At 61.2% G+C, this 115,343-nt stretch carries 104 protein-coding genes, 1 tRNA gene and 1 pseudogene (1 of these 106 running past the window's edge); 59 read left to right on the top strand and 47 right to left on the bottom strand.

Annotated features, from left to right (window positions below):
• Positions 1 to 119 precede the first annotated feature (119 nt).
• The 5 genes from B7H23_RS12330 (at position 120) to B7H23_RS12350 (ending at position 6,556) form a co-directional block, all read left to right on the top strand.
• The gene (locus B7H23_RS12330; RefSeq protein ID WP_094077785.1) at positions 120 to 2,309 is read left to right on the top strand and encodes a thiamine pyrophosphate-dependent enzyme; all 2,190 of its coding nucleotides are present in this window, start codon (positions 120 to 122) and stop codon (positions 2,307 to 2,309) included.
• Positions 2,306 to 3,352: an acyl carrier protein gene (locus tag B7H23_RS12335; RefSeq protein ID WP_094077786.1), complete on the top strand. Its 1,047-nt coding sequence runs from the start codon at positions 2,306 to 2,308 to the stop codon at positions 3,350 to 3,352. Before B7H23_RS12330 ends, B7H23_RS12335 begins: the two co-directional genes overlap by 4 nt.
• Positions 3,349 to 4,851, top strand: coding sequence for an L-piperidine-6-carboxylate dehydrogenase (amaB, locus tag B7H23_RS12340; protein WP_094077787.1), 1,503 nt, complete (start codon positions 3,349 to 3,351; stop codon positions 4,849 to 4,851). Before B7H23_RS12335 ends, amaB begins: the two co-directional genes overlap by 4 nt.
• Positions 4,852 to 4,955: 104 nt before the next feature.
• The gene (locus B7H23_RS12345; protein ID WP_173861912.1) at positions 4,956 to 5,327 is read left to right on the top strand and encodes a transcriptional regulator; all 372 of its coding nucleotides are present in this window, start codon (positions 4,956 to 4,958) and stop codon (positions 5,325 to 5,327) included.
• Between the two features lie 119 nt (positions 5,328 to 5,446).
• The gene (locus tag B7H23_RS12350) at positions 5,447 to 6,556 is read left to right on the top strand and encodes a YeeE/YedE family protein (protein WP_094077789.1); all 1,110 of its coding nucleotides are present in this window, start codon (positions 5,447 to 5,449) and stop codon (positions 6,554 to 6,556) included.
• Between the two features lie 74 nt (positions 6,557 to 6,630).
• Here B7H23_RS12350 and B7H23_RS12355 read toward each other — a convergent pair whose 3' ends face one another.
• The 11 genes from B7H23_RS12355 to B7H23_RS12405 all read right to left on the bottom strand — a co-directional run bounded on the left by B7H23_RS12355 (position 6,631) and on the right by B7H23_RS12405 (position 16,432).
• Entirely contained in the window at positions 6,631 to 7,914 is a 1,284-nt protein-coding gene (locus B7H23_RS12355) for an NAD(P)/FAD-dependent oxidoreductase (protein WP_094077790.1), read from the bottom strand.
• A gap of 57 nt (positions 7,915 to 7,971) precedes the next feature.
• On the bottom strand, positions 7,972 to 8,346 hold the full coding sequence (locus B7H23_RS12360; RefSeq protein ID WP_094077791.1) for a c-type cytochrome: 375 nt from the start codon (positions 8,344 to 8,346) through the stop codon (positions 7,972 to 7,974).
• Positions 8,339 to 9,598, bottom strand: coding sequence for a c-type cytochrome (locus tag B7H23_RS12365; protein WP_094077792.1), 1,260 nt, complete (start codon positions 9,596 to 9,598; stop codon positions 8,339 to 8,341). Before B7H23_RS12365 ends, B7H23_RS12360 begins: the two co-directional genes overlap by 8 nt.
• On the bottom strand, positions 9,582 to 10,862 hold the full coding sequence (gene soxC / locus B7H23_RS12370) for a sulfite dehydrogenase (protein WP_094077793.1): 1,281 nt from the start codon (positions 10,860 to 10,862) through the stop codon (positions 9,582 to 9,584). Before soxC ends, B7H23_RS12365 begins: the two co-directional genes overlap by 17 nt.
• An 85-nt stretch (positions 10,863 to 10,947) precedes the next feature.
• Positions 10,948 to 12,639 (bottom strand): thiosulfohydrolase SoxB, encoded by a 1,692-nt coding sequence (gene soxB, locus B7H23_RS12375; RefSeq protein WP_094077794.1) that lies wholly within the window; start codon positions 12,637 to 12,639, stop codon positions 10,948 to 10,950.
• 98 nt (positions 12,640 to 12,737) lie between these two features.
• On the bottom strand, positions 12,738 to 13,541 hold the full coding sequence (gene soxA / locus B7H23_RS12380) for a sulfur oxidation c-type cytochrome SoxA (protein ID WP_094078363.1): 804 nt from the start codon (positions 13,539 to 13,541) through the stop codon (positions 12,738 to 12,740).
• A 128-nt stretch (positions 13,542 to 13,669) separates the two neighbouring features.
• Positions 13,670 to 13,993, bottom strand: coding sequence for a thiosulfate oxidation carrier complex protein SoxZ (gene soxZ, locus B7H23_RS12385; RefSeq protein WP_094077795.1), 324 nt, complete (start codon positions 13,991 to 13,993; stop codon positions 13,670 to 13,672).
• 39 nt (positions 13,994 to 14,032) lie between these two features.
• On the bottom strand, positions 14,033 to 14,491 hold the full coding sequence (gene soxY, locus B7H23_RS12390) for a thiosulfate oxidation carrier protein SoxY (RefSeq protein ID WP_094077796.1): 459 nt from the start codon (positions 14,489 to 14,491) through the stop codon (positions 14,033 to 14,035).
• A gap of 22 nt (positions 14,492 to 14,513) precedes the next feature.
• Positions 14,514 to 14,984 (bottom strand): sulfur oxidation c-type cytochrome SoxX, encoded by a 471-nt coding sequence (soxX, locus tag B7H23_RS12395; protein ID WP_094077797.1) that lies wholly within the window; start codon positions 14,982 to 14,984, stop codon positions 14,514 to 14,516.
• A 105-nt stretch (positions 14,985 to 15,089) separates the two neighbouring features.
• Entirely contained in the window at positions 15,090 to 15,683 is a 594-nt protein-coding gene (locus B7H23_RS12400; RefSeq protein WP_094077798.1) for a thioredoxin family protein, read from the bottom strand.
• 11 nt (positions 15,684 to 15,694) lie between these two features.
• Positions 15,695 to 16,432: a cytochrome c biogenesis CcdA family protein gene (locus B7H23_RS12405; protein ID WP_094077799.1), complete on the bottom strand. Its 738-nt coding sequence runs from the start codon at positions 16,430 to 16,432 to the stop codon at positions 15,695 to 15,697.
• Between the two features lie 160 nt (positions 16,433 to 16,592).
• On the opposite strand from B7H23_RS12405, the gene B7H23_RS12410 reads away from it, so the two are divergent.
• Positions 16,593 to 16,943, top strand: coding sequence for an ArsR/SmtB family transcription factor (locus B7H23_RS12410; protein ID WP_094077800.1), 351 nt, complete (start codon positions 16,593 to 16,595; stop codon positions 16,941 to 16,943).
• Between the two features lie 90 nt (positions 16,944 to 17,033).
• The gene (locus tag B7H23_RS12415; protein WP_094077801.1) at positions 17,034 to 18,116 is read left to right on the top strand and encodes a YeeE/YedE family protein; all 1,083 of its coding nucleotides are present in this window, start codon (positions 17,034 to 17,036) and stop codon (positions 18,114 to 18,116) included.
• Between the two features lie 17 nt (positions 18,117 to 18,133).
• Here the strand turns inward: B7H23_RS12415 and B7H23_RS12420 are convergent, their stop codons facing one another.
• On the bottom strand, positions 18,134 to 19,063 hold the full coding sequence (locus tag B7H23_RS12420; RefSeq protein WP_094077802.1) for an MBL fold metallo-hydrolase: 930 nt from the start codon (positions 19,061 to 19,063) through the stop codon (positions 18,134 to 18,136).
• A gap of 183 nt (positions 19,064 to 19,246) precedes the next feature.
• On the opposite strand from B7H23_RS12420, the gene B7H23_RS12425 reads away from it, so the two are divergent.
• Genes B7H23_RS12425 through B7H23_RS12445 form a run of 5 tightly spaced genes read left to right on the top strand, consistent with a single transcriptional unit; the run spans position 19,247 to position 25,812 of the window.
• A complete protein-coding gene (locus tag B7H23_RS12425) occupies positions 19,247 to 20,500 on the top strand; it encodes a sarcosine oxidase subunit beta family protein (RefSeq protein WP_094077803.1) in 1,254 nt (417 codons plus the stop codon).
• A gap of 9 nt (positions 20,501 to 20,509) precedes the next feature.
• On the top strand, positions 20,510 to 20,812 hold the full coding sequence (locus B7H23_RS12430; protein WP_094077804.1) for a sarcosine oxidase subunit delta: 303 nt from the start codon (positions 20,510 to 20,512) through the stop codon (positions 20,810 to 20,812).
• The gene (locus B7H23_RS12435) at positions 20,809 to 23,802 is read left to right on the top strand and encodes a sarcosine oxidase subunit alpha (RefSeq protein WP_094077805.1); all 2,994 of its coding nucleotides are present in this window, start codon (positions 20,809 to 20,811) and stop codon (positions 23,800 to 23,802) included. The genes B7H23_RS12430 and B7H23_RS12435 overlap by 4 nt, the downstream gene beginning before the upstream one ends.
• Before the next feature lie 25 nt (positions 23,803 to 23,827).
• A complete protein-coding gene (locus B7H23_RS12440) occupies positions 23,828 to 24,379 on the top strand; it encodes a sarcosine oxidase subunit gamma (RefSeq protein ID WP_094077806.1) in 552 nt (183 codons plus the stop codon).
• Between the two features lie 14 nt (positions 24,380 to 24,393).
• Positions 24,394 to 25,812 (top strand): L-serine ammonia-lyase, encoded by a 1,419-nt coding sequence (locus B7H23_RS12445; RefSeq protein WP_094077807.1) that lies wholly within the window; start codon positions 24,394 to 24,396, stop codon positions 25,810 to 25,812.
• 30 nt (positions 25,813 to 25,842) lie between these two features.
• Here the strand turns inward: B7H23_RS12445 and ade are convergent, their stop codons facing one another.
• Both ade and B7H23_RS12455 read right to left on the bottom strand, forming a co-directional pair.
• Entirely contained in the window at positions 25,843 to 27,540 is a 1,698-nt protein-coding gene (gene ade, locus B7H23_RS12450) for an adenine deaminase (RefSeq protein ID WP_094077808.1), read from the bottom strand.
• A 45-nt stretch (positions 27,541 to 27,585) separates the two neighbouring features.
• Complete coding sequence (locus B7H23_RS12455; RefSeq protein WP_094077809.1) at positions 27,586 to 28,077, bottom strand: Lrp/AsnC family transcriptional regulator; 492 nt, start codon at positions 28,075 to 28,077, stop codon at positions 27,586 to 27,588.
• Positions 28,078 to 28,180: 103 nt separating this feature from the next.
• On the opposite strand from B7H23_RS12455, the gene B7H23_RS12460 reads away from it, so the two are divergent.
• Genes B7H23_RS12460 through lpdA (B7H23_RS12475) form a run of 4 tightly spaced genes read left to right on the top strand, consistent with a single transcriptional unit; the run spans position 28,181 to position 33,206 of the window.
• Positions 28,181 to 29,410 (top strand): thiamine pyrophosphate-dependent enzyme, encoded by a 1,230-nt coding sequence (locus B7H23_RS12460; protein ID WP_094077810.1) that lies wholly within the window; start codon positions 28,181 to 28,183, stop codon positions 29,408 to 29,410.
• 1 nt (position 29,411) lies between these two features.
• Complete coding sequence (locus B7H23_RS12465; protein WP_094077811.1) at positions 29,412 to 30,425, top strand: alpha-ketoacid dehydrogenase subunit beta; 1,014 nt, start codon at positions 29,412 to 29,414, stop codon at positions 30,423 to 30,425.
• A 1-nt stretch (position 30,426) separates the two neighbouring features.
• Positions 30,427 to 31,812: a dihydrolipoamide acetyltransferase family protein gene (locus B7H23_RS12470; RefSeq protein ID WP_094077812.1), complete on the top strand. Its 1,386-nt coding sequence runs from the start codon at positions 30,427 to 30,429 to the stop codon at positions 31,810 to 31,812.
• A complete protein-coding gene (gene lpdA / locus B7H23_RS12475; protein ID WP_173861913.1) occupies positions 31,812 to 33,206 on the top strand; it encodes a dihydrolipoyl dehydrogenase in 1,395 nt (464 codons plus the stop codon). The genes B7H23_RS12470 and lpdA (B7H23_RS12475) overlap by 1 nt, the downstream gene beginning before the upstream one ends.
• A gap of 15 nt (positions 33,207 to 33,221) precedes the next feature.
• Here lpdA (B7H23_RS12475) and betA read toward each other — a convergent pair whose 3' ends face one another.
• Genes betA through betI form a run of 4 tightly spaced genes read right to left on the bottom strand, consistent with a single transcriptional unit; the run spans position 33,222 to position 38,477 of the window.
• Entirely contained in the window at positions 33,222 to 34,886 is a 1,665-nt protein-coding gene (betA, locus tag B7H23_RS12480; protein ID WP_240535099.1) for a choline dehydrogenase, read from the bottom strand.
• A 26-nt stretch (positions 34,887 to 34,912) separates the two neighbouring features.
• Positions 34,913 to 36,370, bottom strand: coding sequence for a betaine-aldehyde dehydrogenase (betB, locus tag B7H23_RS12485; RefSeq protein WP_094078365.1), 1,458 nt, complete (start codon positions 36,368 to 36,370; stop codon positions 34,913 to 34,915).
• Between the two features lie 2 nt (positions 36,371 to 36,372).
• Positions 36,373 to 37,890 (bottom strand): choline-sulfatase, encoded by a 1,518-nt coding sequence (gene betC, locus B7H23_RS12490; protein ID WP_094077814.1) that lies wholly within the window; start codon positions 37,888 to 37,890, stop codon positions 36,373 to 36,375.
• The gene (betI, locus tag B7H23_RS12495; RefSeq protein ID WP_094078366.1) at positions 37,887 to 38,477 is read right to left on the bottom strand and encodes a transcriptional regulator BetI; all 591 of its coding nucleotides are present in this window, start codon (positions 38,475 to 38,477) and stop codon (positions 37,887 to 37,889) included. The genes betC and betI overlap by 4 nt, the downstream gene beginning before the upstream one ends.
• A gap of 104 nt (positions 38,478 to 38,581) precedes the next feature.
• Here betI and choX point away from each other — a divergent pair, with 104 nt between their 5' ends.
• The 4 genes from choX to B7H23_RS12515 are packed head-to-tail and all read left to right on the top strand — an operon-like array spanning position 38,582 to position 42,468.
• Entirely contained in the window at positions 38,582 to 39,505 is a 924-nt protein-coding gene (gene choX, locus B7H23_RS12500; protein ID WP_094077815.1) for a choline ABC transporter substrate-binding protein, read from the top strand.
• Positions 39,506 to 39,556: 51 nt separating this feature from the next.
• Positions 39,557 to 40,390 (top strand): choline ABC transporter permease subunit, encoded by an 834-nt coding sequence (gene choW, locus B7H23_RS12505; protein ID WP_094077816.1) that lies wholly within the window; start codon positions 39,557 to 39,559, stop codon positions 40,388 to 40,390.
• A gap of 6 nt (positions 40,391 to 40,396) precedes the next feature.
• A complete protein-coding gene (gene choV, locus B7H23_RS12510; RefSeq protein WP_094077817.1) occupies positions 40,397 to 41,440 on the top strand; it encodes a choline ABC transporter ATP-binding protein in 1,044 nt (347 codons plus the stop codon).
• 14 nt (positions 41,441 to 41,454) lie between these two features.
• The gene (locus B7H23_RS12515; RefSeq protein WP_094077818.1) at positions 41,455 to 42,468 is read left to right on the top strand and encodes a GlxA family transcriptional regulator; all 1,014 of its coding nucleotides are present in this window, start codon (positions 41,455 to 41,457) and stop codon (positions 42,466 to 42,468) included.
• 90 nt (positions 42,469 to 42,558) lie between these two features.
• Here the strand turns inward: B7H23_RS12515 and B7H23_RS15945 are convergent, their stop codons facing one another.
• Positions 42,559 to 42,771, bottom strand: coding sequence for a hypothetical protein (locus tag B7H23_RS15945; RefSeq protein WP_143534771.1), 213 nt, complete (start codon positions 42,769 to 42,771; stop codon positions 42,559 to 42,561).
• Positions 42,772 to 42,914: 143 nt separating this feature from the next.
• On the opposite strand from B7H23_RS15945, the gene B7H23_RS12520 reads away from it, so the two are divergent.
• The 23 genes from B7H23_RS12520 to B7H23_RS12630 all read left to right on the top strand — a co-directional run bounded on the left by B7H23_RS12520 (position 42,915) and on the right by B7H23_RS12630 (position 69,103).
• Positions 42,915 to 44,174, top strand: coding sequence for an aromatic ring-hydroxylating oxygenase subunit alpha (locus B7H23_RS12520; protein ID WP_094077819.1), 1,260 nt, complete (start codon positions 42,915 to 42,917; stop codon positions 44,172 to 44,174).
• 20 nt (positions 44,175 to 44,194) lie between these two features.
• Positions 44,195 to 45,307, top strand: coding sequence for an FAD-binding oxidoreductase (locus tag B7H23_RS12525; protein ID WP_206608908.1), 1,113 nt, complete (start codon positions 44,195 to 44,197; stop codon positions 45,305 to 45,307).
• Between the two features lie 9 nt (positions 45,308 to 45,316).
• Positions 45,317 to 47,353 (top strand): NADH:flavin oxidoreductase, encoded by a 2,037-nt coding sequence (locus B7H23_RS12530; RefSeq protein ID WP_094077820.1) that lies wholly within the window; start codon positions 45,317 to 45,319, stop codon positions 47,351 to 47,353.
• A gap of 5 nt (positions 47,354 to 47,358) precedes the next feature.
• Positions 47,359 to 49,299 (top strand): DUF3483 domain-containing protein, encoded by a 1,941-nt coding sequence (locus B7H23_RS12535; RefSeq protein WP_094077821.1) that lies wholly within the window; start codon positions 47,359 to 47,361, stop codon positions 49,297 to 49,299.
• On the top strand, positions 49,296 to 50,501 hold the full coding sequence (locus B7H23_RS12540) for an electron transfer flavoprotein subunit alpha/FixB family protein (RefSeq protein WP_094077822.1): 1,206 nt from the start codon (positions 49,296 to 49,298) through the stop codon (positions 50,499 to 50,501). Before B7H23_RS12535 ends, B7H23_RS12540 begins: the two co-directional genes overlap by 4 nt.
• The gene (locus B7H23_RS12545) at positions 50,498 to 51,256 is read left to right on the top strand and encodes an adenine nucleotide alpha hydrolase family protein (RefSeq protein WP_094077823.1); all 759 of its coding nucleotides are present in this window, start codon (positions 50,498 to 50,500) and stop codon (positions 51,254 to 51,256) included. The genes B7H23_RS12540 and B7H23_RS12545 overlap by 4 nt, the downstream gene beginning before the upstream one ends.
• Before the next feature lie 148 nt (positions 51,257 to 51,404).
• Positions 51,405 to 52,109, top strand: coding sequence for a CoA transferase subunit A (locus B7H23_RS12550; RefSeq protein ID WP_094078368.1), 705 nt, complete (start codon positions 51,405 to 51,407; stop codon positions 52,107 to 52,109).
• A gap of 3 nt (positions 52,110 to 52,112) precedes the next feature.
• Positions 52,113 to 52,742 carry a 3-oxoacid CoA-transferase subunit B gene (locus B7H23_RS12555; RefSeq protein ID WP_094077824.1) on the top strand — a complete coding sequence of 210 codons (630 nt, stop codon included), beginning with the start codon at positions 52,113 to 52,115 and terminating at the stop codon, positions 52,740 to 52,742.
• 98 nt (positions 52,743 to 52,840) lie between these two features.
• Entirely contained in the window at positions 52,841 to 54,295 is a 1,455-nt protein-coding gene (locus B7H23_RS12560; RefSeq protein ID WP_158215835.1) for an ArnT family glycosyltransferase, read from the top strand.
• 5 nt (positions 54,296 to 54,300) lie between these two features.
• Positions 54,301 to 55,071 carry a glycosyltransferase family 2 protein gene (locus tag B7H23_RS12565; protein ID WP_276294714.1) on the top strand — a complete coding sequence of 257 codons (771 nt, stop codon included), beginning with the start codon at positions 54,301 to 54,303 and terminating at the stop codon, positions 55,069 to 55,071.
• Complete coding sequence (locus tag B7H23_RS12570; RefSeq protein WP_240535100.1) at positions 55,068 to 55,379, top strand: lipid-A-disaccharide synthase N-terminal domain-containing protein; 312 nt, start codon at positions 55,068 to 55,070, stop codon at positions 55,377 to 55,379. Before B7H23_RS12565 ends, B7H23_RS12570 begins: the two co-directional genes overlap by 4 nt.
• 69 nt (positions 55,380 to 55,448) lie before the next feature.
• Positions 55,449 to 57,284: a dihydroxy-acid dehydratase gene (ilvD, locus tag B7H23_RS12575; protein ID WP_094077826.1), complete on the top strand. Its 1,836-nt coding sequence runs from the start codon at positions 55,449 to 55,451 to the stop codon at positions 57,282 to 57,284.
• Between the two features lie 118 nt (positions 57,285 to 57,402).
• On the top strand, positions 57,403 to 59,034 hold the full coding sequence (locus B7H23_RS12580) for an alpha-D-glucose phosphate-specific phosphoglucomutase (protein ID WP_173861914.1): 1,632 nt from the start codon (positions 57,403 to 57,405) through the stop codon (positions 59,032 to 59,034).
• 127 nt (positions 59,035 to 59,161) lie between these two features.
• On the top strand, positions 59,162 to 60,436 hold the full coding sequence (gene eno / locus B7H23_RS12585) for a phosphopyruvate hydratase (RefSeq protein ID WP_094077828.1): 1,275 nt from the start codon (positions 59,162 to 59,164) through the stop codon (positions 60,434 to 60,436).
• 164 nt (positions 60,437 to 60,600) lie between these two features.
• A complete protein-coding gene (locus B7H23_RS12590) occupies positions 60,601 to 60,864 on the top strand; it encodes an FtsB family cell division protein (protein WP_158215836.1) in 264 nt (87 codons plus the stop codon).
• A gap of 130 nt (positions 60,865 to 60,994) precedes the next feature.
• Positions 60,995 to 62,119: a pyruvate dehydrogenase (acetyl-transferring) E1 component subunit alpha gene (gene pdhA, locus B7H23_RS12595; protein ID WP_094077830.1), complete on the top strand. Its 1,125-nt coding sequence runs from the start codon at positions 60,995 to 60,997 to the stop codon at positions 62,117 to 62,119.
• 99 nt (positions 62,120 to 62,218) lie between these two features.
• The gene (locus tag B7H23_RS12600; RefSeq protein WP_094077831.1) at positions 62,219 to 63,634 is read left to right on the top strand and encodes a pyruvate dehydrogenase complex E1 component subunit beta; all 1,416 of its coding nucleotides are present in this window, start codon (positions 62,219 to 62,221) and stop codon (positions 63,632 to 63,634) included.
• A gap of 4 nt (positions 63,635 to 63,638) precedes the next feature.
• Complete coding sequence (locus B7H23_RS12605; RefSeq protein ID WP_094077832.1) at positions 63,639 to 65,063, top strand: pyruvate dehydrogenase complex dihydrolipoamide acetyltransferase; 1,425 nt, start codon at positions 63,639 to 63,641, stop codon at positions 65,061 to 65,063.
• Positions 65,064 to 65,074: 11 nt separating this feature from the next.
• Complete coding sequence (locus B7H23_RS12610) at positions 65,075 to 65,737, top strand: SGNH/GDSL hydrolase family protein (protein WP_094077833.1); 663 nt, start codon at positions 65,075 to 65,077, stop codon at positions 65,735 to 65,737.
• 11 nt (positions 65,738 to 65,748) lie between these two features.
• Positions 65,749 to 67,191: a dihydrolipoyl dehydrogenase gene (gene lpdA, locus B7H23_RS12615; protein WP_094077834.1), complete on the top strand. Its 1,443-nt coding sequence runs from the start codon at positions 65,749 to 65,751 to the stop codon at positions 67,189 to 67,191.
• A 93-nt stretch (positions 67,192 to 67,284) separates the two neighbouring features.
• The gene (locus B7H23_RS12620) at positions 67,285 to 67,533 is read left to right on the top strand and encodes a GlsB/YeaQ/YmgE family stress response membrane protein (RefSeq protein ID WP_094077835.1); all 249 of its coding nucleotides are present in this window, start codon (positions 67,285 to 67,287) and stop codon (positions 67,531 to 67,533) included.
• A 118-nt stretch (positions 67,534 to 67,651) separates the two neighbouring features.
• Complete coding sequence (gene lipA, locus B7H23_RS12625) at positions 67,652 to 68,623, top strand: lipoyl synthase (RefSeq protein WP_094077836.1); 972 nt, start codon at positions 67,652 to 67,654, stop codon at positions 68,621 to 68,623.
• A 12-nt stretch (positions 68,624 to 68,635) separates the two neighbouring features.
• Entirely contained in the window at positions 68,636 to 69,103 is a 468-nt protein-coding gene (locus tag B7H23_RS12630; RefSeq protein ID WP_094077837.1) for a type II toxin-antitoxin system RatA family toxin, read from the top strand.
• 13 nt (positions 69,104 to 69,116) lie between these two features.
• On the opposite strand, the gene B7H23_RS12635 is transcribed toward B7H23_RS12630, so the two are convergent.
• Both B7H23_RS12635 and B7H23_RS12640 read right to left on the bottom strand, forming a co-directional pair.
• Positions 69,117 to 69,611, bottom strand: coding sequence for a CinA family protein (locus B7H23_RS12635; RefSeq protein ID WP_094077838.1), 495 nt, complete (start codon positions 69,609 to 69,611; stop codon positions 69,117 to 69,119).
• On the bottom strand, positions 69,601 to 70,830 hold the full coding sequence (locus tag B7H23_RS12640; protein WP_094077839.1) for a bifunctional 2-C-methyl-D-erythritol 4-phosphate cytidylyltransferase/2-C-methyl-D-erythritol 2,4-cyclodiphosphate synthase: 1,230 nt from the start codon (positions 70,828 to 70,830) through the stop codon (positions 69,601 to 69,603). The genes B7H23_RS12635 and B7H23_RS12640 overlap by 11 nt, the downstream gene beginning before the upstream one ends.
• A 119-nt stretch (positions 70,831 to 70,949) precedes the next feature.
• Here B7H23_RS12640 and B7H23_RS12645 point away from each other — a divergent pair, with 119 nt between their 5' ends.
• The 8 genes from B7H23_RS12645 to hflX all read left to right on the top strand — a co-directional run bounded on the left by B7H23_RS12645 (position 70,950) and on the right by hflX (position 81,444).
• Positions 70,950 to 71,966 (top strand): tRNA dihydrouridine synthase, encoded by a 1,017-nt coding sequence (locus tag B7H23_RS12645; protein ID WP_094077840.1) that lies wholly within the window; start codon positions 70,950 to 70,952, stop codon positions 71,964 to 71,966.
• A complete protein-coding gene (locus tag B7H23_RS12650) occupies positions 71,963 to 73,108 on the top strand; it encodes a two-component system sensor histidine kinase NtrB (RefSeq protein WP_094077841.1) in 1,146 nt (381 codons plus the stop codon). Before B7H23_RS12645 ends, B7H23_RS12650 begins: the two co-directional genes overlap by 4 nt.
• Entirely contained in the window at positions 73,105 to 74,556 is a 1,452-nt protein-coding gene (gene ntrC, locus B7H23_RS12655; protein WP_094077842.1) for a nitrogen regulation protein NR(I), read from the top strand. The genes B7H23_RS12650 and ntrC overlap by 4 nt, the downstream gene beginning before the upstream one ends.
• A 105-nt stretch (positions 74,557 to 74,661) precedes the next feature.
• Positions 74,662 to 76,917: a sensor histidine kinase NtrY-like gene (locus B7H23_RS12660; protein ID WP_094077843.1), complete on the top strand. Its 2,256-nt coding sequence runs from the start codon at positions 74,662 to 74,664 to the stop codon at positions 76,915 to 76,917.
• A complete protein-coding gene (ntrX, locus tag B7H23_RS12665; RefSeq protein WP_094077844.1) occupies positions 76,907 to 78,268 on the top strand; it encodes a nitrogen assimilation response regulator NtrX in 1,362 nt (453 codons plus the stop codon). Before B7H23_RS12660 ends, ntrX begins: the two co-directional genes overlap by 11 nt.
• 15 nt (positions 78,269 to 78,283) lie before the next feature.
• Positions 78,284 to 79,660, top strand: coding sequence for a Trk system potassium transporter TrkA (gene trkA / locus B7H23_RS12670; RefSeq protein ID WP_094077845.1), 1,377 nt, complete (start codon positions 78,284 to 78,286; stop codon positions 79,658 to 79,660).
• Positions 79,661 to 79,815: 155 nt separating this feature from the next.
• Positions 79,816 to 80,058: an RNA chaperone Hfq gene (hfq, locus tag B7H23_RS12675; RefSeq protein WP_094077846.1), complete on the top strand. Its 243-nt coding sequence runs from the start codon at positions 79,816 to 79,818 to the stop codon at positions 80,056 to 80,058.
• A 63-nt stretch (positions 80,059 to 80,121) separates the two neighbouring features.
• Positions 80,122 to 81,444 carry a GTPase HflX gene (gene hflX / locus B7H23_RS12680; protein WP_094078371.1) on the top strand — a complete coding sequence of 441 codons (1,323 nt, stop codon included), beginning with the start codon at positions 80,122 to 80,124 and terminating at the stop codon, positions 81,442 to 81,444.
• 25 nt (positions 81,445 to 81,469) lie between these two features.
• Here hflX and mazG read toward each other — a convergent pair whose 3' ends face one another.
• Entirely contained in the window at positions 81,470 to 82,303 is an 834-nt protein-coding gene (gene mazG / locus B7H23_RS12685) for a nucleoside triphosphate pyrophosphohydrolase (protein WP_094077847.1), read from the bottom strand.
• 106 nt (positions 82,304 to 82,409) lie between these two features.
• Between mazG and B7H23_RS12690 the strand changes: the two genes are divergently transcribed.
• Both B7H23_RS12690 and B7H23_RS12695 read left to right on the top strand, forming a co-directional pair.
• Positions 82,410 to 82,760 carry a DUF423 domain-containing protein gene (locus B7H23_RS12690; RefSeq protein WP_240535101.1) on the top strand — a complete coding sequence of 117 codons (351 nt, stop codon included), beginning with the start codon at positions 82,410 to 82,412 and terminating at the stop codon, positions 82,758 to 82,760.
• Between the two features lie 44 nt (positions 82,761 to 82,804).
• A complete protein-coding gene (locus B7H23_RS12695; protein ID WP_094077849.1) occupies positions 82,805 to 83,974 on the top strand; it encodes a M20 aminoacylase family protein in 1,170 nt (389 codons plus the stop codon).
• A gap of 336 nt (positions 83,975 to 84,310) precedes the next feature.
• Here the strand turns inward: B7H23_RS12695 and B7H23_RS12700 are convergent, their stop codons facing one another.
• The 7 genes from B7H23_RS12700 to B7H23_RS12730 all read right to left on the bottom strand — a co-directional run bounded on the left by B7H23_RS12700 (position 84,311) and on the right by B7H23_RS12730 (position 91,568).
• Positions 84,311 to 85,123, bottom strand: a complete 813-nt coding sequence (locus B7H23_RS12700; RefSeq protein ID WP_094077850.1) for an MBL fold metallo-hydrolase — start codon at positions 85,121 to 85,123, stop codon at positions 84,311 to 84,313.
• A 4-nt stretch (positions 85,124 to 85,127) separates the two neighbouring features.
• Positions 85,128 to 85,931 carry a TatD family hydrolase gene (locus B7H23_RS12705; protein WP_240535102.1) on the bottom strand — a complete coding sequence of 268 codons (804 nt, stop codon included), beginning with the start codon at positions 85,929 to 85,931 and terminating at the stop codon, positions 85,128 to 85,130.
• Entirely contained in the window at positions 85,928 to 87,490 is a 1,563-nt protein-coding gene (gene metG / locus B7H23_RS12710; RefSeq protein WP_094077851.1) for a methionine--tRNA ligase, read from the bottom strand. Before metG ends, B7H23_RS12705 begins: the two co-directional genes overlap by 4 nt.
• 93 nt (positions 87,491 to 87,583) lie before the next feature.
• The gene (locus B7H23_RS12715) at positions 87,584 to 88,645 is read right to left on the bottom strand and encodes a DNA polymerase III subunit delta' (protein WP_094077852.1); all 1,062 of its coding nucleotides are present in this window, start codon (positions 88,643 to 88,645) and stop codon (positions 87,584 to 87,586) included.
• Positions 88,645 to 89,310, bottom strand: a complete 666-nt coding sequence (gene tmk, locus B7H23_RS12720; RefSeq protein WP_094077853.1) for a dTMP kinase — start codon at positions 89,308 to 89,310, stop codon at positions 88,645 to 88,647. Before tmk ends, B7H23_RS12715 begins: the two co-directional genes overlap by 1 nt.
• A gap of 69 nt (positions 89,311 to 89,379) precedes the next feature.
• Positions 89,380 to 90,564 carry a D-alanyl-D-alanine carboxypeptidase family protein gene (locus B7H23_RS12725; protein WP_094077854.1) on the bottom strand — a complete coding sequence of 395 codons (1,185 nt, stop codon included), beginning with the start codon at positions 90,562 to 90,564 and terminating at the stop codon, positions 89,380 to 89,382.
• Positions 90,564 to 91,568, bottom strand: a complete 1,005-nt coding sequence (locus tag B7H23_RS12730; protein WP_240535103.1) for a septal ring lytic transglycosylase RlpA family protein — start codon at positions 91,566 to 91,568, stop codon at positions 90,564 to 90,566. The genes B7H23_RS12725 and B7H23_RS12730 overlap by 1 nt, the downstream gene beginning before the upstream one ends.
• Before the next feature lie 160 nt (positions 91,569 to 91,728).
• On the opposite strand from B7H23_RS12730, the gene B7H23_RS12735 reads away from it, so the two are divergent.
• Positions 91,729 to 91,818, top strand: a tRNA-Ser gene (locus B7H23_RS12735).
• Here B7H23_RS12735 and B7H23_RS12740 read toward each other — a convergent pair.
• The 6 genes and pseudogenes from B7H23_RS12740 to traA all read right to left on the bottom strand — a co-directional run.
• Positions 91,789 to 93,417, bottom strand: a pseudogene (locus tag B7H23_RS12740) (recombinase family protein); the annotation flags it as partial. The gene B7H23_RS12735 and the pseudogene B7H23_RS12740 sit on opposite strands and share 30 nt — an antisense overlap.
• A gap of 58 nt (positions 93,418 to 93,475) precedes the next feature.
• Positions 93,476 to 93,784, bottom strand: coding sequence for a HigA family addiction module antitoxin (locus tag B7H23_RS12745; RefSeq protein ID WP_094077855.1), 309 nt, complete (start codon positions 93,782 to 93,784; stop codon positions 93,476 to 93,478).
• 13 nt (positions 93,785 to 93,797) lie between these two features.
• A complete protein-coding gene (locus tag B7H23_RS12750) occupies positions 93,798 to 94,094 on the bottom strand; it encodes a type II toxin-antitoxin system RelE/ParE family toxin (RefSeq protein WP_094077856.1) in 297 nt (98 codons plus the stop codon).
• Between the two features lie 64 nt (positions 94,095 to 94,158).
• Complete coding sequence (locus tag B7H23_RS16105) at positions 94,159 to 94,443, bottom strand: hypothetical protein (protein WP_094077857.1); 285 nt, start codon at positions 94,441 to 94,443, stop codon at positions 94,159 to 94,161.
• The gene (locus B7H23_RS12760; protein ID WP_094077858.1) at positions 94,430 to 94,645 is read right to left on the bottom strand and encodes a helix-turn-helix transcriptional regulator; all 216 of its coding nucleotides are present in this window, start codon (positions 94,643 to 94,645) and stop codon (positions 94,430 to 94,432) included. Before B7H23_RS12760 ends, B7H23_RS16105 begins: the two co-directional genes overlap by 14 nt.
• Positions 94,646 to 94,775: 130 nt before the next feature.
• On the bottom strand, positions 94,776 to 97,760 hold the full coding sequence (traA, locus tag B7H23_RS12765) for a Ti-type conjugative transfer relaxase TraA (protein ID WP_094077859.1): 2,985 nt from the start codon (positions 97,758 to 97,760) through the stop codon (positions 94,776 to 94,778).
• 159 nt (positions 97,761 to 97,919) lie between these two features.
• On the opposite strand from traA, the gene B7H23_RS12770 reads away from it, so the two are divergent.
• Together B7H23_RS12770 and B7H23_RS12775 are read left to right on the top strand one after the other, a co-directional pair.
• The gene (locus B7H23_RS12770; protein ID WP_094077860.1) at positions 97,920 to 98,258 is read left to right on the top strand and encodes a conjugal transfer protein TraD; all 339 of its coding nucleotides are present in this window, start codon (positions 97,920 to 97,922) and stop codon (positions 98,256 to 98,258) included.
• A gap of 1 nt (position 98,259) precedes the next feature.
• The gene (locus tag B7H23_RS12775) at positions 98,260 to 98,526 is read left to right on the top strand and encodes a conjugal transfer protein TraD (protein ID WP_094077861.1); all 267 of its coding nucleotides are present in this window, start codon (positions 98,260 to 98,262) and stop codon (positions 98,524 to 98,526) included.
• Between the two features lie 307 nt (positions 98,527 to 98,833).
• Here B7H23_RS12775 and B7H23_RS12780 read toward each other — a convergent pair whose 3' ends face one another.
• The 9 genes from B7H23_RS12780 to putA all read right to left on the bottom strand — a co-directional run bounded on the left by B7H23_RS12780 (position 98,834) and on the right by putA (position 110,281).
• Positions 98,834 to 99,379: a GNAT family N-acetyltransferase gene (locus tag B7H23_RS12780; protein WP_094077862.1), complete on the bottom strand. Its 546-nt coding sequence runs from the start codon at positions 99,377 to 99,379 to the stop codon at positions 98,834 to 98,836.
• 4 nt (positions 99,380 to 99,383) lie between these two features.
• Positions 99,384 to 100,448 carry an arginase family protein gene (locus B7H23_RS12785; protein ID WP_158215837.1) on the bottom strand — a complete coding sequence of 355 codons (1,065 nt, stop codon included), beginning with the start codon at positions 100,446 to 100,448 and terminating at the stop codon, positions 99,384 to 99,386.
• 2 nt (positions 100,449 to 100,450) lie between these two features.
• Complete coding sequence (locus B7H23_RS12790; protein ID WP_094077864.1) at positions 100,451 to 102,238, bottom strand: ATP-binding cassette domain-containing protein; 1,788 nt, start codon at positions 102,236 to 102,238, stop codon at positions 100,451 to 100,453.
• Positions 102,239 to 102,916, bottom strand: a complete 678-nt coding sequence (locus B7H23_RS12795) for a 2OG-Fe(II) oxygenase (RefSeq protein ID WP_094077865.1) — start codon at positions 102,914 to 102,916, stop codon at positions 102,239 to 102,241.
• Complete coding sequence (locus B7H23_RS12800; protein WP_094077866.1) at positions 102,906 to 103,652, bottom strand: cupin domain-containing protein; 747 nt, start codon at positions 103,650 to 103,652, stop codon at positions 102,906 to 102,908. Before B7H23_RS12800 ends, B7H23_RS12795 begins: the two co-directional genes overlap by 11 nt.
• A gap of 1 nt (position 103,653) precedes the next feature.
• A complete protein-coding gene (locus tag B7H23_RS12805) occupies positions 103,654 to 104,859 on the bottom strand; it encodes a hypothetical protein (protein WP_094077867.1) in 1,206 nt (401 codons plus the stop codon).
• Positions 104,856 to 106,013: a hypothetical protein gene (locus tag B7H23_RS12810; protein ID WP_094077868.1), complete on the bottom strand. Its 1,158-nt coding sequence runs from the start codon at positions 106,011 to 106,013 to the stop codon at positions 104,856 to 104,858. Before B7H23_RS12810 ends, B7H23_RS12805 begins: the two co-directional genes overlap by 4 nt.
• Before the next feature lie 17 nt (positions 106,014 to 106,030).
• Positions 106,031 to 106,198, bottom strand: a complete 168-nt coding sequence (locus tag B7H23_RS16065; protein WP_158215838.1) for a hypothetical protein — start codon at positions 106,196 to 106,198, stop codon at positions 106,031 to 106,033.
• Between the two features lie 633 nt (positions 106,199 to 106,831).
• Positions 106,832 to 110,281 carry a bifunctional proline dehydrogenase/L-glutamate gamma-semialdehyde dehydrogenase PutA gene (putA, locus tag B7H23_RS12815; protein ID WP_094077869.1) on the bottom strand — a complete coding sequence of 1,150 codons (3,450 nt, stop codon included), beginning with the start codon at positions 110,279 to 110,281 and terminating at the stop codon, positions 106,832 to 106,834.
• A 97-nt stretch (positions 110,282 to 110,378) separates the two neighbouring features.
• Here putA and B7H23_RS12820 point away from each other — a divergent pair, with 97 nt between their 5' ends.
• A complete protein-coding gene (locus B7H23_RS12820) occupies positions 110,379 to 110,852 on the top strand; it encodes an Lrp/AsnC family transcriptional regulator (RefSeq protein ID WP_094077870.1) in 474 nt (157 codons plus the stop codon).
• Positions 110,853 to 110,864: 12 nt separating this feature from the next.
• On the opposite strand, the gene B7H23_RS12825 is transcribed toward B7H23_RS12820, so the two are convergent.
• Positions 110,865 to 111,839 carry a quinone oxidoreductase family protein gene (locus B7H23_RS12825; RefSeq protein ID WP_240535104.1) on the bottom strand — a complete coding sequence of 325 codons (975 nt, stop codon included), beginning with the start codon at positions 111,837 to 111,839 and terminating at the stop codon, positions 110,865 to 110,867.
• Between the two features lie 119 nt (positions 111,840 to 111,958).
• Between B7H23_RS12825 and B7H23_RS12830 the strand changes: the two genes are divergently transcribed.
• Entirely contained in the window at positions 111,959 to 113,227 is a 1,269-nt protein-coding gene (locus B7H23_RS12830; RefSeq protein ID WP_094078374.1) for a UbiH/UbiF family hydroxylase, read from the top strand.
• Here the strand turns inward: B7H23_RS12830 and B7H23_RS12835 are convergent.
• Positions 113,156 to 114,115 carry an AEC family transporter gene (locus tag B7H23_RS12835; RefSeq protein ID WP_094077872.1) on the bottom strand — a complete coding sequence of 320 codons (960 nt, stop codon included), beginning with the start codon at positions 114,113 to 114,115 and terminating at the stop codon, positions 113,156 to 113,158. The genes B7H23_RS12830 and B7H23_RS12835 overlap by 72 nt on opposite strands.
• A 219-nt stretch (positions 114,116 to 114,334) precedes the next feature.
• Between B7H23_RS12835 and hspQ the strand changes: the two genes are divergently transcribed.
• Positions 114,335 to 114,661 carry a heat shock protein HspQ gene (gene hspQ / locus B7H23_RS12840; protein WP_094077873.1) on the top strand — a complete coding sequence of 109 codons (327 nt, stop codon included), beginning with the start codon at positions 114,335 to 114,337 and terminating at the stop codon, positions 114,659 to 114,661.
• Positions 114,662 to 114,747: 86 nt separating this feature from the next.
• On the opposite strand, the gene B7H23_RS12845 is transcribed toward hspQ, so the two are convergent.
• Positions 114,748 to 115,343, bottom strand: the 3' portion of a protein-coding gene (locus tag B7H23_RS12845; protein WP_094077874.1) for an invasion associated locus B family protein. The gene runs 40 nt beyond the window's last position; only the last 596 of its 636 coding nucleotides appear in the window; the start codon falls outside the window, past its right edge; its stop codon occupies positions 114,748 to 114,750.

Below are 115,343 nucleotides of genomic sequence, written 5' to 3' on the forward strand. Positions count from 1 at the left end.
ATGCGCCACGCGCAGAACCTGGAGACGGTCAACACCTATGAGGGCACGCACGACGTCCACGCCCTCATCCTCGGCCGCGCACAAACCGACATCCAGGCGTTTTTCTGAAGGCTCAATCGATGGACCGCTCGGCAATCGTTCATGACAATTTCTTGAGGCGGGTAGCCGAGGGCGACCTGCCGGAAGGTCGTGCGCCAGAGGGGCCGTTGCCGGCGTCAGAGGCTGTCTCGATCTACCGTTCCGGCTGCCTTTGCCGCGCACTGGACCGCCAAAGCCGAGCCATGCAGGCGGCAGGGCAGGGCTATTACACGATCGGTTCGTCCGGCCATGAGGGCATGGCGGCCGTCGCCTCAGCTCTGCAGCCGACCGACATGGCGTTTCTGCATTACCGTGATGCCGCGTTCCAGATTCATAGGTCGACCCAGGTGCCGGGCCAGTCGATTACATGGGACATGCTGCTGTCATTTGCCTGCTCAACGGACGATCCGATTTCGGGCGGACGACACAAGGTGCTCGGATCGAAGGCCCTGAACATCCCACCTCAGACATCGACCATCGCCAGCCATCTGCCGAAGGCGGTTGGCGCGGCCTATTCGATCGGCTTGGCTCGGCGTCACAAGCCGGAACACCAGGCGCTGCCATCCGACGCCATCATTATGTGCTCGTTTGGAGATGCGTCGGCGAACCATTCCACCGCCCAGGGAGCGTTCAACACGGCCCAATGGACGGCTTATCAAGGCATTCCGATGCCGCTCCTCTTTGTCTGTGAGGACAATGGCATCGGAATCTCGACCAAGACACCACAGGGCTGGATTGCCGCGACCTTTGCCAACCGGCCCGGCATGAAATATTTCGCCTGTGATGGGCTCGATATGTTCGAGACCTATCGTGTTGCGCAGCAGGCTGCCGACTATGTGCGCAAGCGTCGTCGTCCGGCTTTTCTGCATATGCGGACGATCCGCCTTTATGGCCATGCGGGCGCAGACGTGCCGACCACCTATATGAAAAAGCACGAAGTCGAGGCAGAAGAAGCGAACGATCCGCTTTTGCATTCGGTCCGTCTGCTCGCCGAGTCCGGGGCGCTTGAGCGATCGGAGGCGCTCGACATCTACACTGAAACCAATGCGCGGGTGGAGCGCGTGGCCGAACAGGTGATCGAACGTCCCCGTCTGAAGACCGCTGGCGATGTCATGGCGAGTCTCATCCCGCCACCGCGCATTTGCCAACCAACCAATGGACCATCACCGGAGGCGCGTGCGGCCGCCTTCGGCAACGATCTGAAGGCGATGGATGAGCCGCAGATCATGTCGCGGCTCATCAACTGGGCGTTGACCGATCTCATGCTTCAATATGGCGAAATCGCAATGATGGGCGAGGATGTCGGCCGGAAGGGCGGCGTTTACGGGGTCAGCCAGAAGCTGATCGGGCGGTTTGGCCCTTCGCGGGTGATCGATACGCTCCTCGACGAGCAATCCATTCTCGGTCTTGGGATCGGCATGGCGCATAACGGGTTCCTGCCGATGCCGGAAATCCAGTTCCTCGCCTATCTGCACAATGCGGAAGATCAGTTGCGCGGCGAAGCGGCGACGTTGCCCTTCTTCTCCAACGGCCAGTATACGAATCCAATGGTCGTCCGTATCGCCGGTCTCGGCTACCAGAAGGGGTTTGGCGGCCATTTCCACAATGACAATTCCGTCGCGGTGATGCGCGATATTCCCGGGCTCATTCTGGCCTGCCCGTCGAACGGCGCAGATGCCGCCATGATGCTTCGCGAATGCGTGCGGCTGGCGCGCGAGGAGCAGCGGGTCGTTGTCTTCCTCGAGCCGATCGCCCTCTATTCCATGCGTGATCTCCATCAGACCGGCGATGGCGGCTGGTTGACGCGCTATCCCGATCCGTCGCGGCGGATCGCCTTCGGTGAGGTCGGCGTTCATGGGGACGGTGAGGACATTGCGATCCTGACCTTCGGCAATGGGACTTATCTGTCCCATCAGGCCCAGAAGCGGCTGGAAACGGATGGCACCCGAAGCCGCGTGATCGACCTGCGCTGGCTGTCCCCGCTTCCCGAAACGGCGATCCTGAAAGCGATCGAAGGCTGCCAGCGCGTTCTGGTGGTCGATGAAACCCGCCGTACGGGCGGCGTTGCCGAGGCGCTGATGACGCTGCTGACCGAACGCACCGTCCTTCCGCATACACGATTGAGCGCCGAAGACAGTTTCATTGCCACCGGGCCGGCCTATGCGGCGACGATGCCGTCCGCCGACTCCATTTTCGAAGCAGCACTATCGCTGATGAAGGTGCCGGCATGAAGAAGACCGCCATCGTCATCTGTCCGGGCCGAGGCACCTACAACAAAGCCGAACTCGGCTATCTTGGGCGTCATTTTCCCGACGGCGCGCTTCTGGATGCGTTCGACGCCCAGCGTCAAACGGGAGAACAGAAGACGCTTACCGATCTGGACGGCGCAGAACGGTTTTCGGTTGCCGATCACACGCGCGGCGACAATGCGTCGGCCCTTATCTATGCCGCGACATTGGGCGATTTTCTTGCCATCGATCGCGATGATGTGGAGATCGTCGCCGTCACCGGCAACTCGATGGGTTGGTATTCGGCGCTTGCCTGTGGCGGCGCGCTTTCGCCCGAAAACGGCTTCCGTGTCGCCAATACGATGGGCACATTGATGCAGCAGGCGCTGATCGGCGGCCAGATCGTCTATCCTTTCGTGGACGATGACTGGCAGGATCAACCAGCGCGCCGCGCCGCCCTGTTGTCCAAGGTCGGCGAGATCGCCTGTCGCCCCGATCATCGACTCGGCCTTTCCATCGATCTCGGCGGCATGTTGGTGCTGGCCGGCAACGAGGCAGGGCTGAAAGCCTTCGAAAGCGAAGTCGAACCCGTCCAGCAACGTTTTCCCATGCGGCTCGGCAATCACGCGGCCTTCCATACGACCCTGCAGGCGCCGGTCGCGGAAAAGGGCCGCGCGCGACTATCCCCTGACCTCTTCCATCAGCCGGATCTGCCATTGATCGACGGGCGCGGTGCGATCTGGTGGCCACATGCGACCGACACGCAAGCGCTGTGGGACTACACGCTCGGCGCGCAGGTGACCGAGACATATGATTTCACCCGCGCGATCGCCATCGCGGCGCGTGAGTTCGCACCCGACCTCTTTATCGTCACCGGCCCTGGCACGACTTTGGGCGGCGCGGTGGCCCAATCGCTGATACTTGCGCAATGGCGCGGCATGGCTACCAAGGCTGATTTTCAACGACAACAGACCGAAGCGCCGCTTCTGGCCGCTATGGGCATGGCCGAGCAGCGCGCAACCATATCCAAGGGAGCAACACGATGAGCCATAAAGACGTTCTGACCGCCGCGGGACTGAGCGAATCCGAACTGACGGGCGGCACTCTTTCCGTTCACTCGCCGATCGACGGCGCCGAAGTGGCGCGGGTTCAGGAAACCGATCCTGCCGACATGCCGGTCATCATCGCCCGCGCGCAGGATGCCTTTCGCGCCTGGCGCAAGGTTCCAGCGCCACGACGCGGCGAATTGGTCCGACTGCTCGGTGAGGAGCTTCGTGCGTCCAAACACGAACTCGGCGCGGTCGTCACGCTCGAGGCCGGCAAGATCGTTTCCGAAGGGCTCGGCGAAGTGCAGGAGATGATCGACATCTGCGATTTCGCCGTCGGTCAGTCGCGCCAGCTCTACGGTCTCACCATCGCATCGGAACGCCCGGGCCATCATATGAGGGAGACCTGGCATCCGATCGGGCCGTGCGGCATCATCACCGCCTTCAACTTTCCCGTCGCCGTCTGGTCCTGGAATACAGCGCTTGCGCTGATCTGCGGCGATCCGGTGATCTGGAAACCATCGGAAAAAACGCCGCTGACCGCCATGGCCACAATGAAGGTCATGGAGCGCGCCCTGAAACGCTTCGGCGACGACGCTCCGGATGGCCTGGCCCAACTGGTCATTGGCGGCGCGGAGATCGGCGAAGCACTCGTCGCTTCGGAAGATGTGCCGATCCTGTCCGCTACGGGCTCGACCCGTATGGGCTCCGTCGTCGGGCCGAAAGTGATGGAGCGGTGGGGCCGACCAATCCTCGAACTCGGTGGCAACAATGCGATGATCGTTGCGCCGTCCGCCGATCTCGACATGGCGGTGCGCGCCATCGTCTTTTCGGCCGTGGGCACTGCCGGGCAGCGCTGCACGAGCCTTCGCCGCGTGATCGCCCACAATTCCATCAAGGACGACCTGGTGACCAAGCTGACCAAGGCCTATCAAAGCCTCCCGGTCGGCGACCCGCGCAAGGACGGCACGCTGGTCGGCCCGCTGATCGATGCGCAGTCGCGCGAGCGGATGCAGGCGGCGCTTGAAACCGCCAGAGGGGATGGCGCCATTGTGCATGGCGGCGAGGCCGTCACTTCTGATGTTCCCGATGGCGGTGCCTATGTCGCCCCGGCTGTCGTTGAAATGCCTTCCCAGACCGAAATCGTCCGGACCGAAACCTTCGCGCCGATCCTTTATGTGATGGGCTACGATGCAATGGACGAGGCGATCGCCATGCAGAACGACGTGCCGCAGGGCCTGTCCTCCTGCATCTTCACCCTTAATATGCGTGAGGCCGAAACCTTCCTTTCCGATGTCGGCTCCGACTGCGGTATCGCCAATGTCAATATCGGCCCTTCCGGCGCCGAGATCGGCGGCGCATTCGGTGGCGAGAAGGAAACGGGCGGCGGACGCGAAAGCGGCTCGGACGCCTGGAAAGGCTATATGCGCCGACAGACAAATACGGTGAACTATTCCGACGAATTGCCGCTGGCGCAGGGCGTCAAGTTCGATATCTAAGCGACCAGCACCGCTTCCATCGCGTTCGGTTCGGTCATCCGGTGATTGTGGTATGGTGGCGGGGTAAGCGGACCGCATCGATCTGATTGGAGAAAGGAGAAAGCATGACTAAACGTTTGCTGGCTCTCCTTTTCCTCGCCAGTTTTGTAGCACCGGTTCCTACCGGTTTTGCAGCGCAGATGCTGATGCTCGAACAGCCAGGCTGCGTGTGGTGCGCGCGCTTCAACGAGGAGATCGCACCGGCCTGGCCGCAGACGCCGGAAGGACAGCGCGCGCCGCTGCGACGTATCGACATCACCGAGCCCTGGCCGGATGATCTTGAAGGTGTTTCGCGTGATATCATGACGCCGACCTTTATTCTGGTCGAAGATGGTGTGGAGGTCGCGCGGCTGCGCGGTTATCCCGGCGATGAATTCTTCTGGTTTCGGATCGGCGAACTGATGGACGGTTTGCCGAAAGACGACAAAACAGACTGAGCGTCTACGGATCCGCGTCGGACGCGAAAGCTATTGCGCGGAAGGGTTGGACTTCGCAATCGTCGTTCCTGACGCGAGGTGATGCTGGCAATAAACTCTCCTGCAGTTTGCAGGAGAATATGATGGATTTCGTTCCGCTTATCGATTCGGTTGGAGAACCGGCCACCGCCGCGATCATCGGCCTCGGCCTCGGCGCCGTTTTCGGCATTGCGCTGGAGCGCAGCGGGTTTTGCACCCGCTCGGCGGCGATCGAACTCTTTCGCAACACCAAAGGTCGCGCATTGCCGGTCTGGCTGATCGGCTTTGCCGTCTGCGTCGCTGCCGTTCAGGCGATGCTCTGGTTCGGCGTCATCAATGTCGGGGAATCTCGCTTTTTCGCCACGCCACAGACCGTGTCCGGCGCGGTTCTCGGCGGCGCGCTGTTCGGTATCGGCATGGCGTTGGCGCGCGGTTGCGTATCGCGCCTCGTGGTGCTCGGCGCGAGCGGCAATCTCCGCGCGGTTTTCAGCGTGGCGGTGATTGCGGTGACGGCATGGGCGACGTTTCAGGGGCCGTTGGTGCCATTGCGCGACGCACTCGGTGGTCTGATGAGTTCGGCGGCGCTCGGCGGCAATGATCTGGCTGCGGTGAGCGGCATCGGTCAATTCTTCGGTCCGCTTTTTGCGTTTGTTCTTGTCGTCGCAGCGCTCGCTGTAGCGCTTCGCCGTGGTCTCTCGCCGGCTTACGCGCTGGGTGGCGCAGTCGCAGGCGGCACCGTCGCGCTCGGCTGGTATGCGACGTACCAGTTTTCCGGACAGGTGTTCGATCCGGTTCAGCCGGAAAGCCTGTCCTATATGCGGCCGTTGGCCAACACGCTGAATTTCATCGGCAGCGGCGGTGCAACCGATGCCCTGTCGACGGATGTCGGCATTATCGCCGGGACCGTGATCGGCGCGCTAGTCAGCGCGGTGGTTTTCGGCCAGTTCCGCATCCGAACCTTCGGCGAGGCCGGCGTGCCATCGATCTGGCGCTACGGCGCCGGCAGCATCCTGATGGGTTTTGGCGGGATCACCGCCGTCGGCTGCACGATCGGGGCTGGCTTTACCGGCGGTGCGGTTCTTGCTGTGACGGCTCTGATCGGGCTGGTCGCCATGATGGTGTTCGCCGGCCTGACCGATTTCGTCTTGCGGCGGTTGGAAGACCGTCCGCTTGTTGGCAATTCGACAAGCGATCTCCAGCCGGCGGAATAGTTCGGACCACTTCCAATAATGAAAACGGGCGGCGCATGCGTCGCCCGTTCCCACATTCATAGACGTCTTTCTGATCAGGCGGAGCCGAAGATGTCTTTGGTAATCGCTTCGTACCAGGCGACCGACTCGTCATAATTGGCCGCCCGGATGGCGGGATCTTCGCCGGTCTGGCTGATGAAGCTGGCCGTCGACGTGATCTTGCCGTCGGCTGGCGCATATTGCGCACCGACCTTGACGTCATTGTCCGTCGCGATGAGGCTCCAGCACGTGTTGGCGTAGCGGGCCGGGAATTTCCGCGCATCCGTCAAATCTGCACGGATCGCATTGGCTGCGACCTTGGCCTGGCTGTTGGCAGAAAAAGCACTTTTCGGCATATCGCCTGCGATACAAGCATCGCCGATCACGAAGATGTTTTCGTCCATCGTGGAACGCATGCTTTCGGCATCGATCGGACAAAAGCCGCTATCGTCGGTCAGTCCTGCGGCAGTAGCGATCTCGCCGGCCTTCTGTGCGGGCACAATGTTGAGAAGCGCGCCTTCGAATGTGTCGAAATCGGTTTCGACCGTGCCGGCTTTTGCATCGACATTCTTGATGCCGCCGTGAATATCTGGGCCGATCCACTCAACCATGCCGGGATATTCCTTCTCCCAACCTTCCGAGAACAAACCCTGCTTGGAGAATTTCGGTTTGGGATCGAGGATGACGATCCGGGCCTCTCTGAACCCTTTCTCTTTGAGCACATGCGCCATCATGGACACACGCTCATAGGGGCCGGGCGGGCACCGATAGGGGTTGGGCGGCGGCACCATGACGATCTGGTCGCCATCCTCCAACGCGTCCAGCTTCTCCTTCAGCAGCTTGGTCTGCGGTCCGGCCTGCCAGGCATGCGGCGCAATCTCGCTATCGGCTTCGGAGTAGCCCGGAACGGAATCGTAGATCAGGTCGATCCCCGGCGCGACGACAAGCCGATCATAGGCATGGGTCGAGCCGTCATCCAGCTGCACCGTCTTTGCCGATGTGTCGATGCCCGTCGCCTTGCCTGTCACCTTCTTCACGCCCATCGCGGTCAGCGCATCCCAATTGTGGGTGATGCTGTCGAATGTCCGGAAATTACCGAGATAGAGGTTGGAGAAGAAACAGGTCGTGTACTCTTCATTCTGTTCGATCAGGGTGATGTCCAGCGCATCGCCAGCGTCACTGGCCAGCTGATGGGCGACCGTGCCGCCGCCGGCGCCGCCGCCAATGACAACGACTTTCGGTTTCCCGCCGTTCTGCGCAAATGAAAATACGGGCAACGCCGCGCTTGCCAGCGCCGTCGCACCCAGCAATGTGAATTGCCGTCTCGTCAGCTTTGTCATCTGTCGTCCTCCCGTTTTGAACCAATCCAAAAGGCCCGGCCAGGAGACTGGAAGGACCTACCGTTCTTTGGCCGCGTACCAGGCGGCGAGGGCGGCGATCTCCTCATTGCCCTTCGTCGTCATCACGGTCTGCATCACCTTATTCTTTCGAAAGCCGGTGCGGTACTCAACCATCGCGCGGATGAGCGCCTCCCTGTTCCGACCGGCAATGGCCGGGATCTGGGCCTGTTTCGGCCCATCGACAGCATGGCACGACACACATTCGCCGGCGAGATATTCGCCATAATCCAGATCCGCCGTCACCTCGCCGACCGCCGCGATAGCGATCTCGACCTGACCGTAATCGATCTCGTCGCTTGCGAAAGCCCTGTCCGACACGGCGAAAAGAACGATGGCCCATGCCAGCGCCTTTCGTGCCAACAGATCAATCAATAGCGCCGGCTCCCAAATTCTCATCGCCGTCATCATCTGCCGTATCGGGCGTAACGTCCAGAACTCTTGCGCGCATGGTGATCTCCGCCGGGCTCTCCTTGCAGTCCGTCATGCAGACTTCAGCGGCTGCATCCGACGTGTTCTGCGGCTCGGACTGTCGGTCGTCCGGCTTGAACCCATCCGCATTCGGCATTTCGATCCCTGTAAAATTCTCGTTGGACAGTTCGAAATCGTCATCCACCAGATCGTTGAGATACAGAATATAGGCCACGAGCGCGTAAGTCTCGTCCTCGCCGAGAGAGCGGGAACTGCCGAAGGGCATCGCCCGATGGACATAGTCATAGACCGTCGACAGATAGGGCCAGTAGGAGCCGATCGTCTTGACGGGGCGCTCGTCCTTCAGTGTGCCCTGACCGCCGGCAAGCATCGGCCAGCGGCCGGCGCCTTCGCCGAACGCGCCATGACAGGAGGCGCATTTCTCATCGAAAATAGCTTCGCCTTCGGCAACCGTTCCGGAACCGATCGGAAGCCCCTTGCCATCGGGGCGAACATCGATGTCCCAAGCGGCGATCTCGGCGGGCAACGCCGGACGACCGAGATTCATCGGCCCACCGCTCGGCGGTGCGGCAGCCAAGGCGACCTGGCGGTCGTCATCGGTTTCGGCCGCCGCGTCCACGCTCTCACCTGCGCCATCGGCTTCTTCGACTTTGGGAGCCGGCGCGACAGCAGACGAGGATTCAGTCGCCGGTTTGGAATCGCCCTTTACGTCATTTGCCGCGGGTTCTTTCCCGGCCATGCCAGGATTGGGCTCGTTGGCCGCCGCAATCTCTTCGGCAGTCGACGTTTTTTCCGCTCCATCGGGACCGAACCGATCCAGATAGGCGATGATGTCGGCGATCTCGCTTTCCTTGCGCAGACCGGCAAAGGCCATTCTTGTGCCTTTGATCTTCTTGCGCGGGGCTGCGAGATATTCGGCGAGGTCATCCCGCGTCCAGACAAGACCATCATCGGCCGCCTTCTTCATGCCTCTGGAATAACGAAAATCCTCGATAGCAGCGGCGGGACGCTCGACGATGCCGTTCAGGTGGGGGCCGACCCGGCTCTGCGCGTTCGGCCCAACAGTATGACACCCGGCGCAACGCTTGAAGATCGTTTCGCCGTTGGCGGCGTCCTGCGCCAAGGCGGACGGTGCGGTCAGCCCCATGCCTCCCATCAGGGACACTGCAATCAGAGATTTAGGAAACCTCGACATTTTCGGTCACTCCGTCTGCGCGGACATGCCAGGTCTGGATGCCGTTGTTGTGATAGATCGAATTCTCGCCGCGCTCGGCACGCAGCCGGTCTTTCGTCGGCTGAACATTGCCGTCTTCGTCGATGGCCCGCGATTGCAGGAAGAGCTCGGCGCCGTCCCAGTCGAAATCGTGGTAGAAGCGATAGGCGCCCTTGCTGCTGCCGCCTTCCAGCCGGGCCTCGGACCAGTTGCGGCCACCATCGATCGAGACGTCGACTTTCGCGATCCGGCCGTGACCGCTCCACGCCAGCCCGGTCAGAACGGTGCGGCCCTTGCCATGCGTCAGCGGCGCCTGGGGTGAAGGGTTGGTGATAACGCTTTTGACGTCCATCACGAACGTATGACGCCGTGCCACACCATCGGCCAAGAGGTCGGTGTATTTGCTGGTCTCCTCACGCTGTTCCCAGGACCGGTCCCCGAGTTCCAGCCTGCGAAGCCATTTGATCCACATATTGCCTTCCCAACCGGGTACGACGAGGCGGATCGGGTAGCCCTGCTCGGGCCGGAGCGCCTCGCCATTCATCTTGAAGGCGACGAGGCAGTCATCCATAATCTTTTCCATCGGAATGGAGCGGGTCATCAGCGAGGCGTCGCCGCCTTCGGCCAGCAGCCATTTGGCCTGCGGCTTCACGCCGGCCTCTTCCAGCAGGTAGCGCAGCGGCACGCCGCAATATTCCAGATTGTGGATCATGCCATGGGTGAACTGGCAGCCATTGAGCTGTGCGCCGCGCCATTCCATGCCGGAATTGGCCGCGCATTCCAGAAAGTAGACGTGATTTTCGCGGGGGAAGCGTTTCAGATCGTCGAGCGTAAAGACGAGTGGGCGCTCCACCATTCCATGGATCATCAGACGGTGATCTGCCGGGTCGATGACCGCGACGCCGCCATGATGCCGCTCGAAACAGAGGCCACTCGGCGTGATCGTGCCGTCGAGCGCGTAGAGGGGCGTGAAATTGACCGATGACTTCGCATCGGCCGTCAGCCAGGGGACGCTCCGCCGAACGACATCCGATTCGTACTGGCTCGGCAGGCCATAGGGCGTGGCGTCGACGCCCTTACCCAAATAGCGCGTCCAGTCCTGCACCTCGGTGATCAGGGGATCGGGCTCTGCGGCCCGCGCTCCGCCCGCAACGGCTAAAGCGCCGCCCGCGGCGCCTAGCCCGGCTTTCAGGAACTGACGCCGCGCATTGCCTTTGCTGCCGCCATCATCTGCGGAATCCACCATCGGCTCCTCCCAAAACCTAATGTATTCTAATATAACTATGTATTAGAAGATTCGGCTTGTCTACCGCAATTTCAGCGGGGAGGGGTCAAATACCGACGACTTTTACAATGTCGCTTCCTGAAGCCGTAACGGTCTGCTTGCGGGTGATGTAGCTTTCCATCACATCCCAGATGGCGGGTCCTTCGACATTCTCGTTCACCGAGGCCCAACCGGCGACCACGTAGCTCCTGTCCATGTCTATGGGTTCGCCCGTCGCCGTCATGGTCATGTCGGAAATCCGGTTCCCCATCGTCTCCTTCGGCGCGCAAGTGTAGGCCATGCCGCCGACGCGAACCATGTCGCCGCCCTGCTGGAAATAGGGATCCTTATTGAAGAGATTGTCGCAGACGTCTTCCATGATCTCCTTGATCTGCAGGCCGGAGAACTCCAACCGATAGACCGAAGGGTAGGTCATGGAGGTCTGGTTGTGCAGATCGTCGATGGTGATGTCCTGACCGGGCAGAAGCGTTGCGCCCCACCGGAAGCCGGGCGAGAAGGACAGCTGGGCGTCGCGTTCTTCGATCATGCCCTGGCAGATCACATCGTCCCATGTGCCGTTGAAATTGCCGCGACGGTAGAGAAGATCGTCCGCTTGGCCGATGACCCGATTGAGTTCGTCTTCATAGGGTGCGCGGATCTCGTCGATCTTCGCGGCCATCGCCGGATCGGGCGCGATCACGTCGGCGAAGATCGGGATCGTCTTTGACTGGTGAGCCGTGACCTTGCCGTCCCTGATGTCCAGATCGACGCGACCGACGAATTTGCCATGGCTGCCCGATGCGAGCAGCAGCGTCTTGCCGATCTCGATGGCGCGCGGGATGGCGTCGTGCGTATGGCCGGTCAGGATAACATCGATGTCCGGCACGTCGCGGGCCAGTTTCTGATCGACATCGAAACCGTTATGCGACAACAGGATCACCACCTCGGCGCCATCGGCCCGGGCCTTTTCGACCTGTGCGGCGATCACCTCGGGACGGATGCCGAAACTCCAGTTCGGAATCATCCAGCGAGGGTTGGCGATGGGTGTATAGGGCATGGACTGGCCGATCACCGCGACTTTGTGGCCAGCCACTTCTCGCATCATTGCCGCATCGAAGACCGGCTCGTCCCAAGTGGTATCGAAAACATTGGCGGACAGGAACGGGTATTGCAGCGCGTCGATCAGTTCGAGCACGCGGTCCTCGCCATAGGTGAACTCCCAATGGCCGACCATCGCGTCCGGTTTCAGCAGCGCCATGGCGTCGACCATGTCCTGGCCCTTGGTCTGCAGGGAAGTGTAGCTGCCCTGCCATGTGTCGCCGCCATCGAGGAGCAGCACATTGCCGTCGCCCCGCTCGGCCCTCACGGCGTTGACCACGGTGGCGATGCGGTCGAGACCGCCCATGCGGCCATAGGCCTTCGCCAGGTTCACATAGTCGACCATCGTATGCGCGTGGGCGAGGGCGCTGCCCGGCGTCAGGCCGAAATGCTGCAGAAAGGCTTCGCCCACCAGATGAGGTGGTACGCCCTCGAACATGCCAACGCCGATATTCTCGCTCGGCGGTCGGAAATAGATCGGCTTCAGCTGTGCGTGAATGTCCGTGACGTGAAGGATCGTCAGATCGCCCGTCGAATCGAAGGCCAGAAGATCGTCCTGCGTCAATTGCTGCTGGGCAGCCAACCGCGTGACATTGGACGAAAAGCCGATCGTTCCGGCGGCGACCGCCGACCATTGCAGGAATTCGCGGCGTGTGAACATGACAATCCTTCCCCGGCGGCTCCACTGTCACCGCCGGCCTACGCTTAAATGGGTGTCTCGCAGGCGAACCGGCCGCTTAGCGCGACCGGATATGCGACCTACTGCCGCACGGCTGGCGTTTCCACGGAAAGGCCCGTGCCGCGCCAGGTGACATAGGTTTCCAGCGCCATCAGATCGTCCGAGAAGGCCTTCGGGATCTCGGCACGCGTATCGCGGACGCAGCCACGGAAACGGTTATGCAACGAGATCAACTTGCTCTGCTTGAGCCGGTAGGTCGGAAAGCCGTTGACCTGCCCCTGCGACAAATGGTCGGCGCGGATCATCTGTCCGTTATGATCTTCATGGCAGTTGGAACAGGACAGGTTCAACTGACCCGTGCGCGTATAATAGAGTTCCTTGCCGCGGTCCCACCATGTCTGCAGTTCGCCCTGGCTGAGATCGAGCTTGACCGGCATACCAAGCGACTGGTGCTTAATGAAAGCAGTGAGCGCCTTCTGCTCTGCCGCATCGAACTTGTAGGGCTCTGCGCCCATATTCTCTTCGCGGCATTTATCGATCTGCAGCTCGATATTGATCGGCCGCTTGGCGTCAGCATCCCATTTCGGGAACGATGCACCCACACCCTTCATGTCCACTTCCGGTTCGGCATGACAGGATTCACAGGACTTGCCAGCGGTGCCTTCCACGACGGACCAGAGTTCGGCACCCTGTTCGACACCGAACATGCCGGGATTTTCGAAGCTGTCCTCTTCGAGCGCACGGGTCTCCGGCTCACGATAGAGCCAGCCGGAATAAAGCGTGTCGAAAGGATGGCCTTCCGGAGCGGCCGTCTTGACCGTCATCTCCTTGCCGTCGATCGTCAGCGTCGCATCCGCCGGATCGGCGGTCGCCTTTGTCAGCATTACCGGACTGGAGAACAGCGCCAGCACCGATGCTGCCAGGATCACCTTCTTCGTCACCGTTTCGTCCTCCCTTTCGATCCGGCTGGCGCACGCAGTACGCCGCATGAATGTTCGTCGAGATAGCCCCCTCAAGCGACCTCGATAGCCTCTTCGGTCTCGTAGACCGAGCCGTCATCGTCGACCCAGGTAAATTTGAAGGTGCCGCTTTCCGGCACTTTCACGGCAAATTCGAAGTAGGGGTTGGATGAGATAGCCGGCTCGATATCCGCCTCGAAGACGGTCTTGTCATTGAACGTGACCGTGAACTTGTTGATGATCTGGCGTGGAATGACCTCGCCATTCTTGTCCTTGCGTTGACCCGATTCCATTTCGTGGCTGATCAGGGTCTTGATGGTAATGATCTCGCCGGCGCTTGCCGATTTCGGCAGTTTGACACGGGGCTTGGAAGCCATGTCCTGTACCTCCTGAAAACTGTTTCGAGGGCGCGACGGTCAGCCGCCGCAACCGCCGATGGTGACCTTGACCGGCGCTTTGGCCATATGGATATCGCCATTGGTCATGCGAGCCACGGCGACCACATCCTGGGTTTTGGCAAGCCGCATGCGGGTCTCCGCTATGGCCTCGCCGGACAATTCGCTGAATTTGAATGTCACCACGTCGGGATTTGGGTTGCCCTCGGCGAGGATCATGATCTCCTCGACCATGTCATCGCCTTCCATCGCGCTTTCGACGGAAACGCCGACCGGAACCGAATTGCCGTTCTCAGCGATTTCAGGGGTGTTCAAGGTCAGCTTGCCACCGGTCTGCGGCTCTTTATCGCCCGCAAACTCCTTGATCTTGGCCATCGTATCCTCAGGCGTCGCATTCGCCAAACCGACCGGCAGGCCGATCGCGGCGACAGTGGCAGCGCCACCGAAGACACCCAATACGCTACGTCTGTTCATCTGCATCGGGTGAACCTCCTTCACCAGTTCATTCCTTCAGGGTCTGTAAATAGGCGACCACATCCTCGACCTGCTGGGCCGACAGAATGGTCTGGCCGACAAGATCCTCACGGACGTGTTTGCCGACATCCAGCGTGTAGAAGCCCGGCATGATCGTGCCCTCGTAGAGCGCCTTCTTCGGATTGACAATGATAGCCCGCAGCATAGCCGGCTCGTAGCGGTCGGCCACACCGTCGAGCGACGGTCCGACATTGCCCTGGAACGGTGCGTCAAGACTGCTGACCTGATGGCAAGCCACGCAATTGCCCAGCCCACGGTCCGTGAGTATCTTCTTGCCGGCATCCGCCGATCCCGCCTGTGCGGCGACCGGCGTCTCAATGCCCCCTGCGTCACTGAACGCGACGGCTTCTGGCTTTACATCGTTAGCGATTGCGGAACCCGTCAGGGCCACGGCGCTTATCCCGGATGCGAGAACCAGGGCGCGAAGTGTCGATGTCATGCGGCTCCTCCCTGCCAATTCCGCCCTCCCAAGCGGCTTCATTCCCACGCTAGCCAAATGCCGAAGCTCTGGCAAGGACGAATAGTCATATGCCTATATTATGATCTATTCTTCGGGAACGATGCCGGCTGCTCGAGCCTCTTCAATCTTGCGAGCGTGATATTTCTGAAAATGCTCCTCGCTCTCATAACCCTTTTCATTGACCCATTTGAACATGTTGAGGAAAGTAAATTTACCGAAGGCGCCGGGCATTGAGGCAACAGCCGCTTGCGAGGCGGAGACCGACTGGTCCGGCAGGTCTTCCGGCATGAACAGGATTGTTGGCGTATAGAGCAGACCCCACTTCCGCGCAGCGGTCTTTTCGCTCAGTGATTCGCCGTCGAGATCCGTCACCTCCTCATCGCCGAACATGTTGTACTGCACGACCTTGAAGTTTTCGTCGATATAGTCACGCACTTCCGGGTCCGTCAGCAGATCTTCATGCATGCGGGCGCAATAGATGCAGCCGCGCTGCTCGAAGACGAGCGCCAGGCGTTTGCCTTCGGCTTTGGCGTCTTCGATGTCCTCGGCAATGTCGCGAAAGGTAATGGCGAACCAGTCCTGCTTGTGCAGGCCATCCGGTCCGATCTCCGCACGGGCGACAGACGCCAGCAATATTGCGCCAAGCGCAGCGAGCGTAATCCTTAGAAAGCGTGACATGATCCTTCTCCTCAACCGATGGACATGAAAAAGCCGGGCGCGACGTCAAGCATCCATTGCGCGATCGCACTCATGGAGCCGGTCATGAACAGGATACCCGTGACGATCAGCAGAACGCCGACGGCGATCTCCACCGTCCGCATGTGCTTCTTGAGGCGGCTCGAAACCTCGATGAAGCGGGCGACGAAGATTCCCGCCAGAATGAAGGGAATGCCGATACCGAGCGAATAGGCCGCCAGAAGGCCCGCGCCGCGGGCGGCCGAGCCTTCCGCGCCCGCCACCATGAGGATGGAGGCCAGAACAGGCCCGACGCACGGTGTCCAGCCGAACGCGAAGGCAAGCCCCATCACATAGGCGCCGATAAGACCGGCCGGTTTCGAACGCACATCGATTCGCGCTTCGCGATAGAGAAAACCGATGCGGAAGACCCCCAGAAAATGCAGCCCCATGATCGTGATGAGCACGCCGGCAACGATGGAGAATATGTCGAAATACTGAACGAGGGTCCGGCCGAGAAGGCTGGCGCTGGCGCCCAGCGCGACGAAGACGGTGGTGAAGCCGAGCACGAAGGCGACAGACGAGAACGCGATGCTCTTCGTCTTTGCCGAATCGAGCGTGTCGCTGCGCATGTCGCTGAAGCTCACGCCGGCCATCCACGCCAGGTAAGGCGGCACGATCGGTAGGACGCAGGGCGAAATAAACGATAGAAGCCCGGCGAGAACCGCCGCGGGATAGCTCACATCCAGCACAATTTTCCTCCCATTCCGACGGCGATGCCGCACGAGCCGCCATCGCCGTTCCGTTGGAAACATGCGACGGTTCCTATGTTTTGGCAATGCTGCTACAAGAAACCAGCGGCAAGGCCTACCTTCCTTCGGGCGATCCGCCTTTATCGAACGGTCAATGCGAATGTCACTCCCGAACGTCACGCTCGAAACCACCGACGACGAGCGCGCGGAATATGTGCGCCGCGCCCGCATCGCCAGCGACCTTCTGAAGGCGCTATCCCACGAAACGCGGCTCCTGCTGTTATGCCTCATGCACGAGCGAGAACGCAGTGTGTCGGAACTGGAGGACCTGCTGTGCATGCCGCAGGCGACGGTCTCGCAACATCTCGCGCGGCTTCGCTACGACCGACTCGTTACAACGCGGCGCGAGGGCCGCATGATCTATTATTCGATCGTCGACAGCGATATCGCGGACCTCGTGGCGCAGATATACGAGACCTTCTGTTCGCCGGAGCGGATTGCGCGACGCTGAAGGTACGGGCCGCCTTCGCGGTCCCATCCCTTTCCTTCCGCCGCCGTTTCGGCCAAGATCGTCGTTCGTGCGCGGAAGGGGAGGTCCGTCATGATCGCAACAGCCTGGCTCTTGCCCCTTTCTGGTATCGGTATCGGCATCGTGATGGGTTTCGTCGCGCGCCGCTATCATTTCTGTACGCTCGGCGCCCTCGAACGCTACTGGTATGCGGGCGACAGCACGCGGCTGCGCAGCTGGGTTCTCGTGGCCCTTGTCGCTGCCGCACTCACGCAGACCTCCGAACTGTTCGGCCTGGTCGATGGCAGTAGGACCTTCTACGCCACGACGCCTCTAAATCTTCTGGGTGTTGCGTTGGGCGGTCTGATGTTCGGCCTCGGCATGGCGCTGGTGGGCACATGCGGCTTCGGCGCTCTCATACGGCTTGGCGGCGGCAGCTTGCGGGCGGCAGTGGCGCTAACGGGCATCGCTCTGTCAGCGCTTGCTGCCCAGCGCGGACTGACCGCGCAGACCCGTGTCGCCATGACGGAACCGTTCGATATGACCGTCTCCGCCGCGCATGGCGCGACGTTGGCCGGGCTTCTGGATCGGATCGGTCTCTACGGCCTGTTGATCCCGCTGACGATCTGCGCTCTCGTGGCAATCGGCTACTGGGTCTTTCGCGATCCGGCCTTTCGCGCCAACCGGGAACGGGTCGGTGTTGGTCTGGTTCTTGGCCTTTGCGTCGCCCTCGGCTGGCTCATCACCTCCTATTTTGCCTCGGTCGCCTTCTTTCCGGTGCAAATTGAAGCCGCCAATTTCGTCGGGCCGGTAGGCGACGCGCTGTTCCAGATCATCGTAACAACGGGCGAAGTGCCGCATTACGCCGTCGGTCTGGTGTGCGGTGTGGTTCTAGGCGCGGCGGTCGCGGCCTGGAGAGCCGACGACATTCGTTGGGAGGCCTGCGACGATGCGCGGGAACTGTCGCGTCACGTCTTCGGCTCGTTCCTCATGGGCACTGGCGGGATCATGGCGCTGGGCTGCACCATCGGGCAGGTGGTTTCCGCCGCATCTGTCTTTGCACTTTCGGCGCCGCTCGCCTTCGCCGCCATGGCGCTGGGCGCACGGATCGGCCTGTCGCTTCTTCTGGAGGGCGGGCCGCTGGCCTTTTTGCGCTCACCCCACGCCGCCCGCTGAGATCGCCTGTTCCGCGCCTATGCCGGATCGGCAATGAAGGCGTAAGCGCCGTCGCCATTCTTCTCGACATGGCCAAGGCCGGGATGGGGCAGGTGAAAACCGATCAGCGCCATGTCGTCGGTCGAGAGTCGGTCGAGAAGCATCTTCCGCGTTGCGACGCCCTGTTGCGGGTCGGTATCGCTGCCGCTTTCCCATTGGGGATAGGCGAATGAGATGATCGGATGGGTCAGCGCATCGCCGCCGATGAGAGTCGGTTTCTCACCGCCATGAACGACAAAGGAAATATGACCGGGCGTATGGCCCGACGTGTCCATCGCTTCGACGCCCGCGAAGATTTCCGCCCCTGGCTTGAACAAAGAGACCTGTTCTTCGATGAGCGGCATACGGTTTTGCGCGCCGACCACGAAGGTCTTGCGTTCTTCCGGCGTCTTTTCCAGCGTGTCGTCCGCCGACCAGTACGCCCATTCCGCTTCGCTCATGTGATAAGCGGCGTCGGAAAAGAGTAGATCGCCGAAATGATCCGTCAGGCCCCAGAAATGGTCCGGGTGAGCGTGGGTGAAGACGACATCCGTCACCTCCGTCGGATCGATCCCGGCCGCGTCGAGCGCGCTGGGCAGTTCGCCCGTGCTCGGCATGAAGTTCGGGCCGGCGCCGACATCGAACAGAACCAGTCGATCGCCCCGCTTAAGAAGCGTGATATTGCAGTCGGGCGTCAGTGCGTCCGGTGCTTGGCCGACCATCAAGGCCGTAGCGATTTCCGCTTTCGGACGGCCCGGCAACACGAAGGAGAGCGGCAGAGACATATTTCCGTCGGAGAGCATCAGCAGTTCGCCGTCACCGACCGTATGACGGCCTAATGCGAATGCTGGCGCGCCCACTAGGATCGAAGATGCGATCCCTGCCATCCCCGCCAGAACATTGCGCCTTGTCTGGAACAACTTTGCCATGTCCTTTCCTCCTATAGTTCTATTCGAATATATTAATGCCAGACTGCACGCCTCGGTCAAACACGAACGGGGAACAGCCAGCAGTGTCGCATAATTGCAGGGTTTATGACGCAAATCTCCAATACTGCTGCATGGGAACTGGCTTAACTCTGCCAGTTGCTACGTTTGGCGGGGTCCGTTTCGATGACGCATTTTTCGGCCCTATCGCTGCTGAAAAACGCCTTTAGCGGCAACAGGAAATGGGACGAGCAGTGGCCTGAAAGTGAGCCGAAGGCCGAATATGACGTCGTCATTGTCGGCGCGGGCGGCCACGGGTTGGGCGCCGCCTATTATCTGGCCAAAGAGCACGGTATCACCAATGTCGCGGTCATCGAAAAGGGCTGGCTCGGTGGTGGCAATACCGGCCGCAACACCACGATCATCCGCTCCAACTACCTCTATGACGAAAGTGCGCGGCTTTACGACCACGCGCTCGACCTGTGGGAAGGGCTGAGCCAGGAACTGAACTACAACGTCATGTTCTCCCAGCGCGGCGTGATGATGCTGGCGCATAATGTGCACGACGTTCAGAGCTTTCAGCGGCACGTTCACGCCAATCGCCTGAACGGCGTCGACAATCGCTGGCTGACGAAGGAAGAGGCCAAGGCCTACTGCCCGCCGCTCGATATTTCGCCGACGGCGCGCTATCCGGTGATGGGCGCGGCGCTCCAAAAGCGCGCGGGAACAGCCCGCCACGACGCAGTGGCCTGGGGTTATGCGCGGGGCGCGGCGGCGCGGGGCGTCGATATCATCCAGAACTGCCCGGTCACGGCGATCCGCCGCGATGCGAACGGCGCGGTGGAGGGCGTGGAGACCGCGCGCGGGTTCATTCGGGCGAAGAAGGTCGCCGTCTCGGCGGCGGGGCATACCTCCGTTGTCATGGACAGCGCCGGCGTGAGGCTGCCTTTGGAAAGCTATCCGCTGCAGGCGCTCGTGTCGGAACCTGTGAAACCGATCTTTCCCTGCGTCGTCATGTCGAACACGGTTCACGCCTATATCAGCCAGTCCGACAAGGGCGAACTGGTGATCGGTTCGGGCACCGATCAATATACGAGCTATTCGCAGCGCGGCGGCTTGCCGCTGATTGAGCATACCGTGGCGGCGATCTGCGAAATCTTCCCGATCTTCAACCGGATGCGGATGCTGCGCAAATGGGCCGGCATCGTCGATGTCACGCCGGACCGTTCAGCCATTCTCGGCAAGACGCCGGTCAAGGGGCTCTACGTCAATTGCGGCTGGGGAACGGGCGGCTTCAAGGCGACGCCCGGCGCGGCGCATGTGCTGGCCTGGACGGTCGCCAAGGATGAGCCGCATCCGATCAATGCGCCCTTCACGTTGGAGCGGTTCGGCACGGGCCGACTGATCGACGAGGCGGCGGCCGCCGCCGTCGCGCATTAGGAAACCGCCATGTTGCTCATTCACTGTCCCTATTGCGACGAGACGCTGCCGGAAGCCGAGTTCGCCTATGCCGGCGAAGCGCATATCTTGCGGCCGGACAATCCTGCCGATGTATCGGAAGAGGAATGGCGGGACTTCCTTTTCATCCGCACCAATGCGAAGGGACCCCATTACGAACGCTGGCGACATATCCATGGCTGCGGGCGGTTCTTCAACGCTGTGCGCAACACCGTTACGGATCGGTTTCTCACCACCTACAAAGCGGGCGAGCCGCGTCCCGAACTGGATACGCTGACGGAGGACGGCCAATGAGCCGATTTCGCGTCGCGGGTCGTGGCCGGGTCCGACACGACCGTCCGATCCAGTTCACCTTCGACGGCCAGCAAATCGAAGGTTGCGCAGGCGACACGGTGGCCTCGGCGCTTCTGGCCAATGGCCGCCATCTGATGGGGCGCTCGTTCAAATATCACCGTCCGCGCGGGCCGGTGACGGCCGGCACGGAAGAGCCGAACGCGCTGATCGGCACCCGGCGCGGCAAAGGGCGGTTCGAGCCGAACACCCGCGCCACCGCGCAGGACATTTGGAACGGTCTGGAGACGACGAGCCAGAACAAATATCCGAGTCTCGCCTTCGATGTCGGCGCATTGAACGACGGCCTCTACATGCTGTTCTCGGCGGGGTTCTACTACAAGACCTTTATGTGGCCGCGCTCCTTCTGGGACAGAGTGTATGAGCCCTTCATCCGGGCCGCCGCCGGGCTCGGCGTTTCGCCGAGCGAGCCGGACTCGGACCATTATGCGTCGCGCTATCTGCATACCGATGTGCTGGTTGTGGGCGGTGGCCCGGCGGGCCTGGCGACGGCGCGACGGGCAGCGGAGGCCGGGCTGGACGTCACGCTGGTCGACGAGAACTCCGAAATGGGTGGCACGCTCTTGAGCGAACCGCAGGCGGAGATCGACGGCAAGGCCGCATGGGACTGGCTGGCGGAGGAGGTGGCGGCGCTGGTCGCGCTCGGCGTGCGGATCATGACGCGGACCACCGCCATCGGTTACTACCATCAGAACATGGTCGGGCTGTGCCAGAAGCTGACCGATCATCTGGAAGCGCCCGATCCGGCCATGCCGCGCGAGCGGCTCTGGCGCGTACGGGCGGGGCAGGTCGCCCTGGCGCAGGGCGCGCTGGAAAAGCCGCTCGTCTTCCATGGCAATGACCGGCCCGGCGTCATGCTGGCCGGTTCCGCCCAGACTTATCTCAACCGCTATGGCGTGAAGGTCGGCGAGCGGCCGGTCATCGTCACCAGCCATGACAGCGCCTGGTACGCCGCCTTCGATCTGGCCGATGCGGGCGCGACCGTTCAGGCCATCGTCGATACGCGCGCCAACCCACGCGCCGATCTTGTCGCGGAGGCCGAGGCGCGAAACATCGCAGTGCTTGACGGTCATACGGCGACGGGCACGAAGGGGCGACTGCGCGTCAAATCCGTGCGGGTCAATCCGGTGAAGGGCGGCAGCATCGGCCCGGGGCGCACGCTCTCATGCGATTGTCTCTTGATGTCGGGGGGCTGGACGCCATCGCTCCATCTGTTCTCGCACACCAAAGGCACGCTGAAATGGGATGAGGAGACCCAGACCTTCCTGCCGGACCGAAAGGCCGAGGCCTGCCAGATCGCCGGAGCGGGCAGGGGGCTGTGGGGGATCGAAGCTGCGCTGAACGACGGCGCCGCGATGGGTGCCGCTGCGGCTGAAGCGCTTGGAAAGGCGGCCAAAACGGTTTCGTTTCGCGTTCAGAACGATCGCACTGGCTCGGGCATCACGCACACCGAACTGCCGACCGACCGACACCCCTCGCAAACCAAGGCCTTCGTTGATTTCCAGAACGATGTGATGGCCAAGGATCTGCGGCTCGCCGTGCGCGAGGGCATGCGTTCCATCGAGCACGTCAAGCGCTACACGACCAACGGCATGGCGACCGATCAGGGCAAGATGTCGAACATGAACGGGCTGAACATCGCTGCCGATGCGCTTGGCAAGCCGCAGCCGCAGGTCGGGCTGACGACGTTCCGCCCGCCCTATACGCCGACGACATTCGGCGCGTTTGCCGGCTATCACAAGGGCGATCATTTCGATGTGACGCGCAGGACGCCAATCGATAGCTGGGCCGAAGAGAATGGCGCGGTGTTCGAACCCGTCAGCCTCTGGCGCCGCGCCCGCTATTTCCCGCAATCCGGTGAGGATATGGACACGGCGGTCTCGCGCGAGTGCCGCGCCACCCGCAAGAGCCTCGGCATGTTCGACGCCTCCACGCTCGGCAAGATCGAGGTGGTCGGACCCGATGCGGTGGAGTTCATGAACCGCATGTACACCAATCCGTGGACGAAGCTTGCGCCCGGCCGCACGCGCTACGGCCTGCTGCTCGGCGATGACGGTTTCATCCGCGACGATGGCGTGATCGGCCGCCTTTCCGACGATCGTTTCCACGTTACGACCACCACGGGCGGCGCGGCGCGGGTGCTCAATATGATGGAGGACTATCTCCAGACCGAATGGCCCGAACTGAAGGTCTGGCTGACCTCGACCACCGAGCAGTGGGCGACCATCGCGCTGAACGGTCCCAATGCGCGCAACCTGCTCGAACCCTTCGTCGAGGGTCTAGACATTTCGGACGAGGCATTTCCGCATATGTCGATCGCCGAATGCACGGTGGCCGGCTATCCGGCGCGGCTCTTCCGCGTCAGCTTCACCGGAGAGCTCGGCTTCGAGGTCAATGTGCCGGCCCGCCATGGCCGGGCCCTGTGGGAGACGCTGTTCGAGGCGGGCCAGCGCTACGACATCTGTCCCTACGGTACCGAAACCATGCATGTGCTGCGCGCCGAAAAAGGCTTCATCATCATCGGGCAGGATACCGATGGCACCGTCACGCCGTTCGATGCGGGGCAGGGCTGGGCAGTCGGCAAGAAGAAGCGCGATTTCGTCGGAATGCGTGCGCTGCAACGGCCCGATCTCGTTGCCGAAAATCGCAAGCAGCTGGTCGGGCTTTTGACCGAGGATGGGCGCACGAAACTGGAGGAAGGCGCTCAAATCGTGCTTGATCCGAACCAGCCAACGCCGATGAGGATGGTCGGGCACGTCACCTCGTCCTATCGCAGCGACGCGATGGGCCGGCCCATCGCGCTGGCGCTGGTCGAAGGCGGGCATAATCGCGTGGGTGAGACGGTCCATGTGCCGATGCCGGACGGCGTCGTGAGGGCGGAGATTACCGGCACGGCCTTCTACGATTCCGATAATGAACGGTTGAAGCTGTGATGCGGGGACCGATGGAGATGATGCGATGACGGTCCATGTCGATCTTCTGACGGCGCGCGAACTGGCGAGCAGCCGCGCCGCGACCGTTTCGCTTCTGGCCCCGGTAGTGCGGTTTTCGCTCCGGGTCGGCGCGGACGAACGAGACGCTCTCTCGTCAGCTCTTGGCGTCCCGCTGCCAACCAGGATCGGCCAGTGCAGTCGGCAGGGCGAAACCGAAATTCTCAGTCTCGGCCCGGATGAGTGGCTGGTTCTCGCTTCGGAATCGGAGGCAGCCGGAATCATCGAAGCCTGCGCGGCGATCTATGCTGATGCGCCGCACAGCCTGACGGACATATCGGATCGCGAGGTGACGCTTCTGATCGAAGGGCCGAAGGCCGGCGAACTGATGACGCTTGGCTGCCCGCGCGATCTCGACCGGCTACCCGATGGAGAGGCACGTCGCACCGTCTTCGATGGCGTCAGCGTCGTTCTGTGGCGCGACGGTGCGGAGCGCTTTCACATCGATGTCTGGCGTTCCTTCGCGCCGCATGTCATGTCTCTGCTGACGACAGGGTGCGGCGAACTCGCCCTGGAATGAAGGGCTGATGTGCTGTGTTCCTCTCCGTCTTCGAGATCTTCAAGATCGGCATCGGTCCATCGTCCTCGCACACAATGGGACCGATGGTCGCGGCGGCCCGTTTCCTGGACGATCTGCGCGGCGACCAGTTCGGGCGGCCCGGTGCGGGGCGTCCGGTGGCGCTGTCGGTCACGCTGCACGGCTCGCTGGCGTTCACCGGCAAGGGACATGCGACGGACAGAGCCGTGATCCTCGGCTTGAACGGTCTTTCCCCCGATACGCTCGATCCCGACCAGGCGGAACAGATCGAAGCAGAGATCCGTTCGTCGCGTACGGTTTCGCCGGACGGCCTTGCGCCGCTGCAGTTCGACCCTGAGACTGACCTCGTTTTCGACTACGGGCCGCCGCTGGAAGGCCATCCGAACGGCCTGGTGTTTCGCGCCCGCGACAAGGCCGGAATCCTCTATCACGAAGAAACCTATTTCTCCGTCGGCGGCGGTTTTGTCGTCACCGAAACCGAGCTTCGGACGCAGCAGAATACCGCCACCGATCTGACGCGGAAAACCACGGGCCAAGACGCCGGAACCTGCCCCTATCCTTTTGCGACCGCCAAGGAAATGCTCGCCATGGGAGCCGCCTCCGGCAAGACCATTGCCGAGATGAAGCGCGCCAATGAGGCAGCGATCCATGGCGATACCCTCGACGACAGGCTGGATACGATCTGGCAGGCGATGGACGATTGCATCTCGCGCGGGCTGGAACAGGAGGGCATCCTGCCGGGCGGTCTGAACGTCAAGCGGCGAGCCAAGGCCATTCACGACAAGCTGTGCGACGAGCGCGGCAGCAACATGGCCCAGCCCCATGTCGTCAATGACTGGCTCAGCGTTTACGCCATGGCAGTGAACGAGGAGAACGCCGCCGGCAGCCGGGTCGTGACATCGCCGACCAATGGCGCGGCAGGGGTATTGCCCGCCATCGTCCGCTACTATCGGAGCCATTGCATCGGTTCGACCGACAAGGGCGTCGCCGACATTCTGCTGGTTGCCGCGGCCATTGGCGGGCTCATCAAATACAACGCCTCCATCTCCGGTGCGGAGGTCGGCTGCCAGGGCGAGGTCGGGTCCGCTTCGGCGATGGCCGCCGCCGGCCTTTGTGCAGCACTCGGCGGCACGAACGAGCAGGTCGAAAATGCCGCCGAGATTGCCTTGGAACACCATCTTGGCATGACATGCGATCCGGCGGCCGGTCTCGTTCAGGTGCCCTGCATCGAGCGCAATGCTCTCGGTGCGATCAAGGCAGTTTCGGCGGCCAGCCTCGCCCTTCGCGACGATGGCAAGCACTTCATGCCGCTCGACAATTGCATTCAGGTGATGCTGGAGACCGGGCGCGACATGAGCGCGAAATACAAGGAGACCTCGACCGGCGGCATCGCCGTCAACATTCCCGAATGCTGATCTGAGGCGGCGAGCGGCGCGGCTACCGTGTTACTGCTCGATCAGCTCGAACCGGTCCACATCGACAAGGCCCCTGTCCGAAATCTTCAGATGGGGGATGACGGGCAGCGGCAGAAAGGCCAGCTGCAGGAAGGGCTCCTGAAGCGTGGAGCCGAGCGCGAAGGCCGCCTGGCGCAGATCGTACAGCGTATCGCGCACCGTTTCATAGGGTTCGAGGCTCATCAGCCCGGCCAGGGGCAGGGCGATCTCGCCGGTGACGACGCCATCTTCCACCACCACGAAGCCGCCCTTGAGATCGCGCAGCCGATTGGCCGCGATGGCCATATCCTCGTCGGACGCGCCGATAACGCAGAGATTATGGCTGTCGTGGCCGACCGTGGAGGCAATGGCGCCCTTCTTCAGGCCGAAACCCTGCACGAACCCCCTGCCGATATTGCCGTTTCTGCCGTGGCGCTCGATGATCGCGACCTTCAGAATATCGCGTTCAAGATCGATTCCGGTCTGGTTGCCATGCGTCGGCAGGCGGAACCGGCGATGCTCGGTGATGATCTTGCCAGGCAGGACACCGAGCACCGGTGTTTCGCTGTTTGAAGCCGGAATGGCAAAATCCGCCGGCGTCAGTTCGCGCACATGCACGCTGTCGAGACCGACCGGATCGATGGTCCTTCGGGCGGCGAAGAGATCGTCATTGACGCGGCGTCCCGCGGAAAAAACCATCTCTGCGCTGCAATTCTCCAACGTATCGACCACCACGAGATCGGCGCGCCAACCCGGCGCGACAAGCCCGCGGTCCTGCAGACCGAAGGCGCGTGCGGCCGAGATCGAAGCCGCCCGATAGGCGACGAGCGGGTCAACGCCGCCCGCAATGGCGGTGCGGACCATGTAATCGAGATGACCCTGCTCGGCGATATCGAGCGGATTGCGGTCGTCCGTGCAGAGCGCGATATGGGGCGACAGGCGCTCCGTCATGATCGGCAGAAGCGCCTGAAGGTCCTTTGAAACTGAGCCCTCGCGCACCAGGATGTGCATGCCCTTGCGGATCTTCTCCAGCGCTTCTTCTGCGCTGGTGCATTCGTGCTCGGTGCGGATTCCGACCGACAGATAGCCGTTCAGCTCGGCGCCGGAGAGAAGCGGCGCATGACCGTCGATATGGCCGCCCTGAAAGGCCTCCAGCTTGGCGAGCGCCACCGGGTCCTTATGGATCACGCCCGGAAAATTCATGAACTCGGCCAGTCCGATCACCTTGGGATGATCGCGGAAGGGAAGAAGGCTTTCGATGGGCAGGTCCGCGCCGGAGGTCTCCAGATGCGTCGCCGGCACGCAGGACGAAAGCTGGACGCGGATATCCATGATGGTTTCGAGCGCCGAATCCAGAAAGTAGCGAATGCCTTCCGCGCCTAGAACATTGGCGATTTCATGGGGATCGCAGATCACGGTCGTCACGCCATGCGGCAACACGCAGCGGTCGAACTCATGCGGCGTCACGAGCGAGGATTCAATGTGAAGGTGGGTATCGATGAAGCCCGGTACGACGATCCGGCCTTCGATATCGATCTCGGTCGTGCCGCGATAAGCGCCGCAGGTTCCGACGATCCGTTCGCCGCAGACGGCGATATCGGACGCGACCAGTTCGCCTGTCACGAGATCGAAAAAACGGCCGTTCTTCAGCACCAGATCGGCGGGTTCGCGGCCGATGGCCTGATCGATCATCGTCTCCAGTTTCGGCATTCCGTGTCCCCCTGTGGCCAATCGGTATCCTGGCGAAAAATCAATTCATGAGATCTGGCGCAAAGGCAGTTCGGTCGTCTGCTTCACGCGCTTTAAAGTGAAATGCGAATTGACGCCGGCAACGCCAGGCAAATGCAGCAGAACCCGTTTCAGGTAGCTTTCGTAATAGCTGATACTGTCGACCACGACGCGCAGCAGAAAATCGCTCTCGCCGCTCATCGAATAACATTCCATGATTTCGGCCTGTTTGACCGCCGCGCGCTCGAAAGCGTCCAGCGTCTCCTCATCATGGCGACCGAGCCGGATGCTGGCGAAGATGTTGATCTCCAATCCGAGCTTTTCGGCATCCAGTATAGCGACCCGACCGCGGATAAGGCCTTCGCTTTCGAGACGTTTCATCCGCCGCCATAGCGGGGTATTGGAAAGGCCCACCATTTCGCCCAGCTCGGCCATGGAGACCGAACAGTCACGCTGCAACGCCTGGAGAATACGCAGATCGGCTGCATCGGGAAGGAAACTGCTACGATTGACATTCATAGGCGTATCTTCATTCTCAAATCACACTCCGGAACAAGATATTAGGGACAGTTTTTACGCGGGTCACGCGATATCGTTGCCGGAACCTTTGGGAGGAGGTGCCATGAAAAACACTGCCGAACTGTCGCTCTATGTGCCGGAACCGTCCGGCCGCCCCGGGGACGAGCCGGACTTTAGCAATGTGCCGCTCCAGGACGCCGGCGAGCAGCGCTGCCCAGATACGCTGACCCCCGAGATTGAACTGCGCGATATGCCTTACGGCCTCGTCCGCGTTCTCGATGATGACGGAAAGGCCGTTGGACCTTGGGCACCGGACCTGTCCACCGATCACCTTATGCGTGGGCTGGATGCCATGGTTCGGACACGCATCTTCGATGACCGCATGTTCCGGGCGAACCGCCAGGGCAAGACCAGCTTCTACATGAAATCGACGGGCGAGGAGGCGATCGGCGCGGCCCAGTCGCTATGCCTTGGCGAACGTGACATGTGTTTTCCAACCTATCGGATCCTGAGCTGGCTGATGGCGCGCGATTATCCCATGACCGCGCTCGGCAACCAGATTTTTTCCAATGCGGAAGACCCGCTCAAAGGTCGCCAATTGCCGGTCCTGTATTCGGCACGCGATTACGGTTTCTACTCCATTTCCGGTAATCTAGGCAGCCGTCTCGGCCATGCGGTGGGGTGGGCGATGGCGTCGGCCTATCGTCACGATGACAGCATCGCTCTCGGCTATGTCGGCGAAGGCACGACGGCGGAAGGCAATGTTCACGAAGCGCTAACCTTCGCGGGCGTGTACCGCGCGCCGGTTATTTTGTGCATCACCAACAATCAATGGGCGATCTCGTCCTTCTCCGGTATCGCCGGGGGCAACAGGACGACGTTTGCCGCCAAGGCGCTGGCCTATGGCATTCCGGGCCTGCGCGTCGACGGCAATGACTTCCTGGCCATTCACGCCGCGACAGACTGGGCGCGAGAGCGGGCGCTTGGAAACAAGGGCGCGACGCTGATCGAACTCGTCACCTACCGTGCGGCGGCGCATTCCTCCAGCGACGATCCAACCCGCTATCGCCCAAAGGGCGAAAGCGAAGCCTGGCCGCTCGGCGATCCTGTCGAGCGGTTGAAACAACACCTTATCCAGCGCGGCGACCTGACCGAGGACGGTTACACGGACCTTCACGAGGATTGCGAGAAGCGGGTGCGTGCGGCCATTCGCGAAGCGGAGGCCGTCGGCACGCTCGGTCAGTCCAAGCCAAGCGTAAAGGCGATGTTCGAGGAGGTGTTCAAGGAACCCGATTGGCGGCAGATCGAACAGAGACGGGAGCTGGGGTACTGAGATGGTTGCCATGAACATGGTCCAGGCGCTGAACTCCGCTTTGGACGTCAAACTCGAAGACGATCCCGACATTCTGACCTTTGGCGAAGATGTCGGCTATTTCGGCGGCGTCTTCCGTGTCACCGATAAACTGCAGGAGAAATACGGTCTCACCCGCTGTTTCGATACGCCCATTTCCGAGGGCGGCATCGTTGCCACGGCGATCGGCATGGGCGCCTACGGCCTGCGGCCGGTCGTCGAGATCCAGTTCGCCGATTACATTCTGCCGGCCTTCGACCAGCTCGTGTCCGAAGCGGCGCGCCTGCGCTACCGCTCCAACGGCGAGTTCTGGGCACCGATCACTGTGCGCGTGCCTTATGGAGGCGGCATTTTCGGCGGCCAAACCCATAGCCAGAGCCCCGAAGCGCTATTCGCTCATGTTGTCGGATTGAAGTCGGTCATCCCCTCCAACCCATACGACGCCAAGGGCCTGTTGATTTCGGCTATCGAGGATGACGATCCGGTCATCTTCTTCGAGCCGAAGCGGCTCTATAACGGTCTCTTCGAGGGGCGACCCGACGATCCAGTCAAGCCGTGGAAGGACCATCCGCTGGCCGACGTTCCGGAGGACGTCTACCGCATTCCGCTCGGCAAGGCGAGAATGGTAAGGGAAGGCGCGGACGTGACGGTTCTGGCCTATGGCACCATGGTTCATGTCGCGCTGTCGGCCATCGAGGAATGCGGAATCGACGCCGAACTGATCGATCTGCGCAGCATCGTACCGCTCGATATCGATGCCATCGTGGAATCGGTGCAGCGGACCGGGCGATGCGTCATCGCTCACGAAGCCTCCCGATATGGCGGGTTCGGCGGCGAGCTATCGGCGCTTGTGCAGGAGCGCTGCTTCCACCATCTGCGCGCGCCCATCGAACGCGTCGCAGGTTGGGATACGCCTTATCCGCACGCTTTCGAATGGGATTACTTCCCCGGTCCCCAGCGCGTCATCGACGCCATGCAGCGCACGCAGGAGGTGTGAGATGGGCAAATACGCATTCCGCCTTCCCGATATCGGCGAAGGGATCGCCGAGGCCGAGATCAGCGAATGGTACGTTGCGGTCGGCGACACCGTCGAGGAGGATCAGCAACTCGTCGATGTGATGACGGACAAGGCGACTGTCGATATTTCCTCGCCGGTCAGCGGCAAGGTCGTGTCATTGAACGGCGCTGTCGGTGACATGCTGGCCGTCGGCTCGGTCCTCGTGGAGTTCGAAGTAGAAGGCGACGCCGATGCCGTCGACGATGGCGGGCAGGGCGACAGCACGTCGCCGGAAGCGGCAACGCAGAAGGCGTCCGACGCCGAGCCGCCCCAAAAGGACGAGCCGGCGCAGAAGCGGCAGGCGCCTGCCGAAGCCAAATCCGGCACGTTCGCCGCATCGGCGAAGCAAACGGCGTCACCGTCTGCATCGAAGCCGGCGAAGACCGCCGCCGATGCGGCCAAAGACGGATCGCCTGCCATGCGTCGCGGCGCGGCTTCCGGGAAGGGCAGCGGTGCGCCGCTTGCTTCGCCCGCAACGCGCCGCAAGGCGCACGAACACGGCATCGCCTTGCAATATGTGACCGGAACGGGACCGGCCGGGCGCATTCTCGAAGCGGACCTCGAAGCCTACATCGCCGACGGCGCGCCGAAGCCGGGCGGTGGCTCCGGCCTGCGCCAGCGGACCGGTGTGGACGACATACGCATTGTCGGCATGCGCCGCCGCATCGCCGAGAAGATGCAACAGTCCAAGCGCAGCATTCCGCATTTCTGCTATGTCGAGGAATTCGACATGACCGCGCTGGAAGATCTGCGTGCGACGATGAATGCGGGACGCGGCGAGGACCAGTCAAAGCTGACCGTGTTGCCCTTCCTGATCCGGGCCGTGGCGCGCCTCCTGCCGGACTATCCCATGCTCAACGGCCATTACGACGAGGCCGAGGAGGCTTTTCGGGCGCACGAAGCCTTTCATGCAGGGATCGCGACCCAGACCGAACGCGGGCTTTCGGTGCCGGTCGTCCGCCATGCGGAAAGCCTCGGCGTCTGGGACTGCGCCGCCGAAATCCGGCGGGTCTCCGAAGCGGCGCGCGAAGGCACGGCCAGCCGTGATGAGCTCAGCGGCTCCACGCTGACGATTACCAGCCTCGGGCCGCTCGGCGGCATCTCGGCGACGCCGGTCATCAACCATCCCGAGGTCGGCATCATCGGGCCGAACAAGATGGTGGAGCGTCCCGTCGTCATCGATGGCCGGATCGAAATCCGCAAGATCATGAATTTGTCGTCCTCCTTCGATCACCGGATCGTCGACGGCTATGACGCTGCGCGGTTCATCCAGGACCTCAAGCGTCTGATCGAATGCCCGGCCCTGATTTTCGCAGAGGATGAGTGATGAAGACGATAGACATGAAGGTTCTGGTCGTCGGCGGTGGGCCGGGCGGCTATGTCGCCGCCATCCGCTGCGGCCAGCTCGGGCTGAAGACCACGCTCGTCGAAAGCGAACGGGTCGGCGGCACCTGCCTGATCCGCGGTTGTATCCCGTCGAAAGCCATGATCCACACGGCGGCACTGTTCGACGCCATGTCCCGTAGCAGCGAAGCGCCGATGCATGGCATCAGCCTGCCGGAACCGCCATCCTTCGACATGCAGGGCTGGACGGGCTGGAAGGGCAGCATCGTCGACCGGCTGAATGGCGGCGTCGGTTCGCTGCTCAAGCGCGCCGGCGTGACCGTCATCTCCGGCTGGGCACGGTTTTCCGACGCCAGGACCTGCACGGTCGAAGGCGGTGAGGAAGGCGTCGAGATCCGGGCCGAGCATGTGATCCTCGCTACCGGCTCGGTGCCTGTGGAACTGCCGGGCCTGCCATTCGGCGACCGGATCATTTCGTCGACCGAAGCCTTGTCGCTGGACGATCTGCCGGAGCGCGTGGTCGTGGTCGGGGCCGGCTATATCGGTCTGGAGATCGGCACTGCCCTGCAGAAACTCGGTGCCGACGTCAACATCGTCGAGGCGCAGGATCGGATATTACCGAATTACGACAAGGATTTGGTCGCTCCCGTTCACAAGTCACTGGAGGAACATGGGGTCACGCTGCATCTTGGCGCGAAGGCGCTGGGTCTGACGGAATCCGGAGAGGCGCTCCGCATTCAGACACAGGATGGCGAGGAGATCGAACTGCAGGCCGATAAGGTTCTCGTCGCTGTCGGCCGCAAGCCAGCGACGGAAGGCTGGGGGCTCGAAGAGACGGCGATCGCGATGAACGGCCCCTTCATCAAGATCGATTCCCGCTGCGCCACCTCGACGAAGAATGTCTGGGCGATTGGCGACGTGACGGGCGAGCCGATGCTGGCGCACCGGGCGTCCGCGCAGGGCGAGATGGTCGCGGAGATCATTGCCGGCGAGCAGCGGATTTTCGACCCAATGGCCATTCCGGCCGTCTGCTTCACCGATCCGGAAATCGTCTCGGTCGGAATGACACCCAGCGAAGCGGGCGACGAGATCGAAACCGGCGTCTTTCCGATGCGGGCCAGCGGCCGGGCGATGACGCTGGACGCCGCAGAATCGGGCGGGTTCGTCCGCGTGCTGTCGCGCAAGAACGACCGGCGGATCGTCGGCGTTCAGGCGGTGGGCGCGGAGATCTCCGAACTTGCGGCGGCGTTTACCCAGGCTATCGAGATGGGATCGGTGCTGGAAGACATTGCCGGCACGATCTACGCCCATCCGACGCTTGGCGAAGCCTTCCATGAGGCTGCGCTGAAATCGCTCGGTCACGCCATTCACGCATAAGAGCGGCAATCCGCTTTAGCGGTCGGCGGTCCGCCATCGCGGATTGATCCAGGGTTCGACATTCTCGGCAGGCAGGGGCGTTCTGCCGAGAATGTGGTCCGCCGCCTTCTCGCCGACCATAATGGACGGGCCGTTGAGATTGCCGTTGGTGATGCGCGGGAAGATCGAACTGTCGGCGAGACGCAGCCCGTCAACGCCGATGACCCGGCACTCAGGATCGACAACCGCCATCGGATCGTCTGCCGCGCCGATCCGGCAGGTGCCGCACGGGTGATAGGCGCTCTCGGCGTGGTCGCGAATATGATCGTTCAGCGCCTCGTCCGATTGAGCGGCATTGCCCGGTTGAATTTCCCTGCCGCGATAGGGATCGAAGGCGGGCTGGGCAAAGATGTCGCGCGTCAGGCGGATGCAATGGCGGAAGTCGGCCCAGTCGTCTTCATGTGACATATAGTTGAAGACGATGCGCGGATCGTCTTTCGGATCGGCGGAGCGCAGCGTTACTTCGCCACGAGACTTCGAGCGCATGGGGCCGACATGAGCCTGAAAGCCATGGCCTTCGGCCGCGGCCTGGCCGTCATAGCGCACCGCGATCGGCAGGAAGTGATACTGGATATCGGGATATTGCACGCCCGGTTTGGAGCGCAGAAAGGCCGCGCTTTCGAACTGGTTCGATGCGCCAAGACCCTTCTTGAAGAACAGCCATTGCGCGCCGAGCAACGCCTTGGAGAAGAGGTTCCAGTGTTTGTAGAGCGTGATTGGCTGGGTGCAGGCCTGCTGGATGTAGAGTTCCAGATGATCCTGCAGGTTCTGGCCAACGCCGGGACGGTCCGCCACGACATCGATGCCGTGCTCGGCAAGATGCGCGGCCGGGCCGATGCCAGACAGCATCAGCAGTTTCGGCGAATTGATCGAGGACGCGGCGATAATGACTTCGCGGTTCGCCGTGACGTTCTCGATTCTGCCGCGCCGTTCGATCTCGACGCCGGTAGCGCGGCCATCCTCGATGACGATCTTGCGCGCCAGGCAGCGGATCAATTGCAGGTTTTTCCGTTTCAGCGCCGGTCTCAGATAGGCGTTGGCGGTGGACCAGCGGCGACCCTTCCAGACCGTCTGCTCCATCGGGCCGAAGCCCTCCTGCTGTTCGCCGTTGTAATCCGGCGTCAGCGGAAAACCGGCTTGCGAACCCGCCTCCAGGAAAGCGTCGAAGAGCGGATTGGCGCGCGGTCCGCGGCTAACGTGAAGTGGCCCATCCGTGCCGCGCCACGCCGATCCTTTGCCATTGCCGCCATGCCAGCTTTCCATGCGCTTGAAATAGGGAAGGACGTCGGCATAACCCCAGCCGGACGCGCCGCTATCGCGCCAGTGATCGAAATCCATCGCATGGCCGCGCACGAAGACCATGCCGTTGATCGAGGACGAGCCGCCGACCACCTTGCCGCGAGGGGTGGCCAGCCGACGACCACCCAGATGCGGTTCCGGCTCGGAGCGGTAGCCCCAATCGTAGCGCGCCATGCTCATCGGGTAGGAAAGCGCTGCCGGCATCTGGATGAAGGGTCCGGCGTCGGTGCCGCCATATTCGAGCACGATGACGGAGTGTTTGCCGTCCTCGCTCAGACGATAGGCCATCGCGGCGCCGGCGGAACCCGAACCGATAATCACATAATCCGCTTGCATTTTCATTCCTTGCCGCCGTTGCGGCCTGCTTGTCAGTAGGGTGCCTCGACGTCGCCCATGGCGACATAGACCGACTTGACCTGGCTGTAATGCTCGATCGCGGCCTTGGAATTCTCGCGACCGACGCCCGACAGTTTGACGCCACCGAAGGGGGCTTCGACCGGGGTCAGATTGTAGGTGTTGATCCAGCAGGTGCCGGCTTCCAGCGCGGCGACCACGCGATGGGCGCGGGTGAGGTCGCGGGTGAAGACGCCAGCGGCCAGCCCGAACGGCGTATCGTTGGCGCGTGCGACAACCTCGCTCTCGTCGCTGAAGGTGAGAACCGACAGGACCGGACCGAACACCTCTTCGCAGGCCACAGTCATCCCGTCGGTCACGCCCGTGAAAACAGTCGGCTCGATATAGAAGCCCTTGTCGAAGCCGTCCGGCACGCCGCCGCCATGGGCGAACGTCGCGCCTTCGTCTTTCGCCTTTTCGATATAGGAAAGCACCTTGTCGCGCTGCACCTTCGAAATCATCGGACCGAGCTGCGTGTCCTCGTCGCGCGGATCGCCGATCTTCGCCGCCCTGGTCCTTTCGACGAGGCGGGCGACGAAAGCGTCTTCGATGGCCTTGTGAACGAAGACGCGGGTGCCGTTCGAGCAGATCTGGCCGCTGGAATAGAAATTACCATTGATCGCCGCGCTGACCGCGTTCTCGATATCGGCATCGTCGAAGACGATCAACGGCGATTTGCCGCCCAATTCCATCGTGACGTGACGAATGCCGTCCGCTGCCACCGCGTAGACTTTCCGGCCTGTCGGCACCGAACCCGTCAGCGAGACCTTGTCGGTTCGCGGATCGGTGGCGAGCGCCGCGCCGACATCGCCATAACCCTGCACGACATTGAACAGACCCGCCGGCGCACCGGCTTCGATGAATATTTCCGCCAGTTTCAGCGCACAAAGCGGCGTCATCTCGGACGGCTTGAAGACCATCGCATTGCCGCAGGCCAGCGCTGGTGCGGCCTTCCAGCAGGCGATCTGGGTCGGATAGTTCCATGCGCCGATCCCAACGCAAACGCCGAGCGGCTCGCGGATCGTGTAGACGAAATCGCCGCCGAGCGGCACCGTTTCGCCGGTGATCGTCGCGGCGAGCCCGCCGAAATATTCCAGCGCATCGGCGCCTGAGGTCGCATCGGCGACCAGGGTTTCTTGCAGGGGTTTGCCCGTATCGAGCGTTTCCAGTTCGCTCAATTCGCGATTGCGCTCACGCAGGATATCGGCGACGCGGCGCAGCACGCGACCCCGCTCGACCGGCGGACGGGCCGCCCATTCCTTCTGCGCGCGCGCAGCCGACTCCATGGCCCTATCGACAATGGTCGGCGTTGCCGAATGGAGGCGGGCAATGACTTCGCCGGTTGCCGCAAATATGCATCCGATCGGCGCGCCGGCTTCGTCCTCGCAATATTCGCCATCGATGAAATGGCTCGCCGTCGGTTGTACGTCGATCATCATTCGCCCCTCGGAAAGCGCTGTGCTTCTTCCAGAATGTTCAGATCCATATGATTGCGCATGTAGCGTTCCGAAGCCTTCTGCAGCGGTTGAAAGTCCCAAGGATAGTAAGCGCCGTTGCGCAGTGCCGGATCGACTACGTGACGGCGCGCCTGGCTTTCGCGCACGGCCCCATCGAAGCGATCCATGTCCCAATAGTCGCGAACCATCGCCGCAAACTCGCCAGCGATTGCCGCATGAGCGGGTTCGGCCGCGAGATTGGTCCGTTCATGCGGATCGGCATGAAGATCGAAAAGCTGCGGCGGATCGATTTCGCAATGGATGTATTTCCATTGACCCTTCCGCAGCGCCACCATGGGCGCGTAGGAGCCTTCGGCGGCGTATTCCACTCGCACCGGCGCTGAACGCTGCTGCCCGTTCGCAAGCGGAACCAGCGATTCGCCATCCGTCCACGGCATGATTTCGGCGAGATCGATGCCTGCAAGTTCGCCGAGCGTCGGCGTCACGTCCATCGTGCTGACGGGCGTTTCGATGCATCCCGCGGGCATGGAAGGCGTCGCGATCATCAGCGGCACGCGCGCCGAGCCTTCGCGAAAGCTCATCTTGAACCAGAGGCCATGCTCACCAAGCATGTCGCCATGGTCGGACAGGAAGACGATGTCGGTTGTTTCGGTCTGCCGGGTTGCGTCCAACACTTCGAGAATCTCGCCGATCTTGTCATCGATATAGGAAATGTTGGCGAAATAGGCGCGGCGCGAACGGCGAATGTCGTCCTCCGAAATATCGAAGGCGCGGAAGTCGCTCGCCTCCAATAGGCGCTGGGAATGCGGATCGTGCTCGTCGTAGGGCAGGGCGGGCGTCGTCGGTAGAAGGTGTTCGCTATCCTCGTAGAGATCCCAGTATCTCCGCCGTGCGACATAGGGATCGTGCGGGTGGGTAAAGCTGACCGTCAGCATCCATGGCCGGGCGTCGTGGCCGCGGCCGAGATCGTAGAGCTTACGGGTCGCGTGATAGGCCACTTCGTCGTCATATTCGAGCTGGTTGGTGATTTCGGCCGTGCCAGCATTCGTGACAGATCCGAGATTGTGATACCACCAGTCGATGCGCTCGCCCGGCCTTCGATAGTCCGGCGTCCATCCGAAATCGGCCGGATAAACGTCGGTCGTCAGCCGCTCTTCGAAGCCGTGCAGCTGATCAGCGCCGACGAAATGCATCTTGCCGCTCAGCGTCGTCTGATAGCCGGCGCGCCGCAGATGGTGGGCGTATGTCGGAATATCGGAGGCAAATTCGGCGGCGTTATCGTAAACGCGTGTGCGGCTCGGCAATTGTCCGGCCATGAAGCTGGCACGACCCGGCGCACAGAGAGGCGAGCCGGTATAGGCGTTGGCGAAACGGGTCGAACGCGCGGCAAGGGTTTTCAGATTGGGCGCATGCAGCCAATCGGCAGGACCGTCCGGAAAGAGCGTGCCATTCAATTGGTCGACCATGAGTATCAAAATATTACGTCGCGGTTTCAATGTTCGGCCTCTCTGAAAAGCCAAAGGTCGAGATAATCCTCGACCAGTGCGTGAACGTCAGCGCGAGGCGGGGCGATGTCCTGCAGCGCATGGCGGATGTAGAAGCCGTCAATCATGGAAGCGAGGCCTTGGGCGACTTTCTCGGCGGTTTCGTCTTCGAACAATTTGCGAAGGTCGAACAGCAGGTTGGAATGCAGGCGACGGGCATAGACGCGCAGCAGCCTGCTGGTCTCTTCAGAGTGCAGCGATTTGACGTAGAAGCTCAGCCAGGCCGACACCACGTCCCGGTCGAACTGCCGCCGCTCCAGGCTGGCGGCGATGATCGCGCGAATGCGTTCTTCGGGGGTTCGGGCATGCCGGAGCCGCTGGCTCACGCTCTCTTTGAAAATCACCAGAATGTGGCGCATGGCCGCCAGAAAGATCTGCTCCTTTGAGCCGAAATAATGATGCGCCAGGGCTGGCGAAATGCCAGCGCGCCGGGCGATCTGGCTCACGGGAACATTCAGGCTTCCCGCTTCGCCGATCTCGATGATCGTGGCCTCGATCATCGCTTCGCGGCGGATCTTTTCCATTCCCAATTTAGGCAATTTGGGCTTACCCCCGGACCAGACCTTTACATCGTATCGTTTGTCCTTTTTGATTGAGCGCTCAATCAATAAAAAGTCAACCTCGACCATCCGAAGGAGAGACTATGAAACGATTTTCCCTTGCCATGACGGGCGCCCTTGCATTGTCACTCGCTTCCAGCGCCGCCTACGCAGCCTGTGATGAAGTGGTGATGTCGGATGTCGGCTGGACCGACATTACGACGACGACCTCCACGGTGAAGCAGGTGCTGCAGGCGCTTGGCTATGAGGTGGATGTAAAGGTTCTATCCGTACCGGTGACCTTCGCCTCACTCGAGAAGGACGATGTCGACGTGTTCCTCGGCAACTGGATGCCGGCGCAGACCGGCGCGATCGGTCCATATCTGGAAAGCGGCGAAATCGAAGATGTCGCGGTCAATCTGGAAGGCACGAAATACACGCTGGCCGTGCCGACCTATACCTACGAGAAGGGCCTGAAGAGTTTTGCGGATATCGCAAAGTTCCAGGATGAACTCGAAGGCAAGATCTACGGGATCGAACCGGGCAATGAGGGCAATGATTACCTTGTCGGGCTGACCGAGGAGAACAAGATGGGCCTCGGCGATTTCGAGGTCGTCGAAAGTTCGGAGCAGGGCATGTTGGCCCAAGTCGGCCGCGCCGTGAAGGCTGAGAAGGATGTCGTGTTCCTCGGCTGGGAGCCGCACCCGATGAACGCCAATTACGATTTGAAATATCTGACCGGCGGCGAGGACTTCTTCGGCGGCGAGGGTGTGGTCCACACGGTGACGCGCAAGGGCTATGTCGAGGAATGCCCGAATGTCGGCCAGTTGCTGAAGAACGTGAAGTTCTCGCTCGAAATGGAAAACGAGATCATGGGCCGTATTCTCGACGAAGGCGTCGAGGCCGACAAGGCGACGCTGGAGTGGATGCAGGCCAACCCGGAGACCGTTCTAGGCTGGCTCGAGGGCATCGAGACTCGCGATGGCAAGGATGGAACCGAAGCCGTCAAAGCCGAGCTAAAGCTCTAAGATATCAATCGGCCCGCCTTCCAGCGGGCCGGTTTTCTTGGAGGGACCTCCGTGGACTGGCTTACCGACCATAAAATTCCGATCGGCGCATGGGCGCGCGATTTCATCGACTGGCTGACCGACAATTTCTCGCCGATTCTGGACACACTTGCAGAGGGCGCGGAAGGGTTGATCGAGGGATTGTTGTGGGTGCTCCAAACCCCGCATCCTTTGATCATCATCGGGGCTTTCGTTGCGCTGACCTGGTGGCTGCAACGGCGCTGGACGACCTGTCTCCTCATCTTTCTCGGCTTCCTCTTCATCTATAATCAGGGCTATTGGGAAACGATGACGGAGAGCCTGACGCTCGTCGTCTCCTCCTGCATCGTCTGCATGGTTATCGGCGTGCCCATTGGGATCGCTGCCGCTCATCGACCGAAACTCTACCGGGTCATCCAGCCGGTACTCGATTTGATGCAGACGCTGCCAACCTTCGTCTACCTCATTCCGGCGATTGTCTTTTTCGGAATCGGCATGGTGCCGGGACTGATCGCCACGGTGATCTTCGTCCTGCCGGCACCGATCCGCCTGACCTATCTAGGCGTGTCTTCCACGCCCAAGCCCCTGCTGGAAGCCGCCGACGCCTTTGGCGGCACGGCTAGCCAAAAGCTCTGGAAGGTCGAACTGCCATACGCGCTGCCGCAGATCATGGCCGGGCTGAATCAGACCATCATGCTGTCACTGTCCATGGTTGTGGTCGCCGCTTTGGTGGGCGCCAACGGGCTCGGCGTGCCGGTCGTCCGCGCTCTCAATCAGGTCAACACCGCATTGGGCTTCGAAAGCGGACTCGTGATCGTTGTCGTTGCGATCATCCTGGACCGAATGCTCCGTCTCAAACAGAACTAGGACATCATGGAAAAGACAGTCGTCTTCGACAATGTGAGCATCGTTTTCGGTGATCAGCCGGAGAAGGCCCTGCCTCTCATGGACAAGGGCATGAGCCGGGCCGATATCCGGCAGCAGACGGACCAGGTGCTCGGCGTGCACGATTGTTCGCTTTCCGTCGCCGAGGGCGAGATCCTGGTGCTGATGGGACTCTCCGGATCGGGCAAATCGACGCTCCTTCGGGCCGTCAACGGGCTCAATCCGGTGGTTCGGGGTTCGGTCCGGGTGACGACCGCTGGCGAAACGCTCGATCCCAACGATTGTACCAAGAAGGAACTGCTACGCCTGCGCCGCGAAGGCGTTGCGATGGTGTTTCAGCAATTCGGCCTTCTGCCATGGCGCAATGTGCTGGACAATGTCGCGCTTGGCCTGGAGTTCAGCGGGCTGAGCCGCAAGGAACGCGAAGAAAGAGCCCGTAACCAGCTCGAACTCGTCGGTCTTTCCGACTGGGCAGAGTATCAGGTGGCCGAATTGTCCGGCGGCATGCAGCAAAGGGTTGGCCTGGCACGCGCCTTTGCGACCGAGGCTCCGATCCTGTTGATGGACGAGCCGTTCTCCGCGCTCGACCCGCTCATCCGCAACCGGCTGCAGGACGAGCTACTCGAACTTCAGGACCGGCTCAAGCGAACCATTGTCTTCGTCAGCCACGATCTGGACGAAGCCTTCAAGCTCGGCAACAATATCGCCATCATGGAAGGCGGGCGGATCGTCCAGAGCGGCAATCACCAAGACATCATCGCCAATCCCGTCAATGAATATGTCGAGGATTTCGTGGCGCATATGAACCCATTGACGGTTTTGCGCGCATGTGACGTGATGTCGGGTACGGTCGACGGTTCGAACGATGCGTCCGTGCCGCGTGAAACGCCCGTCGGCGCCATCATCAACAGGCTGGCCGATGGCGCCGAACGAATACAGGTCGTCGACGAGAAGGGTCAGGCGGTCGGATCGATCGGGCAGGGAGAGATCGTGGCGGCCCTTCGTTCGAACATATCCGGGCATGCGCCATAGCAGGGAGCCGAGCGATGAACGGAAAGGCGGCGATTTCGACAAAGGCCAGTCGCACCTCCAATCTGCGCATAGGCTTTCTTCTGGCGGACGGGTTCACACTCTCCGCGCTGTCGCTTTTCATCGACGCGCTCCGCCTGGCTGGCGATGAGGGCGATCGCTCGCGCCAGGTCCGTTGCGAATGGCGTATCTTGTCATCCCGGCCCGATCCCATACGGTCCAGCGCAGGCCTGACGATCGAGCCGACGGCGTCGCTGATCGATCCGACATCCTTCGATTATATCGTCGTGGTGGGCGGGCTCCTTCACATCAAGGAGCAGATGAGCCGGGCAGGGCTCTCCTATCTTCAGGAATGTGCCGAAGCAGGCGTGCCTGTTGTCGGCGTCTGCACCGGCTCCTTCATTCTGGCCCGTGCCGGGCTGATGGCGGGTCGGCGCAGCTGCGTCAGCTGGTTTCACTGCGATGATTTCGCAGCCGAGTTTCCCGACCACGATGTCGACGCAGATCGCCTCTTCATCGACGATGGTGACCGGATAACCTGTGCCGGCGGCGGGGGAGTTGCCGACCTCGCCGCCCATCTGATCCGCCGCCATCTCGACGCTACAGCGGCGCAGAAGAGCATGCATATTCTCCAGCTCCAGTCGGCGCGCCTGGGCAGCGATGCGCAACCGCATTCCATGCCGGCGATCAGCGATGACAGCCGCGTGCGCCGCGCCATCCTTCTGATGGAACAAAGCGTATCGCGGCCGATGACGGTCGATGCCATCGCCCTGCGGCTCAAAATCTCGAGCCGGCAACTCGAGCGGCTCTTTCGCCGGGCAACGGGCGCAAGCCCAGCTTCCATCTACCGACAGATCCGCCTTCGCCACGCGCGGCAACTTCTTCTGCTCACGGAAAAGAGCGTGACGGATATCGCCGTGGAAACGGGGTTTTGCGATGCGGGGCATTTCGCGCGGCAGTTCCGTGCCTTTTTTGGTGAGGCGCCCCGCCGCGCCCGGGCCGCCCGCGACGATGCTGCGTCCGCCGCCTGACAAGCGTATATAGAACAGGAACAATTCCGACGCCGCCATCCGCCTCGCTTCGCCAGGGAGGCGAACGTATCTACCGACTTCTTCTTGGATTCAAAGGCTTGCTGCTCGATTTCCATGCAGATTGTTCAAATATCCGGCGATGTCGGTTTTGTCCTGAAATCCGTCGCTGCGAAGCAAGCGGCACTGTCGAATCGAAGGCATCATCAATCCTGTAAATTGCCGATCTTCTCCCTGATAGGAGGCTGCTATGGTGGCTTGGATGCCCGTGGTGGAAGCGAGGGGCCATACCGTCATTCCTGACATGGCAGTGCTCCTCGGCCTGCTATTATCTTATCAGGACCGGACTTCTCCAACGGCCATTGATCGCCGCAGTCGTTGCACGGGCAGTGCGGATCGAAGGCAATGCCACCACATCGCCGAAACAACCGGCTCCTGCGAGGTCCGCCATGGTTGACGTGATGTCCCACTTGGTCCGACGACGCAAAGACCACACGCTCGAGGCCCCATTCTACACAGATCCAGACATCTTCGATGTCGATATGGATGTTATCTTTGGACGGCACTGGCTGTTCGTCGGCGTAGAGCCGGATGTTGCCGAACCCGGCGACGTCATGGTGGTCGATGTCGGCAAGAATTCGGTTCTGATCCTACGCGACGACGACGAGGAAGTGCGCGCCTTCCACAATGTTTGCCGGCATCGCGGCGCAAGGCTGGTTCATGAGGAAAAGGGAACGGTCGGCAACATCATGTGCCGCTACCATTCCTGGGTCTACAACACCGAGGGCGAACTCATCCATGCCGAGCATATGGGTGAGGATTTCGACAAAAGCTGCCACGGTCTGAAGCCGGTTCATATCCGGTCACTGGAGGGCCTTCTCTTCATCTGTCTCGCCGACGATCCGCCGGACGATTTCGATGCGATGGCCGAGATCATGGGGCCCTATATCTCGCCGCACAATATTCGCGAAACCAAGGTTGCCTACCAGCACGATCTGATCGAGCCGGGCAACTGGAAGCTGACGATGGAGAACAATCGCGAGTGCTATCATTGCGGCGCCAATCACCCCGAGCTAACCGTGCCGCTCTTCGCTTACGGTTTCGGTTTCGCGCCCGAGGAACTGAGCGCGGAAGAGCGCGATCACGCCGACAAATACGCCGCGACGCTCACGGATAATCACAAGGAGTGGGAGGCGATGGGCCTGCCGTCGCGCGAGGTCGACCGCCTCGACGACATGGTAACGGCGTTCCGCGCCGAACGCCTGCCGCTGGCGGGCGCGGGCGAAAGCCATACGATCGACACCCGGCGCGCCTGCCGCAAACTGCTCGGAAACCTCACCAACGCCAAGGCCGGCGGGCTGCATTTCTGGACGCAGCCCAATTCATGGCACCATTTGCTCGGGGATCATGCCGTCGTCTTTTCGGTTCTGCCGCTCGACGCGGAGCATTCCCTGCTGCGAACGAAATGGCTGGTTCACAAGGATGCGGTCGAAGGGGTCGATTACGATCTGGACAATTTGATCGGCGTCTGGATGGCGACGAACCAGCAAGATTCCGATCTGGTCGGCTACTGCCAGCAAGGCGTTCGGAGCGATGGTTATATTCCGGGGCCGTACTCGCCCCATACAGAGATGCTCGTGGAGAAATTCAGCAACTGGTATGTCGAGCGGATGAAGTCGCATCTGTCCGAATCCCGCAGCGTAGCCTGACGACCGGGAAAGGCGAGACGATGGAAATGCCGAACGACCTTCCCTCCGCCAACCCGGTTCCGACCGGTTATTTCCGCTGGGAGCCGGATGAGGACGATGTCCTGATCTGCCGGGCCGTCAGGGAAGAGACGCACGACGTCAAAAGTTTCATTTTCGCTCCACGCTTCCAACGCCAGTTCGATTTCATTTCCGGCCAGTTCCTGACGCTGGAATTTGAGATTGAGGGCGAGATCATTCATCGTTGCTACACGATCTCGTCCCCGCCCAGCCGCCCCGACACGGTGACGATCACCGTCAAGCGCGTGCCGGGTGGGCCCGTGTCCAATTGGCTGCATGATTACTTCAGACCCGGCATGATGCTGAAGGCGACCGTGCCGATGGGCGATTTTTCGTGGGCGGGTATGCAGGCGCAGAAATATCTCTTTCTGTCGGGCGGATCCGGCATCACGCCGCTGATGTCGATGACCCGCAGCGCCTACGATCTGGCGCTTGTCGCCGATATCGCATTCGTTCACGCCGCGCGCAGCCCGGCGGACATCATCTTCCGCGACGAGCTGGAATTCATGAGTCGGCGCAACCGGTCTATCCAGCCGATCTTCACTGTCGAGAACGATGCGCCCGGTCATGGGTGGTCCGGCTATCGCGGACGGCTGACACGTTCGATGCTCGATGTCATCTGCCCGGATTTTCTCGAACGCGAAGTGTTCATCTGCGGGCCGCGCCCCTTCATGGTAGCAGCCAGGACGCTGCTGGAGAAGGCGGGTCTCGACATGGAGCGCTACCACCAGGAAAGCTTCGATTTCGGCGATTTCACCGACCAGGCGCAGGAAACCATCACCGAGGCGGCAGAAGATCTCGAGTCCGACGTCAAGCGCCACCGTGTCACGTTCACCAAAACCGATCGCGTCGTCTATTGCCCGGAAGACATTACCGTTCTGGAAGCGGCGCGCCGCGCCGGAATGCGCCTGCCATTCTCCTGTGCCAAGGGGCTGTGCGGTACCTGCAAGTCGAAGATCGCATCCGGCACGGTCGAAATGGCGCATAGTGGTGGCATAAGGCAGCGCGAGATCGACAAGGGCATGGCGCTACTCTGCTGCTCCAGACCCACCAGCGACCTTGTCGTGGAACGGTAGGGCAGCGCGATGATCGCCCATGCCGAAGCGCTGCTGAAACCGCTCACGATCAAAGGCCTGACCATCCGCAACCGCGTGATGTCGACATCGCATGCGCCGGGTTACGGCGTCGATGGCAAACCGAAGGAGCGCTACCAGCTCTACCACGCCGAAAAGGCCAAAGGCGGGATCGGCCTGACCATGTTCGGCGGCTCGTCGTCGGTCGCGCTGGACAGCCCCGCCACGCCCTGGGCGCAGATTTCGGTCGCCGACGATAGCGTCATTCCGTATTTTCAGAGCTTCGCCGAGCGCGTGCACGGCCATGGGGCAAAGCTGATGATCCAGCTCACCCATATGGGTCGGCGGACGCGCTGGGACACCGATAATTGGCTGCCGGTCAAATCGGCCTCGCCCTATCGCGAGCCAGCCTCTCGATCGATCCCCAAGGAACTGGAGCACGAGGAGATCGCCCGCATCGTCCGCGATTTTGCCGATGCGGCCCGGCGCTGCAAGGAAGGCGGCCTCGATGGCTGCGAAATATCGGCGGCGCACGGCCATCTGGTCGATCAGTTCTGGTCGCCCTCCGTCAATCACCGTACGGACCAGTATGGCGGTTCGCTGCAAAACCGGATGCGTTTCGGAATCGAGGTGCTGAGCGCCATGCGCGAAGCCGTCGGCGACGATTACGTGATCGGTATCCGCATGTCGGGCGACGAGATGCTGAAGGGGGGCCTGACCCATGAGGACTGCGTCGAGATCGCCGCGGAATACGCCCAGCGCGGGCTGGTCGACTTTCTGAACATTATCGGCGGGCAGGCGCGCGACGACATCGCCCATGCCGTGTCGATCCCGAATATGGCATTCCCCGTAGCGCCGTTCCTGTCGCTGCCGTCCGCCATCAAACGAGAGGTCGACATTCCGATCTTTCACGCCCAGCGCATCACCGATCTGGCGACTGCGGCGCGGGCCGTGCATGACGGCCATGTCGACATGGTCGCAATGACCCGCGCGCACATCGCCGACCCGCATCTTGTCAACAAGCTCGCCGATGGCCGCACCGACGACATTCGCCAATGCGTCGGCGCCGGTTACTGCATCGACCGCATCTATGTCGGCGGCGATGCGCTGTGCATCCAGAACGCGGCGACGGGCCGCGAGGCGACCATGCCGCATGTGATCGCCCGGGCGAACAGTGCGAAGAAGGCCGTGGTCGTTGGCGGCGGTGTCGCCGGGCTGGAGGCCGCGCGGGTGCTCGCCCATCGCGGCCACGATGTCACATTGTTCGAGAAGGAGGACAGGCTCGGCGGGCAGGTCAACATTGCTGCCAGGTCGACTTGGCGCGAGGCGCTGTCCGGCATTCCGCGGTGGCTCGTCGGGCAGGTCGAAAAGCTCTCCGTCGACATTCGGGTCGGGGTGGTCGCCGATGAAGCGGCGATAAAGGCGCTCGATCCCGACATCGTGATCGTGGCGACCGGCGGCACCCCCAATCCCGGACACGCGTCCGGCTCCGACCACGCGGTCACCACCTGGGACATTCTGACAGGCGCGGCCGAGCCGTCCGGAACCGTCCTCCTTTACGATGAGATGGGCCAGCACAATGCCGCTTCCGTGGCCGAGCTTCTGGCCAAGCGCGGCTGCCTCGTCGAGATGGCGACGCATGATCTCATGATCGCCCAGGAGATCGGCACCACCAATCTGCCGGTGCATCTGCGCGAACTCTATAAGCTCGGCGTCGTGATGACGCCGAATATGGAGCTGATCGAAATCTATCCGGAAGGCAACCGGCTGATCGCCGCTCTGCGCAACACCATGACCGATGCTGAAGAGGAACGCGTCGTCGACCATGTGGTGGTCGAATACGGCACATTGCCGCAGGACGATCTCCACTTCGCACTGAAAGATGGCGCTTCGAACAGGGGGCTGACCGATCATCGGGCGCTGGTCGCGGGCGAACCGCAGCCCGAAGGCGGCGAAGGCTACGCGCTCTATCGCATCGGCGACGCGGTTGCTGGGCGCAATATTCATGCCGCTATCTACGACGCGCTACGCCTCTGCAAGGATCTCTGAGCGCCATGGGCGCGGCGGCCTATCTTTCCTGGCTGGTCGTCGCGATGATCGGTATCGCCATCTTCCAGATCGCTCGCCGTGTCCTGCTCTGGCGCCGGGGGAGGCCGGCGGAGGTCGCCTGGCTGGCCGGGCTAGCGGCCCTACCCAGACGCTATCTGGTTGATGTCCATCATGTCGTCAACCGCGACAGGGGCGCGTCGCGGATGCATGTGCCCGTCGCGGGCGGGCTTGTCGCCGCCTGCGTCCTGTCGCTTGCCGGCCTCATCCCGGCCCTCACGGGCTCGCGACCGTTGTGGGGGCTGGTTTTCGCCGGCTTCTCCGCAATGCTGATCGGCGCCGGGCTGGTCACCGCGCGCCGCTATCCCCACAAATTGCCGCGCCTGTCTGCTGGACGGTATCAGCGCCTGCCGGTCCTGCTTCTGGCGTTTGCGGCGGGCGGCGCTTTCACTGCCGGTCTCACATCAATTGGCGATCCGCTGCCGCCGCTTTCGATCCTGACGCTGTTCGTCGCCGCGCTGGGCGGAATCGGCCTTGCGCTGGAGGTGGCGCGGGGGCCGATGCGGCATGCCTTGGCCGGAGCGTTTCATCTGGTCGCGCATCCGCGTCCGGACCGCTTCGGCGATGGTCGGGATACCGCGCTTCGAACCATCGACCTCGATGCCCCGAAGCTCGGCGTGGAGACGCCGGTCGACTTCCCCTGGAACCGGCTGCTCGGTTTCGATGCCTGCGTGCAATGCGGCCGCTGCGAAGCGGCATGCCCAGCCTTCGCTGTAGGCCAACCGCTCAGCCCCAAACATCTGATCGCCGACCTGGCGCGCGCGCAAAGCGGTGGTGATGCGCCGGCCTATGGCGGCGCGCCCTATCCGAACGCCCGATCTGTGGGAGGAACTGGCGGTCCGGACCGACCGATCATCGGTGAGAATGCCGTCATCCATCCCGATACGCTCTGGTCGTGCACGACGTGCCGGGCCTGCGTTGAGGAATGCCCGATGATGATCGAGCATGTCGACGCCATCATCGATCTGCGGCGGTTCCAGACGCTGGAACTGGGCGCCGTGCCGGCCAAGGCGGTCGATCCGCTCGATAATCTGCGCGGCTGCGACGAGCAGAACGGCCAGCCGCTCGCCGCCCGTGCCGATTTCGCTGCCGGTATGGGCGTGCCGGTCATTCGGGATATCGGAGAAGCCGACATCCTGCTTTGGCTGGGGCAGGGCGCCTACGATCTGCGCTATCAGCGAACGCTCCGCGCCCTTATCCGCCTGTTGCAGATGGCCGATGTCGATTTCGCCATACTCGGCGACGAGGAGCGCGATTGCGGCGATCTGGCGCGTCGGCTGGGCGATGAGGCGACCTTCCAGCGGCTGGCGCTGGACAATATCGCGGTGCTGTCAGGCTATCGTTTCAAGCGCATCCTGACAGCCGATCCGCACGCGCTTCATGTGCTGCGGAATGAATATCAGGGCCATGGCGGCCATTACGAGGTGATCCATCACGCCGCGCTGATCGCCGAATTGTTGGAGAGCGGGCAGCTGTCGGTCGGCGCGCGGCAAGACCTTTCCGTTACCTATCACGATCCCTGCTATCTCGGTCGCTACAATGGCGAATTCGATGCGCCCCGCGCTGTGCTCGACTGGATCGGTGTCGAGCGGCGGGAGATGACGCGCAGCGGTCGGCGGGCCATGTGCTGCGGCGGCGGAGGTGGCGCACCGGTCACGGATATTCCCGGCGATACCCGCATTCCCGATCTGCGCATGGCGCAGGCGAAGGATACAGACGCGAGTATTGTCGCCGTTGCCTGCCCCGGCTGCACCGCCATGTTGGAGGGCGTGGTCGGCGAGGTGCCGGAGGTGCGTGACGTCGCAGAGCTGGTGCTTCAGGCCGTGGAGGCAGGCCGGGTTGCCGCGCAGCCGGCCGCTGGCAGCCCGCCGCAAAGGGTGACGGCGTGAGCCGCCCGCGCCGCGATCCCCGCGCCCAGCGGGCAAGCCGGTCGGTCGCTTCCGCCACCGCGCGGCCTCGTTTCGACCTTGCAGCGACTCTTTCGAAGCGCGGGCGAACCCGCCGCGATCCGCGCGCTTCATTTGCGGCATCGCGAATAGGCGGTCATGCGCGCTTGCGAATCGATCGGGCATCGCATTCCGTCGGCCTCGTCGGCGGTCCGGGGCGAGAGGAAGCCGTAGCATTCGAGGCAAATGTCCGCATCGTCGACGAACCGGCCTTTACCGTCCTGGCTGTTCTGGGTGCGTCGAATGGCAGGCTGTCGCGTTTCGACCGCCAGATTCTCGGCGCCGGGCGTCTCCTCGCGGATGCGGGCGAAGGCGGAGGAGCGGTGATCGCGGTTCTGCCGCAAGCTGCGGATGGTCTGGGCGAAGCGGGCGCAGACCGAGCGATCATTCGTGGCGGCGGGGATTTCGCCGATGTCGCCGGCAGGGCCGAGGCGTTCCTCGCGCTGGACCGGACCCTCACGCCGCGCCACTGGCTCTTCGCCGAGAACGGACCGGAGGCCGACCTTGCCCGCCGCATGGCGATACGGTTGAAGGAACCGATCCTGACGGATGTGGAGCATCTGACGGCGCGGCAGGCAGTTCGCGCCAGCCATGGCGGGTTGCGCGAAGAGGCAGGCCCGCCGCCGCGTCTCATGACCATCCAGGAGGATCGCGTCGCGTCCTATGCCGACCGGCCCTGCGAGGCGCGGCTGCTCGATGCGCAGACCGTTTCGGCCGACGCGACGGACAGCGCCATCGTCGAAAGCGAAATCGTTCCGGGCGATCCATCCTCCATGGCGCTGGCGGAAGCCGATTTCGTCGTCTCCGCCGGCAACGGGGTGAGCGATTTCGATGCGTTTCACCGGCTCGCCGCGGCGCTGAAGGCGACGCCGGGCGCCAGCCGTGTCGTCTGCGATGCCGGTCTCATGCCGCGCGAAGCGCAGGTCGGGGCGTCCGGCACCGTGCTTTCGGCCGACTGCTACTTCGCCCTCGGCATTGCCGGCGCACCACAGCATCTTCAGGGGATCGCCGGCTGCGAGCATGTCATTGCCGTCAATACCGATCTCCATGCGGCCATGGTCGAACGGGCCGGGCTCGCCATCGTTCAGGATGCGCAAAAGGTGATGCCCGCGCTTCTGCACCTGCTTCGCGAGGGCGAAACATGAGGGTCGTCGTCCTTCTGTCGGCAGGGCGCCATCCCGTCAGCGGACGCGCCATCCTACCGCCTCTGGAAGCGCAGGCGATCGCCATGGCGCTTGCGCTCGATCCGCATTGCTACGGTCTGCACGCCGGTTGCACGCCGGATGGCGTGGCGGATGCGCCCGGATACGGTCTGCCCTCGCTCGATCTCCTCACCATCGACGCCGATGTCGATCCCGTGCCGGCCCTTGCCGCCGATCTTTCTAAACGAAAGCCGGATCTTATTGTCGCAGGTCGGCGCGGGCAGGGGGGTAACGATACCGGCCTCTTGCCCTACGCGCTCGCCGAAGCGCTCCACCTTCCATTGTTGAACGATATCGTATCCGCAGCACAAGAAGACTCCGATGGAATGGGGCGGTTCGAACAGGCGCTTCCGAAAGGCGCTAAACGTCGGGTGACCATGCTCCTGCCGGCCATTGTGACCGTCCATCCGCTTGCCCCTGCTGCTGCGCCCTTCGCCTATGCCAAGGCGAGGCGCGGCACGATCGAGTTTCGGGAAGGGCCGTCGGGCGAAGCCGCACCTGGTCTCTTCGAAACCCGGTCGCGCCGCGCCCGGCCGAAATTGATGCGCCAGGCCGATGCCGAATCGGACGGCGGTGGCGCCGCAATCATCGATCCCGATCCGGACGATGCCGCGCGAATGATCGTCGACTATCTGGAACGTCTGGGCGTACGCCGTCTGAGAAACGAAGCTAGCCGTACCACCGACCATCGCGACTAAGTTCCGACAGCCGATCGGTCGCATCGAACCCGAAGACCATCCCTTGCCGCCTCTTCATCCGTGCCTTTAATGAACGGTGACATTGCCATGTCGCGAAAATCACGGCATGGAACGGGACCCAGTTCGCGGGTGCGAGAAGGAGGATTTGGTGAAGAAGATATATGGTTCGGCCAAGGACGCCCTGGACGGCGTGCTCGAAGATGGCATGCTGATCGCCGCGGGCGGTTTCGGGCTCTGTGGTATTCCGGAATTGCTGATCGAAGCGATCCGTGAAAGCGGCGTGAAGGACCTGACTTTCGCCTCCAACAATGCCGGTGTGGACGATTTCGGCATTGGCCGGCTGCTTCACACCAAGCAGGTCAAGAAGATGATGTCCTCCTATGTCGGCGAGAACGCAGAATTCATGCGGCAATATCTCGAAGGCGAGCTTGAGGTCGAATTCAACCCGCAGGGCACTCTGGCGGAGCGGATGCGCGCCGGCGGTGCCGGTATCCCGGGCTTCTACACCAAGACGGGCGTCGGAACGATGATCGCCGAAGCCAAGGATCACAAGGATTTCGACGGCGAAACTTACATCATGGAGCGCGGCATCTTTGCCGATCTCGCCATCGTAAAGGCATGGAAGGCCGACGAGACCGGCAATCTGATCTTCCGCAAGACGGCGCGGAATTTCAACGTTCCTGCCGCAATGTGCGGCAGGGTCTGCGCGGCGGAAGTGGAAGAGATCGTGCCGACCGGCTCGCTCGATCCCGACTGCATCCATCTGCCTGGCATCTATGTGCACCGGCTTATTCAAGGCGATCACGAGAAGCGGATCGAACAGCGGACCGTCCGCCAGCGCAAGGAGGCCTGAACCATGGCATGGGATCGCAATCAGATGGCTGCGCGGGCGGCCAAGGAACTCGAAGACGGCATGTATGTGAATCTCGGCATCGGAATTCCGACGCTTGTCGCCAACTACATTCCGGACGGCATGGACGTGACCCTGCAAAGCGAGAACGGCATGCTCGGCATGGGACCCTTCCCCTATGAGGGCGAGGAAGATCCGGACCTGATCAATGCCGGCAAGCAGACCATCACCGAACTGCCGCACAGCGTCTATTTCGACAGCGCCACGAGCTTCGGGATGATCCGTGGCGGCAAGATCGCCATGGCCATTCTGGGAGCGATGGAGGTCGCGGAGAATGGCGACCTGGCGAACTGGATGATCCCGGGCAAGCTCGTCAAGGGCATGGGCGGGGCGATGGATCTCGTGGCCGGCGTCGGCCGTGTGGTCGTCGTCATGGACCATCAGAACAAGAAGGGTGAATCCAAGGTTCTGGAAAAGTGCACCCTGCCATTGACCGGAGCCGGCGTCGTCGACCGCATCATTACCAATCTCGGTGTGCTCGATGTCGTCGATGGCGGCCTGAAGATCGTCGAACTCGCCGATGGCGTCAGCACCGATGAATTGCGGGCGGCAACCAAGGCGACGATCGTCGGCTGACGATCGAACCGATGTTCCCGTCTTCGAAAACGCGAGAACAGCCGCGCGCAAGTGCGGCTGTTTCTTTCAGGGCCGATGCGATCTGGATCGCATGCCTTATGGCGTACTTCGCCGCGCTGCTCGGGGCGCGCGTTCTGTTTGGCGGGGAGTCTCTGAACTGGGACGATGCGGAACTGCCGGTCGCAGCCGATCTCTACCGGCCGGGCTACGGCCCCCAATTGCCGCTCTATCACTGGTATCAGAACGCGCTGTTCGGGCTGTTCGGCATCTCCGTTTTCACGATCGCGCTCGGACGCGATTTGATCCGCCTGTTCACCGCTATCGCAATGTATGTTTTCGCGCGGCAGGTCGTGCGTCCAACAGCAGCGTTCGCCGTGACGCTCGGTCTCGAACTCAACATTCATTTCGCCTGGTACGCCCAGCGGGCCTTCTCGCACAACAATTCGGCTATTCTGTTCGGCCTTCTGGCGGTGTTCGTCTTCTGGATGGCGCTCGACAGGCCACGGTCCTGGGGACGCTGGCTGCTGTTCGGACTGGTTTGCGGGCTCGGACTTCTGTCGAAGTACAATTTTCTTTTCGTGCCTGTTGCGCTGCTACTGACGGCGTTGAGCGCCCCCCAGTTCCGGCGCGCCTTGTCGGGAACTCGCATGGGCGCCGCGTTTGCACTGGCCGGAGCGATCGCAGCCTTTCCCTATCAATGGATCGTCAACAATCTTGCACTCGCGACCGGCGCGTCCGGCTCCCTCGATGTCGCCGATGGCGGGTTCTTCTCCACTCGGATCAGCGGCCTGTTCGAGCTGGTGCAGGCACTTGCCTCCAATGCAGCGCTGCCTTTTGCTCTGGCGCTCCTGCTACTCTGGTTCGCGCCGGCCCTTCGCCCGGTCGCTCCGCCGCTGAGGGCGACTGAACATTCCGGCGTGGCTGCGGCGCAGCTCGGCCGCTTTTTGCTTCGCTATCTGGTCTGTTTTACCGCGCTTCTCGTCATCGGCATTCTGGTTGCCGGAATCGGCAATGTCCGAGATCGCTGGCTCTTGCCTGCCTTCAGCCTCGCCGGTCCGGCGGCTGTGCTTCTTATCTGGCACCGCATCAACCGGTTGGGTCAAACCGTCCTTGTGAGTTTCAGCGTCCTTATCGCGCTTGCCGTTCTGATCGGACATCCTCTGGAGAGCCGATACTGGCAAGACCGCGGCAACGCACCCTTCGGTCCGGTCATCGAAACCATGGAAGCCATGGGCGCGACGTCAGGCACCTATGTCGTGGCGCCCTTTCAATGGGATGCCGGCAATCTGAAACACCGCCGTACGGATTGGATCGTGGACGATTACCGGCTGTTGCGTTTTGCCCAACACGATGACCGGCCCTTCCTGCTGGTGCTCGACAATAATCCGGCGAATGTCACTCAATGGTTGAAACAATTCGGTTCCGATTATAGAGCCTGCCCGGATCGACCGGAAAAACGGATCGACACCAAAGAGAGCGATCCCGGCGAGCGACAGCTCGAACTCTACATCCGCTGGATGTGCCCGACCGGATCGCCAAAATCGGACGAGTAAGCATCGTGACCGTCTTCTCCATCGTCATTCCCATGAAAAACGAATCCGGCAATGTGCGCCGGCTCGTCAACGAGATAGACCAGGCCTGCACTGTCCTGCCGGATTATGAGGTGATCATCGTCGACGACGGTTCCAACGACGAGACCGGAGAGATCGCGCGATCCCTGAAGGCCGGTGGAAACCCAGTTCGCGTGCTGCGACATGCCAGGAGCGGCGGCCAGAGCGCGGCCGTTCATAGCGGCGTCCAGGTGGCCCGGGGCCAGTTCATCGCCACGCTCGACGGCGACGGTCAGAACCCGCCATCGGAAATTCCGAAGCTGGTCGCCCCGCTCCTCGACCCCAATCGCAACTCACGGCTTGCGCTGGTCGCCGGTCAACGCATCGGTCGGCAGGACACCTGGTCGAAGAAATTCGGCTCCCGTTTCGCCAACGGTCTGAGAAGTCGCGTTTTGAAGGATGGGACACGCGATACCGGATGCGGGCTGAAGGCGTTTCGCCGCGATGCCTTTCTGGCGCTGCCGTTCTTCAATCACATGCACCGTTATCTGCCGGCACTTTTCACCCGCGATGGCTGGACTGTCGGCCATGTCGACGTCACGCACCGCTCGCGCGGGGAAGGTCGCTCGAACTATTCGAACTTCCAGCGTGCCCTTGTCGGCATTCCCGACCTGCTGGCGGTCGCATGGCTGATCAAACGGCGAAAGACGGTAAACACCGCCGCCGAAACACTGACCGCATCGCCGGAGCGAAAAACCCGACCGGGGCCGATATCGTGAACGGCGACGATATTCTCCGCTTTTTGAACGTCACCAATTGGGGCGAGTTCTGGTGGGTGATCGTGGGCCTGACGGGGCAATTGATGTTCACCGGCCGGTTTCTGGTGCAGTGGTTGGCTTCCGAGCGCGTCCATAAATCCGTCGTGCCGGTGGCGTTCTGGTGGTTTTCCATCGGGGGCGGCGTCATGCTGCTGCTCTATTCGATCTGGCGGAAAGACCCTGTCTTCATTCTCGGCCAATCGCTTGGCGTCTTCATCTATTCGCGCAATCTCTGGCTGATCCGGCAGGAAAAGCGCGGCATGCGCTGACGCGCCCTTGCATTGTCTGGCGGCAAACCCCAAAACCCGGTTTCATCGCACTGAAACGGGAGATTTCCCATGCCGACCTATCGTTCTCGTACCACCACGCATGGCCGCAACATGGCCGGAGCACGCGGGCTGTGGCGCGCAACGGGGGTCAAGGACGGCGATTTCGGCAAGCCGATCATTGCGGTCGTCAACTCGTTTACGCAGTTCGTTCCAGGCCACGTCCATCTCAAGGATCTCGGTCAGATGGTCGCGCGCGAAATCGAAAGCGCCGGCGGTATCGCCAAGGAATTCAACACCATCGCGGTCGATGACGGTATCGCGATGGGCCATGACGGCATGCTCTACAGCCTGCCGAGCCGCGAGATCATCGCCGATAGCGTCGAATATATGGTCAACGCCCATTGCGCCGACGCCATGGTCTGCATTTCCAACTGCGACAAGATCACGCCCGGCATGCTGATGGCCGCGCTGCGGCTCAACATTCCAGTCGTCTTCGTGTCCGGCGGGCCGATGGAAGCGGGCAAGGTTGTGTGGAATGGAGAGACCCGCAAGCTCGACCTCGTCGACGCCATGGTCGTTGCGGCAGACGACAGCGTCTCCGACGAGGAGGTCGCGGCGATCGAACGCAGCGCGTGTCCGACCTGCGGGTCGTGCTCGGGCATGTTCACCGCCAACTCCATGAATTGCCTAACCGAGGCGCTCGGCCTTGCGCTGCCGGGCAATGGCTCGACGCTGGCCACACACGCGGATCGCAAGCGCCTCTTCATCGAAGCCGGGCATCTGATCGTCGATCTGGCACGGCGCTATTACGAACAGGATGACGACAGCGTTCTGCCGCGCTCCATCGCCAATTTCGACGCCTTCTCCAACGCCATGACGCTCGATATCGCGATGGGCGGATCGACCAATACGGTCCTTCATCTGCTGGCCGCCGCCTATGAGGGCAAGATCGATTTCACGATGTCGGATATCGACAAGCTGTCGCGCAATGTGCCGGTGCTCTGTAAGGTCGCGCCATCCATCCAGACCGTTCACATGGAAGATGTGCACCGCGCCGGTGGCATCATGGGTATTCTCGGCCAGCTCGATAAGGCCGGGTTGATCCGCACGGAATGCGCGACGGTCCATTCCGAGACGATGAGCGAAGCATTGGACAAGTGGGACGTTACGCGGACCGAGGCCGAGAACGTCCACGATTTTTACCGTGCCGCGCCAGGCGGCGTGCGAACGCAGACCGCTTTCAGCCAGGACCAGCGCTGGGAGAGCGTCGATACCGACCGCGAGCATGGCGTCATACGCTCCAAAGAGCATGCGTTCAGTCAGGATGGCGGGCTCGCCGTTCTGTTCGGCAATATCGCCGAGCATGGCTGCATCGTGAAGACCGCCGGTGTCGACGAGAGCATTCTGAAGTTCACCGGACGCGCCCGTGTCTTCGAAAGCCAGGACAGCGCTGTCAGCGCCATTCTGACGAACAAGATTGACGAGGGCGATGTTGTCGTGATCCGTTACGAGGGACCGCGCGGCGGGCCGGGCATGCAGGAAATGCTCTACCCAACGAGCTATCTGAAATCGAAGGGCCTCGGTAAAGCCTGCGCGCTCGTCACCGATGGGCGCTTCTCCGGTGGCACGTCGGGCCTTTCAATCGGCCATTGCTCGCCGGAAGCGGCGGAAGGCGGGGCGATCGGGTTGGTAAAGGAAGGCGATACGATCGAGATCGACATTCCGAACCGGACGATCCATCTGGCCATCGACGATGCCGAAATGGCAGCGCGCCGCAAGGAACAGAATGAGAAGGGCTGGAAGCCGGTCGAGAAGCGCACCCGCAAGATCACGATGGCGCTGAAGGCCTATGCGGCTTTGACGACAAGCGCCTCAAAGGGCGCTGTGCGTGTGGTGCCCGACTGAGACCGCACAGAGAAACATGCGGAGTTGGCGAGGCCGGTCATCGTGACCGGCCTTTTCATTTTTTGGTGCTGCCGCATCTTTAGCCTCGACAAATTGCCGATCCGTAATGAGGGATATTGTGACCATCGAAACCCGCCAGACCAAGCCGTTCGACGACCAGAAGCCGGGCACGTCCGGCTTGCGCAAGAAGGTGCCGCATTTCCAGCAGGACAATTACGTCGAGAACTTCGTGCAGGCGATCTTCGACGTGGCGCCGAAGGAGCCGTCGAAGACACTGATTCTTGGCGGTGACGGGCGCTATTTCAACCGCGAGGTGATCGGCCGGGTGATCGCCATGGCGGCGGCCAACGATGTCGAGCGGATCGTAGTCGGTGAGGGCGGTATCCTATCGACGCCCGCGGCCTCCAACCTCATCCGCAAACGAAACGCCTTTGGGGGAATCATCCTGTCGGCCAGCCACAATCCCGGCGGGCCGGACGAGGATTTCGGCATCAAATTCAATACGGCGAATGGCGGCCCCGCGCCGGAAGGCGTGACCGGCGCGATGTTTGAGCGCACGAAGCAGCTGACCGAATATCGGATCGACCCCGATGTGACGGTCGACATCGAGACAATCGGCCAGACCAATATCGGCGATCTCATCGTAGAAGTGGTGGACCCGGTCGCCGATTATGCCGTGTTGATGGAGGAACTGTTCGACTTCGACAAAATCCGTGCGCTGTTCGCCTCCGGCTTCACCATGGCCTTCGACGCCATGCACGCGGTGACGGGCCCCTACGCGCTGGAGATTCTCGAGAACCGTCTCGGCGCGCCGAAGGGAACGGTGCGGAACGGTGTACCGAAGGAGGATTTCGGCGGCCATCACCCTGACCCCAATCTGGTCCATGCGAAGGCCCTCTACGATGACATGATGAGAAGTGATGGGCCGGACTTCGGCGCCGCCTCAGATGGCGACGGCGATCGCAATCTCATCATCGGCAAAGGCATTTATGTGAGCCCGTCCGACAGTCTGGCGGTGCTAGCGGCGAATGCGGCACACACCAAGGCGTATGCCGGCGGGCTGAAGGGGATTGCGCGATCCATGCCGACCAGTTCCGCCGCGGACCGGGTGGCCGAAGTGATGGGCCTGCCGCTCTATGAGACGCCGACTGGCTGGAAATTCTTTGCCAACCTCCTGGACGAGGGCATCGTCACCATTTGTGGGGAGGAGAGCGCCGGCACCGGCGCTAATCATGTGCGCGAAAAGGACGGTTTGTGGGCCGTGCTGCTCTGGCTCTCCATTCTGGCGAGCCGCAAGGAGAGCGTGCGGGACATTTTGCAAAGCCATTGGCGGCAGTTCGGCCGCAACTATTACGCCCGCCACGATTTCGAAGCGATCGACAAGCCGGTCGCCGACCGGTTCATGGCGGAGCTGACGGCGATGCTGCCGCAACTCGGTGGCAAGACCGCCGAAGGCTTTCAGGTCCGGTCAGCGACCGACTTCGCCTATAAGGATCCGGTAGATGGCTCGATAGCCGAGCACCAGGGTATTCGCATCCGCTTCGAAAATGGCAGCCGCGTCGTCTTCCGCCTGTCCGGCACCGGCACGGAAGGCGCGACGTTGCGTGTCTATCTGGAACGCTTCGAGCCCGGGCCGGATGGCCTGGATCGCGATGTCGAGGAGATGCTGGAGCCACTGATCGATGCGGTGGACGCACTGGTCGGCTATCGCCGCGCGATCGGACGGATGGAACCGGATGTCGTGACCTAGACTGGCGGCCAGCGTTGCGCCTCCACTATTTTATCCCTGGCGATCACCTCGACGCGTTGAAAGGCCCGTAGCGTTCCCCTATGGAAGCGCTGACACCGAGCCAACCGTCATATCTCCGGGGATTTTCATGACCGAAATTATCGATATCGTTGCCCGCGAAATTCTGGACAGCCGGGGCAATCCCACCGTCGAAGTGGACGTTATTCTCGAAGATGGATCGTTCGGCCGTGCCGCCGTGCCGTCCGGCGCATCGACCGGGGCCTATGAAGCGGTCGAACTGCGCGATGGCGGCAGTCGCTATCTCGGCAAGGGCGTGCAGAAGGCGGTCGACGCGGTCAACGGACCGATCGCCGATGAGGTGGTCGGTATGGACGCCGAGGAGCAACTCGCCATCGACGCCGCCATGATCGAACTCGACGGCACCGACAACAAGGGTAAACTCGGCGCCAACGCCATTCTGGGTATTTCTCTCGCTGTGGCCAAGGCAGCGGCTGAAGCCGCGGGAATGCCGCTCTACCGTTATGTCGGCGGGCCGAACGCACATGTCCTGCCGGTTCCGATGATGAATATCATCAATGGCGGAGAACATGCCGACAATCCGATCGATTTTCAGGAATTCATGATCATGCCGGTGGGTGCCGAAACGCTTGCCGAAGCCGTGCGCATGGGCGCCGAAGTGTTCCACACGCTGAAAAAGGACCTGTCAGCGGCGGGACACAGCACGTCCGTCGGCGATGAGGGTGGCTTCGCACCCAACATCAACAGCGCCGAGGACGCCCTCGATTTTATCGTAAAGAGCATCGAGAAGGCCGGCTACAAGCCCGGCGAGGATATGTTCCTCGCGCTCGATTGCGCGGCGACCGAATTCTACAAGGACGGCAATTACGTCTACGCTGGCGAAGGCAACACAAGGACGTCCGAAGAACAGGCCGACTACCTCGCCAAACTCTGCGGCACCTATCCGATCATCTCGATCGAGGACGGAATGGATGAAGACGATTGGGAGGGCTGGACCGCCCTGACAGAAGCAATCGGTGATCGGGTTCAGTTGGTGGGCGACGATCTCTTCGTGACCAATTCGACGCGTTTGCGTGATGGAATCGCCAAAGGCGCGGCCAATTCCATCCTCGTCAAGGTCAACCAGATCGGCTCGCTATCCGAAACGCTCGACGCGGTGGAGACTGCGCACCGGGCTGGCTATACGGCGGTGATGAGCCACCGCTCGGGCGAAACGGAAGATTCCACCATCGCCGATCTGGCCGTCGCGACCAATTGCGGGCAGATCAAGACCGGCTCTCTGGCCCGCTCCGACCGGCTCGCCAAATACAATCAGCTCATCCGGATCGAGCAGCAGCTCGGCAGCGCGGCGTTATATGCTGGACGGTCGATCCTGAAAGACTGAACGTGGCCCGTTCCATGGAAGCCGGCCCATGGTGGCCGGCTTTTTTGCGTCCGGTAACTTCACATTAAGTGCGAATCGGGCTTGTCTGCGGGACGATCCGCAAAGAATGGGAGCCGGAAATGTGGACCCGGCAGTACAGGCGCAAACGTTGGAAAGGACTGATCTTGCCAGTCCTCACCGGACTTTGCCTTGTCTATTTCTCCCATCATACCGTGCAGGGCGATTACGGCACGGACGCCTACGTCCAGCACCAGGAACATCTGGATACGTTACGCACCGAACTGGCTGCGCTGTCGGCCCGTCATGCCGAACTGGAAAAACGCGCTGTCCAACTTCAGGACGGCACGATTTCCCGTGACATGCTCGACGAGATGGCGCGCCGCCAGCTTGGCGTCATCGGGCCGAACGAACTGATTATTCGCCCCTAAGCCCTTGCCAGCCACGAAAAAAGCGTCAGCATAGCACCTATTCGGCAGGCGAATGGGAGGATGAGACGTTCTCGTCTATGTAGCGCCTACCGCAACGTTACCGGCGCGAAGGCCGGCGAAGGGAGAGTCCATGGCAACCAGTCGTGAAACGGCAGCGAACAAACGCTCATCCAGCAAATCCGGGCCGGCGCGGCGCACATCCGGCGGAGCCAAGAAGGCGGCGACGCCGGACCAGGGTCAGTCCGACCTGATCCGCAAACCACCCGAGATCGCCAAGTTCACGACCGAGGAGGACAGCCAAGCCTATCGCGACATGCTTCTTATCCGCCGGTTCGAAGAGAAGGCGGGTCAGCTTTACGGTCGCGGGCTCATCGGCGGTTTCTGCCACCTCTATATCGGCCAGGAAGCCGTGGTCACCGGCGTCCAGATGGTCCTGAAGGAAGGCGATCAGGTGATCACCGCCTATCGCGACCACGGCCACATGCTGGCGACCGGCATGGACCCGAAGGGCGTCATGGCGGAACTGACCGGACGACGGGGCGGCTATTCCAAGGGCAAGGGCGGCTCGATGCACATGTTCAGCCGCGACAAGCACTTCTATGGCGGCCACGGCATTGTCGGCGCGCAAGTGTCGCTCGGAACGGGCCTCGCCTTCGCCAATCGTTATCGCGGCAACGACAATCTGTGCTGCACCTATTTCGGCGATGGCGCGGCGAACCAGGGCCAGGTCTACGAATCCTTCAACATGGCTTCGCTGTGGGATCTGCCGGTGATCTACATCATCGAGAACAACCAGTACGCCATGGGCACGTCGGTGACGCGCTCGTCGGCGGAGACCCATTTCAACCAGCGCGGGGTGTCGTTCCGCATTCCCGGTATGGAAGTGGATGGCATGGATGTGCGCGCGGTGAAGGCTGCCGCCGAAGAAGCGGCCGAGTTCGTTCGCGGCGGCAACGGGCCGATCATCCTCGAGATGAAGACGTACCGTTATCGCGGTCATTCCATGAGCGATCCGGCGAAATACCGCTCCAAGGAAGAAGTCGACAAGATGAAGGATCGCGAACACGATCCGATCGAGCGGGTGAAGGCGCGGCTGATCGATGGCGGGATGAGCGAGGAGGATGTCAAGGCGATCGACAAGGAAATCCGGGGTGTCATCAACGAGGCGGCCGAGTTCGCCCAGAACGATCCGGAGCCCGATCCGTCCGAATTGTGGACCGACATCTATGCCGAGGACGGAAGCGAGGCTGCCTGATGCAGCGACCCGCCCTTCGTCTTACCGCCGAATTCGATCAACCTGAAAATATCCTGCGGGCAGTTGGCCTCGACGCCGCTGTTGCAGGAGGGGACTGCCATGACAATTGAGATAACCATGCCCGCCCTTTCTCCGACCATGGAGGAAGGCAACCTCGCCAAATGGCTGAAAGCTGTCGGCGACAAGATCGAGCCCGGCGAGGTGATCGCCGAAATCGAAACCGACAAGGCCACCATGGAAGTGGAAGCCGCCGATGAAGGCACGCTCGGCAAGATCGTCGTCGATGAGGGCACCGAGAACGTCAAGGTGAATTCGGTCATCGCGATCCTTTTGGAAGAAGGCGAGGATGACAGCGCCCTGGAAGGCGCCGGACCGTCGGCCAATGGCGCTGCCTCGGCCGACGCCGACGATACGGGCGGCAAGACCGAAGCCGCTTCGGACGAGCGCGAGACTCCCGCCGAAGGCAAGGTTCACCCCGAGCCGAAGAAGCCCGAGCCGTCGAGCCTTCCGGAAGTTCCCGAGGGCACCGAAATGGTGCAGACCACGGTTCGCGAAGCGCTCCGCGACGCCATGGCGGAAGAAATGCGCAATGACGACCGCGTCTTCGTGATGGGCGAGGAAGTCGCCGAATATCAGGGCGCCTACAAGGTTACACAGGGTCTTCTGGACGAGTTCGGCGCGCGGCGCGTCGTCGATACGCCGATCACCGAGCACGGGTTTGCCGGTGTCGGCGTCGGCGCCGCCATGGCGGGCCTTCGGCCGATCGTCGAATTCATGACCTTCAACTTCGCCATGCAGGCGATCGACCACATCATCAATTCAGCTGCAAAAACCCGCTACATGGCGGGCGGCGAGATGGGATCGCCCGTCGTTTTCCGCGGCCCGAACGGCGCAGCGGCGCGCGTGGCCGCCCAGCACAGCCAGGATTACGCGGCGTGGTACTCCCACGTTCCCGGCCTGAAGGTTATCCAGCCTTACAGCGCTGCGGATGCGAAAGGTCTTCTGAAGGCGGCGATCCGCGATCCGAACCCGATCGTCTTTCTCGAAAACGAAATCCTCTACGGCCAGTCTTTCGACGTGCCGAAAATGGACGATTTCGTTCTGCCCATCGGCAAGGCGCGCATCCATCGTTCCGGCAAGGACGTCACGCTGGTCAGCTTCGGCATCGGCATGACCTACGCCATCAAGGCAGCGGACGAACTGGCCGAAATGGGAATCGATGCGGAGGTCATCGATCTGCGGACGATCCGTCCGATGGACCTCGATACGGTGATCGAAAGCGTGAAGAAGACCAACCGCCTTATCACCATCGAGGAAGGCTTCCCGCAGAGCTCGGTCGGCGACTACATCGCCAATCAGGTCCAGCGCCGCGCCTTCGACTATCTGGACGCGCCGGTCATCTCCATTGCCGGCAAGGACGTTCCGATGCCCTATGCCGCCAATCTGGAAAAACTTGCCCTGCCGAATGTCGGCGAAGTGATCGAGGCCGTGAAGGCCGTGACGTATAAGGACTGACGCCATGGCTATCGAAATCACCATGCCTGCCCTGTCTCCCACGATGGAGGAGGGCAACCTCGCCAGCTGGACCGTCAAGGTCGGCGACAAGGTCGAACCCGGCGACGTGATCGCTGAAATCGAAACCGACAAGGCGACGATGGAAGTCGAGGCCGTCGATGAGGGCACCGTCGCGGAGATCCTCGTGGAGGCCGGGACCGAAGGCGTCAAGGTCAATGCCGTCATCGCGATCCTGGCCGAGGAAGGCGAAGATCCCGCCGAGCTGAAGGCAGGCGGCGGCAAAAGCGCCGCAGCCGAGCCGCAGAAGGATACGCCCGATCCGGACAAGGCAGCCGCGCGCGACGATGCCAAGGTATCCGAAACGTCCAGCGATGGCGGAGCCGGTCACGGCAAGCCGCAGCCGGCTGCCGGCGCCAATGGCAGCGGCAAGACGGACGTGCCGGACAGCGTGAAAGCGGGTCCCGCACCCACCAAGGATGGCGAACGCATCTTCTCCACACCGCTGGCGCGCCGCGTCGCCCAGCAGAAGGGAATCGATCTGGCGTGCGTTTCGGGCTCCGGTCCGCGCGGCCGCATCGTGCTGGCCGACGTCGAAAGCGCCAAGCCGGGCGCAGCGCCGAAGGCGGCCGAGACGCCCAAGGGCGCAGCCGCGCCGACGGCAGCGGCGGCTCCCGCGCCAATGGCCGACGATGCCGTGCTCAAGCTGTTCGAGGAAGGCTCCTACGAACTGGTCAAGCATGACGGCATGCGCAAGACCATCGCCAAGCGGCTGGTCCAGGCCAAGCAGACCGTGCCGCATTTCTATCTGACAAGGGACTGCAGGATCGATGCGCTGCTCAAACTGCGCAGCGAGATCAACAAGTCCGCACCGGTCAGGAAGGGCGACGACGGCGAAAAGCCGGCCTTCAAGCTTTCGGTCAACGACATGGTGATCAAGGCCATGGCCAAGGCGCTCATGGCCGTGCCAGACGCCAATGCGTCCTGGACGGAAGATGCGATGGTCAAGCACAAGCACGCCGATGTCGGCGTTGCGGTCGCCATTCCCGGCGGGCTGATCACGCCGATCATCCGCAAGGCCGACGAGAAAGCGCTTTCCACCATTTCCAACGAGATGAAGGATATGGCCAGGCGCGCCCGCGACCGGAAGCTGAAGCCCGAAGAGTATCAGGGCGGCACCACGGCGGTGTCCAATCTCGGCATGTTCGGCGTCCGCGAGTTCGCGGCCGTGATCAACCCGCCGCATGGCACGATCCTGGCGATTGGCGCGGGCGAGAAACGGCCGGTCGTGACCGACGATGCGGTAGCCATTGCCACGATGATGACCGTGACGCTGTCGGTCGATCACCGGGCCGTCGACGGCGCGCTAGGGGCCGAACTGCTCGATGCGTTCCACGGCTTCATCGAAAACCCGATGAGCATGCTGGTCTGACGAGAACCGGCATGGCCGATCCGAAAACCATTCTTGCCTTTGGCGATTCGCTGACATGGGGCTTCGACGGGGTGACGCGCACGCGCCACCCTTTCGAAAGCCGCTGGCCGAATGTGCTGCAGGCCGAACTCGGCGCGGGCTTTCATGTCATTGCCGAGGGGCTGAATGGGCGGACGACCGGCTATGACGATCATCTGGCCGATTGCGACCGGAACGGCGCAAGAATCCTGCCGACCCTGCTTCATACCCATGCGCCGCTCGATCTGGTGATTCTGTTCCTTGGCGTCAACGATCTGAAACCGTTCACCGGGGCAGGGGCGCGGGGTGCGGCGATGGGTATGGGCCGGCTGATCGAACAGGTTCGCCATCATGCTTGGTCGGGCGGCGATGGCGATGCTGCGCCCGCTGTCCTGGTCGTTGCGCCACCGCCGATCCGCAAGCCGGACGATCCAGACTATGGCGACACGTTCGCCGATGCGGTCGAGGATTCGAAAAGCTTCGCGCGCCGCTATGGCGATCTGGCGCGCGAACGTGGCTGTGACTTCTTCGATGCGGGAACGGTTGTTACGACCGATCCGCATGACGGCATTCATCTCGACGCGGACAATACCGTAGCGCTGGGTCATGCCCTCGCGCCGGTCGTTCGCGAATTACTCAATGAAAGACAGGGCTGAGGAGACTACTCATGGCCGATTACGACGTCATCATCATCGGTTCGGGCCCCGGCGGTTATGTCACCGCCATCCGCGCCTCCCAGCTCGGTCTGAAGACCGCCATCGTCGAACGCGAGCATCTGGGCGGTATCTGCCTCAACTGGGGTTGCATCCCGACGAAAGCGCTTCTGCGCAGCGCTGAGATCATGCATTACGCCGACCACTTCAAGGATTACGGCCTGAAGCTCGATGGCACGGTCAAGCCGGACACGAAAGCCGTCGTCGATCGGTCGCGCGGTGTGTCAAAGCGCCTCAACAATGGCGTCGGCATGCTGATGAAAAAGAACAAGATCGACGTGATCTGGGGCGAAGCGAAGTTGACCGGCAAGGGCAAGATCAAGGTCGGCAAGCCACAGAAGAAGGCGATGGAGCCGCAGGTCGCGCCGCCAAAAAACATCAAGGGCGAGGGCGAATATTCCGCCAAGCATATCATCATCGCGACCGGCGCCCGTCCGCGCGCGCTGCCTGGCATTGAACCCGATGGCGAGAAGATCTGGACCTATTTCGAGGCCATGGTGCCGAAAGAACTTCCGAAGAGCCTGCTCGTCATGGGATCGGGCGCGATCGGTGTGGAATTCGCCAGTTTCTATAACGCCATGGGCGTCGATGTGACGGTCGTCGAAGTCGTCGACCGCATCATGCCGGTCGAGGACGCGGAGATTTCGAAGATCGCGCAGAAGCAGCTGGAGCGGCAGGGAATCAAGTTCCGCTTGAAAACCAAGGTCACGAAAGTCGAGAAGACCGGCTCTGGCGTCAAGGCAACGCTCGAAGCCGAAGGCGGCAAGAGCGAGACCGTTGAAGTCGAGCGGCTCATTTCGGCCGTCGGCGTACAGAGCAATACCGAGAATCTCGGCCTCGAAGATCTCGGCGTGAAGATCGATCGCGGATCGATCGTGACGGACGGTTACGGCAAGACCAATGTCGAAGGCGTCTATGCCATAGGCGATGTCGCCGGACCGCCCATGCTGGCGCACAAGGCCGAACATGAAGGGGTCATATGCGTCGAAAAGATCGCCGGCGTCAAAGGCGTGCACGCGCTCGACAAATCGAAGATCCCCGGCTGCACCTATTGCCATCCGCAGGTGGCGTCGGTCGGGCTGACCGAGGCCAAGGCCAAGGAAGCCGGCTATGAATTACGGGTCGGGCGATTTCCCTTCGTCGCCAATGGCAAGGCCATCGCGCTTGGGGAGGATCAGGGTCTGATCAAGACGATCTTCGACGGCAAGACCGGGCAGTTGCTGGGCGCCCACATGGTCGGGGCGGAAGTGACCGAGTTGATCCAGGGCTTCGTCGTGGCCATGGGCCTGGAAACGACCGAAGAAGAACTGATGCACACCGTCTTCCCGCACCCGACGCTGTCGGAAATGATGAAGGAAAGCGTGCTCGACGCCTATGGCCGGATGATCAACGCGTAGCGCTGTGAGGAGGCTTGCAGGAACAAAACCTTAGAGCAGGCATTATCAAAGCAGACATTCCAATGACGAGAAACGATTTTAAGGAGAGTATTTATGGGATTTCTTGCTGCGATCATCGTGGGCGGCATTGCCGGCTGGCTGGCCGAAAAGGTCATGAAGAGCGATATGGGCCTTCTGATGAACATCATTCTCGGTGTCGTCGGCGCTATCGTACTCAGCTTCATTCTGCAGATTTCCGGTCTGGGCAGCGGCGCTGGCGCGTCGTTCTCCTGGGAGTACCTGCTGACCGGCTTCGTCGGCGCTTGCCTCTTGATATTCATCGCGCGGTTGTTCCGCCGCTGATCAAAACTGCATAGCTGCATTGCTTGAGGCCGGGCGGGCCATTCAAAATCCGCCCGGCCTTTGTTATGTCAAGCCGTAGGGGTCGGAAAGGCCCGCCCGCCAGGAGAACACAGCCGCTATGGTCACAGTCCTCGACACCAATGTTTCGCGTCCACGCCACCCGGAGAAGATGAAGCGCCCGGAAAACGCGGTGCAGAAGAAGCCGGCATGGATCCGGGTGAAGGCTCCGGTTGCGTCGAAAGGCTATGCCGAGACCAAGGCCATCGTCCGCGACAACAATCTTGTGACGGTCTGCGAAGAGGCTGGCTGCCCCAATATTGGCGAGTGCTGGGACAAGAAACACGCCACATTCATGATCATGGGCGAGATTTGCACGCGGGCCTGCGCTTTCTGCAATGTGACGACCGGCCGCCCGCTGGCCCTGGATGCGTCCGAGCCGGCCAATGTCGCCGAAGCGGTGGCGCAGATGGAACTCAAGCACGTCGTGATCACCTCGGTCGACCGCGACGATCTGGCCGATGGCGGCGCGCAGCATTTCGCCGAAACCATCGCGGCGATCCGGCAGCGTGCGCCGGAGACGACCATCGAAATCCTGACACCCGATTTTCTGCGCAAGGACGGCGCGCTGGAAGTGGTCGTGGCGGCCAAGCCGGACGTCTTCAATCACAATTTAGAGACGGTGCCGTCCAACTATCTGACGGTGCGGCCCGGCGCGCGCTATTTCCACTCCATTCGCCTGCTACAGCGGGTCAAGGAGATCGACCCGACGATCTTCACCAAGAGCGGCATCATGGTGGGTCTCGGCGAAGAGCGGAACGAGGTTCTGCAATTGATGGACGATCTACGCAGCGCCGACGTCGATTTCATCACCATCGGCCAGTATCTGGCGCCGACGCGCCGGCACCATCCGGTTATCCGCTTCGTGCCGCCCGATGAGTTCGGCAGCTACGAGATCACGGCCCGCGCCAAGGGGTTTCTCATGGTCTCGGCAAGTCCGCTTACCCGCTCGTCTCACCATGCCGGCGAAGATTTCGCCAGATTGAAGGCCGCGCGCGCTGCGCGGGACGATGTTTTGTCGAACGACCGATAGCGCAAAACCGCCATGCCCAGTTTCAAAACCACGAGAATCGTCGCTCATAGCGCCGATGAAATGTTCGCCCTTGTCGCCCATGTGGAAGCCTATCCGCAATTTTTGCCCATGTGCGAAGCCCTCAACGTGCGCTCTCGAAAGGAACGGGATGGCAAAACGCTGCTACTGGCGGACATGACGGTGGGCTACAAAGCCATCCACGAGACGTTCACCAGTCAGGTTCTGCTAAAACCGCAGGAGCGAACCATCGATGTGTCCTATGTCGACGGGCCGTTCCGCTATCTCGACAATCGCTGGGTGTTCGAAGACCGGGGTGAAGGCCGCAGCGCGGTACACTTCGCCATCGACTACGAGTTCAAAAGCCGGATCCTCGGCGCAGTGATGGGAACCATGTTCGACCGCGCTTTCCGGGCCTTTGCCGAAGCGTTCGAGCGACGGGCCGATGCGATCTATTCCGCGTCTGCGCGGCCAATGGCCTGAGCCCCCGACCCGCCTAGCGCGCCTTCAGCGCATTCAACATCATCTGGAGGGCGTGTTTGACGGCAGCCTGCCGGATCGCTTCTCGTCCTTCATTGTCGAAGACGCATTGCTCGCTGCGTACGATGCCGCCGGGGGCGGCCAGACCGAAGCAGACGAATCCGACCGGCTTTTCCGGCGTGCCGCCATCTGGGCCGGCAATGCCGGTTGTCGAGACGACCAGACGCGCAGCCGAACGACGTTTGGCGCCGACGGCCATCTCGCGCGCCGTCTCGCCGGAAACGGCGCCGCAGCGGCGAAGTGTCAGCGGATCGACGCCGAGCGTATCCATCTTTGCGGCATTGGAATAGGTGACGAAGGCCCTGTCCACGACGGATGAAGAGCCGGGAACCGAGGTCAGGGCGGAGGCAACCAGCCCGCCAGTACAGCTTTCCGCCGTTCCGATCATCAATCGGCGTTTTTCTGCATGTTCGAGGATATCACCGACCAGTTCGGTCACTTCATCCTTCATCCGGCAATCCTCCGGGGAAGATGACACTGGCCGTTGCAATCGCTGCAATGCCTTCATTCCGGCCAACAAAACCCATCTTCTCATTGGTGGTCGCCTTGATTGAAACGCGATGCGGTTCGATGCCCATGAGTTCCGCCAAACGGTTTGTCATGGCCTCCCGGTGCGGGCCGATCTTCGGCTCTTCGGCGATCAATGTCACGTCCGCATTGGCGATGCGCGCGCCTTCCTTGCGCAACAGGCCGATAGCATGGCGCAGGAAGATGGAAGATTCGGCGCCACGCCATTGCGGATCGGATGGCGGAAAATGCGTTCCGATATCGCCTGCGCCGACCGTCGCCAGCAGGGCGTCGGTCAGAGCGTGGAGGCCGACATCGGCATCGGAATGGCCGGACAGTTTGCGGTGAAAAGGAATGGCAACACCACACAGGATCACCGCATCGCCATCCTCGAAGCGATGCACATCGTAGCCGTTTCCGACACGCACGTCCGGCACAATCGAGAAGCTGCGCTCCGCCAAGGCGATATCCTCCGGGAAAGTGATTTTCGGATTGGCCGACCGACCGCGCACGATCCGCACCGTCATACCGGCCCGCGCAGCTATGGATGCGTCATCCGTCGCATTTTCCAGACCATCGGCCGCCGCGTCTTCATGCGCTGCCAGAATCGACGGGTAGGGAAAGGCCTGGGGCGTTTGCGCGCGTATCAGACTGTCGCGATCGATTGTTCCCACAATGGTGTCGCTGGGATCGATCGACTTCACGGTATCGGTTACCGGCCGACCGACGATCACGCCGTTTCCCCTTCGCACCTCGTCCACGACTGCGTCGAGCGTCTGGCGATCCAATAGCGGCCGGGCCGCATCGTGGATAAGGACAAACTCCGTCGGACTGTCCATCATGGCTCTCAAGCCGGCGAGAACGGAAAGCTGGCGCGTTCGCCCGCCATGAACGAGGAGGATGCGTGCCGCGTCGAATGGCGCGATGGCGCCCCTGGCCAACGCCTCGTCATCCGGATGGATGGCGATGTAGATGCGTTCGATGGCGGGATGGTCGAGAAACACCCGCACGGTGCGACGTAGAATCGGTTCCCCCGCCAGCCGCCGGTACTGTTTCGGGCTATCCGAAGGTCCGCCGGCCCGTTCGCCGCGACCGGCCGCTACGATCAGCGCAGCCATCCGTTCTTCATAATCTGGCGGCACGATTTTTCCTCTTGGCGTCATCGGCTTGCGGGTTTAGGCGCGGTGCAGCGGCAAGGAAAGAAAAAACTGTTACTGCCTACTCTTGATGCAAAAACGTGCAATGGTTAGAGTTTAGGCAGAATTGCAAAGGTACTTGTTTCATGGCGTCCGCCACAGACCCGTCCCCCGACTGTCTCGATACGCCCTTTCTGGTTGGCGGCCTGCGTGTGCCCAATCGTATTGTCCTTGCCCCCATGAGCGGTGTCACCGACCTTCCGTTCCGCCGGCGGGCCGAACGTGCCGGGACCGGCCTGACCTTCGCCGAAATGGTGGCCAGCGGCGAACTGGAACGCGATCGCACAGAATCGATCCGCCGTATCCGCAGTGAGGGATCGGGATTGCGTGCAGTGCAACTGGTCGGTCGCGATCCGGGCACGATCGGACGAGCGACGGGTCGGCTCGTCGATGAGGGCGTTCAGATCGTCGATATCAATATGGGTTGTCCGGCCAAGAAGGTGACCGGCGGCGCTTGCGGCGCCGCGCTTATGACCGAGCCGGACCGGGCGGCGCGGATCGTGAATGCGGCCGTGGCTTCAGCGCGTGACGCCATAGTGACCGTGAAAATGCGGCTGGGATGGGACCGCGACAATATCAACGCGGCGGAACTGGCCCGCCAGTTGGTCGATGCGGGAGCGGGCATGATTACCGTTCACGGGCGCACTCGCGAGCAACGCTACAGTGGAACGATCGACGCGGAGGCCATCGCGGCGGTCCGCGCAGCGGTGCCGGACGTGCCTTTTATCGCAAATGGCGATGTAGCCGACAGGCAGGACGCGCAGCGTCTTTTGCTGACTACCGGAGCCGACGCCGTGATGATCGGCCGCGCGCATTATGGGCAACCCTTTCTTGCCGCGGAACTTCTGAGCAATGGGCGATCGCCCCGCCAAACCGATCTGCAAGCCTATATCGCGGACCATTACGAAGCCATGCTCAGCGAGTACGGTGTCGTGCGCGGCAGCCGCCACGCCCGCAAGCATCTCGGCTGGTATCTGGATCGGTTTTTGCCGGATACCAGCATCGAACGTCGTCAATCCATCATGACGGCGCGTGAGCCGCGGCAGGCGCTCGAAAATCTTGCCGAAGCCTTTGCAGCCACACCCTATAAAGAGGCGGCATGACCCAGAAGAGGGCAATTGAACCCGCAGTATCAACGCTGGCGGAGAGCCTGCTGAACGCCATTCAGCAGCCGATTGCGCTGATCGATGAGGATGGCTCCATCGCATATGCCAATGCGGATGCGGAATCGCTGTTCCGCAGCAGCGCATCGGTTCTGAAGCGAATGAAATTGTCGGATTTTGTGCCGTTCGACAGTCCGCTCATGGCATTGATCGAACAGGTGCGTCAGCAGGGTGCGCCCGTTACGGAATACCGGGTGGATATTTCTTCGCCGCGTATTGGTGCGGACCGGATGGTCGATCTTTATGTCGGGCCGGTGCCGGATCGTCAGGACTCGGTTCTGGTTGTCTTTCAGGAACGGTCGATGGCCGACAAGATCGACCGACAGATGACCCATCGTGGCGCGGCTCGTTCCGTCACGGGCCTTGCTGCCATGCTGGCGCATGAGATCAAGAATCCGCTATCGGGCATCCGCGGCGCAGCTCAGCTTCTGGAAAGTTCTGTCGGCGAGGATGATCGCGCGCTGACGCGGCTTATCATGGAAGAAACCGACCGAATCGTCGGCCTTGTGGACCGGATGGAGATTTTCTCCGACGAACGGCCGGTCGAGAAAACGCCGGTCAATATCCATGTCGTCTTCGATCATGTGCGCGCCATCGCCAAAAACGGTTTCGCACGCGATGTGACTTTCGAAGATTTCTACGATCCGTCCCTACCGCCGGTTTTCGGTAATCGCGATCAACTGATCCAGATCTTCCTGAACCTTATCAAAAACGCGGCCGAAGCCGTCGCGCCACGCGGCACGGAAGGCAAGATCACACTGACGACCGCTTTTCGGCCAGGCATTCGCCTGTCGGTACCGGGCAGCAAAGAGAAAGTCTCTCTACCGATGGAGTTCTGCGTCCACGATAACGGCTCCGGCGTTCCGGACGACATGTTTCCATATATTTTCGACCCGTTCATTACCTCGAAGATCAACGGGTCGGGCCTCGGTCTGGCATTGGTGGCCAAGCTGGTCGGCGATCATGGCGGCGTGGTGGAATGCGACAGTTCTTCGAGCGGCACCACGTTCCGCGTTCTGATGCCGGCCTGGAAAGAGGATAAGCCCGCCCCCCACGACGCCACGGCGGAGACGACGCAATGACTCATACGATTCTCGTCGCAGACGATGACGCCGCCATCCGCACCGTTCTCAGCCAGGCGCTCGGACGTGCCGGCTACGACGTTCGCGTGACATCGAACGCCGCGGCTCTGTGGCGCTGGGTTTCGGCGGGGGAGGGCGATCTCGTCATCACCGATGTGGTCATGCCCGACGAGAACGCGTTCGATCTTCTACCACGTATCCGCAATGCTCGGCCCAACCTGCCGGTGCTCGTGATGAGCGCGCAGAACACGTTCATGACGGCCATCCGCGCCTCGGAAAAGGGCGCTTACGACTACCTGCCCAAGCCGTTCGATCTGACCGAAATGCTCAATGTGGTCAAACGGGCATTGGCGGAGCCGAAAAAGCTTGCTGAAAAGGGCGAGGATACGGGCGAGAACATGCCGCTCGTCGGGCGTAGCGCCGCCATGCAGGACATCTACCGGATGCTGGCGCGGATGATGCAGACCGATCTGACGGTCATGATCACCGGCGAATCGGGCACCGGCAAGGAGCTTGTCGCCAGCGCGCTGCACGAATATGGCCGCCGCCGAAACGGGCCGTTCGTTGCCGTCAACATGGCCGCCATTCCGCGCGAATTGATCGAGTCGGAACTGTTCGGCCATGAGAAGGGCTCCTTCACCGGTGCGCACAGCAAGGCCACGGGCCGGTTCGAACAAGCCGATGGCGGCACGCTGTTTCTCGATGAGATCGGCGATATGCCAATGGAAGCACAGACACGCCTGCTTCGCGTTCTGCAACAGGGTGAGTACACCACCGTCGGCGGACGCACGCCGCTGAAGACCGATGTGCGCATCGTGGCGGCGACCAACAAGGATCTGCGCCAGGCCATTGCACAGGGGCTGTTTCGCGAAGATCTCTTTTACCGTCTGAACGTGGTGCCGATGCGCCTGCCGCCACTGCGCGAGCGGGCCGAAGACGTACCGGACCTGATCCGCCACTTTTTCCGCCTGGCCGGAGAGCAGGGGCTCAGCGACAAGCGGATCACGGCCGATGCGATGGATCGACTCAAGCGCTATTCATGGCCCGGCAATGTGCGTGAACTGGAAAACCTCGTTCGCCGTCTCGCCGCGCTCTATCCACAGGACACGATCGGCGTCGATATAATCGAGGCCGAACTGACCCCGATGCAGCAGGAGAACCCTGCGGCGACACTTGCCGAGATTCCGGAAGACACCAGTCTCGGCATGGCGGTGGAACAGTATCTGCACCGCTATTTCGAGGAATTCGGCGATAGCCTGCCCCCGCCGGGCCTCTATCAGCGCATTCTCCACGAAGTGGAGTATCCGCTGATTCTCGTGGCGATGACCGCGACGCGCGGCAATCAGATCCGCGCCGCCGAACTGCTCGGCCTGAACCGCAACACGCTGCGCAAGAAAATTCGCGAACTCGGCGTCAATGTCTATCGGACCAATCGCAACGCAAACTGAACTGCGCCGCAATTCCGTCACGTCCCGACCCTAATGCGGAACGCGAATGTCCGTTGCCGATCGGCCACAGCTGTTGCACAATGGGCACGGAGTGTTGAGGATGGAATGACGCTGGCTGAAGCGAACCTTGCCGACGATGACAGCGAAAGCTGGGGAGACCGACGGCGCGTCAGCGTTCGCCGTGGCGCTTCGCTCATCATTCTGACGTTGATCGTCGCGCTGGCCAGTTTTACCGTTCTCACCGGGCTGACGCCGATCGACCCCGATCGCAATACCACGATTGTTCTCATCGTCATCAATCTCGTTCTTGTCGGTCTGCTGGTCTGGCTGATCGGGCGTGAGCTGGTTCGCATTATCGCCGCGCGCCGCCGTGGTCGGGCAGCCGCCCGACTCCATGTGCGCCTCGTCGCGCTTTTTGCGCTGGTTGCCGCGCTGCCCGCCATTATGATCGCGGTCTTCGCCTCCGTGACGCTGAACATTGGACTGGATCGCTGGTTCGAGATTCGCACGCGGACCATCATCAATTCCTCGCTTGCGATTGCCGATGCGTATGTCCGCGAAAACGCGGCCAACCTTCAGGGCACGACGCTGGCCATGTCCGAGACGCTCGACAACAACCGTACGACCTTCATCCTCGACAAGACCGGTTTCCGAGCGCTGATGACACGGCAGGCGCAGGGCAGGGCGCTCGCTCACGCAGCGTTGATCGACTCCACCGGCGCATTCGTCATGCAGGCGGAAACGACGGCTAGTTTCGCCATGCCGATCCCACCTCAGGAGGCGGTGGACCGCGCTGCGGACGGCATGCCGGTGATGATCGAGCCGCGATTGCGAAACATTGTCGGCGCGATCATCAAATTGCGCGAACTGGAAGGGCTCTATCTCTTCACCGTGCGCCTCGTCGATCCGCAGGTCATTCGCGCGCGCCAGATCGTCGGGACCAATGTGGGCGAGTACCGAACGCTCGAAGCCAACAGGGCGACGTCGCAAATTGCTTTCGGCCTGCTTTATCTTGGCGTTACGCTGGTTGTTATTCTGTCGGCCATATGGACGGGTATTGCCGTCGCCGACCGGCTGGTCCGGCCGATCCGTCAGCTCATCGGCGCGGCCGACGAGGTCAAGGCCGGTAATCTGCGCGTCACCGTGCCTGTTCGGCCGGAGGATGGCGACATGGCCAATCTCGGACAGACCTTCAACGAGATGGTTCACCGCCTCGATAGCCAGCGCAACGATCTTCTGGAAGCCAATCACCAGGTCGATGAACGCCGCCGCTTCTCCGAAGCCGTGCTTGCCGGCGTGACGGCGGGCGTGATCGGCATCGATGAGGATGGGCATATCACCATCGCCAACCGGGCAGCGCGCCGAAACCTCTCCATCGGTGGCGATGCGATCGGCAAGAACCTCTCGCATGTGCTCCCAAGGATCGGCCGGGTTTTCGAAATCGCCCGGCGGTCGGGCCGACCGGTTTTCCGCGATACGGTCACCTTCATCCGCGGCGGTACCGAGCGTACCTACAATGTCCGGATCACGATGGAGGAAGCGGGCGAGGACAGCGAACATTCCTGGGTCGTGACGGTGGATGACATTTCCGATCTGGTGCAGGCGCAGCGCTCCACCGCCTGGGCCGACGTTGCCCGCCGCATCGCCCACGAAATCAAGAATCCGCTGACGCCGATCCAGCTATCCACCGAACGCATTCAGCGACGATACGGCCGCAAGCTAACCGAGGACCGGGAGGTCTTCGATCAATGCACCGAAACCATCATCCGTCAGGTCGACGACATCAAGCGCATGGTGGACGAGTTCTCCGCATTCGCGCGCATGCCGAAGCCGCAGATGGAACTGTCGGATCTGCGCGACGTGTTGCGCGAGGCGACTTTTCTGGTCGAGGTGAGCCGCGACGAGATCGAGTTCGAACTGGCGCTCGGCGACGACCCTCTGATGGGAACGTTCGACCGCCGTCTGCTCGGCCAGGTTTTTGGCAATCTCATCAAGAACGCCGCCGAGGCCATCGATACGGCCCGCGGTACGGAGCCGGACCTGAAGGGCGCCATTCGCGTCGAGGCGGAGCATCGCGGGGAAATGATCGAGGTTCGTGTGCTGGACAATGGCTGCGGCCTGCCCGGGGCGGACCGCCAGAAGCTTTTGGAGCCCTATATGACCACCCGCGTGAAGGGGACGGGGTTGGGGCTCGCGATTGTGAGAAAGATTGTCGAGGAACACGCAGGAGGGCTCGGTCTTCACGACGCGCCAGCCAGGTTCCACGGCGGCCGGGGGGCTATGATTGTAATCCAGTTACCGGCGCGGGATGTCGAAACGCCCCCCGCCCGAACCAATGCCGAGGTGAGTGATGCAAGCTGATATTCTAGTCGTTGACGATGAGCAGGACATTCGCGGCCTTGTCGCAGGGATTCTCGACGACGAGGGACATGAGACACGGCAGGCGCACGACAGCGACAGCGCGCTTGCTGCCATCAATGATCGGGTGCCGCGCCTGATCTTTCTCGACATCTGGCTGCAGGGCTCCAAACTGGATGGGCTGGCGCTGCTGGACGACATCAAGAAGCTGCATCCGAACCTGCCGGTCGTGATGATATCGGGCCACGGTAATATCGAAACAGCGGTTTCGGCTATCAAACGCGGTGCCTACGACTTCATTGAAAAGCCGTTCAAGGCCGATCGGCTTCTGCTGATCGCGGAACGCGCGCTGGAAGCCTCCAAGCTGCGCAGTGAAGTCGACCAGTTGCAGAAACGCTCCGGTGAAAGCGTGGAACTGATCGGCCAGTCCTCCGCGATGAACGCGCTGCGCGCCACCATCGAGCGCGTCGGTCCGACCAATAGTCGCGTCATGATCGTCGGATCGTCGGGCGCCGGCAAGGAAAAGACCGCGCGCGCCATTCATGCCGCGTCGACCCGGGCCAACGGGCCGTTCGTCACCATCAATGCCGGCGCGATGACGCCCGAGCGCATGGAGATCGAACTGTTCGGCACCGAGAGCAATGGCGGCGAACGAAAGGTCGGCGCGCTCGAGGAGGCCCATCGCGGCACGCTCTACATCGACGAAGTCGCGGACATGCCGCGGGAGACGCAGAACAAGATCCTTTCGGTTCTGACCCATCAGCAGTTCGAACGTGTCGGCGGCGCGCGCCGGGTCAAGGTCGACGTGCGCATCATTTCATCGACGTCGCAGAATCTGGAGGCCATGATCGCCGAGGGGCTGTTCCGCGAAGACCTCTATCACCGTCTCGCCGTCGTTCCCGTCGAGGTGCCGTCTCTTGCCAAACGACGCGAAGATATTCCCTATCTGGCGGAGTATTTTATGGGGCAGATCGCACGGCAGACCGGTATCAAACCCAGGCGCATCGGCGATGACGCCATGGCGGTCCTGCAGAGCCATGACTGGCCGGGCAATGTCCGCCAACTGCGGAACAATATCGAACGGCTGATGATCCTGGCGCGAGGCACTGACGGCCAGGATGTCGTCAGCGCGGAAATGCTGCCCGCGGAGATCGGCGATATGCTACCGAACACCCCATCGTCATCGGAAACTCACATCATGACCCTACCGCTTCGCGAGGCGCGTGAAATGTTCGAACGCGATTACCTGGCCGCGCAGATCAATCGTTTTGGCGGCAACATTTCCCGTACGGCGGAATTTATCGGCATGGAACGCTCCGCGCTTCACCGGAAGCTGAAATCACTGGGCGTATAAGGGCGGCTTTTTTCGATGCGCATCATTATTTGCGGCGCCGGGCGCGTCGGTTACGGCATTGCTGAACGGCTATCATCGGAAGAACACGATGTGACCGTGATCGACACGGCGGTCGATCTGGTCCGTCAGGTTCGCGACACGCTCGATGCAAGGGGTGTGGTCGGCCACGGCTCCCACCCGGACATTCTGGAGCAGGCGGGTGCGGCCGACGCCGATATGATGATCGCCGTCACGCTCCACGACGAGGTGAACATGGTCGCCTGCCAGGTGGCGCATTCGCTCTTCGAGGTGCCGACCAAGATCGCCCGCATCCGCGCGCAATCGTACCGGCAGGGGCCTTATCAGGATCTTTTCTCACGCGATCACATGCCGATCGACGTGATCATTTCGCCGGAACAGGAAGTCGGCGAAATGGTGCTGCGGCGCATCGCCATTCCCGGCGCGACGGATGTTGTGCGCTTTGCCAATGACAATGTGGTGATGGTGGCCATCGAATGCGCGGAAGAGTGCCCCGTGGTCAATACGCCCCTTAGCCAGCTGTCCGATCTGTTTCCCGATCTGCGCAGCACGGTGGTCGGCATCCAGCGGGGCGACCGTCTCTTCATCCCCCATTCCTCCGACCAGATGTATGCCGGCGACACAGCCTACGTCGTTGCCGATACTTCTCAGGTCAAGAGAACCCTGGCATTGTTCGGACATGAAGAGCCGGCAGCGCGGCGAATCGTGATCGGCGGGGGTGGCAATATCGGCCTCTATGTCGCCAAAGCCATCGAGACACGCGGAACCGGGGCTCGCGTCAAGATCGTGGAGGCCGATCGCGAGCGCGCCTCGCTGATCGCCGATCAGTTGCGCCGGACCGTCGTGCTCCACGGCAGCGCGCTCGATCAGAACCTGCTGGTCGAGGCCGATATCGCCGATGCCGATCTGTTCGTGGCTCTTACCAATGACGACCAGGTGAATATCCTGTCCGCTGTGATGGCCAAGCGCGTGGGATGCGGCTCGAACCTCGTTCTGATGAACAATCCGTCCTATCACGAATTTTCGCGCCTTCTCGGCATCGACGCCTATGTCAATCCGCGTTCGGTGACGATCAGCCGCGTGCTCCAACATGTGCGCCGCGGGCGGATCCGGGCGGTCCATTCGGTACAGAAGGGAGCGGCGGAGATCATCGAAGCCGAGGCCCTCGAAACCTCGCCACTCGTGGGCAGACCGCTTCGAGAAGCGAACCTTCCAACAGGTGCGCGGATCGGCGCCATCTACAGGGACGGCAAGATCATCCGCCCGACGGGTGAAACAAAGATCAAACCGGCTGACCGGGTCGTTATCCTTGCCATGCAGGAAGCGGTTCGGGACGTCGAACAGGTGTTCCGCGTCAGCCTGGAATTCTTCTAGGCGAGCGATGTTTCTGCGGCCAAACTATGCGACAGTTGCGGAGAGTGCGGCAGTTTGGTAACCGCGCAGACCGAAGCCGATCTGTTGTCCGGGCAGTGAAGCGATTATCATAAACCGGATCACGGGGGACACTGGCAGAAATGCAGTGATAAGAAATGGCAGATCGAACGCAAAATCTTCAGGACCTTTTTCTCAACACGGTCCGCAAGAACAAAACGTCGCTGACGATCTTTCTGGTCAATGGCGTCAAACTTACCGGTGTGGTGACATCTTTCGATAATTTCTGTGTCTTCCTTCGACGCGACGGCCACTCTCAACTTGTCTACAAGCATGCTATTTCCACTATTATGCCCAGCCAACCCGTGCAGCTCTTTACCGGCGAAGTGGATGAAGGCTGATTGACCGACCATACCGAGGACGATGACGGCGAACAGCCCCAGAAGGGACCGGTCGCCTTTCAGATCGTCAATGACGATGCGCCGACGCGCGCCATCGCCATTACGCCGGTTCTTCCCGCGCATACAAAGGATAAGGCCGGCGAAAGCACCGAGGGTGAAGCGCGGCGCGCGCCGGACGCTCGACAGGCCGAGACGACGGGTCTGGCCCGCGCGATCGGGCTCGACATTCGCCATAGCGAAATTGTCGTGGTCAACCGACCCCGTCCTGGAACGCTGATCGGGAGCGGCAAGATTGCAGAGCTGGCCGAAATCGTTGATGAAACCGAAAGTGAGGTCGTTATCGTCGACCATCCGCTCTCGCCGGTTCAGCAACGCAATCTCGAGCGCGAACTGAAAGCCAAAGTGCTGGACCGGACGGGTCTGATCCTCGAAATCTTCGGTGAGCGGGCCCGGACGAAGGAAGGCACGCTGCAGGTCGAACTGGCGCATCTGGAATATCAGCGTGGACGGCTGGTCCGATCCTGGACGCACCTCGAACGGCAGCGCGGCGGCGCCGGCTTTCTCGGCGGACCAGGCGAAACACAGATCGAGGCGGATCGCCGTATCCTTCGCGAAAAGATCGCCAAGCTGAAGCGTGAACTGGAGCAGGTGCGCCGCACGCGCGAACTGCATCGCGCCAAGCGCCGAAAGGTGCCCTATCCGATCGTCTCGATCGTCGGCTATACAAACGCTGGAAAATCTACTCTATTCAATACGTTGACCGGGGCAGGGGTGCTGGCTCAGGACATGCTGTTCGCCACGCTCGATCCAACGCTTCGCCGCCTCAAACTGCCGCACGGCACCGATGCGATCTTTTCCGATACCGTCGGGTTCATTTCCGAACTGCCGACCCATCTGGTCGCGGCGTTCCGGGCAACGCTGGAGGAGGTTGTCGAAGCCGATCTCGTTGTTCATCTACGCGACATGTCCGATCCCGACGCCGCGGCCCAGGCCGAAGATGTCGCGGCCATTCTTACCGATCTGGGCGTGCAGGTGGATGACGACCGCAAAGTGTTGGAAGTCTGGAACAAGATGGACCGGCTCGCGCCCGAAGATCGCGGCAAGCGCGAAGCGCAGGCGGCGGCCAGCAATATCGTTGCCATTTCGGCCGCTGAGGGCAGGGGGATCGACGAGCTTCTGCGCGCTATCGAAGAGCGGCTTGCCGGAGCGATTCGGACGGTGGACCTGACGCTTTCACCCGCCGAACTGCGCCAGCTCGACTGGATCTATTCCAATGGGGACGTCCGTTCGCGGACCGACGAGGAGGATGGATCGGTCACGTTCGAAATCGCCATGACGGGCGAAGCAATGGCGGCGTTGCAAAGGCGGCTAGAACGCGCATTTTGACAGGCCAGCCGTTCAGCTGTGGACGCTAACGTCCGCGCTTCTCATGCTCTTTCGCCGCCTTCCAGGCTGCTTCCATCTCATCCAGCGTTGCGTCCTTCAACGATGAGCCCGCGTTCCGCAATACCCGCTCGACGAAGGTCAGTCGCCTGATGAATTTGCGGTTCGTGCCGCGTAACGCTTCTTCCGCATCAACCTTAAGATGGCGGCCGAGATTGACGAGCGCGAAGATCACATCGCCAAGTTCGTCCTGCCTTTCGCCTGCATCACCGTTTTCGATCGCCGTGCGAAGTTCATCGATTTCTTCCTCGATCTTGTCGAGGACCTCGGCAACGTCCGGCCAGTCAAAGCCGAACGAGGCAGCGCGCTTCTGCAACTTTTCCGCGCGTATCAGCGCGGGAAGGGCGCTTGGAACCTCGCCGAGCGGACCGTTCGGCGCTTCCGTCGGCAAACCGGCCGCCAGCTTCGCTTGACGCTTTTCGGCGCGTTCTTCCGCCTTGATGGCATCCCATACGGCGTTCACCTCTTCCACCGGCCTCGGCCCGGCATCGCCGAACACGTGGGGATGGCGACGGATCATTTTCCGGGACACCGTCTCGACGACATCTTCGAAGGCGAACGCACCAGCTTCTTTCGCCATCTGCGCATGATAGACAACCTGCAGAAGCAGATCGCCCAGTTCATCCTTCAAATCCACCATGTCGTCGCGTTCGATAGCGTCCGCGACCTCGTAGGCCTCCTCGATCGTGTAGGGCGCTATGGACCGAAAGTTCTGCTGAACGTCCCAGGGGCAGCCGGTTTCCGGATCGCGCAGCCGCGCCATAATGGTTAGCAGGTCTTCGATGTCTTTGGTAGCGATCATGGCCCTGTCCGCTTTTCCGGTTCCGTAGAGGTAGCGTGAGGAAGGCTGACCGAAAGGCGTTTTCACGATAAAGCCTCTCCATCCACAGTTAATGACAGGCAGAATCGTGACAGGCATCATTCTATCGATCGGCGGACTGTTCGGCCTTCTCGGCGTCGCCGCCGCAGCCTATTCCGCGCATGGGTCTGCCGACAGCCGGCTGACATCCGCGGTGGCGCTCATCCTGCTGGCGCACGCTCCGGCGCTGATCGCGCTCGCCGGCCATCTGCCACGCTCGAAGATCGTCGCGCTTGCCATCGCTCTGATCGTGGTCGGCGCCACGCTCTTCTGCGGCGACGTGATGCTCAAGGCGCTCGGTCGGGACGGGCTATTCTGGCGCGCCGCGCCGACCGGCGGCCTTGCCCTAATGGCGGGATGGCTGGCGGTGATCGTCAGCGGCTTTGTGCAGCGGAGCTGATCTGATAGCGTCGGCACAAGAATAACAAGGGTTTGCACACTTCCATGGCTTTGACCGAAAACTTCGCCAGCCGGGCATCCGAGATCGCTGAATGGCGTCAGGATCTTCATGCACACCCCGAACTGCTGTTCGACGTGCACCGAACGGCCGGTTTCGTGGCCGAGCGGCTCGGGGCTTTTGGCTGCGACGAGGTGGTGACGAGTATCGGACGGACGGGCGTGGTTGGGGTGATCCATGGGCGGAACGGCTCTGGCGGCCGGACGATCGGCCTTCGCGCGGATATGGATGCGCTGCCGATTACCGAGACGACCGGCGTATCCTGGGCCTCCCGCATCTCCGGAAAGATGCATGCCTGCGGCCATGACGGCCATACCGCCATGCTGCTCGGCGCGGCGCGCGAACTTTGCGATGGACGCAATTTCGCCGGCACTGTGGCGGTCATCTTTCAGCCGGCTGAAGAAGGCGGGGCGGGCGGGCGCGTCATGGTCGAAGACGGTCTGATGGAGCGCTTTGGCATCGAGCAGGTCTTCGGCATGCACAATCTGCCGGGTTTGCCAATCGGCCAATTCGGTATCCGAACCGGCGCCATCATGGCGTCCGCCGATTATCCGGACATCGAGATCGTGGGGAAGGGAGGCCACGCCGCCATGCCCCACACGACCGCCGACCCCATGGTGGCCGCGGCGCAGATGATCCTGTCGATGCAGACGATCGTCTCGCGCAACACAGACCCTCTGGAGGCCAATGTCGTCTCGATGACCAAGCTGTCGGCGGACAGTTCGGCCTTCAACGTCATTCCCGAGCGCGTGCAATTGGGCGGCACGGTCCGTACGCTCTCACCGGCCGTGCGCGACGACACCGAAGCCGCCATTCGTCGTGTCGTCGATGGCGTGGCCGCCGCGCATGGCGTTCAGGCGACATGCCGCTACCGGCGCGGCTATCCGGTGACGGTGAACGAAGCCGGCGCCGTGGAAATCGCCATCGCCGCCGCCCGCAAGGTCGCCGGACACGAAGAGGTGATCACCGATCACCCGCCGATGATGGGCGCGGAGGACTTCGCCTATATGCTGGAGGCACGGCCGGGCGCTTACATCTTCATCGGCAATGGCGACAGCGCGGGCCTGCACAATCCGAATTACGACTTCAACGACGACGCCATCCCGCATGGCGTTCGCTATTGGGTGACGCTGGCCGAAACAGCGCTGGCGATCTAACCGGACAGCAAGCGCCTCTCATCGAAGCACGATTGATCGCGCCTTTATCCCAATGGCGATCAAAGCGGCGGCTCATTCAAGACATCTCGAACAACGCGTTTGGTGATGAGGGGCGCCACACTCCTTCCGGCATCGCATCTCCATTTAATTGGCATAATATTGGTTATGGAACTAAATGATCGACGCAAGTCGTTGGATGGGCACGGATTGTACCGTCACTTCGTCGATGGTGGATCGGAACCAGGATCGAAAAGCCAATGATGGTGAAGCGATACGAGCCGATGCCCGTCCAGTTCACGCTGTCGGCATCGTCGTCCGGCAGTCGGGTCGAATGGCTCAGTCGGTTAGCGGCAGTTCGACGACGAGCCCGTCATAGCCAGGTTCGACATGGTCCGGCGTCTCGGCCATCACCGTGTCGTAATCGAGCGGCGTGTGCATATGGGTCAGCACGGCGCGTTTCGGCTTCAGGCGATCGACCCATTCCACCGCCTGCTCCAGGCTGAAATGGCTTGGATGCCGGCGATATTGGAGCGCGTCGATCACTAGCAGGTCGAGGCCGTGCAACTGCGCGACGCTTTCCTCCGGCCAGGCCGACACATCCGTGCAATAGGCCATGGGCCCGATGCGAAAGCCGAGAGAATGGATCGAGCCGTGTTCCTGATAGAGAGGCAGAAACGGGATCGGGCCGCCATCGCCCTCGATGGTGAAGTGCCGTCCCGGCGCGATCTCGTTGCGTCGCAGAATGGGCGGATAAGCCGATCCCGGCGGCGTCTCATAGACATATTGGAAGCCATCGAAGATGCGCGCGAAGGTTGCATTGTCGGCATAGCTCTCGATCAATGCACCCTGCGTCAGCCAGTATCCGCGCAGATCGTCGATGCCGTGCAGATGGTCGGCATGGGCGTGGGTATAGACCACGCCGTGCAGCTCCGTGACGCCAGCCGCGATCATCTGCTGGCGGAAATCGGGACCCGTATCGATCACGACCGTGGTCGTCTGTCCGTCATCGGCGATGCGCTGGATGAGCGCCGCGGCCCGCAACCGGCGGTTCTTCGGCTGGTTCGGATCGCATTTTCCCCAGTCGCCATTCAGGCGTGGCACGCCGGGCGATGAGGCGCATCCAAGCATCGTGAACCGCAGTGTCGCCATGAGATCAGACGGCCTCCGGCAATGGCGGCATCTTACTGAAGCAGCGCAGACAGTTCTGCGTCGTCATCTCCGCCATCCGCTCCGGATCGACGCTATGGCACTCGGCCAGAACCCGATTGGTTTCAGCGACATAGGACGGCTCATTGGTCTGCCCGCGCCAGGGTTGCGGCGCAAGATAGGGTGCGTCGGTCTCGACGAGCAGCCGGTCCGGGGGCAGATCCGCCGCGATGGATCGCAACTCGTCGGATCGCTTGAACGTCAGAATACCGGAGAAGGATACATAGCCGCCCAGTTCGATAGCGGTTTCGGCCAAGGGGCGACCGGCTGAGAAGCAGTGCATGATGAAGGGGAAGGGCCCCTTCCCGCTTTCTTCGCGAAGGATCGCGGCAATATCGTCATCGGCATCGCGGGCATGAATGACGAGTGGCAGACCGCTCTGCCGGGCGGCGTCGATATGGATGCGGAAGCCGCGTTCCTGATCGTCGCGCGGCGCATTGTCGTAGAAGTAATCGAGGCCCGCTTCGCCAATCGCGACGCATTTCTCATGCGCCGCATGTCGCAGAAGATCGTCGACCGTGATGTCGGTTTCCTCCGCCGCCTGGTGCGGATGGGTGCCGACGGAAAAATAGATCTCGCGATGAGCCTCGGCCATGGCGCGTAGCGTATCGATACGCCGAACACGGGTGCAGATGGTTACCATCCGCCGAACGCCGGCGTCTTCGGCTCGCGACAGAACGCCCGCGAAGTCGTCCTGGAACTGCGGGAAATCCAGATGGCAATGGCTGTCGATCAACGTCACCGGGCTCACGCCCCCTTCCCTGCCGCTTCATCCTGTTCGACGAAACGCGGGAAGACGCCCTGCGGTTTCGGCAGCGGTACGCCGGCCTTCAGTTCATAGGCGACATCGACATGGGCGAAGTCGCGTTCAGTCTCGGGCACGGCCAGAAGATCGAGCAGCTTGCCGGCGGCCTCCGGGATGACGGGCTGGGCCAAGATTGCCAGAATGCGCAGCGTCTCGGCGGTCGTCCAGAGCACCGTCGCCATGCGGTCGGGGTCGGTCTTCCTCAGCGCCCAGGGTTCCTGGCCGGCGAAGTAGCGGTTGGCTTCGGAGACCGCGCCGAAAATCGTACCGAGCGCGGCATGTATCCGCTGATGCGCCATCGCCTCACGCGCTTCCCTCAACGCCCCCCTCGCCTGCTCCAGCATGGCCGTGTCGGCTGCGGTGAGTTCGCCGCGCTTCGGCACCGCGGCGTCGCAATTCTTGCCGATCATGGAGAGCGAACGCTGGGCGAGATTGCCCAGATCGTTGGCGAGATCGGCATTGATCCGCGCCACGATGGCCTCGTGGCTGTAGGAGCCGTCCTGACCGAACACGGTTTCGCGCATCAGGAAGTAGCGCAGCTGATCGCGGCCATAGGCTTCGACGAGGTTGAATGGGTCGACGACATTGCCGACGCTCTTGCTCATCTTCTCGCCCTTGTTGAGCAGGAAGCCGTGGGCGAAGACGCGTTGCGGCAGCGGAACGCCGGCGCTCATCAGAAAAGCGGGCCAGTAGACCGCATGAAAGCGGATGATGTCCTTGCCGATAATATGGACATCGGCCGGCCAGAACGGCCAGTTCTCATCCGTTTCGTCCGGATAGCCGGCAGCGGTGAGATAGTTGGTGAGCGCGTCCACCCAGACATACATCACATGGTCCGGATTGCCGGGCACCGGCACGCCCCAGTCGAAGGTCGTGCGGCTGATCGACAGATCCTTCAGACCGCCCTTGACGAAGCTGACGACCTCGTTGCGCCGTTCGGCCGGACCGATGAAATCCGGGTTGTCGCGGTAATGCTCCAGCAGCTTGTCCCCATAAGCCGACAGGCGGAAATAATAGCTCTCCTCCTCGACCCATTCGACAGGCGAGCCGAGCGGTTCGCGGCGGACACCGTCTTCGCCCAGAGTGGTTTCCTTTTCGTCGAAGAAAGCCTCCTGGCGAACCGAATACCAGCCGCCATAGGTATCGAGATAGATATCGCCATTGTCTTCCATCCTGCGCCAAAGCGCCTGGCAGGCCTCGCGATGGCGGTCTTCGGTCGTGCGGATAAAATCGTCGTTCGAACAACCGAGCATCTCGACCATACGTCGGAAGACCGCCGAATTCCTGTCGGCCAGTTCGATCGGTTCGATCCCCTCGCCTTCAGCCGTTTGCTGCATCTTCTGGCCGTGCTCGTCGGTTCCCGTCAGAAACATGACCTTTTTGCCGTCGAGACGCTGGAAGCGCGCCAGAACGTCCGTCGCAACGGCGGTGTAGGCATGGCCAATATGGGGAACGCCGTTCGGGTAAAAGATCGGCGTGGTTATGTAGAAGCGATCGTCGCTCATGGTCTCTCTCGGTTCCGGAGCCGGTTTTCGGCTCGGCGTTCAGATAAAGCAAGGCTTGCCTGCTGGAAAGGCTTACTATGGCTTGAATATTGGTCAGTCGCGGTGCAGCAACTCGTGCAGATCGCGTAACGTTTTCACCACGTGATGTCGCCGGTCGAGATTGTAGGTGCGCACGGCCTCGACTGCCTCGTTGAACTCTGCGTGATAGAGGGAAAGACGATTGGCGCGACCTCCCAGCCCTGCCACGGCTTGGTCGCGGGCCATCTGCGTCAGCCTGTCGTCGACATGTCGGTTGAACTGGTCGAAAGCATCATTGCTGCCGCGTCCGCCTACCGAAGCGGCAGCGGCCTTTGCGGTCTGCAAATCGAACGATCCGCCGTTCAGGATGCCATCGACCGCTTCTGCGATTTCCAGCCCCCCAAAGGCCAGCAGAAGAATGGCGCGCCGAACGCTTCCTTCCGCCATCGCGCCAATTCGGCCCATATCGCCGTCCGGCGGTCCGGCAACATCGAGCCGATCCAGAACGACCTGCATATCGCCGGACCGAAGCGACGAAAGTCTCAGCATCTGGCAGCGAGACCGAATGGTCGGCAGCAGCCGTCCCGGCGCATGGCTGATCAAGAGGAACAGGGTGTTTTTGGGTGGCTCTTCCAGCACCTTCAACAGCGCGTTGGCTGCATGAGTGTTCATATCCTCCGCCGGATCGACGATCACGATCCTGTAGCCGCCATCGCCGCTGGTGTGCCCTAGAAACCGGCCGATGGCACGCACTTCCTCGGCGGTGATGCGGGTGCGGAACGTCTTCGATTTGGTGTTGAACGGTCGGCGAATGTGCAGAAGGTCGGGATGGGCGCCGCTCGCCACCTGACGGTAGAGATTCTCCGGCACGGCAAAGTCCGGCCCACTTGTCGGCGCCTCGGCTTGCGAAGGATGCATGAGAAGATAGCGCGCGAACTGGAAGGCCAGGGTCGCCTTTCCGATTCCTGATGGACCCGTCAGAATGAGACCCTGCGGCAGACGGTCTATCTGGTAGCCGCTCTCCAACTGGCTCCACGGCGCATCGTGGCCGACAGGCGCGCCGGACATTTGCGGCGGCACAATGCCTTCCAGATCGTCATGAGCCGGACGCACCAGGTCTTCATCGAGCACGGCCATTACGATGACCGTTTCCCGACAGGCGGCAGATCGATTCCCAGCCGCTTCGTCACGATAGCTGTCACGGCTGCCTCAACGGCATCGACCGGCAGCGATGCGTCGATCACGGCAAAGCGATCGGGCTCATTGCCCGCCATTTGAAGAAAGGCCTGCCGCCGCTGTTCGTGTTCGGGCATGCGGTCCGCCTCGAAACGGTCCGGCTCGTCCGTTTGCCGCCGGGCGTCGGCACGTTTCATGCCCTCTTCGACGTCAATATCGAGCAGTAGCGTGAGGTGCGGTTTCAGATCGCCCAGCGCCAGCTCTTCCAGAAGATGCAGATGCTCGGCGGAGACCCCTGCCCCACCCTGATAGGCGCGCGTGGAATCGATGAAGCGGTCGCATAGCACATCCTGTCCCTGCCGAAGCGCCGGTTTGATCAGCTGGCTGACATGATCGGCTCGGGCGCTGGCAAACAGGCAGGCTTCGGCAAGCGGCCCAAGCGCCTTGGCTTCGCCCGACAGAAGCGCCGTGCGAAGCGCTTCAGCCGCGGGCGTGCCGCCGGGCTCGCGCGTAACGCGCACGCTGCGACCGGCGCGCTGCATGGTTTTGGCGAGGCGGCGCAATTGCGTGCTCTTGCCCGAGCCCTCACCGCCTTCGAAGGTTAGGAAAACGCCTCTATGCTCCATGGTTCTGGCTTAGTGCGCCGTGTGCGCCGATGGCAATGGCCAAGCTGCAATCGCTTGAAGAATTGTCGGTCAGGATGCGGTTGTCCAAGGCAGTTCCACATTGCGAAGCCATCCGAAGGCCAGTTCACTGAGAGCATCGGCCGCGCGGGTGAAGAGTCCCTTGCTCGGCACATCGTCCGCGGCCAGAAGCGGCACGCTCACCGTTTCGCTACCGTTCACACGAACGATCAGTTTGGCGATCTCTTCTCCCCGCTGAACTGGCGCTGCGATCGGTCCCGAATACATGACCTGCGCGTCCACGCCAGCTCCGTCAACCGGTATCAGCGGCCGAAAGGTCTCCGCCAGCAAAAGCGCAACCTTTTCCTTAGTGCCGCCGAAGACGGGCACGGTTTCCACAAGCTCCCCCGCCCGATAAAGCGGCTTGCGCGCGAAGCCGTCCAACGCCCAGTCGAGCAGTTTGCGTGTCTCCTGAAATCTCTCGTCGCGGCTGGTCAGTCCGCCCATGGCCAGAAAGACGCGCCGGTCGCCCTTCGCCTTCGTAGCGACGACACCGAAACCGAGCGATTCGTTCTGGCCCGTCTTCAGACCGTCGCCGCCGATTCGCGGCGAGAGCGCCGGATTGCGATTGCGCTGAAACACCTTGTTCCATTCGAAGGCCGGCTCGGCAAAAATCGGCCAGTAATCCGGATAGGTGCGGTGAATGTGTCGCCCTAGCGTCACCAGATCGGCCATCGAGACGAGTTGGTCCGGATGGCTCAGCCCCGATGGGTTGTGAAAGGTCGTGTCGGTCAATCCAAGTTCGGCCGCGCGGCTGTTCATGCGCTCGGCAAACTGCTCTTCGGAGCCTGCCAAATTTTCGGCGATGGTGATGGCGGCGTCATTGCCGCTCTGCACCACAATGCCGCGAAGCAGGTCGATGACCGGCACCTCTTCCTTCGGCTTGAGGAACATGGCGACCGAGCCGCTGGGCGCGCCGCCGGTCCGCCAGGCATGTTCGGATACGGTGAAGACGGTATCTTCGCGAACCGTGCCCGCAGAGAGTTCCGACAACAGAATTTCCGCCGTCATGAGCTTGGTCAGCGAGGCCGGCTCGACCTTCTGGTGAATATTGCGCGCCAACAGCACCGTACCATCGGCCTCGTCGACCAGAAGAACCTGTTTGGCGGCCGTTTCGATAGGCGCCGCAGCGGCCGTCAGATTCAATGAGAGAAGAATCATAGCCAGGAGCGACCCGGCAAGAGGCAGACGGCTCATCACTCAGGAGATGCTGTTGTCAGAATGCGGTCGAACGCGACCGGCCGGGCCAGGGGCCTGGCAGCATAGCCGAGGGGATGGGCCACAGCTTCACGCCCAAATCGCTCGCGTTGGACCTCAGTCGAAAGATCCCTTGCATCGATCTGGTCACCCTCCCTGCGTTTGGGAACCCCCGGCAGGAGTTTAGCGGCACTTTTCTGAAGGCTGGCAACGCCGTTGCCAACGGCCTCGACCCCATCCCTGATCTGACCGGCCATAGCCACCGCCATCGCCGCTCCGGGTAATTGGGCAGGCGCATCTGCGTCTTCGCTGTAGCTTGCCAGCAATTTGCCCTTATCGGAGCCTTCGAGCGGCGCTTTGCCAAGATATTCCAGCTTGATTTGCGTGTGACCGGCGCGATGAAAGCCGAGCATCGTGGCCGCTTTCTTGGACAGATCCGCGACGCGGTCATGGGCATAGGGGCCACGATCATTGATGCGTACGACGACCGACCGACCATTCTTCATATTCGTCACGCGCGCATAGCTCGGCAGCGGCAATGTGGTATGAGCTGCTGTCAGCGCATCCTGATCGAAGATCTCGCCATTGGCCGTCATGCGTCCGTGAAAACCCGGCCCGTACCAGGATGCGCGCCCCATACGGGAATAGCCAGGTTCATCCTTCGGCACGTAAAGGCGGCCCCTGATCTTGTATGGCTTGCCGATCTTGTAGCTGCCGCCGCCCCGGCGAAGGCGCGTCCGCGGCTCGGTAGCCGATGCGACCGATGCGCCCACCGCGTTTTCGAGCGCTTTGGTCGAACCGCTTTTTCCTTCTTCCACAAGGGCCAGCTTCTCACCGGCGACCGACTTTTTCGGATCGGACGATTGGCCTTGCTCCGATGTGGCAAGCGTATCGGGTGACGCCATCGACTTGGACGCCTGTTGATTGGAGGTGGTGCAGGCCGTCAGAAGACCGCTGGCCAAAATGAGGGCCGTAGCCGTACCGCAGCCAAACAGGCGATTCATGAAGGGCCCCTTGCGCTCGACGTCGGCAGTCGTGCCGACGCATGCCTCTTATCCGTTCATCCCGTGTGCCGCCAGAATGCGGCGCTCAAGTGGCAAGGCTGTGACCAAACGAACACGCTTGCAGCAATCGGGCGCTCGCCCTATGAAGCGCTTCGTCACCGGATGGGTGGCCGAGTGGTTTAAGGCACCGGTCTTGAAAACCGGCGTGCGGGAGACCGTACCGTGGGTTCGAATCCCACCCCATCCGCCACTTCAGTCCCTGAGTGGGCACTGAGTTTACGCCACTTTCCGCCACAAGCGTCTGTAGCAACCGAGACTTCGATCCCATGATACGAACCTCGCCCTCGGCCACCTCGACACGCTGGGCGAGCGCGCGCAGGTGGTCGCGGCGATAGCCACCGCCTTCCAGCCGGATACGATCGCGGGCGGTTGCGGCGAACTTGCGCAGCATCTGCGGCGTTACCGCCTTCTGCCCCGTGTTTTGAAGCATGCCCTGCGCTCGCTCTGCATCGGCCTTGGCCTGATCGCGGATGGCCTTGAGGCCGTCGATACGGTCTTTCAGCGCCGGGTCGTCCAGATCGGCCACTCCTGCCTCGATGGCGTCATAAAGCCGCTTGAGGCGCAGTTCCGATTCGGCGGCGCGCTTGTTGAGTTCGGCGATATGCTCGCGGCGGCGCTCGGCATGTTCTTCCCTGCGGTCGAGCGCGGCGGCAAGAACGGTTTCCAGCCGCTCGGGCTGAAGTAGCTGTTTCTCAAGGTGATTGACCACAAGATCGTCCAGCTTCTCCATCGGCACGGCCATGCCTGTGCAAGCGGTCGGTCCCTGCCGCGCCTTCATCGAGCAGGCATAGTAGCGATAACGCCCGCCCTTGCCGGTCCGGATGGTCATGGCCCCGCCGCACTTGGCGCAATGGATCAAGCCGGTCAGCATGGTCGGGCCGCTGATGACGCGGGCGGGCATGACCTTGGGATTGCGGGCCTTGAGGAGCTTCTGCACCGCCTCGAATATTTCCTTGTCGATGATCGGCGGGACAGGAACTGTCACGATCTCGCTGACGGGCTTCAATTCCTTGGTCTTGCTGCGCTTGTTGAACTCATGCTCGCCCATATAGGTGCGCCGGGTGAGGATGCGGTGAACCTGACCGATGCCCCAACGTCCGCCGTCGCGGGTGAAGATGCGCCGCTTGTTGAGGTAAGAGACAATGTTTTTGACACCCATCTGGCCGGTGGTGCCGTCGCCTTCCAGGGCGAGACGATAGATCAGCCGCACCGTGTCGACGTGGAGCGGGTCGATTTCCAGCTTCTTCTTGGTCTTGGCTCCGCGCTGCTCGGCAGCGACGGTGCGGTAGCCGATAGGAGGAAGCGAGCCGTTCCAGAAGCCCTGTCGCGCGTTCTCCTTCAAGGCCCGCATGACGTGCTTGGCGTTTTCCTTGGACTGGTATTCATCGAACAGCGCCATGATCTGCCGCATCATGACGTGCATGGGGTCGTCGCCCATTTCCTGAGTTATCGAAACCAGCTTCACGCCGTTCTTGGCGAGCTTGCGGACATAGAACTCAAGCTCGAAATGGTCGCGGAAGAAGCGGCTGAACGAATGGACCACAACCACATCGAACGGCACGGGTTTAGACGTGCCCGCCTCGATCATTCGCTGGAACTCCGGGCGGCGGTCGTTGGTGGCGGATGCGCCCGGTTCGATGAAGGTCTCGACCAGCCGCAAGCCGCGCGCCTCGCAATAGGCTTCGCCCTGCCGCTTCTGGTCGGGAATGGAAACATCATGCTCGGCCTGCCGCGCCGTCGAAACGCGCAGGTAAAGGGCGGCGCGTAGCGGCACGGTGGAAGCGGTCATGGCGATGTCTCCTTCTCAATTATGACTCGACCGCAACTATCTGGCCGCATGACTGCGCTCAAGCCGCATTCTCCAATGGACGCGCGCGCTCGACCCGCTCGCGCTCCTTGGGCGTGTTCATCACCTCCCAAAGATCGCTGCGCCGCTGCACGTTGAGCCAGAAGTCCGGGCTGTTGCCGAACACACGGGCCAGGATCAGCGCCGTTGCCGCCGTCACGTTCCTGCGATTGCCGCACAGCTCGTTGACGTGCTTGCGCTGAACGCCCATCGCCTCGGCGAGCGCCCCCTGCGTCAAACCCATCGGCTGCATGAACTCTTCAGTGAGGATTTCGCCGACAGTCGCCGGCTTGCGCTTGGTGGTCAGCATCTTTGCCTCGTTCTCATCGGTAGCTGTGATCGTCCAGATAGATTCCGTCCGCCTCGCCGCGCTTACCATCCCACTGGAAGATCAACCGCCATTGCTGGTTGACCCGAATGGAATGGAAACCCGCCAGATTGCCGCGCAGCTTCTCGAAGTGATTGCTGGGCGGCACGCGCAAGTCCTGATCGGTCACGGCGTCGTCAATCATCTGGAGCTTGCGGAACAAGCGGGCTTCCAGGTCGGAAGGGATGTTGCGAGAGCGGATATCATCCACAAAGAAGGCCCGCAGCCAGTCGTCCCGAAAGCCTACGATCACAGCGTCACTCCAATGACGGGCATATGTACCACTCTATAACTCATATCGCAATAGGAAACAGGGTTCAGCCACCGGAGCCGAACAGTTCATCGAACAGGTCGCCGAACCACCGCTCGAACACCTTGATCTCGGCTTCCGTGACTGGAACGGGGTCGGGCCAGTCGTCGGTGACGGTCCATGTGGACAGGTCATGTTTGGGCGGCCTGCCGGGAAAGGGCCACGGATAGTCCAGCAATTCCTCAAGCTGCTCCGACGCGGTGAGCGGTCTGTCGGCGCGCGGGGAATGGGATTCGTCGGTTGCTCCGTCATGTTCCGGATCGGCCGACGCGGTAGCCTTAGCGGGCTTCATCGGCTTCTTCCTCCGGCCGCCATCTGACCGGATCGGCAACCCATCGGTTGATGTCGGATTCGCGCCATCCCGCGCCGTTGATGCTGATCTTGAGTTGGGGTGGGAAGGTGCCCTCGGCGATCTTGCGGTAGATCGTGGACCGGGACAGGCCGGTGCGGTCTTGGACGGTGTTCATGCGGATGATACGGTCTGGTTGGCGCATGGCTTTTCTGCCTCCTGCTGGTTGTTCCTGAAGGGTGCGGGAATCAGACAGAGCGGCGAATTACCGTTGCGCAATAGCTATTTAGCTGGCGTCGTGCTGTGGCGTAGAAGCGGCGGCAAATAGGATGATCTTAGAGGCCGATCCCGCGTCCCCGTCCCAGGTCGATGCCGTGGGTGAAGGCGAGTTCGGCGCCGAGTCGGCGGCCTGATTCGAACTGAATCCCGAGTTCCAATTTGCGGTTTACGAGGATGGATTCCAGTTGCAGATCGCGTTGGAGGCTTTTCGCCATGTCTCCCATCGACGAGCGGGTGGCATTGTAGCCGGACATGTCGCCAGTCTGGTATTGGCGGTGGCTGGTGCGGTCGAGTTTCTGCCAGCGCTCCACGAAGCGGTCAGCGCGGCGCTGCGGGTCGGTGCGGATTTCTGTTTCGAGCTGCAGGGCGCGAACCGCGCGGTTGACACGGCCACTGCCTGCCTCTCGGGCAAGCTCCGGGTCTTTGACATACGCGGCCTCGGCATCGCGCCAGCCATGCGGCCGCACTTCCTCAAAGGCTTTGCGGGCATCGGTCAATTCGCGCATCTGCTCAGGGCTGGCCTTGCCGCCCGTGTCCTCGGTACTGAATATCCCGTCCACCGCGCGGGCATGACGCTTGAGCGCATCGGTTCGGGCACGGCGCATCGCCAATTCCGGGTCATCGGCATCCTCCCTCGCAAGCGATGCCGGTTCACGCTGCGGACCATCCGCGTCCGCTCTTCCCATTTGCGGCCGATCTCCGGCGTCCGCGCAAGGCGCGCCGTCTGCGGAGAGGCGCAGGCCGTCGAACATGCTGCGCACCTTCTCCGGCACCTGCCTTGCGATCTCAACAACCCGCTCCATCCGCTTGCGGAAGGTGATGCCACGCCGTTCGGCATAGTCCTGCGCTGGTTCGTAATCTGTCGCCATGTCCTTGGCGCGGTCGCGCGACAGGGTTTTGGTGAGCCGGTCTCGATTGGCGAAGTCGTCGCGACCATAATGCAGGTCCATGCTATCGCGATGCCGTGACAAGCCGACATAGCTGCCATGGGTGTCCATGCCCGGCGTTGCCAGGACATGCGTCCGGTCCACCGTCATGCCCTGCGCCTTGTGGATCGTCGCGGCATATCCGTGGTCGATGCGGTTGTAGTCCTTGAGGTCGAGGGCAATGGACCGGCCATCATCGGCCTGCACTGTTATGCTCTGTGCGCTGACCTGCTCGATGGTGCCGAGTGTGCCGTTCTTCACGCCAAGCCCGCGTTCGTTCTGCAGGAAGATGACGCGGTCCCCGGAGGCAAAGCTGCGAGCGCCGCGTTCGACTGTGACGCGCACGTCCTCGCCCAGATCGCCAGCCTCCCGCATTCGGTCGCGGGCGGCCTTATTGAGTTCCCGCACTTCAGCATTGGTATGGGTGAGGATGATCCTGCTGCTGTCTGGTGACGCCTGCCGCTGGCGGTCCCATCTGTCGATCAGATCGCCGCGCGCGTGCTCGCGGGATGCGGCCTCATGCACCATGCCATGACTGTCATAGGCTTGGATCGCATGAACGGTTCTGCCGGTGGCCAGATCGCGGGTGGCCGCGCGCTGCCAGTTCACGCGCTGGCGGCGGACGGTGCCGATCTCCGCGCCGCCGTGACGCTCGTAGACAGATCGGAAGGCCGCGCCTGCCTCGATGGATTGCAATTGCTGCGGATCGCCGACCAACACAACTTTCGCGCCCGCTTCCGCCGCATGTGACAGCACGCGCTCCAACTGCCGCGTGCCGACCATGCCCGCCTCGTCGATGACAAGCACATCGCGGCTGGTGAGCATTTCGCGACCCTGTTTCCAGCCATGTTCCATGCTGGCGATGGTGCGCGAGGCGATGCCTGATCCGCCTTCTAGATTCTCGACGGCGATACCGGACAGAGCAACGCCGCGAACCTCAAAGCCCGCCGCTTCCCAAGCCTCGCGCGTCACGCCCAATATGGTGCTCTTTCCCGTCCCGGCATAACCCACGACGATGCCAAGATCGCGCCCGTCCGTGACATGCGCCAGCGTACCAACCTGCTCGCCGGAGAGGACAAGACCGCGCTGTTCGGCGTGCGCAAGTGCGGCCGCTCTGTCTCGGTCGCTGACCTCGTGCAATTCCTTCCCGGCCATGAGTTCCGCCGCGCGGTGCAACCGCTGTTCGGCCTCGATCATGTCGCGTGTGGTGAACCGATCCTCGCCGCGTCTGTCCTGCCCGAGTTCGACCAGATCGGGCGAGCCGCCCATCGCGCCCATGACTTCGTTGAACTGCTCGATGCCGTCACTGTGCCGATGCGCGAACATTGCCATATCGCGCCGCGTGAAGGTCGATTGCCGATGTGTGATCGCGTCCAGTGCAACGGAGGGATCAGCGATGATCCGCGCGCCGTTGTTGCGGGCTATTTCGCGGTGCATGTCCGCGCGGTCGGCGGCCTCGATCCCTTCGCCCTCAATGCGCTTCGCGGGTGCACCGACCTGGCTCTGCGGCTCCAGGCCGATACCCTGTGCGTCAAGACTGCGATGATCGATCCGCGCGTCTATGTCGAGTTCGGCCAGCCGCTCGTTGACATGCTCGGCCCAGCGTTCACGCCAACGTTCGACTATCTCCGTGCGGTTCCACTCCCGCACCTTCGGGCCGAAACCGTTCTCGTCCACGCTGCGCATGGTGAGCATCACATGCGCATGGGGCTTCGGCATGCCGTCCTCGCCGATGTCCCAATGCACATTCAGGTCGGCGATCATGCCCTGATCGACAAATTCGGATTGTGCGAAATCGCGGGCAAGCTCGATGCCCTGTGCCTGCGTCATCTCGCGCGGAATGGCGAACTCCACCTCGCGGGCAAGCTGCGCGTCCTTTCGAACTTCGAACGCCTCCACATCGTTCCAGAGCCGTTCGCGGTCGGACCATTGCTCCGGCGCGCCGTCCGGCAGCAGCACCTCGGAATGGACGACACCACGCTTGGCGGAAAAGTCCTGTACGCGGTCGATGCGTTCGTCGCGCATCCGCGAGGCCGAGCGGTAGGCGGCAGACGCTACCGCGCTACTCCCAGCCTTGCGGCCGATGACTTTGACATGAAGATGATAGATCGCCATCGCGATCAAGAATTGTCACGAAGAAGCGCACGTCGGAACGACGTATAAGCGCGCCCTCCCTCGAAAAAATCTCGGGATGGACCGGGCCGTGCCACACCGTCCCGGCAACAATACTGCGTTCAGGCTTCCAAGCAACTATCATCTCTGCATCAACAGCTTATGGAGACGATGGTGCGCAAGCCACGGGATTATGATGCAGAATTGAAAGCACTGGAAGACAAGGCGCGAGAACTGAAAACCCGCAAGGTGCAGCAACTCGGCGAGCTGGTCATCGCCACCGGAGCCGATGTGCTCACCATCGACGAATTGGCTGGTGCGCTGGTTGCGCTGGCGGAAACCAAAGACGCCGGAAAGAGGGAGGCGTGGGCGAATCGCGGCGCGGCGTTCTTTCGCAGCAAATCGCGGCGAACTGCACCAGCGCCTGACCGCAACGCTGGCGGCGCTCCGGCGCAACCGGGCAGCGCGCAATCGGCATCGGGCGGCGCGGGCGCGACATGACATGCGCAACTGGCAGATCGAGCGCCGCAAGCGAACGCGGCATCTGATCGAACTCGGTGGCCTTGTCGTCAAGGCGGGGATTGTGGACCTTACAGGCGACGACCGCGCCATGATCTACGGTGCGCTGATCTGGATGGCCGATAAGCTTAACGGCGTAGACGGAGAACGGGCGCGAGAGCTGTGGGCCGGAAAGGGGAAAGAGGCGTTCGCAACGGAACAGGAAAAAAAAGCGCCAACCACATCGCACATACGGCGTGACGGGACGTGACCGATGGCGGGCGGCGCGGAGACCTCACATATCGCAGCGCTGCCCGCCATCACTGCAAAGTTCCTTTCCTTTGGTGGTGTTCTGCGCCTTTCAGGATAAGAATTTTTTGCACTGGAATCCAGCGGGCACCATGTTATTCCATGTCGTGCCCAACGTGAACCTCACGTCCCACGAGCGACCCAAGACTCGGGCCGCAAGGCGTCGCAAATACCTGCTGCAAAACTCAGACTCTTGCGGGTGTGCATCGCGACGCGAGCAAGATCGAAAGGTCAAGAATTATGCGACGCTGGCGATGCGGTGAGAGCAGCTAGAACAAGTATCCAATCATGTCGATGTTGCCAACGGGCCAGCGTGTATGTCGCAATGGCTTGACGAGGAAGCAATCAGAAAGGTCGCGCTCAATAATAGTCACGCTTTCAACGTCCTCAACGGCTAGCCACTTCGTCATCGCAGGGTTAACATGGTGGAAACCATTCGCGATGTAGAGCGTGTCGACGTCGCCCATCAAAACAAGGAAGTCGACATTGGAAGCTGCCGCCAAGCTTTCGACTTGCTTAAGAAGGTCGCTAGCGAGGCCAGCGCCGCGATGCGCTAGTCTCACGCAGAGATCGATGATCCCGAAGATCCTGATGATATTTCCCCCCACCCTGATAACGCGGTGATCAACACCTAGCTGGCCGATGACGGTTTCGCCTTCAAACGCCAGATAGCGAAAGTGCGGCAGTTGTTTAAAATAGGTTCTGCCATCGAAAGTGTCGGGGAAACTCTCGTCCAACAGCGCCACAATCTGCGACGCCGTTCGCGTATCGATCTCGTACTCTGGTACGCATTTCACACGATAGTCGTTTGCCATCAGTCTACTCGCTCAAAGTCTCAAGAATGTCTCTCGCTATCGCAGCCGAGGCCACGCTCATTCCAGGCTCAACCAGCGAGACACTATCCACAGCCTCGCTCACCAGGATCTCGCGGATGGTTGTCTTCAACGTTTCAAGCGACCAACCTCCTGCGAGGGGACTGGATACATCAGGAACGATGGAAGGATCGAGGATATCGAGGTCAATCGATAGATGGGTGTAACGCTTCTCCCTTGCCGCTCTCGGAGCTGACGCATAGTCGGCGCAAGATACGACACCAAACCCTCGCTCCGAAACCTGCTTGATTGGTGCCGGGTTATCCCGACATCCTATCAGGACAGCTTCGTCGATCGTACCGTTTTCGAGGAGCCTCAGCAGAAAGTTAGAATGAGCGACATTGTCGGTTCGAGCATGGTCCATTGACCCGTAAAGATCATGATGCGCGTCAATGTGAATATATCTCATCTGCCGGCCGGTCAGCGTCGAACGGCGCACGGCTTCCAAAAGGGCCCATGCAACCCGGTGGTCACCGCCCAATACCCCCAACCGCTTCCCTGCATCGCATGCCAGGATGTGAGCTCGCCGCAGATATTCAAGGCACTTTTCGGTGGGATTTATGAATGGAAAGATTCCAAGGAGCGGAACAATGGTTCCGTTCAACGCATCCAGCACGCTCGCCAGACCCGTTGCTGTCGAATGCCGCATGTTCGTCAAATGGCAGAGCGGAAGCCCGATCCAGATGGTGGTGATGGGCAACGGCCCGTCCAGCCAATTCAACAAAGGGAACGCGGCAGCATGAACGGGGAACTGCGCCTCGTAAAACGTTCTTGCTGCTCGCGGGAATGAATCTCGGCCAAGCCCGAAGGAAAGTATCCCCGCTCGGATCAACGCTTCGACATTCTCTGACGACACGCCCGCCTGCTGCAGGCCGTTGATCGACCACCATTCGCGCGACAGAAAGGCCAGCGGTCTCAGTGCATCAGGAAGTGGCTTGGATGAGGTTCCAACAAGCTTAAATTCTTCGGTCGTTAGCCTCTCCACACCTGCAGCCAATCGCACTTTAAACACGGCTACGCTCCTTGTGAGGAGATGATTGACCGATACAGGCTGGATTTCGCTTCGAGGACCGAATGGCTTCCGCGCTCGGCGATCGCGCCATCTGACAAGAGAAGCACGTATGAACATCTCTCGAGAACATGTTTGTCGTGCGACGCGACCACGACCGCCCCTTGTCGAGCCGCTGCCTTCAAAGAGTCGGCAACAGCCACGCTGTTGGTCAAGTCCAACGCACTGGTGGGTTCGTCGACCAGCAGGACGGAAGTCTGCCGGAAGAACGCTCTTGCCAGTGAAAGTCTTTGTGCTTCGCCGCCTGACAACCCCGACATTTCTATATCGAGGTGATCGTCAAGTCTTACAGTGAATGCACCCGCAGATGCCGCCGCCGCGGCTTGCCGCAGGGCGTTACCGTTTTGATCATAGTGTTCGTTCAGGGTGATATTCTGTCTGAAATCCACCGGGAATAGCGCGGCGGCTTGTGGCACATATGTGATTTTCTGCCGAAACTCGTCTTCGGAAAGCGTGCCGATCGCGGTCCCGAAATAGGATATCTCTCCGCCGTTCGGCTCGATTAATCTTCCCAAAGCGCGTAAAAGCGTTGATTTGCCGCTTCCGGATTCGCCCGCCAGACCAATCATCTCACCATAGGCCACACTAAAGGAAAGTCCATTGAGGATGTGCTTTGTGGCTGCCTCGCTCTCGCCCTCGTAATCCAGGCCCGATACTTCGATAACAGGCGTGTCTGGAGAACGCGCCTGCAAAGCCGACAGTCCCGAAGTTTGCGGATGATTATTGGGTCCTTGAGAGTGACGCAGGAACGACGACAGGCGCTCTATCGACACCATCCCTTTCATTATCGCCTTCGCCGATCCACTGATGTTTTCCAAGGGATTCATAATCATCGCGAAATACGCCAAAACCGCGAGGAACTGTCCTAACGTTATTTCCACATAGGCCGGACCCTGCTGGAGGAGCGACGGCAGGCACAAGATCCAAACCAGAAGAAGTCCAAAGATGTTGACCGTTGAAGTGATGAAAGCGAAGGTCGTTGATCTCAGGTGCGCTTTATTGGCAAGCTGCGTGACGTTCTGGCTTTTCCGATTGATTAGCTGGCTCGCCCACTGTTGGGCGCGGAAGGACACGATGGTTTCATATCCGCTCAGAGCAGAATTGATGAATCCGATCATCCTGTCGAATTTGGGCGATGCCGCAGCAAAGTAGGTCCTAACCCGGCGCCCGTTCATATAAAACGCGATCGAAAACACGGCGGATATCGCGATGATGATAATGCCCAATGTGCCGCTGATCGAAAAGACGACGATACAGAGGGTCGAGATCATGATCGATGATGCAACAATATCAACCAGGGCGAATCCGAACAGATCCCACAGAGATTCTATGTCCCTGCTAAACAACGACAGCATTTTACCACGATCTTCCTTGAGGACTGCCGAATGATGGCCGTCTCTGTGAAAAATCCTGTCGGTTAAAATCGTTCGCAAATAATGAGAAATAATCTCGCTACGAGAGGCGGCGACGTAGTTTGAGACCTCTTTCAGTCCTGAAGAGGTGAGCTGAATTAACAGATATACTATGACCAGCAGAAGTACATTCGCTTGCGATCCATCGGATTGGTAGGCCAAAACGTCGATGATTTTTCCGAAAAGCAGCGGTGCGAGCGCAGAAAGGACCGTCGACGCGATCACGAGCGACAGTGTTACCGAATAGGGCACCCAAAACTCGCGACCTATAAGGGCAAGCAGGCGAAGCTTCCAAACGCGCTCGACGTTGTTATGCTTCATTCAGATTAGCCAGCCTGAAAATGCGAGGCGGGTGTAGGCAGGCGTCCCATTTACGTTCGCACGGGGAATTCCATGGTTTGTTTCAGGTGAGGGGACAAACAGCACCGCCCGATTTGGCGTGGCTGGGATGATAGACTTCCTGCCAAGATAATCGAAAACCAGACCGGCTTGCTTCGTCTGCTTCCCTGCGTCACCGAAGTAGAGCAGCAGCGTGATTTGGTAGCGTGGCCCGCTGGGATCGTGATCCGTATGCGAGTCCAGAAAAGAAGGCGGTGTATATGCGGTTAGAGAAAAATTGGTTCGGTCCCATTTGCCGATCAGTTCTTTGATTACCGGATTCCATTCCTCGATCACGGCCGTCGAGATTCTCGCGATCAGTCCCGCGTCGTCATTCTCTTGGTGAAGCGAGTGGTACAAATAGCTGAAGCCAGAGTTGGCGCCGTTCGCTTGTTCGTCTAATAGGGAGCGAATTTTCAGGGTTTTGGAGGGCGGTTGGAGCGGTAAAACTTTCGCCTCCGCGGGCCCCTTGACCCTCGTGCGCCAGCCGTTTCCACCTTCCCATGACTGCAAAACCCGATCATTGAGCGCGCGGAAGGTGTCATCTGGAAGGAAATCATCGCGCGAAATAAAGCCGTTTGTCTCGAGCGCGGTTCGAACGCTCACTGCGTCACGCAACATCAGCCTTGCCCCTCTGCTCGATCAAAAGAACGGCTTCCAGTATGTGTGCATAGCGCGGAGCCCTCGACTTCATCGACTGCAGCACAAAATCTACCGAACGGCGCAGGATGAGATTCTTCGAAAAGCATATGGACGCGTCCTTATAACGGACGCTGTGCCACCAGTTCTCAGGAATCCACACCAGTTCGCCGGGACGTTGTTCGAAGGTCCACGATGGCTGGACACTCTCGATCACGGAGAGCTCGGGCCCCCAAAACGACCATTCCTTGCGACCGACAAACAGGAGGTTCCAGCTCGCGGTACCGAACATATCCTGGTGGGCTTTTACGGGTACGGACTTCTGTCCGATGATCGCCCACGCGAAACGGGGAATTGGGGTAAATTCATAAAGATCGAAAATGCATGACCGATCAGCATGCCCGTCAATGAGATGTCTCGTTACGTCATCGATGACGCTTTGGAGGGGCGCGGAGTGGCTGTCGTCTTTGCGGATTGGCCAATGAACAACGTTGCCGTTCAGCGCCTCTTCAGTTGGAGCGGCCGACTGGTTTTGCCACCATTTGGCCAACTCGTTGAGTCGCGATCGTCTAACGGAGCCGCCTCTACCGTCAGTGACCTCGATATCGGCATCGCCGAACTCACTAAAGAAGTCCGATGCACTGCGGTAAGGCAGCATATCGCAAATCGGCAGGCTGAGGCATGCAGGCCTCGTGTCGTCAAAATCTACTTTAGCCATATTACTCAGCCGCGTATGAACGCGCCGCTCCCTTAGTTGCGATCAGCCAGCCAAGCAGGGCCGTGCCCCGGTCCCCTCGTTCGCGGGCATCCTGAAAATGCCGCATGCTGAATTCAAACCTGCCCGTCTGAACGGCATCCTTGAATATCTTGATATGAGCGGGATCGTGTAACGACGCGTAGTGGCCTCTCGAATACACGTTCAGGCTGCCGTTATGGTCAATCAGTTGCAGGTTCGATGCATCCTCTATCTCGAACCAGGCCGCTTCGGATGGAAGAGGAGAAGCGTCAATCGGCGAAACTTCAATAAAATAGTTGTTGCTGCGATTGCGAGCGCGTGCGTGTTCAAGCAGATTTGCGAAACCGATCTCCTCAGCCTTCGCCCACACGTTGGCGAAGGCATCCGGATCGGGCCTGCTGCTAAAATCCTTGTAATAGTCGTCGGCTGATTCCTTCACATTGGCAAAGAGATCCAGGGCCGCCAGGGTAGCTGCCATTTGATGTTTGTGGTTCTGTCGTGTCAAAGCCAATGAGACCACAACGCTGACACCGTGCGGGCTGCGCCCCACGTGGTAGTAATCTGCAGGGAGGAAGAAGCATCCGCCGACCGGCATCGGGTGAGTTTGGGATCCGCTTGTCGAGACCGATTTTAAAGGCCGCGCCAGATCCCCGTTATAAGACGCCAGATAGTCCTCGCGTGGCCACAGAATCATCTCTTTTGCGCTTGGGCCGAGGTTGAAATGGAATACCCGATCCGTCGCATCATCGATATGCACGCCGAACGCAGTCTCGTCGTATTTACCGATGATCAGATGGTGCTCGATCGAAATTCCTTCTGGTTCAAACCGTCGAGCGAAATCGCCGATGAAACGCCTCGACGCCTCGCTGAGTTCATGCGACAGGAGGGCGGCAAAGTTAACGAAGATCAAAAACGGTTCCCCCTCGGTCAGTTCCTCCCATGCGACGCTGGCCAAAGTGGGAAAGCGGCTGACCTCGATGATGAATTCCTTTGCCTCAAAGGGCCCTAGCTGACGTCCATTCCGATAAATGCGGCATTTTTTGCTAATCTTCGAATCTGGTTCGTTGGCTAGCCTATCAAGGCATTCCTTCACCATCGCCTCAGTGTAGGGGTGGGTTACGATGCTCTCGCCATATGGTCGGCGAAACCGTTTGGTGGCATCGTAGAACTCGCTAAACAGCGCTGTCATTGGGATACCTCGAAAGTGCCTGTCTCAATGAAAAACTTCAGTAGGAGGAGTTTTGCCTTGACTGCTTCGCCCCCCCCAGGCAGAGCGGAAAGGAAACCTTTGACGTCGAATGTGTCGGCACGCAGAAGGGTTTCAAAGGTCGAGGGATCCAAGGCCCATTCGTAAACATGATGATAGCCGCGAGAGTAGACAATCGAGGTCTGTCTCAGTGCGGCAACCTCTATGCCGGCCAGTTTCGATCGTCGTAGGAGCGTCCCCTCGGAGATACCGGACATGTCAGCCGATCTTTTCGCGCGCGCGAACCGGAGAAAGTGATTAGACGAACTCCGCAGACCGTTAAGGCGGGAAAGATCCTCGAAAGTGACTACCCTCAGCTCGGCTTTCTTGGGTTCCGGCATCGCATCGAAAAAAGAGCCGAGGCTTTGCGCTTCCCTTGCCGCGGCTTTTCCGTCACTGACAATATCCACCACAATGGCGGCGGTGGTCGACAGCGTGCTGTTTAGACCCACGTGATATCGTTCCGAGGGCAGAACGAACGCCTCACCAGTCTTGAAGAAGAATCGTTCCGGAGCCGCTTTGATGGACGCTGGGTCTAGGATGTTACGGACTTTGCCAAACTGTTCGAGGATGTCCTGATTGCGCCAAATAGCCATACCCTTGTCGCCCGGCCCCAGATTGAAGAGGATTGTGCGGTGGCTTGCGTCGTCAATGTGCACTCCGAACGGCGTAGACCCATAGGCTCCAATAAAGAGCGTCACATCAAAAGTTATCTGCTGGCTGACATAGATCGACGCGATCTGGTGGGCGTGCTCGCTGCTTGCTTCCTGGAGGCGGTCGGACCACTGGAGCGAGCCGTTGACAATGAGACCGGCGTTTTCACCAAGTTCGGGTGTCTCGCCGCCGAAGGCGTCGGAAATCGATCTCTCGATCCTGTTCGGTGTCACGTCGTAACGCAGGAATTTTTCCGCGAGGCTGTAATCTTCCCGGCCGCCAACGTAGCCCCGGAAGTAATTGAGCTTCGATGGACCGTTGTCGCTCTTTGCTCCATGCAAAGCATCTGCAATATGATCAAAGGAGAGCGGAAACGTTTTGAGGCTTCGAACCAAGCGGGGTCCGATGAACTCGTGAGAATCTTGATATAATTCCCTCCACATTCCCGCTCTCCTTCTACTCAGGTCCGGGGACCGATGTCGCGACGCGGGCCGGCATCAAAGCCAGTGTAGTCTTCCGTATCGCCGGAGATTTCTTTCAAGGCGTCTTGAAACGCCTTGTCGTCTTGCGGCGATGGCTTCTTGTTTTCAGTTTGTGTGGGACGCTCTTTCAACTGGGTATCGGACATTCTGTCATTCCTTTTCAAGTTAGCAGCGGACATCCAAATTATTGGACGTCCTGGACACGCACTTTGCGTAAACTCAAGCGTGTGCTTGAGAACAACACCGTGATGTAATATTATAACATAATTATGCCGAAAGCTCTGCTAGATTGCGACGCGGGCGTGTACAAGACCTAACAGACTGTTATTCCTCGAAAAAAATTTTTGACACCCGCATCGGAGCAATTGGCTTGCGGGCCCCTGCGGTCAGGACCGTCGAAAGCGAGGCCGCAATCGCAGCCAGGAAAACCTGTCAATCCGGGTATCAGGGCTCAACCTGATCGTCACTGGAACACGATCTACACCGGTCGCGTCGTCGATGCCCTGCGCAGTGCCGTCGGCCGCATCTGCGCTGCAATCATCCTCTTTCGTCTCACGCGATGGCGGACGTCCGACCCCAGTCGCTCCGTTGCCGAAAAAGTTCCGAGTGCCGCTCCGAGAATGCGAGAATCGAGCTGAATTTGGAATTTAGAGGGCTATGGCGTAGACATAGTACTCATTTTCATCGTTCGTAGCCCGCCACACCGACAGCCGGCTGTATCGGTCAACCGCCGATGCCGACGAGACCAACAGACCCAGCCGGCCGATGAATCGGTCTGTTCATACGCCTTCTGTCTCGGCCATCAATTGTGCATTGCCGCCCGCCGCCGTCGTGTCGATGCAAAGATGGCGCTCATAGGCGATATGAGCGAAATCGGGCATAGCGCCGATCAACGGCACGATAGGCCCTCGCCTTTCGGCCAGCGCTCGTGCGTAAGTGCGGGCGCGATCTTCATCCCCCCACCAGATGACGCCGGAAACCCCTTCAATCACGGTGAGCATTGTCGGTTCGATTTCGCCTTCGGCGACAACGGCACAGCCGCCCAGCGCCTCTACGGCCTGCTTCTGTTCATTCGCCGCGTTCCTGCCTGGTCCAAGGCAGAGGACAGGTGGCCGGGTGATATAGCGCAGGCGGTTGCTCTCGCCGGTCGGCCCAGGCAGGTCGACCACGCCGATCTCTCTGCCGTGCGCAGCTTTTATCAACGCTCGCTGTAATTCCTCGCGATCGGCCGGTCCGTTCCATGCACCGCCCGCAACTGCGGGTGCCATCTTCGTGAAACGATGAAGGTAATTCGGCCCGCCGGCCTTTGGTCCCGTTCCGGAAAGCCCCTCGCCGCCAAATGGCTGACTGCCGACAATGGCGCCAATCTGGTTGCGGTTCACATACGCATTGCCCACTTCGATACGGTCTGTGACCGTCTGGACGCGCCCGTCGATACGGGTATGCAGACCGAAGGTCAGGCCGTATCCCGTGGCGTTGATGGCGTCGGTAACCGCATCGATCTGCTCCGCCGAGAAGGTGCAGACATGCAGGACGGGCCCGAAGATTTCACGTTCCAGATCGCCGATCCCATTCACTTCGATGAGCGCCGGGCCGACAAAGGCTCCATTGCCGGGAACGGTGCACTGCTTGATAAGACGCCCATCCTCGGCAGCCCGGTCGATATAGGACTGGATCTCCTCTTGGGCCGTCTGGTCGATGAGCGGGCCGATATCGGTCGAGAAGGACCAGGGATCGGCAATGGTCAACTCATCCATCGCACCGCCGAGCATCTCAAGAAGCGTGTCGGCAATATCTTCCTGGAGGTAGAGGCAGCGCAATGCCGAGCAACGCTGACCGGCAGACTGAAAGGCGGAGGCCACGATGTCCCGGACGGCCTGTTCCGGCAAAGCGGTGCTATCGACGATCATCGCGTTCAGCCCGCCGGTCTCGGCGATAAGTGGCGCATCCGGCGCGAGACGGTCCGCCATGGCCTTTCGGATGGTCAGCGCCGTGTCCGTCGATCCGGTAAATGCAACTCCGCCAACCCGTGGATCGGATGTCAGCGCCGCGCCGATCGATCCACCCTCGCCCGGCAGAAACTGCAGGACCTCGCGTGGCACGCCTGCCTCGTGCAGAAGACGAATGGCGTGTGCGGCAATCGCTGGCGTCTGCTCGGCGGGTTTGGCCAAGACGCCATTGCCGGTTGCAAGGGCCGCGGCGATCTGTCCGGTGAAAATCGCCAGCGGAAAATTCCACGGGCTGATACAGACGAACACCCCACGTGCGGGATGGTGGTTCTCCAGCGCTCTTGCCGAATAATACCGTAGAAAATCCACCGCTTCGCGAAGTTCGCCGATGGCGTCGAGGATTGTCTTGCCTGCCTCTTTGTGGAGAATCGCGAAGATGACGCCGAAATCGCGCTCGTAGAGGTCCGATGCTTTTCTTAGAATCGCAGCCCTTTCTTCAGCCGATGCGTCCCAAGGCTGCGCGGCGGACAATGCGCTTTCGACATCGTCCAGACTGGCGTCGACGACGGTTCCGATGACATCGCCGGTGGCAGGGTTTTGCCGTTCCCTAGACTTGCCCACCCCCGATTGTCCGACAATGATGGGCGCTGCGGAAAAGATGGCCGCTTCCTTGCGAGCGGCATCGATCAGCGCCAGGCCGGTCTCGGTGTTGATCTCGTATCCGGCAGCATTGATCCGCTCCGGCAGGAAGAGTTCCGGGCCTCGTCGGATATGATCGTTTGGAATGCTCCCGGCGTTCTGAAGACTGTCGAACGGGCAGGCTGCGACCTCCTCGGGCGCCACCTTCTCATCGACGATCTGATTGACGAAGGACGAGTTGGCACCGTTTTCCAGAAGCCGCCGCACAAGATAGGCCAGAAGATCGCGATAGGCGCCGACAGGCGCATAGATACGGCACTGCGTGTTTTCCGCCTGCTTGACGATCTGGTGCAGCCGATCACCCATGCCGTGAAGGCGTTGGAACTCGAAACTCTCCTTTGCGATATTGCGCGCCATGCGCAGGATCGCCGCCATGGTATGGGCATTGTGCGTAGCGAATTGCGGATAGATCCGGTCGCGCATCCGCAGCAGTTTGCGTGAATTGGCCAGATAGGCGACATCGGTCGACGCCTTGCGGGTAAAGACCGGGAAATCGTCCATGCCAGCCATTTGCGATCGCTTGATCTCGGTATCCCAGTACGCCCCTTTCACCAACCGAACGGTGATTTTACGATCCAGACGCTTTGCCAGCTGATAAAGCCAGTCGATGGTGATTTCGGCGCGCCTGCCATAGGCCTGAATCACAACGCCGAAACCGTCCCATCCGGCGAGCGCATCGTCTTCCAGAACCGCCTCGATCACTCGCAGGGAGAGCTCGAGCCGGTCGGCCTCTTCAGCATCGATGTTCAGATTCATATTGGCAGCCGCCGCTTGTCGCGCCAGTGCCGCCACCACGGGAACGAGTTCGGCCATGACGCGGTCGGCATGAGCCACTTCATAGCGGGAATGAAGCGCAGAAAGCTTTATCGATATGCCAGGGTTTCTTCGGAAGTCGTTATGAAAGCAGCGCTTTCCGATTTCTCTGATCGCGCTTTCATAGCTTTGTCGGTAAGCGTCGGCATCGGCGCGTGTCATCGCCGCTTCGCCCAGCATGTCGTAGGAATAGGTATAGCCGTCGGCTTCGGCATCTCGAGCGCGAGCCAGAGCCTTCTCGATCGATTCGCCCAGCACGAACTGATGGCCCATCTCCTTCATGGCGCGCGCAACGGCGGTGCGGATCACCGGTTCGCCCAAACGCTTGATCGCGCCACGCAGATGGCTGGCGATGCCCGGACCGCGATCGTCCAGCACGTGGCCGGTAATCAGCAGGGCCCATGTCGATGCGTTGACCAGGCTCGATGCCGACTTTCCGAGGTGACGGCCCCAGTCCGAGGGAGCGATCTTGTCCTCGATCAGATCTTCGATGGTCTGGACGTCGGGCACTCGAAGCAACGCTTCGGCAAGACACATCAGCGCGATGCCCTCATCGGTGGAAAGGCCGTACTCGGCTAGAAAAACCTCCATCAGGCCGGGGCGTCCACCCTTCCTGATCTTTCGCACGAGGTCAGCCGCATGGTCGACAATCGCCTTGCGGTCGGACCCATCCAGTTCGGCGGTTTCCATCAATCGTTCGATCAAGGCCGGTTCGGGCGCGTATTTCATCGCCTCGATATCGGAAAGTCGAATGGTCTCCACCGGCATGATCGGCTCCTCACATTGAAAGACCCCCGAGAATAGCCTGTCCATTCCAGGCGATGTGCCTAAAATGACCACCACGGCAGACCGATTGGACAGTATTATGCAGAATATCGAACCGAATGGCGAAATTGCACTCGATTGGGCGGATCGGGCTATCCTGGACGAATTGTCCAGGGACGCCCGGCTCAGCATGACCGAACTGGCCAAACGGGTCGGTCTGTCCAAAACGCCAGTATCGAGCCGGGTCCGACGAATGGAAGATGCCGGCGTTATAACCGGTTACCGCGTCGGACTGTCATGGCAGAAGCTTGGGCTCGGCCACATCTGCTTCGTAGAAGTCCGCCTGACCGATACGCGGCAAAAAGCCCTGCAGGCCTTCAACAAGGCCGTGAAGGACATTCCAGAAGTCGAGGAATGTCATATGATTGCAGGTGGTTATGACTATCTTCTAAAAGTTCGAACGAAGAATATAGAGACCTTCCGTTCGATCCTTGGCGAGTGCATATCGGCACTGCCCCATGTCGCGTCGAGCTCCAGCTATGTCGCCATGGAGGCCGTAAAGAGCGGCTCCTGACGCCGCGCCGGATCAGCCCGGCAACAACACCGAGGCGCCTACCGTTTCCCGCGCTTCCAGCGCACGATGCGCTTCAGCGGCATCCTTCAGGGCAAAGCGCTGGCCGATCTCGATGGTTACCGTCCCGTCAGCCAGCCAGCCGAACATCTGCGCTGCGGCCTCCTCCAGCGATGAACGGTCGGCAATATAGTGATAGAGCGTCGGGCGGGTCACATAGATCGAACCCTTCTGAGATAGAAGGCCGAGATCGAACGGGTCCACCTTGCCGGACGACTGGCCGAAACTGACCAGGAGCCCGCGCGACCGCAGACAATCGAGCGATTTCATGAGGGTCGCCTGGCCGACGCTGTCATAAACGACATCGCAGAGCGCGCCATCGGTCAGCGCCTTTACTCTCTCGGCAAAATCTTCGTTGTTGTAATCGATCAGTTCGTCGTAGCCGTGCTCTCTGGCCAGGTCGTGTTTACCTTTGGAAGCCGTCCCGATGATGCGGGCTCCAATATGGCGCGCGATCTGCCCGGCGATCAGTCCGACGCCACCGGATGCCGCGTGAAACAGAGCTGTGTGTCTGGAACTCAGCTCATGAGTCTGACAGAGCAGATAGCGCGCGGTCAGCCCTTTGAGCATGGCGACCGCCGCCGTTTCGTAGGACACCCCATCGGGGATCGCCACCGCCCGATCCGCCGGCAGGTTCCGCTCTTCGGCGTAACCACCGAGACCGATCGTATATGCGACACGATCTCCGGTCGCGAAGCGTTTGACGCCTTCTCCGATCGCAACAACTTCTCCGGCGCCCTCATTGCCGGGCGTAAAGGGCGGCGTGGCGGGATAGAGACCGCTTCGAAAATAGGTATCGATAAAGTTCAAGCCGATTGCGTGGTGGCGTATGCGAATTTCTCCAGGACCGGGATCGGAGATGGGAACCTCCTGCCATACCAGCGCGTCCGGACCGCCTGTCTGTTCGATAACGATTGCATGATTGGCCACGGCGACACTCCCTGTTTGGAAGGCAGCTAGCGCCACTGCATATCCAATCAAGAATGCCGTTTGCAGGGCGCCATCGCGCACCATATGGAAGAAGCGATATTCACATGAAAGGCGCCAGGATGGAAACGTATGACCGCATTGCCGTGATCGGCACGGGACCGGCCGGTCTCATAGCCTCGCTCTGTCTGGCGCGTGCGGGTCATGCGGTGCGACTGATCGGCCCAGCCGTCGATCACGACGATCCGCGAACCACCGCGCTGATGCAACCGAGCCTGGACGTTCTGACACAGGTCGGAATGCGAAGGCCCGTTGAAGAGAACGGCGCGCCGCTGAAGGTCATGCGGATCGTCGATGGCACGTCACGACTGATCCGCAGTCCGGCGGTCGCATTTTATGCGTCCGACATTCAGGAACCGGCTTTCGGTTTCAACATTCCGAACGCCGTGCTGAACAGGCTTCTGGACGAAGCCGTGTCACAACAACCGTCAATCAAGCGGACGGTGGCAAAAGTGGAACGCTATTCGCCTGCGGAGAGCGCCGTTCGAGTGAGGCTCGACAATGGCGAGAATTTGAGTTGTGGTCTCGTTATCGGCGCAGATGGGCGGCATTCGAAGGCGCGCGAGGCGGCCGGAATCAGTCAGGAGCCCGCGGCGCTTCCGCAATCGGCTCTCGTGCTCTGCTTTGGGCATGACGTCTCGCACGATTACGTCTCGACCGAAATTCACACCGAAAGCGGGCCGTTTACCCAGGTTCCCCTGCCCGACCGGCACCGGTCCAGCCTGGTTTGGGTCGTGCCGCCGCATCGTGCCGGCAAACTGATGAAGACCGGCGACGACGAGCTCGCCCGGATCATCGAAGAGCGCATGCAATCCATGTTGGGTAAGATAACGGTTGATGGACCGCGTGCCGCCTTTCCGCTCAGTACGGCCCTGCCGCCGAAATTCGGTGATCGCCGGATCGTGTTGGTGGGTGAGGCCGCGCATGTCTTTCCGCCCATCGGCGCACAGGGTCTTAATCTGGCCGTTCGCGATGTCGCCGATCTCGCAGGACTGCTGCCGCCGTACGAGGCCGATCCCGGCGGGGCGGATATGATTGCGGCCTACAACCGGGCCCGGCGATCCGACATTCTGATGCGTTCCGCGGCGGTCCGTTCGCTCAACCGCTCGCTTCTGTCCAGCATGCTTCCAGCGCAGATGGCGCGCGCCGTCGGTCTGGACGTTCTGAGACGGGTCGGCCCGTTCCGAGACTTTTTCATGCGCGAAGGCATGGCGCCCGGCAGCGGTTTCAGGGCCATCCGGCGCGATGTTCGCGATGCCTTACGGGAACAGATCGACCGGTACCGACCCCGTCCGCATCAGCCACAGGATCGCCGTCACCGTCACCACTGAGGCCGCCGTCGTTACGAGAACGGATGCCGAAGCTCGCTCGGCCCAGACATTGTATTGCTGGGCAAGAACGAAGACGTTGGTTGCCGTCGGCAGGGCAGCCAGAAGGATAGCGGACTGAATCCAGACCGGGTCGAAATTGCCCATTGCGCTGAGCACCACCCAGCAGAGCAGCGGATGGACAACAAGCTTCAGCGGAACGATGAGCGACAGCTCTACCGGAACGCGGCGCAGGGGTCGCAGCGCAAGCGTGACGCCCATGACGAAGAGTGCGCAAGGCGCGGCGGCATTGGCCAGATAGTCGAGCAGGCGTTCAACGGCGAGTGGCGGCGTCGCTTCCAACGCGGCCGCTCCCACGCCGACGATGGTTGCGAGAATAAACGGATGAAGCAGAATGCGCTTCACCACATCGAAAGCCAGCGCACCCGGCGAGCGGTCCACGGTTCCCGATAGCGCCATCAAGGCCGGCACGATGGCGAAATGGAGCGCGTTTTCGAACGCGAAGATCAGGGCGACCGGCACGGCGGCGCTGGCGCCGAACGCCAGCAGCGCCAGGCCCGGGCCCATATAGCCGATATTACCATAGGCCGCCGCCAGTCCAGTTATGGTGGCACGGGGGATCGCCCGATAGCGCCATAGCGAAACCGCGAACATGAAACCGAAGATGATGTAGGTGCTAGCCGACGAGCCGACGATGTAGCTCCATTCGGTCAGTTTCTCGATCGGGGTTTTCGAGAGGAGTTGGAAGAACAGGGCCGGCAGAGCGATGTAGATGATGAAGATGTTCATCCATCCCAGCGCTTCGACCGGCTGGCGGACGATCTTTCCTGCGCCATAGCCAAGAACGATCAGGCCGAAGAACGGTAGAACGAGTGCGAAGATTTCGGCCATTTTCTACCGGTTCATGGGGTCCGTCGGGTAAGCGCGCCCGTAAGGGCCGCGCGTTCGGAACTGCACTGCACCAGATGAACGGCCGCTGGCAAGGGTCGGGGACCATGGTCGGCGGGCGGCAGTGCCTCGTCAACGAGCTGGTTTTGGTGGTGTAGCCCACCATTGCAAACCGCTTCGCACTGCACCAGATACCCCCTTCAGAGATGAAAGGCCCAACAGGTGCAAAAAGACGCACGTTTTCACATCGGACAGATCGTCAGACATCGTATCTTCCCGTTTCGCGGGGTTATCTTCGATGTGGATCCTGTCTTCGATAATACCGAGGAGTGGTACGAAGCCATTCCCGAGTCCATTCGTCCCGCGCGCGATCAACCCTTCTATCACCTGCTCGCGGAAAATGATGAAACAGAGTATGTCGCCTACGTCTCCGAACAGAATCTTCTGGCCGACGATAGCGGTTTGCCGCTCCGCCACCCACAGATCGCGGACTATTTCGAGATCACAGGAGACGGGCAGTTTCGCCCGCGCGACATCCCTCTCAACTAGCTCTCACAATTCGGTGGAATAAACAAAAAACGGAGCCAGAGCGGCTCCGTTTTCCCGACGTTGAATGCAGTTTGCGGTTTGCGCGATCAGTTGGACTGACCGGAATCCTGCTGCTTCTCACGGAACTTCTTGACCCATTCCTCGCGCTTCTTCTTCAGCTCTTCGCTCTGCGCGTTCTGCTTTGCGGCAAGCGTGGAGGCGTCGATCGGTTCGCCGTCATGGGCAGAAGCAAAACCGCTCAGCGTGACCGAAACCGGTGTCTTTTGACCCATCGGATTGAGCGAAATGACCGTCAGCTTTCCACCTTTGCGGAAGGCATCGATCTGCTTGTCGGTGATCGGCGCCTGCGCGATGCACATTGGCGAGGGACGAAGCGGGCAAATCGTGAAATCGAGCTTCTGCATCTGTCCGCTATCGACCTGAAGGCCGACACCGGCGGAAAGGACGCGTTCGGGCGGAAGCACGACGCGAATGCCCTGCTTGGTCTCAGAACCCTTCGTCAGTTCCTCGATATAGATCGCCGTTACCAGCTGGCCGCTGCCCTGGGCGATCTGGACGAACTGCGTCTGGCAGCTCTTCTGATCGGCCTTGTCCTGGCAGAGCTTCGTCCACTGGTTCGGACCCGGCGCTTTGGGGGCATCCTGCGCCATTGCGATGGCAGGAAGCCCGAGCATGCCGGCGG

Origin of the sequence: Notoacmeibacter marinus (genome assembly GCF_002238045.1) — a bacterium.
Classification (GTDB): Bacteria; Pseudomonadota; Alphaproteobacteria; order Rhizobiales; family Rhizobiaceae; genus Notoacmeibacter; species Notoacmeibacter marinus.

What these genes read in the sequence shown, in the direction of transcription:
- B7H23_RS12835 (WP_094077872.1), bottom strand. Translation starts at nt 114,115, where the DNA reads ATGGCCGAAATCTTCGCACTCGTTCTACCGTTCTTCGGCCTGATCGTT.
- ntrC (WP_094077842.1), top strand. Translation starts at nt 73,105, where the DNA reads ATGACTCATACGATTCTCGTCGCAGACGATGACGCCGCCATCCGCACC.
- B7H23_RS12715 (WP_094077852.1), bottom strand. Translation starts at nt 88,645, where the DNA reads ATGGCCGTGCTCGATGAAGACCTGGTGCGTCCGGCTCATGACGATCTG.
- B7H23_RS12525 (WP_206608908.1), top strand. Translation starts at nt 44,195, where the DNA reads ATGGAAATGCCGAACGACCTTCCCTCCGCCAACCCGGTTCCGACCGGT.
- eno (WP_094077828.1), top strand. Translation starts at nt 59,162, where the DNA reads ATGACCGAAATTATCGATATCGTTGCCCGCGAAATTCTGGACAGCCGG.
- B7H23_RS12335 (WP_094077786.1), top strand. Translation starts at nt 2,306, where the DNA reads ATGAAGAAGACCGCCATCGTCATCTGTCCGGGCCGAGGCACCTACAAC.
- B7H23_RS12745 (WP_094077855.1), bottom strand. Translation starts at nt 93,784, where the DNA reads ATGCTGACCACCAAGCGCAAGCCGGCGACTGTCGGCGAAATCCTCACT.
- ntrX (WP_094077844.1), top strand. Translation starts at nt 76,907, where the DNA reads ATGCAAGCTGATATTCTAGTCGTTGACGATGAGCAGGACATTCGCGGC.
- B7H23_RS16105 (WP_094077857.1), bottom strand. Translation starts at nt 94,443, where the DNA reads ATGAAGCCCGCTAAGGCTACCGCGTCGGCCGATCCGGAACATGACGGA.
- B7H23_RS12330 (WP_094077785.1), top strand. Translation starts at nt 120, where the DNA reads ATGGACCGCTCGGCAATCGTTCATGACAATTTCTTGAGGCGGGTAGCC.
- B7H23_RS12350 (WP_094077789.1), top strand. Translation starts at nt 5,447, where the DNA reads ATGATGGATTTCGTTCCGCTTATCGATTCGGTTGGAGAACCGGCCACC.
- traA (WP_094077859.1), bottom strand. Translation starts at nt 97,760, where the DNA reads ATGGCGATCTATCATCTTCATGTCAAAGTCATCGGCCGCAAGGCTGGG.
- B7H23_RS12725 (WP_094077854.1), bottom strand. Translation starts at nt 90,564, where the DNA reads ATGAGCCGTCTGCCTCTTGCCGGGTCGCTCCTGGCTATGATTCTTCTC.
- B7H23_RS12530 (WP_094077820.1), top strand. Translation starts at nt 45,317, where the DNA reads ATGATCGCCCATGCCGAAGCGCTGCTGAAACCGCTCACGATCAAAGGC.
- B7H23_RS12345 (WP_173861912.1), top strand. Translation starts at nt 4,956, where the DNA reads ATGACTAAACGTTTGCTGGCTCTCCTTTTCCTCGCCAGTTTTGTAGCA.
- amaB (WP_094077787.1), top strand. Translation starts at nt 3,349, where the DNA reads ATGAGCCATAAAGACGTTCTGACCGCCGCGGGACTGAGCGAATCCGAA.
- B7H23_RS12400 (WP_094077798.1), bottom strand. Translation starts at nt 15,683, where the DNA reads ATGTCACGCTTTCTAAGGATTACGCTCGCTGCGCTTGGCGCAATATTG.
- B7H23_RS12620 (WP_094077835.1), top strand. Translation starts at nt 67,285, where the DNA reads ATGGGATTTCTTGCTGCGATCATCGTGGGCGGCATTGCCGGCTGGCTG.
- B7H23_RS12630 (WP_094077837.1), top strand. Translation starts at nt 68,636, where the DNA reads ATGCCCAGTTTCAAAACCACGAGAATCGTCGCTCATAGCGCCGATGAA.
- lipA (WP_094077836.1), top strand. Translation starts at nt 67,652, where the DNA reads ATGGTCACAGTCCTCGACACCAATGTTTCGCGTCCACGCCACCCGGAG.
- B7H23_RS12805 (WP_094077867.1), bottom strand. Translation starts at nt 104,859, where the DNA reads ATGACAGCGCTGTTTAGCGAGTTCTACGATGCCACCAAACGGTTTCGC.
- B7H23_RS12555 (WP_094077824.1), top strand. Translation starts at nt 52,113, where the DNA reads ATGGCATGGGATCGCAATCAGATGGCTGCGCGGGCGGCCAAGGAACTC.
- B7H23_RS12440 (WP_094077806.1), top strand. Translation starts at nt 23,828, where the DNA reads ATGACGGTCCATGTCGATCTTCTGACGGCGCGCGAACTGGCGAGCAGC.
- mazG (WP_094077847.1), bottom strand. Translation starts at nt 82,303, where the DNA reads ATGATCGCTACCAAAGACATCGAAGACCTGCTAACCATTATGGCGCGG.
- B7H23_RS12545 (WP_094077823.1), top strand. Translation starts at nt 50,498, where the DNA reads ATGAGGGTCGTCGTCCTTCTGTCGGCAGGGCGCCATCCCGTCAGCGGA.
- B7H23_RS12640 (WP_094077839.1), bottom strand. Translation starts at nt 70,830, where the DNA reads ATGACGCCAAGAGGAAAAATCGTGCCGCCAGATTATGAAGAACGGATG.
- choV (WP_094077817.1), top strand. Translation starts at nt 40,397, where the DNA reads ATGGAAAAGACAGTCGTCTTCGACAATGTGAGCATCGTTTTCGGTGAT.
- B7H23_RS16065 (WP_158215838.1), bottom strand. Translation starts at nt 106,198, where the DNA reads ATGTCCGATACCCAGTTGAAAGAGCGTCCCACACAAACTGAAAACAAG.
- B7H23_RS12410 (WP_094077800.1), top strand. Translation starts at nt 16,593, where the DNA reads ATGTCACTCCCGAACGTCACGCTCGAAACCACCGACGACGAGCGCGCG.
- B7H23_RS12470 (WP_094077812.1), top strand. Translation starts at nt 30,427, where the DNA reads ATGGGCAAATACGCATTCCGCCTTCCCGATATCGGCGAAGGGATCGCC.
- tmk (WP_094077853.1), bottom strand. Translation starts at nt 89,310, where the DNA reads ATGGAGCATAGAGGCGTTTTCCTAACCTTCGAAGGCGGTGAGGGCTCG.
- betA (WP_240535099.1), bottom strand. Translation starts at nt 34,886, where the DNA reads ATGAAAATGCAAGCGGATTATGTGATTATCGGTTCGGGTTCCGCCGGC.
- B7H23_RS12660 (WP_094077843.1), top strand. Translation starts at nt 74,662, where the DNA reads ATGACGCTGGCTGAAGCGAACCTTGCCGACGATGACAGCGAAAGCTGG.
- soxC (WP_094077793.1), bottom strand. Translation starts at nt 10,862, where the DNA reads ATGGTGGATTCCGCAGATGATGGCGGCAGCAAAGGCAATGCGCGGCGT.
- metG (WP_094077851.1), bottom strand. Translation starts at nt 87,490, where the DNA reads ATGAGCGACGATCGCTTCTACATAACCACGCCGATCTTTTACCCGAAC.
- B7H23_RS12830 (WP_094078374.1), top strand. Translation starts at nt 111,959, where the DNA reads ATGGAAACGTATGACCGCATTGCCGTGATCGGCACGGGACCGGCCGGT.
- B7H23_RS12460 (WP_094077810.1), top strand. Translation starts at nt 28,181, where the DNA reads ATGAAAAACACTGCCGAACTGTCGCTCTATGTGCCGGAACCGTCCGGC.
- B7H23_RS12800 (WP_094077866.1), bottom strand. Translation starts at nt 103,652, where the DNA reads ATGGCTAAAGTAGATTTTGACGACACGAGGCCTGCATGCCTCAGCCTG.
- B7H23_RS12455 (WP_094077809.1), bottom strand. Translation starts at nt 28,077, where the DNA reads ATGAATGTCAATCGTAGCAGTTTCCTTCCCGATGCAGCCGATCTGCGT.
- B7H23_RS12415 (WP_094077801.1), top strand. Translation starts at nt 17,034, where the DNA reads ATGATCGCAACAGCCTGGCTCTTGCCCCTTTCTGGTATCGGTATCGGC.
- B7H23_RS12790 (WP_094077864.1), bottom strand. Translation starts at nt 102,238, where the DNA reads ATGAAGCATAACAACGTCGAGCGCGTTTGGAAGCTTCGCCTGCTTGCC.
- B7H23_RS12810 (WP_094077868.1), bottom strand. Translation starts at nt 106,013, where the DNA reads ATGTGGAGGGAATTATATCAAGATTCTCACGAGTTCATCGGACCCCGC.
- B7H23_RS12420 (WP_094077802.1), bottom strand. Translation starts at nt 19,063, where the DNA reads ATGGCAAAGTTGTTCCAGACAAGGCGCAATGTTCTGGCGGGGATGGCA.
- B7H23_RS12760 (WP_094077858.1), bottom strand. Translation starts at nt 94,645, where the DNA reads ATGCGCCAACCAGACCGTATCATCCGCATGAACACCGTCCAAGACCGC.
- B7H23_RS12535 (WP_094077821.1), top strand. Translation starts at nt 47,359, where the DNA reads ATGGGCGCGGCGGCCTATCTTTCCTGGCTGGTCGTCGCGATGATCGGT.
- soxZ (WP_094077795.1), bottom strand. Translation starts at nt 13,993, where the DNA reads ATGGCTTCCAAGCCCCGTGTCAAACTGCCGAAATCGGCAAGCGCCGGC.
- B7H23_RS12560 (WP_158215835.1), top strand. Translation starts at nt 52,841, where the DNA reads ATGGCGTACTTCGCCGCGCTGCTCGGGGCGCGCGTTCTGTTTGGCGGG.
- B7H23_RS12700 (WP_094077850.1), bottom strand. Translation starts at nt 85,123, where the DNA reads ATGGCGACACTGCGGTTCACGATGCTTGGATGCGCCTCATCGCCCGGC.
- B7H23_RS12520 (WP_094077819.1), top strand. Translation starts at nt 42,915, where the DNA reads ATGGTTGACGTGATGTCCCACTTGGTCCGACGACGCAAAGACCACACG.
- B7H23_RS12730 (WP_240535103.1), bottom strand. Translation starts at nt 91,568, where the DNA reads ATGAATCGCCTGTTTGGCTGCGGTACGGCTACGGCCCTCATTTTGGCC.
- putA (WP_094077869.1), bottom strand. Translation starts at nt 110,281, where the DNA reads ATGCCGGTGGAGACCATTCGACTTTCCGATATCGAGGCGATGAAATAC.
- B7H23_RS12365 (WP_094077792.1), bottom strand. Translation starts at nt 9,598, where the DNA reads ATGTCGAGGTTTCCTAAATCTCTGATTGCAGTGTCCCTGATGGGAGGC.
- B7H23_RS12650 (WP_094077841.1), top strand. Translation starts at nt 71,963, where the DNA reads ATGACCCAGAAGAGGGCAATTGAACCCGCAGTATCAACGCTGGCGGAG.
- B7H23_RS12610 (WP_094077833.1), top strand. Translation starts at nt 65,075, where the DNA reads ATGGCCGATCCGAAAACCATTCTTGCCTTTGGCGATTCGCTGACATGG.
- lpdA (WP_173861913.1), top strand. Translation starts at nt 31,812, where the DNA reads ATGAAGACGATAGACATGAAGGTTCTGGTCGTCGGCGGTGGGCCGGGC.
- lpdA (WP_094077834.1), top strand. Translation starts at nt 65,749, where the DNA reads ATGGCCGATTACGACGTCATCATCATCGGTTCGGGCCCCGGCGGTTAT.
- B7H23_RS12645 (WP_094077840.1), top strand. Translation starts at nt 70,950, where the DNA reads ATGGCGTCCGCCACAGACCCGTCCCCCGACTGTCTCGATACGCCCTTT.
- B7H23_RS12775 (WP_094077861.1), top strand. Translation starts at nt 98,260, where the DNA reads ATGCGCAACTGGCAGATCGAGCGCCGCAAGCGAACGCGGCATCTGATC.
- soxA (WP_094078363.1), bottom strand. Translation starts at nt 13,541, where the DNA reads ATGCTGACAAAGGCGACCGCCGATCCGGCGGATGCGACGCTGACGATC.
- B7H23_RS12820 (WP_094077870.1), top strand. Translation starts at nt 110,379, where the DNA reads ATGCAGAATATCGAACCGAATGGCGAAATTGCACTCGATTGGGCGGAT.
- B7H23_RS12355 (WP_094077790.1), bottom strand. Translation starts at nt 7,914, where the DNA reads ATGACAAAGCTGACGAGACGGCAATTCACATTGCTGGGTGCGACGGCG.
- B7H23_RS12770 (WP_094077860.1), top strand. Translation starts at nt 97,920, where the DNA reads ATGGAGACGATGGTGCGCAAGCCACGGGATTATGATGCAGAATTGAAA.
- B7H23_RS12600 (WP_094077831.1), top strand. Translation starts at nt 62,219, where the DNA reads ATGACAATTGAGATAACCATGCCCGCCCTTTCTCCGACCATGGAGGAA.
- trkA (WP_094077845.1), top strand. Translation starts at nt 78,284, where the DNA reads ATGCGCATCATTATTTGCGGCGCCGGGCGCGTCGGTTACGGCATTGCT.
- soxY (WP_094077796.1), bottom strand. Translation starts at nt 14,491, where the DNA reads ATGCAGATGAACAGACGTAGCGTATTGGGTGTCTTCGGTGGCGCTGCC.
- soxB (WP_094077794.1), bottom strand. Translation starts at nt 12,639, where the DNA reads ATGTTCACACGCCGCGAATTCCTGCAATGGTCGGCGGTCGCCGCCGGA.
- B7H23_RS12465 (WP_094077811.1), top strand. Translation starts at nt 29,412, where the DNA reads ATGGTTGCCATGAACATGGTCCAGGCGCTGAACTCCGCTTTGGACGTC.
- B7H23_RS12795 (WP_094077865.1), bottom strand. Translation starts at nt 102,916, where the DNA reads ATGTTGCGTGACGCAGTGAGCGTTCGAACCGCGCTCGAGACAAACGGC.
- pdhA (WP_094077830.1), top strand. Translation starts at nt 60,995, where the DNA reads ATGGCAACCAGTCGTGAAACGGCAGCGAACAAACGCTCATCCAGCAAA.
- B7H23_RS12605 (WP_094077832.1), top strand. Translation starts at nt 63,639, where the DNA reads ATGGCTATCGAAATCACCATGCCTGCCCTGTCTCCCACGATGGAGGAG.
- hfq (WP_094077846.1), top strand. Translation starts at nt 79,816, where the DNA reads ATGGCAGATCGAACGCAAAATCTTCAGGACCTTTTTCTCAACACGGTC.
- choX (WP_094077815.1), top strand. Translation starts at nt 38,582, where the DNA reads ATGAAACGATTTTCCCTTGCCATGACGGGCGCCCTTGCATTGTCACTC.
- B7H23_RS15945 (WP_143534771.1), bottom strand. Translation starts at nt 42,771, where the DNA reads ATGTCAGGAATGACGGTATGGCCCCTCGCTTCCACCACGGGCATCCAA.
- B7H23_RS12430 (WP_094077804.1), top strand. Translation starts at nt 20,510, where the DNA reads ATGTTGCTCATTCACTGTCCCTATTGCGACGAGACGCTGCCGGAAGCC.
- B7H23_RS12635 (WP_094077838.1), bottom strand. Translation starts at nt 69,611, where the DNA reads ATGAAGGATGAAGTGACCGAACTGGTCGGTGATATCCTCGAACATGCA.
- ilvD (WP_094077826.1), top strand. Translation starts at nt 55,449, where the DNA reads ATGCCGACCTATCGTTCTCGTACCACCACGCATGGCCGCAACATGGCC.
- B7H23_RS12515 (WP_094077818.1), top strand. Translation starts at nt 41,455, where the DNA reads ATGAACGGAAAGGCGGCGATTTCGACAAAGGCCAGTCGCACCTCCAAT.
- B7H23_RS12425 (WP_094077803.1), top strand. Translation starts at nt 19,247, where the DNA reads ATGACGCATTTTTCGGCCCTATCGCTGCTGAAAAACGCCTTTAGCGGC.
- B7H23_RS12695 (WP_094077849.1), top strand. Translation starts at nt 82,805, where the DNA reads ATGGCTTTGACCGAAAACTTCGCCAGCCGGGCATCCGAGATCGCTGAA.
- B7H23_RS12780 (WP_094077862.1), bottom strand. Translation starts at nt 99,379, where the DNA reads ATGGCAAACGACTATCGTGTGAAATGCGTACCAGAGTACGAGATCGAT.
- soxX (WP_094077797.1), bottom strand. Translation starts at nt 14,984, where the DNA reads ATGACATCGACACTTCGCGCCCTGGTTCTCGCATCCGGGATAAGCGCC.
- ade (WP_094077808.1), bottom strand. Translation starts at nt 27,540, where the DNA reads ATGCCGAAACTGGAGACGATGATCGATCAGGCCATCGGCCGCGAACCC.
- B7H23_RS12435 (WP_094077805.1), top strand. Translation starts at nt 20,809, where the DNA reads ATGAGCCGATTTCGCGTCGCGGGTCGTGGCCGGGTCCGACACGACCGT.